This is a genomic window from Paenibacillus sp. EC2-1, assembly GCF_049311625.1.
In the GTDB taxonomy this organism is placed as follows: Bacteria; Bacillota; Bacilli; order Paenibacillales; family Paenibacillaceae; genus Paenibacillus_AQ.
On record NZ_CP186006.1, the window covers coordinates 2,866,789 to 2,982,131 of the forward strand.

At 41.2% G+C, this 115,343-nt stretch carries 97 protein-coding genes, 1 riboswitch and 1 other annotated feature (1 of these 99 running past the window's edge); of the genes, 17 read left to right on the forward strand and 80 right to left on the reverse strand.

Annotated features, from left to right (window positions below; all coding sequences use genetic code 11):
* On the forward strand, positions 1-432 hold the end of the coding sequence (locus ACK8P5_RS13540; protein WP_422656803.1) for an ABC transporter ATP-binding protein. It extends 1,305 nt beyond the left edge of the window; only the last 432 of its 1,737 coding nucleotides appear in the window; its start codon lies off the left edge, out of view; its stop codon occupies positions 430-432.
* Positions 425-2,269, forward strand: a complete 1,845-nt coding sequence (locus ACK8P5_RS13545) for an ABC transporter ATP-binding protein (protein WP_422656804.1) — start codon at positions 425-427, stop codon at positions 2,267-2,269. Before ACK8P5_RS13540 ends, ACK8P5_RS13545 begins: the two co-directional genes overlap by 8 nt.
* A 104-nt stretch (positions 2,270-2,373) precedes the next feature.
* Here ACK8P5_RS13545 and ACK8P5_RS13550 read toward each other — a convergent pair whose 3' ends face one another.
* The 6 genes from ACK8P5_RS13550 to ACK8P5_RS13575 form a co-directional block, all read right to left on the reverse strand.
* Complete coding sequence (locus tag ACK8P5_RS13550) at positions 2,374-3,624, reverse strand: MFS transporter (protein ID WP_422656805.1); 1,251 nt, start codon at positions 3,622-3,624, stop codon at positions 2,374-2,376.
* A 243-nt stretch (positions 3,625-3,867) separates the two neighbouring features.
* The gene (locus ACK8P5_RS13555; RefSeq protein ID WP_422656806.1) at positions 3,868-4,623 is read right to left on the reverse strand and encodes a hypothetical protein; all 756 of its coding nucleotides are present in this window, start codon (positions 4,621-4,623) and stop codon (positions 3,868-3,870) included.
* A gap of 99 nt (positions 4,624-4,722) precedes the next feature.
* Positions 4,723-5,697 carry a hypothetical protein gene (locus ACK8P5_RS13560; protein ID WP_422656807.1) on the reverse strand — a complete coding sequence of 325 codons (975 nt, stop codon included), beginning with the start codon at positions 5,695-5,697 and terminating at the stop codon, positions 4,723-4,725.
* Positions 5,658-6,239, reverse strand: coding sequence for an RNA polymerase sigma factor (locus ACK8P5_RS13565; RefSeq protein WP_422656808.1), 582 nt, complete (start codon positions 6,237-6,239; stop codon positions 5,658-5,660). Before ACK8P5_RS13565 ends, ACK8P5_RS13560 begins: the two co-directional genes overlap by 40 nt.
* 169 nt (positions 6,240-6,408) lie before the next feature.
* Positions 6,409-6,852, reverse strand: coding sequence for an SMI1/KNR4 family protein (locus ACK8P5_RS13570; RefSeq protein ID WP_422656809.1), 444 nt, complete (start codon positions 6,850-6,852; stop codon positions 6,409-6,411).
* A gap of 190 nt (positions 6,853-7,042) precedes the next feature.
* A complete protein-coding gene (locus ACK8P5_RS13575) occupies positions 7,043-7,660 on the reverse strand; it encodes a TetR/AcrR family transcriptional regulator (RefSeq protein WP_422656810.1) in 618 nt (205 codons plus the stop codon).
* Between the two features lie 150 nt (positions 7,661-7,810).
* Between ACK8P5_RS13575 and ACK8P5_RS13580 the strand changes: the two genes are divergently transcribed.
* On the forward strand, positions 7,811-9,055 hold the full coding sequence (locus ACK8P5_RS13580; protein ID WP_422656811.1) for an MFS transporter: 1,245 nt from the start codon (positions 7,811-7,813) through the stop codon (positions 9,053-9,055).
* Between the two features lie 135 nt (positions 9,056-9,190).
* Here the strand turns inward: ACK8P5_RS13580 and thrS are convergent, their stop codons facing one another.
* A complete protein-coding gene (thrS, locus tag ACK8P5_RS13585) occupies positions 9,191-11,104 on the reverse strand; it encodes a threonine--tRNA ligase (protein WP_422656812.1) in 1,914 nt (637 codons plus the stop codon).
* A gap of 189 nt (positions 11,105-11,293) precedes the next feature.
* On the opposite strand from thrS, the gene ACK8P5_RS13590 reads away from it, so the two are divergent.
* Positions 11,294-11,497, forward strand: a complete 204-nt coding sequence (locus ACK8P5_RS13590) for a hypothetical protein (protein ID WP_422656813.1) — start codon at positions 11,294-11,296, stop codon at positions 11,495-11,497.
* A 150-nt stretch (positions 11,498-11,647) separates the two neighbouring features.
* Positions 11,648-11,821, forward strand: a complete 174-nt coding sequence (locus ACK8P5_RS13595) for a hypothetical protein (protein ID WP_422656814.1) — start codon at positions 11,648-11,650, stop codon at positions 11,819-11,821.
* Between the two features lie 99 nt (positions 11,822-11,920).
* Here ACK8P5_RS13595 and ACK8P5_RS13600 read toward each other — a convergent pair whose 3' ends face one another.
* The 5 genes from ACK8P5_RS13600 to ACK8P5_RS13620 all read right to left on the reverse strand — a co-directional run bounded on the left by ACK8P5_RS13600 (position 11,921) and on the right by ACK8P5_RS13620 (position 19,578).
* Positions 11,921-13,075, reverse strand: coding sequence for an AI-2E family transporter (locus ACK8P5_RS13600; protein WP_422656815.1), 1,155 nt, complete (start codon positions 13,073-13,075; stop codon positions 11,921-11,923).
* A 171-nt stretch (positions 13,076-13,246) separates the two neighbouring features.
* A complete protein-coding gene (treR, locus tag ACK8P5_RS13605; protein WP_422656816.1) occupies positions 13,247-13,960 on the reverse strand; it encodes a trehalose operon repressor in 714 nt (237 codons plus the stop codon).
* Positions 13,961-14,021: 61 nt separating this feature from the next.
* A complete protein-coding gene (gene treP, locus ACK8P5_RS13610; protein WP_422656817.1) occupies positions 14,022-16,061 on the reverse strand; it encodes a PTS system trehalose-specific EIIBC component in 2,040 nt (679 codons plus the stop codon).
* A 41-nt stretch (positions 16,062-16,102) separates the two neighbouring features.
* The gene (gene treC, locus ACK8P5_RS13615; protein ID WP_422656818.1) at positions 16,103-17,818 is read right to left on the reverse strand and encodes an alpha,alpha-phosphotrehalase; all 1,716 of its coding nucleotides are present in this window, start codon (positions 17,816-17,818) and stop codon (positions 16,103-16,105) included.
* A gap of 203 nt (positions 17,819-18,021) precedes the next feature.
* Complete coding sequence (locus ACK8P5_RS13620; protein WP_422656819.1) at positions 18,022-19,578, reverse strand: ABC-F family ATP-binding cassette domain-containing protein; 1,557 nt, start codon at positions 19,576-19,578, stop codon at positions 18,022-18,024.
* 764 nt (positions 19,579-20,342) lie between these two features.
* Between ACK8P5_RS13620 and ACK8P5_RS13625 the strand changes: the two genes are divergently transcribed.
* Entirely contained in the window at positions 20,343-20,972 is a 630-nt protein-coding gene (locus tag ACK8P5_RS13625; RefSeq protein WP_422656820.1) for a type 1 glutamine amidotransferase family protein, read from the forward strand.
* Positions 20,973-21,053: 81 nt separating this feature from the next.
* Here ACK8P5_RS13625 and ACK8P5_RS13630 read toward each other — a convergent pair whose 3' ends face one another.
* From ACK8P5_RS13630 to ACK8P5_RS13655, 6 genes are all read right to left on the reverse strand, one after another.
* The gene (locus tag ACK8P5_RS13630) at positions 21,054-21,818 is read right to left on the reverse strand and encodes an SDR family oxidoreductase (RefSeq protein ID WP_422656821.1); all 765 of its coding nucleotides are present in this window, start codon (positions 21,816-21,818) and stop codon (positions 21,054-21,056) included.
* Positions 21,819-21,980: 162 nt separating this feature from the next.
* Positions 21,981-23,108 (reverse strand): NAD(P)/FAD-dependent oxidoreductase, encoded by a 1,128-nt coding sequence (locus ACK8P5_RS13635; RefSeq protein WP_422656822.1) that lies wholly within the window; start codon positions 23,106-23,108, stop codon positions 21,981-21,983.
* A 73-nt stretch (positions 23,109-23,181) separates the two neighbouring features.
* The gene (locus ACK8P5_RS13640; protein ID WP_422656823.1) at positions 23,182-23,952 is read right to left on the reverse strand and encodes a helix-turn-helix domain-containing protein; all 771 of its coding nucleotides are present in this window, start codon (positions 23,950-23,952) and stop codon (positions 23,182-23,184) included.
* 157 nt (positions 23,953-24,109) lie between these two features.
* Positions 24,110-24,880: a hypothetical protein gene (locus ACK8P5_RS13645; RefSeq protein ID WP_422656824.1), complete on the reverse strand. Its 771-nt coding sequence runs from the start codon at positions 24,878-24,880 to the stop codon at positions 24,110-24,112.
* Complete coding sequence (locus ACK8P5_RS13650; protein ID WP_422656825.1) at positions 24,864-25,424, reverse strand: sigma-70 family RNA polymerase sigma factor; 561 nt, start codon at positions 25,422-25,424, stop codon at positions 24,864-24,866. Before ACK8P5_RS13650 ends, ACK8P5_RS13645 begins: the two co-directional genes overlap by 17 nt.
* 43 nt (positions 25,425-25,467) lie before the next feature.
* Positions 25,468-26,046 carry a YdcF family protein gene (locus ACK8P5_RS13655; protein ID WP_422656826.1) on the reverse strand — a complete coding sequence of 193 codons (579 nt, stop codon included), beginning with the start codon at positions 26,044-26,046 and terminating at the stop codon, positions 25,468-25,470.
* A 463-nt stretch (positions 26,047-26,509) separates the two neighbouring features.
* On the opposite strand from ACK8P5_RS13655, the gene ACK8P5_RS13660 reads away from it, so the two are divergent.
* Positions 26,510-27,001 (forward strand): hypothetical protein, encoded by a 492-nt coding sequence (locus tag ACK8P5_RS13660; RefSeq protein ID WP_422656827.1) that lies wholly within the window; start codon positions 26,510-26,512, stop codon positions 26,999-27,001.
* 100 nt (positions 27,002-27,101) lie between these two features.
* On the opposite strand, the gene ACK8P5_RS13665 is transcribed toward ACK8P5_RS13660, so the two are convergent.
* The 5 genes from ACK8P5_RS13665 to ACK8P5_RS13685 form a co-directional block, all read right to left on the reverse strand.
* Positions 27,102-27,770 carry a formylglycine-generating enzyme family protein gene (locus tag ACK8P5_RS13665; RefSeq protein WP_422656828.1) on the reverse strand — a complete coding sequence of 223 codons (669 nt, stop codon included), beginning with the start codon at positions 27,768-27,770 and terminating at the stop codon, positions 27,102-27,104.
* Entirely contained in the window at positions 27,767-28,045 is a 279-nt protein-coding gene (locus ACK8P5_RS13670) for a hypothetical protein (RefSeq protein ID WP_422656829.1), read from the reverse strand. Before ACK8P5_RS13670 ends, ACK8P5_RS13665 begins: the two co-directional genes overlap by 4 nt.
* Positions 28,046-28,244: 199 nt before the next feature.
* Positions 28,245-29,657, reverse strand: coding sequence for a radical SAM protein (locus ACK8P5_RS13675; RefSeq protein ID WP_422656830.1), 1,413 nt, complete (start codon positions 29,655-29,657; stop codon positions 28,245-28,247).
* Positions 29,658-29,673: 16 nt separating this feature from the next.
* A complete protein-coding gene (locus ACK8P5_RS13680) occupies positions 29,674-30,459 on the reverse strand; it encodes a prolipoprotein diacylglyceryl transferase family protein (protein WP_422656831.1) in 786 nt (261 codons plus the stop codon).
* 460 nt (positions 30,460-30,919) lie between these two features.
* Positions 30,920-31,717 carry a cupin domain-containing protein gene (locus ACK8P5_RS13685; protein WP_422656832.1) on the reverse strand — a complete coding sequence of 266 codons (798 nt, stop codon included), beginning with the start codon at positions 31,715-31,717 and terminating at the stop codon, positions 30,920-30,922.
* Between the two features lie 283 nt (positions 31,718-32,000).
* Here ACK8P5_RS13685 and ACK8P5_RS13690 point away from each other — a divergent pair, with 283 nt between their 5' ends.
* Positions 32,001-32,276 carry a WXG100 family type VII secretion target gene (locus ACK8P5_RS13690; RefSeq protein WP_422656833.1) on the forward strand — a complete coding sequence of 92 codons (276 nt, stop codon included), beginning with the start codon at positions 32,001-32,003 and terminating at the stop codon, positions 32,274-32,276.
* Between the two features lie 140 nt (positions 32,277-32,416).
* On the opposite strand, the gene ACK8P5_RS13695 is transcribed toward ACK8P5_RS13690, so the two are convergent.
* The 13 genes from ACK8P5_RS13695 to ACK8P5_RS13755 all read right to left on the reverse strand — a co-directional run bounded on the left by ACK8P5_RS13695 (position 32,417) and on the right by ACK8P5_RS13755 (position 47,828).
* Positions 32,417-32,668, reverse strand: coding sequence for a DUF4176 domain-containing protein (locus ACK8P5_RS13695; protein WP_422661475.1), 252 nt, complete (start codon positions 32,666-32,668; stop codon positions 32,417-32,419).
* A 33-nt stretch (positions 32,669-32,701) separates the two neighbouring features.
* The gene (locus ACK8P5_RS13700; RefSeq protein WP_422656834.1) at positions 32,702-33,397 is read right to left on the reverse strand and encodes a hypothetical protein; all 696 of its coding nucleotides are present in this window, start codon (positions 33,395-33,397) and stop codon (positions 32,702-32,704) included.
* Entirely contained in the window at positions 33,397-34,359 is a 963-nt protein-coding gene (locus ACK8P5_RS13705) for a hypothetical protein (protein WP_422656835.1), read from the reverse strand. The genes ACK8P5_RS13700 and ACK8P5_RS13705 overlap by 1 nt, the downstream gene beginning before the upstream one ends.
* Before the next feature lie 32 nt (positions 34,360-34,391).
* Positions 34,392-35,201, reverse strand: coding sequence for a hypothetical protein (locus tag ACK8P5_RS13710; protein ID WP_422656836.1), 810 nt, complete (start codon positions 35,199-35,201; stop codon positions 34,392-34,394).
* A 277-nt stretch (positions 35,202-35,478) separates the two neighbouring features.
* The gene (locus tag ACK8P5_RS13715) at positions 35,479-36,240 is read right to left on the reverse strand and encodes a class I SAM-dependent methyltransferase (RefSeq protein ID WP_422656837.1); all 762 of its coding nucleotides are present in this window, start codon (positions 36,238-36,240) and stop codon (positions 35,479-35,481) included.
* Between the two features lie 123 nt (positions 36,241-36,363).
* A complete protein-coding gene (gene pepF / locus ACK8P5_RS13720; protein WP_422656838.1) occupies positions 36,364-38,163 on the reverse strand; it encodes an oligoendopeptidase F in 1,800 nt (599 codons plus the stop codon).
* Positions 38,151-38,402: a hypothetical protein gene (locus ACK8P5_RS13725; protein WP_422656839.1), complete on the reverse strand. Its 252-nt coding sequence runs from the start codon at positions 38,400-38,402 to the stop codon at positions 38,151-38,153. Before ACK8P5_RS13725 ends, pepF begins: the two co-directional genes overlap by 13 nt.
* A 107-nt stretch (positions 38,403-38,509) precedes the next feature.
* Positions 38,510-39,487, reverse strand: a complete 978-nt coding sequence (locus ACK8P5_RS13730; protein ID WP_422656840.1) for an N-acetylglucosamine kinase — start codon at positions 39,485-39,487, stop codon at positions 38,510-38,512.
* 18 nt (positions 39,488-39,505) lie between these two features.
* Positions 39,506-40,288: a GNAT family N-acetyltransferase gene (locus ACK8P5_RS13735; RefSeq protein WP_422656841.1), complete on the reverse strand. Its 783-nt coding sequence runs from the start codon at positions 40,286-40,288 to the stop codon at positions 39,506-39,508.
* Positions 40,289-40,298: 10 nt separating this feature from the next.
* A complete protein-coding gene (locus ACK8P5_RS13740) occupies positions 40,299-40,835 on the reverse strand; it encodes a GNAT family N-acetyltransferase (RefSeq protein WP_422656842.1) in 537 nt (178 codons plus the stop codon).
* A gap of 118 nt (positions 40,836-40,953) precedes the next feature.
* Complete coding sequence (locus ACK8P5_RS13745; protein WP_422656843.1) at positions 40,954-44,652, reverse strand: amino acid adenylation domain-containing protein; 3,699 nt, start codon at positions 44,650-44,652, stop codon at positions 40,954-40,956.
* Positions 44,653-44,695: 43 nt separating this feature from the next.
* The gene (locus tag ACK8P5_RS13750) at positions 44,696-46,468 is read right to left on the reverse strand and encodes a methyl-accepting chemotaxis protein (RefSeq protein ID WP_422656844.1); all 1,773 of its coding nucleotides are present in this window, start codon (positions 46,466-46,468) and stop codon (positions 44,696-44,698) included.
* A 466-nt stretch (positions 46,469-46,934) separates the two neighbouring features.
* Complete coding sequence (locus ACK8P5_RS13755; RefSeq protein ID WP_422656845.1) at positions 46,935-47,828, reverse strand: aminoglycoside phosphotransferase family protein; 894 nt, start codon at positions 47,826-47,828, stop codon at positions 46,935-46,937.
* Between the two features lie 133 nt (positions 47,829-47,961).
* Here ACK8P5_RS13755 and ACK8P5_RS13760 point away from each other — a divergent pair, with 133 nt between their 5' ends.
* Positions 47,962-49,407, forward strand: coding sequence for a DEAD/DEAH box helicase (locus tag ACK8P5_RS13760; RefSeq protein ID WP_422656846.1), 1,446 nt, complete (start codon positions 47,962-47,964; stop codon positions 49,405-49,407).
* Between the two features lie 66 nt (positions 49,408-49,473).
* On the opposite strand, the gene ACK8P5_RS13765 is transcribed toward ACK8P5_RS13760, so the two are convergent.
* Positions 49,474-50,715 (reverse strand): ATP-binding protein, encoded by a 1,242-nt coding sequence (locus ACK8P5_RS13765; protein ID WP_422656847.1) that lies wholly within the window; start codon positions 50,713-50,715, stop codon positions 49,474-49,476.
* Positions 50,716-50,896: 181 nt separating this feature from the next.
* Complete coding sequence (locus ACK8P5_RS13770) at positions 50,897-51,724, reverse strand: sugar phosphate isomerase/epimerase family protein (RefSeq protein ID WP_422656848.1); 828 nt, start codon at positions 51,722-51,724, stop codon at positions 50,897-50,899.
* A 57-nt stretch (positions 51,725-51,781) separates the two neighbouring features.
* On the opposite strand from ACK8P5_RS13770, the gene ACK8P5_RS13775 reads away from it, so the two are divergent.
* The 3 genes from ACK8P5_RS13775 to ACK8P5_RS13785 all read left to right on the forward strand — a co-directional run bounded on the left by ACK8P5_RS13775 (position 51,782) and on the right by ACK8P5_RS13785 (position 55,175).
* The gene (locus tag ACK8P5_RS13775; protein ID WP_422656849.1) at positions 51,782-52,429 is read left to right on the forward strand and encodes a TetR/AcrR family transcriptional regulator; all 648 of its coding nucleotides are present in this window, start codon (positions 51,782-51,784) and stop codon (positions 52,427-52,429) included.
* 24 nt (positions 52,430-52,453) lie between these two features.
* Entirely contained in the window at positions 52,454-53,656 is a 1,203-nt protein-coding gene (locus ACK8P5_RS13780) for an MFS transporter (RefSeq protein WP_422656850.1), read from the forward strand.
* Positions 53,657-53,978: 322 nt separating this feature from the next.
* On the forward strand, positions 53,979-55,175 hold the full coding sequence (locus ACK8P5_RS13785; protein WP_422656851.1) for a multidrug effflux MFS transporter: 1,197 nt from the start codon (positions 53,979-53,981) through the stop codon (positions 55,173-55,175).
* A gap of 86 nt (positions 55,176-55,261) precedes the next feature.
* On the opposite strand, the gene asd is transcribed toward ACK8P5_RS13785, so the two are convergent.
* A complete protein-coding gene (asd, locus tag ACK8P5_RS13790; RefSeq protein ID WP_422656852.1) occupies positions 55,262-56,347 on the reverse strand; it encodes an aspartate-semialdehyde dehydrogenase in 1,086 nt (361 codons plus the stop codon).
* A 198-nt stretch (positions 56,348-56,545) separates the two neighbouring features.
* Positions 56,546-56,809 (reverse strand) — a binding site (T-box leader).
* Positions 56,810-56,939: 130 nt separating this feature from the next.
* Between asd and ACK8P5_RS13795 the strand changes: the two genes are divergently transcribed.
* On the forward strand, positions 56,940-57,782 hold the full coding sequence (locus ACK8P5_RS13795) for a serine/threonine protein kinase (protein WP_422656853.1): 843 nt from the start codon (positions 56,940-56,942) through the stop codon (positions 57,780-57,782).
* 394 nt (positions 57,783-58,176) lie between these two features.
* On the opposite strand, the gene ACK8P5_RS13800 is transcribed toward ACK8P5_RS13795, so the two are convergent.
* From ACK8P5_RS13800 to aroA, 4 genes are all read right to left on the reverse strand, one after another.
* On the reverse strand, positions 58,177-59,388 hold the full coding sequence (locus ACK8P5_RS13800) for an MFS transporter (RefSeq protein WP_422656854.1): 1,212 nt from the start codon (positions 59,386-59,388) through the stop codon (positions 58,177-58,179).
* A gap of 272 nt (positions 59,389-59,660) precedes the next feature.
* Entirely contained in the window at positions 59,661-61,061 is a 1,401-nt protein-coding gene (gene nhaC, locus ACK8P5_RS13805) for a Na+/H+ antiporter NhaC (protein WP_422656855.1), read from the reverse strand.
* Positions 61,062-61,502: 441 nt separating this feature from the next.
* On the reverse strand, positions 61,503-62,558 hold the full coding sequence (gene aroC, locus ACK8P5_RS13810) for a chorismate synthase (protein ID WP_422656856.1): 1,056 nt from the start codon (positions 62,556-62,558) through the stop codon (positions 61,503-61,505).
* 18 nt (positions 62,559-62,576) lie between these two features.
* Complete coding sequence (gene aroA / locus ACK8P5_RS13815) at positions 62,577-63,923, reverse strand: 3-phosphoshikimate 1-carboxyvinyltransferase (protein ID WP_422656857.1); 1,347 nt, start codon at positions 63,921-63,923, stop codon at positions 62,577-62,579.
* 103 nt (positions 63,924-64,026) lie between these two features.
* Here aroA and ACK8P5_RS13820 point away from each other — a divergent pair, with 103 nt between their 5' ends.
* Entirely contained in the window at positions 64,027-64,914 is an 888-nt protein-coding gene (locus ACK8P5_RS13820) for a LysR family transcriptional regulator (protein ID WP_422656858.1), read from the forward strand.
* A 73-nt stretch (positions 64,915-64,987) separates the two neighbouring features.
* Here the strand turns inward: ACK8P5_RS13820 and ACK8P5_RS13825 are convergent, their stop codons facing one another.
* Positions 64,988-67,378 carry a polyprenyl synthetase family protein gene (locus tag ACK8P5_RS13825; protein WP_422661476.1) on the reverse strand — a complete coding sequence of 797 codons (2,391 nt, stop codon included), beginning with the start codon at positions 67,376-67,378 and terminating at the stop codon, positions 64,988-64,990.
* Positions 67,379-67,882: 504 nt separating this feature from the next.
* Between ACK8P5_RS13825 and ACK8P5_RS13830 the strand changes: the two genes are divergently transcribed.
* Positions 67,883-69,352, forward strand: a complete 1,470-nt coding sequence (locus ACK8P5_RS13830; protein ID WP_422656859.1) for a 4-hydroxyphenylacetate 3-hydroxylase family protein — start codon at positions 67,883-67,885, stop codon at positions 69,350-69,352.
* A 113-nt stretch (positions 69,353-69,465) separates the two neighbouring features.
* On the opposite strand, the gene ACK8P5_RS13835 is transcribed toward ACK8P5_RS13830, so the two are convergent.
* The 13 genes from ACK8P5_RS13835 to ACK8P5_RS13895 all read right to left on the reverse strand — a co-directional run bounded on the left by ACK8P5_RS13835 (position 69,466) and on the right by ACK8P5_RS13895 (position 82,095).
* Positions 69,466-70,368 (reverse strand): SDR family oxidoreductase, encoded by a 903-nt coding sequence (locus tag ACK8P5_RS13835; RefSeq protein ID WP_422656860.1) that lies wholly within the window; start codon positions 70,366-70,368, stop codon positions 69,466-69,468.
* A 163-nt stretch (positions 70,369-70,531) separates the two neighbouring features.
* Positions 70,532-71,443, reverse strand: a complete 912-nt coding sequence (thpD, locus tag ACK8P5_RS13840) for an ectoine hydroxylase (protein ID WP_422656861.1) — start codon at positions 71,441-71,443, stop codon at positions 70,532-70,534.
* 14 nt (positions 71,444-71,457) lie between these two features.
* Positions 71,458-71,856 (reverse strand): ectoine synthase, encoded by a 399-nt coding sequence (locus tag ACK8P5_RS13845; protein WP_422656862.1) that lies wholly within the window; start codon positions 71,854-71,856, stop codon positions 71,458-71,460.
* Complete coding sequence (gene ectB / locus ACK8P5_RS13850; RefSeq protein WP_422656863.1) at positions 71,853-73,145, reverse strand: diaminobutyrate--2-oxoglutarate transaminase; 1,293 nt, start codon at positions 73,143-73,145, stop codon at positions 71,853-71,855. Before ectB ends, ACK8P5_RS13845 begins: the two co-directional genes overlap by 4 nt.
* A 17-nt stretch (positions 73,146-73,162) precedes the next feature.
* Positions 73,163-73,675, reverse strand: coding sequence for a diaminobutyrate acetyltransferase (gene ectA / locus ACK8P5_RS13855; RefSeq protein ID WP_422656864.1), 513 nt, complete (start codon positions 73,673-73,675; stop codon positions 73,163-73,165).
* Positions 73,676-73,719: 44 nt separating this feature from the next.
* A complete protein-coding gene (ehuA, locus tag ACK8P5_RS13860) occupies positions 73,720-74,568 on the reverse strand; it encodes an ectoine/hydroxyectoine ABC transporter ATP-binding protein EhuA (RefSeq protein WP_422656865.1) in 849 nt (282 codons plus the stop codon).
* Between the two features lie 12 nt (positions 74,569-74,580).
* Complete coding sequence (gene ehuD, locus ACK8P5_RS13865; RefSeq protein ID WP_422656866.1) at positions 74,581-75,243, reverse strand: ectoine/hydroxyectoine ABC transporter permease subunit EhuD; 663 nt, start codon at positions 75,241-75,243, stop codon at positions 74,581-74,583.
* Between the two features lie 3 nt (positions 75,244-75,246).
* Entirely contained in the window at positions 75,247-75,900 is a 654-nt protein-coding gene (ehuC, locus tag ACK8P5_RS13870) for an ectoine/hydroxyectoine ABC transporter permease subunit EhuC (protein ID WP_422656867.1), read from the reverse strand.
* A 1-nt stretch (position 75,901) separates the two neighbouring features.
* Positions 75,902-76,756 (reverse strand): ectoine/hydroxyectoine ABC transporter substrate-binding protein EhuB, encoded by an 855-nt coding sequence (gene ehuB, locus ACK8P5_RS13875; RefSeq protein WP_422656868.1) that lies wholly within the window; start codon positions 76,754-76,756, stop codon positions 75,902-75,904.
* Between the two features lie 359 nt (positions 76,757-77,115).
* A riboswitch (cyclic di-AMP (ydaO/yuaA leader) is annotated at positions 77,116-77,259 on the reverse strand.
* Positions 77,260-77,557: 298 nt separating this feature from the next.
* On the reverse strand, positions 77,558-78,781 hold the full coding sequence (locus tag ACK8P5_RS13880) for an MFS transporter (RefSeq protein ID WP_422656869.1): 1,224 nt from the start codon (positions 78,779-78,781) through the stop codon (positions 77,558-77,560).
* A gap of 130 nt (positions 78,782-78,911) precedes the next feature.
* Positions 78,912-79,418: a VanZ family protein gene (locus ACK8P5_RS13885; RefSeq protein WP_422656870.1), complete on the reverse strand. Its 507-nt coding sequence runs from the start codon at positions 79,416-79,418 to the stop codon at positions 78,912-78,914.
* 87 nt (positions 79,419-79,505) lie between these two features.
* Positions 79,506-80,189, reverse strand: coding sequence for a serine/threonine protein kinase (locus ACK8P5_RS13890; protein WP_422656871.1), 684 nt, complete (start codon positions 80,187-80,189; stop codon positions 79,506-79,508).
* Positions 80,190-80,559: 370 nt separating this feature from the next.
* A complete protein-coding gene (locus ACK8P5_RS13895) occupies positions 80,560-82,095 on the reverse strand; it encodes a glycoside hydrolase family 31 protein (RefSeq protein ID WP_422656872.1) in 1,536 nt (511 codons plus the stop codon).
* Between the two features lie 143 nt (positions 82,096-82,238).
* Here ACK8P5_RS13895 and ACK8P5_RS13900 point away from each other — a divergent pair, with 143 nt between their 5' ends.
* Positions 82,239-83,138, forward strand: coding sequence for a helix-turn-helix domain-containing protein (locus ACK8P5_RS13900; RefSeq protein WP_422656873.1), 900 nt, complete (start codon positions 82,239-82,241; stop codon positions 83,136-83,138).
* Here ACK8P5_RS13900 and gshAB read toward each other — a convergent pair.
* From gshAB to uvrA, 22 genes are all read right to left on the reverse strand, one after another.
* Positions 83,131-85,485 carry a bifunctional glutamate--cysteine ligase GshA/glutathione synthetase GshB gene (gene gshAB / locus ACK8P5_RS13905; protein ID WP_422656874.1) on the reverse strand — a complete coding sequence of 785 codons (2,355 nt, stop codon included), beginning with the start codon at positions 85,483-85,485 and terminating at the stop codon, positions 83,131-83,133. The two genes, ACK8P5_RS13900 and gshAB, sit on opposite strands and share 8 nt — an antisense overlap.
* A gap of 19 nt (positions 85,486-85,504) precedes the next feature.
* On the reverse strand, positions 85,505-86,851 hold the full coding sequence (locus tag ACK8P5_RS13910) for an MATE family efflux transporter (RefSeq protein ID WP_422656875.1): 1,347 nt from the start codon (positions 86,849-86,851) through the stop codon (positions 85,505-85,507).
* Between the two features lie 116 nt (positions 86,852-86,967).
* Positions 86,968-87,285 (reverse strand): ArsR/SmtB family transcription factor, encoded by a 318-nt coding sequence (locus ACK8P5_RS13915; protein WP_422656876.1) that lies wholly within the window; start codon positions 87,283-87,285, stop codon positions 86,968-86,970.
* 192 nt (positions 87,286-87,477) lie between these two features.
* The gene (locus ACK8P5_RS13920) at positions 87,478-88,716 is read right to left on the reverse strand and encodes an alpha-L-fucosidase (protein ID WP_422656877.1); all 1,239 of its coding nucleotides are present in this window, start codon (positions 88,714-88,716) and stop codon (positions 87,478-87,480) included.
* 124 nt (positions 88,717-88,840) lie between these two features.
* On the reverse strand, positions 88,841-90,013 hold the full coding sequence (locus ACK8P5_RS13925) for a glycoside hydrolase family 88 protein (RefSeq protein WP_422661477.1): 1,173 nt from the start codon (positions 90,011-90,013) through the stop codon (positions 88,841-88,843).
* A 33-nt stretch (positions 90,014-90,046) separates the two neighbouring features.
* Positions 90,047-92,419: a helix-turn-helix domain-containing protein gene (locus ACK8P5_RS13930; protein ID WP_422656878.1), complete on the reverse strand. Its 2,373-nt coding sequence runs from the start codon at positions 92,417-92,419 to the stop codon at positions 90,047-90,049.
* Positions 92,420-92,514: 95 nt separating this feature from the next.
* Complete coding sequence (locus ACK8P5_RS13935; protein ID WP_422656879.1) at positions 92,515-94,215, reverse strand: alpha-L-fucosidase; 1,701 nt, start codon at positions 94,213-94,215, stop codon at positions 92,515-92,517.
* A 10-nt stretch (positions 94,216-94,225) separates the two neighbouring features.
* Complete coding sequence (locus ACK8P5_RS13940; RefSeq protein ID WP_422656880.1) at positions 94,226-95,104, reverse strand: carbohydrate ABC transporter permease; 879 nt, start codon at positions 95,102-95,104, stop codon at positions 94,226-94,228.
* A gap of 14 nt (positions 95,105-95,118) precedes the next feature.
* The gene (locus ACK8P5_RS13945) at positions 95,119-96,009 is read right to left on the reverse strand and encodes an ABC transporter permease (protein WP_422661478.1); all 891 of its coding nucleotides are present in this window, start codon (positions 96,007-96,009) and stop codon (positions 95,119-95,121) included.
* Positions 96,010-96,139: 130 nt separating this feature from the next.
* Positions 96,140-97,744, reverse strand: a complete 1,605-nt coding sequence (locus tag ACK8P5_RS13950) for an ABC transporter substrate-binding protein (protein ID WP_422656881.1) — start codon at positions 97,742-97,744, stop codon at positions 96,140-96,142.
* Between the two features lie 290 nt (positions 97,745-98,034).
* Positions 98,035-98,604: a helix-turn-helix domain-containing protein gene (locus ACK8P5_RS13955; RefSeq protein ID WP_422656882.1), complete on the reverse strand. Its 570-nt coding sequence runs from the start codon at positions 98,602-98,604 to the stop codon at positions 98,035-98,037.
* Between the two features lie 33 nt (positions 98,605-98,637).
* Positions 98,638-99,606: an NAD-dependent epimerase/dehydratase family protein gene (locus tag ACK8P5_RS13960; protein ID WP_422656883.1), complete on the reverse strand. Its 969-nt coding sequence runs from the start codon at positions 99,604-99,606 to the stop codon at positions 98,638-98,640.
* A gap of 15 nt (positions 99,607-99,621) precedes the next feature.
* The gene (locus tag ACK8P5_RS13965; RefSeq protein ID WP_422656884.1) at positions 99,622-100,812 is read right to left on the reverse strand and encodes a glycine C-acetyltransferase; all 1,191 of its coding nucleotides are present in this window, start codon (positions 100,810-100,812) and stop codon (positions 99,622-99,624) included.
* Positions 100,813-101,067: 255 nt separating this feature from the next.
* The gene (locus ACK8P5_RS13970) at positions 101,068-101,943 is read right to left on the reverse strand and encodes a phytanoyl-CoA dioxygenase family protein (protein ID WP_422656885.1); all 876 of its coding nucleotides are present in this window, start codon (positions 101,941-101,943) and stop codon (positions 101,068-101,070) included.
* Between the two features lie 111 nt (positions 101,944-102,054).
* A complete protein-coding gene (locus ACK8P5_RS13975) occupies positions 102,055-102,927 on the reverse strand; it encodes a helix-turn-helix domain-containing protein (RefSeq protein WP_422656886.1) in 873 nt (290 codons plus the stop codon).
* A 119-nt stretch (positions 102,928-103,046) separates the two neighbouring features.
* Positions 103,047-104,096 carry an aminoglycoside phosphotransferase family protein gene (locus tag ACK8P5_RS13980; protein WP_422656887.1) on the reverse strand — a complete coding sequence of 350 codons (1,050 nt, stop codon included), beginning with the start codon at positions 104,094-104,096 and terminating at the stop codon, positions 103,047-103,049.
* Positions 104,097-104,166: 70 nt separating this feature from the next.
* Positions 104,167-104,511, reverse strand: coding sequence for a DUF4181 domain-containing protein (locus ACK8P5_RS13985; RefSeq protein WP_422656888.1), 345 nt, complete (start codon positions 104,509-104,511; stop codon positions 104,167-104,169).
* Positions 104,512-104,664: 153 nt separating this feature from the next.
* Positions 104,665-106,953: a 5-methyltetrahydropteroyltriglutamate--homocysteine S-methyltransferase gene (gene metE, locus ACK8P5_RS13990; protein WP_422656889.1), complete on the reverse strand. Its 2,289-nt coding sequence runs from the start codon at positions 106,951-106,953 to the stop codon at positions 104,665-104,667.
* A 168-nt stretch (positions 106,954-107,121) separates the two neighbouring features.
* Positions 107,122-108,918 carry an alpha-1,3-galactosidase-related protein gene (locus tag ACK8P5_RS13995; protein WP_422656890.1) on the reverse strand — a complete coding sequence of 599 codons (1,797 nt, stop codon included), beginning with the start codon at positions 108,916-108,918 and terminating at the stop codon, positions 107,122-107,124.
* A gap of 99 nt (positions 108,919-109,017) precedes the next feature.
* Positions 109,018-109,554 carry a hypothetical protein gene (locus ACK8P5_RS14000; protein WP_422656891.1) on the reverse strand — a complete coding sequence of 179 codons (537 nt, stop codon included), beginning with the start codon at positions 109,552-109,554 and terminating at the stop codon, positions 109,018-109,020.
* A 104-nt stretch (positions 109,555-109,658) separates the two neighbouring features.
* Positions 109,659-111,185, reverse strand: a complete 1,527-nt coding sequence (locus ACK8P5_RS14005) for an MDR family MFS transporter (RefSeq protein WP_422656892.1) — start codon at positions 111,183-111,185, stop codon at positions 109,659-109,661.
* Positions 111,186-111,218: 33 nt separating this feature from the next.
* Complete coding sequence (gene uvrA / locus ACK8P5_RS14010) at positions 111,219-113,723, reverse strand: excinuclease ABC subunit UvrA (protein WP_422656893.1); 2,505 nt, start codon at positions 113,721-113,723, stop codon at positions 111,219-111,221.
* Positions 113,724-113,936: 213 nt separating this feature from the next.
* On the opposite strand from uvrA, the gene ACK8P5_RS14015 reads away from it, so the two are divergent.
* Positions 113,937-114,374: a MarR family winged helix-turn-helix transcriptional regulator gene (locus ACK8P5_RS14015; protein WP_422661479.1), complete on the forward strand. Its 438-nt coding sequence runs from the start codon at positions 113,937-113,939 to the stop codon at positions 114,372-114,374.
* Positions 114,375-114,451: 77 nt separating this feature from the next.
* Here the strand turns inward: ACK8P5_RS14015 and ACK8P5_RS14020 are convergent, their stop codons facing one another.
* Positions 114,452-115,321 (reverse strand): LysR family transcriptional regulator, encoded by an 870-nt coding sequence (locus ACK8P5_RS14020; RefSeq protein WP_422656894.1) that lies wholly within the window; start codon positions 115,319-115,321, stop codon positions 114,452-114,454.
* Positions 115,322-115,343 lie beyond the last annotated feature (22 nt).

The window sequence follows — 115,343 nt, forward strand, 5'->3', positions numbered from 1 at the left end:
TCCGATGAAGAAGTGATTGCAGCCGCTAAAGCCGCGCAGGCCCATGAATTTATCACTGCGATGCCGGATGGCTATGAAACAAAGCTGGGACAACGTGGTATCAATCTTTCTGGTGGTCAGAAGCAGCGGATTGCGATTGCTCGGGCATTGCTACTACGACCCTCCATTCTTATTCTTGATGACAGCACAAGCGCTATCGATATGGGAACGGAATTCAAGCTGCAGAAAGAATTGGCTCAGCTTATGCATGGACGGACCTGCTTTTTGATCGCTCAACGAATATCTTCCGTTATCGATGCGGACAAAATCTTGATTCTAGATGAGGGCAATATCGTGGCAGAAGGAACTCACCAAGAATTGCTTTCTTCTTGTGAAATCTATCAAGATATATATGAGTCCCAGTTCGGCAAGGAGGTGCCTTCTTATGGCTAAACCGGAAGAACAGCGACAAACAACAAACAGTGAGACACCGGATCTTAGCTTGAGAGGCGGCGGCCCGATGCGAGGGGTGACTGTAGGCAAAGCTAAGCCGAAAAACACGATGCAAACATTGAAGCGGATTTGGGGATACATTCGTCCCCACCGTAAAGGTATGATCGCAGTATTTCTGTTTACCTTGATTACTACAATCCTATCACTTACCGCCCCTTATCTTCTTGGAAAAGCGGTAGACGATTATATTATTCCCGGTAATTATAAGGGATTAATTGGCTTGTGTGCTTTTCTCCTTGCCGTTTATACAGGTACTGCTCTTACAGCTTGGCTTCAGCAGCATGTGATGGTGAAAGTGTCACAATTGTCCGTTCAGCAAATGAGGCGAGATATTTTTACTAGACTGCAGCTGCTTCCCTTACGTTTCTTCGATACGAAGACTCATGGCGAGCTTATGAGCCGCACAACCAATGACATTGAGAATGTTTCAGGCACGCTTAATTCAAGTGTAACGCAGCTTATCTCCAGTGTGCTATCACTTATCGGGGCTCTATCCATCATGCTGTATCTAAATATATGGCTAACAATATTAAGTATGGTGACCATTCCTTTTGTCATGCTGTTTACTAAGACTGTTTCAAGTCGTACACGAAAGCACTTTTCTAAACAGCAATCACACCTTGGAGAGCTTAATGGTTTTATTGAGGAGACGGTTTCTGGACAGAAGGTAGTTCAGGTATACCGTCGGGAAAAATATGCCGCTGAGCAGTTTGATGAAATGAATACAAAGCTAACGAATGCTAGTATTGGGGCTCAGATCTATTCGGGGACGGTTGGTCCTGTAATGAACGTATTGAATAACTTAAGCTTCGCTCTTATCGCTGCCGTGGGTGGATATATGTCATTCAAAGGCTTTACAAGTGTTGGTGTAGTTGTGGCATTTTTGAACTACTCTAAGCAATTCCAGCGTCCGCTAAACGATTTAGCGAATCAGTTCAACCTGGTTCAATCCGCAATTGCAGGAGCTGAGCGAGCATTTGAGGTGATCGATACAGAGACGGAATATTCGGCTAACAGTGATACGTTAAAATCCAGTGGAATCCGTGGTAACGTACAGTTCGACCGAGTGTCCTTCAGTTACAAGGAAGGAGTACCTATTCTAAATGAGATCTCACTTACCGCAAGTCCGGGACAGACCATTGCGCTTGTAGGCCCAACAGGTGCAGGAAAAACAACCATCATTAATCTGCTTACGCGTTTCTATGAGATCGAATCAGGTACGGTTACAATTGATGGTATGGATATAAGGCACATGAATAAAGACCACCTTCGCAGCAAGCTCGGAATCGTTCTTCAGGATGCTTATGTGTTCTCGGACACCATTCGAGAAAATATAAAATATGGACGCCTAGATGCTACGAATGAGGAGATTGAAACGGCAGCAAGACTAGCCAATGCACATGATTTCATCATGAAGCTACCTCAGGGCTATGATACACTCATTACCTCTGGCGGCGGTAACTTGAGTCAAGGGCAAAGACAATTAATTACCATTGCACGAGCTGTACTTGCGGATCCAGCCATTCTCATCCTCGACGAAGCAACAAGTAGTATTGATACACGAACAGAGATGCATATTCAAGCAGCAATGAAGACACTTATGGAGGGCCGTACTAGCTTTGTCATCGCTCACCGTCTAAGCACAATTAGGGAAGCTGATCAAATCTTAGTTATCAATGGAGGCGGTATTTCCGAACGCGGTACGCATGAGGAACTTCTCGCTAAGAAGGGCTTTTATCATAAACTGTATAACAGTCAGTTTAAGATATCTGGCTAGTTAGTAGATGTAGGTAACGAGATATAGTTAGACATAAAGACCCCGTGCTTAACGGGGTCTTTATGTCTGGTTTACTTTCATTTTTTTAAAAAAACCTGGCTTTGCTATTCAGCAGCGTGTACCTGTTCAGTAGGCTTTCCAGCTTCAACCAATTTTTTATTGGAGTAGAACAACAGGGTCAACACAAGAAGAATGATCCCTGTTCCAATCAATAGCCACTCGATGTCGATAACATCTGCGAGCGGACCGAATATCAACATCCCCATTGGCATCATCGACGTTGAGATCATACTAAAGACGCCGAAAATGCGTCCTAAATAATTAGCATCTACTTTTTCTTGGATCAGAACAGTTGTTGGAGTATTGAAAATAGGCATCGCAATACCGAAGGCGGCCATTACAGCTAAATAGATCCAAAAGACTGGAACAATACCAAGTGCAACGGTACATACGCCCATAATTAGACTGGCGAAAGTCATCGTATACACTTTATTTTTAAAACCACCCCATGATGCAATAATTCCCCCGCCTGCCATCATGCCAACGGAGAAAGCAATTTCGATAGCGGTTAGTCTCCAGACGTCGTCCCCAAAAGTACGTGTCACTTGAAGGGGTGTCAAGAAAGCCGCAGGCGCCATAAATATGAAGAAAAAGGCGAAAAAGATAAAAAAGGTTTTTAAAAAGGCATGTTGTCTTATATAGACTAGGCCCTGTTTAAAATCATCCAAGTAACCTGTTGTTTGCGTAGCAGTAGCTTTTTGGTGTAATGGAATTTTGAGAAAAAAGAACAAAGTTAGAATCGCTATCGCCGCTGTAATGACATCAATAAATAATATCATTTCGATGGACGCCATCGATAGTATGGCGGCACTGACAATCGGTGCTACGAACATCATAAGCGCTTGCAGGCTGCCATTGATTCCGTTCACTTTAGTCAATTGTTCTTGGGGTACAATCTGCGGAAGAATGGCACCCACTGCAGGCGTCTGAATGCCTGCTCCAAGTGCACGTACAGCAGCTATGACGAACAACAGCCACATGGCTTCGTATCCCATCATAAACGTAATTGCTAGAATCAGCGTAACGATTGCAATCATCGCATCCGATAGCATAATGAGAGTTTTACGGTTAAATCTATCCGCCCATACACCAGCAAAAGGCGACAGTAGGAAGGTCGGGATGAATCCGCATATAATGTACAGCGTCATCATGATCCCTGACTGTGTTGTTAAGGTTATGTGCCACATGATGGCATATTGAACCAAGGCAGAACCAAACAACGAAAGAGTCTGGCTGCTTAAAAAGAGAATGATGTTTCTTTTCCAAAACCTCTGTTCGTTCTCATACTGAGACATTGCATTAATCCTTTCTTATTAAATCATCCATAAATACTTATTCAACGATTATAACCAAATATTACTGACTTATATAACCATTGCGATGGTCATTCCCCCTGTCCATTATCACTAATAAAATAACTTTACCATACAAATCGGTTCTTCATTTCTTTTTAATTGCTCATGTTATGACTTAACTCTCTCTGTATCAATATGAAATAAAAGCCCTCTCCCATCAGAGGGAGCGGGCCAAGATACTATTTAATCTGCAAGTACTAATTTAGCGAAACGGAGAACGTCCGATTTTGCACTCTCCGCCCAGATCGTATAACGAATCTGATTATCCTCGTCATACCAGCTCAAACTATCCTTACCTTTCGAGTCAGTTGTGTACGTACATTCTACACCGTTAATTTGTATGGTTTCTGCGGTTAGATTGGGCAGCACTGGCGTTCCATCAGTTGGTTTTGACGGTTCCATGTATGTAGCAACTAGGTCCACTTCTGTTTTGCCTTTTACATATTGAAGAACAATACTTAAAGATTCGGTAACTTTAACCGATTTGGTGTATATCTGTTTACCTCCTTTTTTCGCCTGTGCCTTTAATTCTTGCTCCAGCGATTTGTACAATGTGGATGATTCACTTGGATCCTTCAAGTAAACGATTCCGCTCTTGAATTGATAACCTTCTGGAAGAATCGATGGCATGGTTAAAGTCGGAGCATTAAGCTTCTGCGCATTCGCGATGTGTGATTTATAATCTTTCGCGACGTAGCCTTTCCCAGCAAATGATATCCGGTCCAACGGATTAAACTTTTTATCGGGAACATAATAGGCTACCATTTGACCAGGCTTTAAATTGTTTTGCAACTTGTTAATTACCTCTTGAATCGAGGATGCTTTCTTCTCAGAACTAACCTGAGCTGTTGATAAATTTGTAGCATATGCGTTCGTTGTTCCAACGATCATCATCGCTACAATAAGAGATAACACCATTTTCCTCTTTACTCTAATCATGTAATTCGTGCTCCTTTCGCCTCTTCGGCATCTCATTTTTTCAATTCACAACGTATAACAACGAACTCAAGTAAAAAGGGACGCTTTTCAGCGATTTTTTCAATCTCTTATTATTCCTTCAGCGATTTTTACGAACTCATTGTTCGTTAACGGTTCCTTAGGATCATCTGTGATAGTGAATAACACAGTTTCATCACGATTTAGCCAAGTTAATCTGCGATTTAGATACTTTTGGGCCGGATCGGATGATAAAATCAGTTCCGTTCCTTTTAATGATAGCTTCTCAGCTGAATCTGTAAGAACTTGTGCTGGCGAACCCGGCGTTCGTACAAAAGCAATAATCTTTAACTGGCGATCTCCTTTGTGATACTTGACCACTGTAGAGGCTGCTTTCGAAGGAGGGACCATTTTATAGAACAATGCCTGATCATCGTCGGATTCCGCTGCTCTATCCATCAAATCCTTTAGGATAACCTCATATTCGGGAGTATTAGGAGCAGGCTCACTTGTTGCTTGAACAAGACCAGATTCAAAGATGTATCCATCCGGAACAAAGCCATCAAGATTATGTATCATAGGTGCTTTCAAACGTTGTATTTCTTTAGTAAGGTCATCATAAGTGGAGCTCACAACCGGTTCATAATAATAATGTAGAAGATTATACTGATCTGCTTCATTCATCTTTTCATCCTTCAGATAGAAAATGGCACTCTCTCCCGGTTTCAAGTTTTTCTTCAATTCCGATTTATATTCATCTAATCGATTACCGTAATTTTCTGAGCGAGAGCTGCTCTGATGTGGTCTTGTTTCTAGAATGATCTTACCCTCTTTGTTCTTAATCTGTATCCAGTGGGTGCTCGCATACACTGTCATGCTAGAGAGAACCAGAAGTGCGGATAGTGAGGCAATCAGAACTTTTCTGCGCCGTTTGACTGGATGATTTCTACTATTTCTCTGATGGATTTTCCTTAATTTCTGCATGATGGAGGGAGACATGTCGAAATCTTCAGGGTTAGAGTTAATTTCCATGCTTCTCAACATTTGATCTTTATCGGACTCATCTCGTTCCCGCATTGCTCTTCACCTTCCTTCTCTCCGATCCATTTGATCGTTTTCTGTTTGATCCGCATATATTTTTTCTTGACAGCATCCGTATTCTTATCCAAAATCATAGCAATTTCAGCGAATGGCTTCTCTTCAAAAACTCTCAACACTAGTAAATTTCGTTCATCAGCTGAGAGCCTTGACATCGCATATTCGAGGGGCGCACTGAACCATTGTCGATCAAGCTTTTGCTCAGGACTCTCTGTAATACCTGAGGTTCTAAGAAGACGATGTACGCGCTGACGGATTACACGCTTACGCAGTAAGTTGAGACAGTGATGATACGCGATTTTATAAAGCCAAGCTGAGAATGACACTTTCGGTTCATATGTAAACAGCTTTGTATATGCTTTGATGAATATATCCTGAACGGCGTCCTGTGCATCGTGTTTACAACCGAGCATACGGCAGCAATATACATAAATCTGTTTTTGATACATTTCGACGATGGGCTGAAAATCCTCCACTTCACCAGCCTTTACACTTTTTACATACTCATCTATAGAATTCAACGCTAAGTCTCACCTCTACTTCTCTTTGTTTATGAGGTATAACACTTCATCTTTCGGAAAAGGGACACTTCACACCATAAATAGCCATAAAAAAACTCACACCAAATGGTGAGTTTTTTTATGGCTTTTCACAAGTCTCGAAGTAAGAGGGCGTAGTTAAGAACTTACCTTACCATTCGTAGAAATTCTCCTCGAGCAAATCTTCAAATGATTCCGCCAATAACCTAATCTCCCCTGTATCATGATACCCAATGTACACATGTCCTGACGGATTAATAAAGATCGGATCACCTGATCCATCCATCGATATGACATAACTGATATCTAAGATCTCAGCAAAGGGATGGTCCTTGAACTGTTCTCGGAACGATCTTGTCAAATCAATGACCGTCTCCTTACCAAGGCTAGAACCATTGGAGAATCCGTGTACGGGAAGACCTGCGTAAGCGCCTCCAAACATCCGAAGAAACTGTACATAATCCTTATGAAAGCTTACATTTAACAGTTGTTCAGCATGATTGATTTCATCTTGGCTCGCTGGATGCCCAACGAGGGCAAGATTATCCTCTCGAAGAAGCATTAACTTTAATCTCTTAATTAACGACTCTTTCATAGTAGTACCACCTTTCTCCGGAAGAATAGTAACGCTTCATCTAACTCCTTTCATCTTACACTTTTATCCATTTTATTTCTAGTTATTAGGATTCATGTTACATCAGTTTTTTTACATGACGAATTGTAATATGAAGTGCCACAGCAAAAAAATAAATAGACCAAGAATAATTCGTATAATATGGAAGCTACTAGGCATCTGTTCCCAAGTCAGGTTTTGTGCTTGGGGGTGCAGTGAGTAACGACAGCGCTGAGTCGATACAATTATCGATCCATTCTCTATTAGGATTTGATTTTTTTAATACAGTAATCCCGATGAACGCTACCACTAAAGACTGAGCCATTGCCCGGCAGTTGACCGATCCATCAATCTCTCCGGAGGTCACCCCCCGTTCAAGCGTAGCCTCAAATATCGCTGCCAAATACTGTTGATGCTCTCGTGTCAATATTTCAAACTTTGCGTCGTGCGGAGCCAGTTCCACCATTGTATTAATGCAGAAGCAGCCATTACGCTCGTTCGTTCCGTTAGGGAATGCCCCTTCCAGAAACAGGAGCCGAAAAGCAGTCATGACACTCGAAATTTTATTTAGCTTCAAGCGAACCGATTTAGAATGTAATTGGTTATAATTTCGAAGAGCTGATTCAAACAAAGACATTTTGTCTCCGTATGCAGCATATAAACTAGGTTTCTGAATCCCCATGCGAGATGTTAAGTCACTTAGAGAAGTAGCCTCGTACCCTTTTTCCCAAAAAACATGCATAGCTTCTGTTAACGCCTTTTGTTCATCGAACTCACGAATTCTAGCCATAACGCCTCCCGATAAATACCTTTTGGTACATTAAATATGATATCTAAACATTTAATATAGGTCAATTTTTCGTTGACATCCTTTATTTTATATGAGTTAATTGGATTTGTAAATAAAATACCGATCGGTATAGAATATGGAGGTTCTTTAATGTCAAGTTCCCCGAAGATCCGTCCGAATTACATTGAATCACAAGCTCAACTTTCGAGCGCAGTGCTTTTACTGTATGCGATCATTTGCGGTTCGGCTGTAGCCACAGTTTATTATTCCCAACCTTTACTTGATGCGATTGCTTTAGAATTTGGCATCAAGAGCACTATCATCGGGACGGTAGTAACAGTGACTCAAATGTGTTATGCATTTGGATTGTTTTTCCTGGTTCCGCTAGGAGATTTGATTGACCCACGCCGGCTTGTAACCGGGATGTTGGTGTTTATAGCCATCGCTCTAAGTATCGTTGCGTTGGCTTCTAATACTTTTTCTCTGTTCATCGGTATGGGAATGGTTGGGTTCCAGGCTGTAGTTGCACAAGTCCTTGTTGCACTTGTTGCTAATCGAGCGTCATTGCACAGTCGTGGCCGGGCCATTGGAGTCGTTACGAGTGGTATCGTAGTAGGGATTCTACTGGGCCGCACCTTCTCGGGTACCTTAGCAGATATAGCCGGTTGGCGATCCGTTTATATAGTCACGGCAGTAATCATGATCTGCATGGCTTATCTATTCCTAACCGTTACACCCGCTACACCGCGTCGGCCAAGTCAAAACACGTATCGGGAAATGCTCAGCTCCATGAGGGATTTATTCGTTCAAATACCGCTATTGAGAATTCGTGGACTACTTGCCTTCTTCATTTTTTTAGATTTTAGTATTTTATGGTCCTCAATGGTATTGCCGTTGAGCTCTCCTCCACTTTCGTTCACCCACAGTATCATTGGATTGTTTGGACTTGCTGGTGTAGCCGGGGCGGTTGCCGCCAACAGTGCGGGACGACTGGCAGACCGAGGACTAGGGCAACGAACGACTGGCTTCGCTTTGTTACTGCTAATGTTTTCTTGGCTACCAATAGGGTTACTACATCATTCCATGTGGCTATTTATCATAGGGGTCATTATGTTGGATTTCGCAGTGCAGGCGGTTCACGTTACTAATCAGAGCATGATTTTAAGTGTTCGTCCAGGAGCGAGGAGCAGGCTAACCGCAGGGTACATGATCTTTTATTCTTTTGGAAGCGCAACAGGTGCGGTATTGTCGACCTGGATTTATTCTTGGGCTGGATGGTTCGGCGTGTGCATACTGGGAATCCTGGTAAGCATGATAGCGTTGTTTTTTTGGGCATGTACTTTGAAAATTTCCTATCGATCTACTAATGACAGCAATGAAGTAGAGGCCGGATAAATGAGTTCTTCGTTGTCTAATTAAAATTACTTCCGCACATACAGCAAATACTGTCGTACTTAGCTTGACAATCCTTGACATGCAAAAAAGTCGCGAATAACGCGACTTTTTTGCATCTAGATTCTTGAGTTTCTTTTACTGTTTATGACGAATTTCCTCTTGTATCAACTCGGCAATCTCTTGCAAACTTCTTAAACCAAGGTCACCCTCACCTCTTCTTCTTACTGAGACCTGACCCGAATTTTTCTCTTTCTCACCGAGGACAAATATATACGGTGCTTTTTCAAGCTGTGCTTCACGAATCTTGTATCCAAGTTTTTCATTCCGCACATCTACCTCAGTACGAATCCCGCTCTCCTCTAGCCACTTCTTCACTTGAAACGCATAATCGAGGTAATTCTCGGATACAGGCAATAACTTTACTTGCACGGGTGATAACCAAATCGGAAAAGCCCCAGCAAAATGCTCAGTAAGAATACCAATAAATCGATCTATTGAACCGTAAACAGCACGGTGGATCACAACGGGGCGATGCTTCTGATTATCTTCACCGATGTACGAAAGATCGAAGTTCTCAGGCATTTGGAAATCCAGTTGTATCGTTCCACATTGCCAACTTCGTTTAAGTGCATCCAGTATATGAAAGTCAATCTTAGGACCGTAGAAAGCCCCATCTCCTTCATTCACACGGTATTCTATACCACGCTTATCTAGCACATTTCGTAACGAATCTTCTGCCTTCTGCCACAGTTCTTCTGAACCCATATAATCTTCTGGCCTTGTAGACAGTTCTATTTTATATTCAAAACCAAATACTTGATAAATATGACCAATCAGTTCAATAACTCGACCGATCTCATCCTCAATCTGATCTGGTAAAACAAATAGGTGTGCGTCATCTTGACAGAAAGTACGTACTCTCATCATCCCGTTTAACGCTCCTGAGAATTCATGACGGTGTACCTGACCAAACTCCGATATTCGAATTGGCAATTCTCGATAGGAATGCAGATTGTTTTTGAAAATCAACATATGTCCCGGACAGTTCATTGGTTTAAGGGCAAACTTTGTTTCATCCACATTAGTAAAATACATATTGTCTTTATAATGATCCCAATGTCCTGATTGCTCCCACAATCGATTATTCATCATAAGAGGTGTGCGCACTTCATCGTACTCCCGCTGCCTTTGCAACTCGCGCGCATAGTTTTCGAGTTCTGTACGGATTATCATCCCCTTGGGGAGATAGAAAGGCATACCGGGTGCTTCTTCAGAGAACATAAACAACTCAAGTTCTTTGCCAAGCTTACGGTGGTCTCGTTTCTTGGCTTCTTCTAATACATGGAGATGTCTCTCAAGATGCGCTTTCTTTAAAAAAGAAGTCCCATAGATTCTTTGCAGCATTTTATTGTCCGAATCTCCACGCCAGTAGGCTCCTGCTACATTCATCAACTTGAAAGCTTTGATCCGACCTGTTGAGGGAAGATGAGGGCCTCTGCATAGATCAAAAAATTCACCTTGATCGTAGATGCTAATGACAGCATCCTCCGGTAACTCCTGAATTAACTCCAACTTAAATGGTTCTCCAAGTTCTTCATAGATGGTTTTGGCCTCGGAGCGGCTTACGATCCGCCGGACGATGGGTAAGTTCTCTTGGATAATTCTTGTCATCTCTTCTTCAATTGTGGAAAGATCATCGATGGATAACGGTTTCTCTATATCCAGATCATAATAGAAGCCATCTTCAATGACCGGTCCAATGCCGAGCCTTACATTCTTTTCTCCATAAATACGCTTTATAGCTTGAGCCAACACATGCGCTGTACTATGTCTATATATATTCAAACCATCCGAGCTATCAAGCGTAACTATTTCGATTAGACTATCCTGTTCGATCGGCTGCTGAAGATCAACAAGCTTACCGTTTATCTTTCCGGCGATGGCGCTCTTTTTCAGACTGGCACTAATAGACTCTGCCACTTGTTTTATCGTCGTTCCTTGTGAATACCCCTTCTTTGTTCCATCTGGCAAAATAACATTGATCTCCATGATTAGCCTCCATTTCTGTCTTTATCGTAATATTTGAACGCAAAAAAACGCCTCTCTCCCAAGCAAGGGACGAGTGCGTTCAGCTCGTGGTTCCACCCTGATTTGACCTATAACGCTACATGCACTGCGATTCAGCAAAGCATGAAAACGTAAGGTCCTCATTTGGGATCCGGTAACGGGGATCATTCGGTGACGATTACAGCCGTGAATACAGATCAACGGGTTCAACGCCGCAGCTACAAAGGGGTAATTTCACTACCGGTTACTGAAGAAGCTTGCAGCTTACACTTCTCTCTCTGGACAGTTCGTGAAGGAAATCATGTCTTTGGTCCATGCCTCATTTGTATTTCTTGGAATGAATCTTACATGAATACTTTCAAGAAAGTCAAGTAATAATTTTTTATGATCAAATGTCGTAAAAGATAAGAACACCTGAAAATGACCGTGGAAAACGATAAAATAGGCACTATAAAAGGCTGTAATATAAACATAATAAACATCCTTTTCATACATTAGGATTAAACTGACTTTTGGGGTGAAATGATGGCCAAACCCAGAAAGAAAAGTAATGCCACTCTTGAAGAGTTATCATCCATCGAATTAGCCAAGATTGGGCTTACTTTAGCTGCAATTGGAGATGTTATTGGTTATCTCTCCATTGTTAAAGCCGAAGAAGAGGAAAGACTCCGTGCAGCCGAGAAGAATTCAAGATCCTAGGTATATTTAAACACAAAAGAACCCCCGTCCTTTAGACTGTTTAGCCAATGGACGAGGGTCTACTTACATATACACATCTTTTATCCTACTTGAATATCGTTATTTCAACTGGTTACTGTTCGGTGGATCATATAAACCAGAAGTGTCTTTAAACCACTCAAAAATATGTGAGACACAAACCTTCAGCACCGCATATCCAGGAACAGCCAGCAGAATACCTACCACACCAAATAAATTTCCTGAGGTAAGTATTACAAAAATAATGGTGATGGGGTGTATTTTGAGTGTTTTGCCCATGATTTGTGGTGATATGAATTTCCCTTCAATCAACTGTACAATAGTCCAAACTGCTACCATCTTCAATAACATGACTGGAGATGTAACTATGGCCACAATGAGTGCAGGCGTAATTGCAATTGCGGGTCCAAGATACGGAACAATGCTAGTGAACGAAGCAATAATAGCAAGGATTAAGGCATAGTCCAATCCAATAATCATATAACCGATATACAGCAGAATACCAATACAGAAACTGACGATAATCTGCCCACGGATGAATGAGCTGATCTGATGATTTATGTCATGAAGTACATGCATTATTCCAGTACGACTCTTCGTTGGTAAGAAAGACAGAATCTTATGTGGCAATCTCTTTCCGTCCTTCAGCATGTAAAACAAAATAAAAGGTACTGTCACAATTGCCAACACAATCTCTGTGAATGCACCGAGAAAACCTCCCACTCTGGTCCATGTCTGGTTAAGCAGTTCTGAAGCCTTCTTAGTAATCGTGTTCCACCAATCTTGCGAGCTAACGCTCACAGCTTCTTGCAATTGGCTAAACAACTTGCTGCCTGTAAGTTCCTCGAATTGTTGCCTAACATTTTCGCTATATTCAGGGAAACTGTCCACCAACCCTGTAATCTGGTTTCGTAGTACAGGTATGACCGCTAAGACAACCACTGTCAGAATACCAGCAATCAAAAGATATAGCATGAGAATAGACCAGCCGCGTTTGATGTTTCTTTTCTCCATAATATCTACAAGAGGATTGAGTAGGTAGTACAGTATACCCGATAAGATGATCGGTAACACGATTGTCTTAATCAATACTTCAAGTGGATGTAGAACAAATGAGATTTTACTCAGTACAAGTACATTAAGTCCCACCAAAAGCAGGATAAGCAATAGGAGCACAAACTTGTTGTTAAGAAAAAATCTTTTGAATCGATCCGGCCAAATGCGGGGTTGTTCCATAAATGTCCTCCCTTAGTTATGTATCCTTAATATTAAATAAATTAATATGGATATTCTTCGATATTCAATCAACGAATGAACATGCGCCTACTCCATTATACTGTCCTACAATCAAGAAAAGAAGACACCCTCATCAAGGATGCCTTCTTAGCTAGAATACGACAACTGTTACTAAATCCGTCTTGCAAAATCGACAAATTGAAATTTGTCTAATCGATGCCTTGACTCTGTGAATTGAAAGAGTGTTGTATCCTCCAAATGAACATATCCCCTGACGACTACGACATGTGTGTCATGGTTTATATCCATGTATTCACGATCCATCTCTGTAGCTCGTTCTACTGATATGATTTTCTCTGCATAACTAATCTTGAAATTAAGCTCCTGTTCGAGATACTCATAAATCGAATCTTCAGCGATATCCTTTGTCATATTGGCAACGATATCAGCTAAGAAGTAATCGATATCTAGAATGATACGTTCACCGTCAATTTCTCTTGCGCGAATGACCTTCCATACGTATTGATCTGAACGAATATGAAGTTCTTTTGCGATCAGATCACCTGCCAGAACACGTTCCGTTACATAAACAAGGGTTCGACTCTTTTTACCTAATCGTTCAGAAACTTCTTTGTAACTAACGAGTCCCGTTATCGGGAAATTCATCCTCCCCATGTCCAGAACAAAGGAGCCTTTCCCTTTCACTTTGTTAATATACCCATTCTGGGCAAGCAGATTAAGTCCCTTACGCACCGTTTCTCTGGACGTATTATAAGTAATGGTTAGTTCATTCTCAGAAGGAAGCTTACTTCCAGGTTTTAAAAGTCCTGCATCGATCTGTTCGGCATAATCCTTGTAAAGTGTTAAGAATATATTGTTTGTCATCTCATAATCACCATCGATATTGTACCATGATTTGATGTAATTTCATTCATTCTTATCGATGCTATTGTGAATCAGAATCAAGTGACACTTGAAGAATGGTTGTCACACCTTGCGTGGCTTCACCTATATTTTCTATGATTTCTTGAATACCATCCTGACCGTCAGGAACAAGAATCGGCGTAATGATAGGGAGTCCTGCTTGTTTAATACGATCGATATCGAATTCCAGAAGAAGCTGCCCTTTCTTAATACTCGCACCTGTCTCCACATGGGCTGTAAACCCTTCACCTTTTAAGGACACGGTGTTAATTCCGACATGAATCAAAACTTGGAGCCCGTTTGAATCGGATAGTATAACTGCATGTTTACTCTTCTTAATCAGGTGCGCCACAGTCCCATCGAATGGTGCGTATACCTTCCCGTCGGATGGAATAATGGCAACGCCTTGCCCCATTTGTTTCTCTGCAAAAGCAGGGTCAGGTACTTCAGATAGAGGTACTACTTCACCATTCATTGGAGCTGTAATATCTACTGTAACCTTCTGAGAATTGCCTGTTCCTGAATCTGTTGGTGTAGACTTCATGATGTTAGCATCATCAGCAGCGAGCTCAGCATCGGATTCTGTCGTTGCTGCCTGTTCATGGGTTACGGATTGTAGCTTACTTTCTTGCGGCACTCCATTTGATGGTCTAGAAATAAGATATCTTCCGTAGAGCAGAGTCCCTGTGAATGGAACCACTAGTACTACAGCCATTCCAAGGAAGAACACGCCCCATTGGTTTGGGAAGATGGACAAGAATCCTGGTATACCACCTACTCCAATAGATGATGCAAGTACATTATTCATTGCCAGAATTACACCCGCAATACCCGAGCCGATCATTCCGAAGATGAAGGGATATTTATGACGTACGTTCACACCAAAAATAGCGGGCTCAGTAACACCCAGAAATGCAGATATGGACGAAGTTACCGCAAGCCCTTTCGCTTTCTGTTCTCTTAGGATGAACATCATCGCTAGTGCTGCTGCACCTTGAGCAATATTAGACAAGGCGAGCATTGGCCATAGGAATGTCCCACCTTCACTACCGATCAACTGGAAATCTACAGCAAGGAAGGTATGGTGCATTCCTGTAATCACGAGTAGTGAGTACAATCCACCGTATATCAAACCGCCGAGAGCAGCAAAAGAATCAAATATACTTACAAGTCCAGAGGTAAGAACGTTACCAATCGCAAACGTAATAGGTCCAACTACAATAAATGCAAGGAAACCAGTCACCAATAGAGCCACGGGTGCTACAACTAGTAATTTGATCGAATCGTGCACTCGTTTATTTAGAAACATCTCAATCTTTGCCAAAATGTAAGCGGACACGAGTACAGGTAACACTTGACCTTGATATCCGATCTTCTCAATCTCAAACCCAAACAAATTCCATACCGGTACGGTGCCTTCTAATTTAGCATCTGCATATTGATTCGCGCTCAGGAGGTCCGGATTCACTAGAATCAGACCTAGCACAATCCCAAGCAGTGGATTTCCTCCGAATTGACGCACAGCAGACCAGCCGATTAAGACCGGTAAGAAGGTAAAGGCCGTACTTGCAATCAAATTAATGATCGAGGCTACGTCTGCCCACTGAGGATGTACATCAATAAGCGACTTGCCTTCATAAAAGATCCCTGCACCTGTTAGGATATTATTGATTCCGAGCAGAAGACCTGCCATTACAATCGCTGGGAGAATCGGAATAAAGATATCCGCAAGTGTTTTAATGGCTCGTTGCAGCGGATTTTGTTTTTTACTAGCGAGTGCTTTCACATCATCTTTACTAGCTCTAGAGCCTCCAGTTATGTCAATCATCTCATCATAGACTTGATCGACAAGTCCTGGTCCAATGACGACCTGAAACTGTCCTTGAGATGAGAACTGTCCTTTTACAAGATCATTGGCGTCCAAAGCTTGAGCATCCACCTTACTTTCATCAACAAGTGAAAATCTTAACCTGGTTACGCAATGTGTAGCAGCCTCAATATTATTCTTGCCGCCAACAGCTTCTATGATCCGTTCGACATTTTTGCGATTGATATTCGCCATAGCCATTCTCTCCTGACTCTATAGAATAAATAAGTATAATATTACGAATTCTTGATCAACCACATATAAGATCCGTACGGCTGGATATTCATTCGCTTTGAAAGCACTGGTTCTTCATCAGTATTGCCTATTAGAAGCTTCACACGACTAGCCCTTGAAAGACCTACGGAGAACCACTCTGGAAGTTCAAAAGTTGCCTCTTCCTTACTAAAATTAGATATCACAACGATAGACTCTTCCTCATTTATTCTTGCATAGGCATAGATTTGGGGATGACTTTCATCCAGGCGTATATACTTGCCGTCAATAAGGACCGGTAGTTCTTTTCGCAACTCAATTAATTTTCGATAATGATGATAGATTGAATCGTCGTCCTCTACCTGTGCTTTGGCATTAATATGAGGATATCGTTCATCGATCTTTATCCATGGGGTTCCAGATGTAAATCCTGCTTGATCACTATCATCCCATAGCATAGGAAGTCTTGAGTTATCCCTCGATCGGACACTGACAATGTGAGCTGCCTCCTCAGGGGTCTTGCCTCTCTTGAGCAGAATATCGTACATATTCCGTGACTCGATATCTCGGAACTCGGATATATCCTTCCACTTGGGATCCGGCATACCGATCTCTTCTCCTTGATAGACATAAGGTGTACCTTGTAAACCGTGAAGTGTGGTAGCAAGCAGCTTCGCACTTTCAATTCTGTACTCATCATCATCCGTAAAGCGGGTAAGAGCCCTTGGTTGATCATGATTGTTCCAGAATAACGCGTTCCAACCGCCACCCTCTTGCATTCCAATTTGCCAATCAGAAAGTACTGTTTTTAACTCTTCAAAATCGTAGGGCTTAAGCTCCCACTTTTGTCCATTGGGATAGTCCACCTTCAGGTGATGAAAGTTAAAAGTCATAGAGAACTCGTGTTCCTCCGGATTCGAATAGCGGATGCAATGTGCGAGTGTCGTGGATGACATCTCACCAACCGTAATGATGTTGTATGGTCTGAACACTTTTTCATTCAGTTCTTTAACATATTCGTGTACTCGTGGCCCATCGGTGTAGAATTTACGCCCATCCCCTGGAGGGATGCTGCCATCATCATTTGGGAAACACTGGTCTTTGGAGATCAAGTTAATGACATCCATTCTGAAACCGTCTACACCCTTCTTCGCCCAAAATGTCAGCAAATCCACAACTTCTTGCCTAACCTTCTCGTTCTCCCAATTGAGATCTGCTTGTGTCTTATCAAATAACGTCAAAAAATACTGTCCTGTTCCTTCATCAAACTGCCAAGCAGGTCCACCGAATTTAGACTGCCAATTATTTGGCGGCCCCCCATCCTCTGCAGGATCTTTCCAGATGTAATAATCGCGATAGGGATTATCACGTGAAGACCTCGCTTCTTTGAACCAGTGATGCTCAGTCGATGAGTGATTGACTACAATATCGATCATGAGATGCATGTTTCTCTTTTTCAGTTCATGAACAAGCTCGTCAAAATCCTCCATCGTTCCATATGCTGGATCAATATTGTAATAATCCGCTACATCGTAACCGTTATCATTTTGCGGAGATACGTATACCGGTTGAAGCCATACGATATCAATTCCAAGCCCTTTTATATAATCAAGCTTCTCAGTTAAACCACGAATATCCCCCGTACCACTACCTGTTGTATCATTAAAGCTCTTAGGGTACACCTGATAAACTGTTGAAGTTCTCCACCAATCTTGGGACTGGTTTCTCTGCATTTGCATGATTATTAGCCCTCCCCTTCATCTTGTATATACAAGTTGTCTATGGCAACATAGTATACTTGTATATACAGGAAGTCAACCACTTAACAATAAATACCCATTTCGGCACATATTAGACTACAATTTCGCATTATTTTCATAAAAATAAAAAAAAGCCGCATCGCTGCGACTCTCTTCTACATTTATTAAATTCAAACTTCACTTTAAAATACTTTGGTTGTCCAGGATTCACAATTCCAAATGTCTGTTGCGATATCGCTGTAAAACTCAGGTTCGTGAGAAATCATGAGAATGCTGCCTTTGTAAGCTTTCAGCGCACGTTTGAGTTCATCTTTGGCATCGACATCAAGGTGGTTCGTAGGCTCGTCAAGCACAAGCAGATTTGTTTCACTATTAATCAGTTTGCATAAACGAACTTTTGCTTTTTCTCCACCACTTAGCACGGCGATTTTACTCTCAATATGCTTCGTTGTCAGTCCGCATTTAGCAAGAGCAGCACGAACTTCAAACTGGCTTAACGAAGGGAAGGTTTCCCATATTTCTTCAATACATGTATTGTAGTTGCCTTCCTTCATTTCTTGTTCAAAATATCCAATCTCCAGGTTGTATCCACGCTCCACAGAACCAGATATCGCTGGGATTTCACCTAAAATACTGCGCAGAAGTGTTGTCTTCCCGATCCCGTTCGCACCAACAAGCGCAATCTTCTGTCCACGCTCCATTCGCAGATCAAGCGGTCTGGAAAGAGGACTATCGTAACCAATCACCAAATCTTTGGTTTCAAAAATGTCCTTACCCGCGGTTTTACCTTCCTTGAAGTTAAACTGTGGTTTCGGCTTTTCCTTAGAAAGCTCTATAACATCCATTTTATCGAGCTTCTTCTGTCTAGACATTGCCATATTCCGAGTGGCTACACTAGCTTTGTTCCGGGCTACAAAATCTTTCAACTCTGCGATTTCCTGCTGCTGGCGGTTATAAGCGGATTCGAGTTGTTGCTTTCTCATTTCATAAACCTGCTGGAACTGATCATAGTCACCCACGTAACGAGTTAACTTCTGATTCTCCATATGATAGATCAGATTGATAACACTGTTCAGGAATGGTATATCGTGAGAGATCAGAATAAAAGCATTCTCATATTCTTGCAGGTAACGCTTAAGCCATTCGATGTGCTGTTCGTCCAAATAGTTGGTAGGCTCATCGAGTAGTAGAATGTCTGGCTTCTCTAACAGGAGCTTGGCAAGTAGAATCTTCGTACGTTGTCCGCCACTCAAGTCATTCACATCACGATCCAGACCTATGTCTGTAATACCAAGTCCGCGTGCTGTCTCCTGAATCTTCGCATCAATCATATAAAAGTCCTGGTTCGTCAGCGTATCTTGAATTGTACCGACTTCCTCCAGCAACTTCTCCAGCTCTTCCGGGGACACTTCACCCATCCGGTTATACATTTCGTTCATTTCCGTTTCAAGATCGAACAAATATTGGAACGCACCCCGAAGTACGTCTTGAATGGTCATCCCTTTCGTCAACACAGCATGCTGATCCAGATAACCTACACGAACACGCTTAGACCATTCTACCTTACCTTCATCAGGTTGGAGCTTATTCGTAACGATGTTCATAAAGGTAGATTTACCTTCTCCATTCGCCCCGATTAATCCGATATGCTCTCCTTTTAGAAGTCGGAATGAAACATCCTTAAAGATCGCTCGATCACCAAAACCATGACTTAATCCTTCAACATTTAATATGCTCATATATAGACACCTTTTTCTAATTTTATCGATCTATTATAAGCATGAAGGGGTAGAAATTTCAATAGAAGTAACAAGTAATAATGCATCAGCATGAAGTAGAAATCACTTCAATTGTCGGATTTTAGGTACCTATATAATCATCTGGACAAACTATTTCTGATTGTGTTTATATATAGAGATCTTTATACAGAGTTCTTGACACCGTAATACTGAGTTAGGGGAGTTGGATACATGTTTTTTTGTTCATTGGAATCGTGATTATAACATTCGGGGTACATTTATGCAGAGAGCCGGATTCTGACTGGGTCAGATGGTTGTCTCGAATTCCTGAGGACGTGGAACGGAATCGCAGCGAATTATTTAAAGAACAAATAGGGGCCTGTTCATTATCTTTCTTGGTGTGACACTCTCACTTCGAGGATTAATCACCTTTCTAGAGTCCTATTATATGTCTTCGTTTATTATTGTATTACTGCTAGGCCTTAGTATAATGATTCTCGGTATATTCTTAATTATACGCCCTAAGGTATTGTGGAATAGTAATATATATAAAGATCAGCCTATAAGTGACTTAGAGCTATGGTGTCTAAAGTTTGGCGGGAAAATAGCAATCGTACTAGGTATATTCGTTATGATCCTTAGTTCACAGTATCTCTTTATATAAAATTTTATATTATTTTATAATTCTTAAAGCTTCCCTGACGGTAGTTGTCAGGGAAGCTTTATTATAATAGTCTTACCAAATAGGAATGGAGCGTTATAGAATGCAACCCAAAAAAGCTTATCTTTATGTTTTTAATACAATGTCAGATTGGGAATATGGATATTTAATCGCTGAACTAAATTCGGGAAGATATTTCAAAAAAGACATAGCACCTTTTGAAATTATTACCGTTGGTGCTACTAAAGAAATGATTACGACGATGGGTGGATTACGCATACAACCTGACATTTTAGTAGATGCATGCACTCTCGATAATAGAGATCTACTGATTTTACCAGGAGGTATCACCTGGGGAGAAGAATATCATCAACCTATTCTAGATAAAGTCGGTGTAGCGTTAGAACAAGGTACTATAATCGCAGCAATATGTGGAGCAACGGAAGGATTAGCGAAAAGTGGATACCTCGATTCTAGAAAGCATACTAGTAATGACTTAGAATATTTAAGAATGGTCTGCCCTAACTATAAAGGTGAGCTCTATTATGAGAAGGAACCTGCTGTGACAGGTGAGAATATGGTTACTGCATCTGGAGTAGCTCCATTGGAATTTGCGAAAGAAGTACTAAAACATTTAGATGTGATGTCACCCGATACTCTAGACGCATGGTATAACCTCAATAAAACACAGCAACCAGAATACTTCTTTCAGCTAATGAATTCGATAAGTTAATAAGGTAATAGCACAATACAAGACTAAAGAAGTACGTTCAGTAGGTGGACGTTCTTCTTTGTGTTGTCGAAGATCTCTTCATTACAAATGTGATCCCCCGCTTGCATCCATTAATTGTCCCGTTACCCAGCGGCTGTCTGATGAGGCGAGAAACGCTGCGATATCTGCCACATCCTCAGGCTCTCCCCACCTATTAAAGGTAGATAAGCCTGCAGCATATTTCTGACCATCAGGGTTATTCAGTGTACCTTCATTCATTTCCGTATTAATAATTCCTGGGAGAATCGCATTTACAGTAATATTACGACCTCCTAGTTGTTTAGCTAATAAGAGGGTTAAGGTGTTTATTGCTCCTTTCGAGATACTGTATGTAAAAACGCTTGGCGAGGCAGCTCGCGTGACAAATGAGGAAATGTTAATGATTCGACCACCTTCTTTAAGTCGTGGAAGAGCTTGTTGAATCACAAAGAAAGGAGCTTTCACATTTAAATTCATGACCTCGTCAAAGGATTTCTCGGAAGCCTCTTCAAAGGATAGAATTTGTCCTACCCCGGCGTTATTGACTAAAATATCAAATCGATGATCTCCTATTCGTTGTTGAAGTGCTGCATCCATAGATACAAATAACTGATCAATCCCGTCAAGATCTCGGAAGTTCGCACCGATCGTGAAAGCTGATCCTCCCTGTTGAATAATCTCATTAGCTACCTTTTCTGCCTCCTCCTGCCTTCTTCCATAATGAATAGCGACTAAGACCCCTTCTTTCGCTAGACGTAAGGCAATAGCCTTACCAATCCCCCGGCTTGCTCCGGTTACCAATGCAATTTTACCTTTCAGGTTGTTCATGAATTCATCTCCTTGTTCATCATTTCATGTTAGTTATAACACAAGGAGTTATTCACTATGTTGCGCTCTCATTCGAGCTAAAACACAAAAAGCTTTAAACAAAAAAAGAACCGTGAGTACACGGTTCTCTTCGCTAATACATTTTCTTTTGACAAATAAGTATCAGTCTTCATTCATTGCTGTACGAACATCATAATCTGCTACATCAATATCAAGGTCCATACCTAGTGCCATCTTTGCAAGCTGACTTCCAATAAAGGGGCCCATGGTTAGCCCAGAAGCCCCAAGTCCGTTTGCCGTAATAAGACCATCCCAGCCCGGAACAGTACCCATAATAGGCAGGAAACCTGGAGTAAATGGACGGAACCCGACTCTTACTTCCTGAAAAGTACTATTCGCTAAACCAGGTGCCAACGCTAAGCCTTTATCTAGAATTTCTTGCATTCCGCCTGCCGTCACCCGCGTATCATAACCTTCAATATCATTCTCATGAGTTGCCCCAATAACAATCTTCTGGTCGTCAAAAGAAAGCAGGTATTGATCCGAAGGCGGTATTATGACGGGCCAACTACCTGTGTCTTGATGATCATGAACCTTTAAATGCATGATTTGAGCTTTTTGGTAACTCACTTTAAAGTCAATACCCAATGGCTGTAGTAGTTGATTGGCCCACGCTCCCGCACATACAATGATTTGATCTGCGTCATAGGAATCAGAACCCACGGTTACTCCAGTTACACGGCTCGACTCAAATTGAAGCTTTGCGTCTCCATTAATAAGGACAGCACCATTTCGCTGTGCGGATCGAATCAAAGCATCACGAAGTGCACGACCATCAATACGAGCAGCACCACTAATTTGGATCGAACGATATTCTTCCCTTAACAAAGGGAACCGATCATGTGTATCCTGCTCATCAAGCGGAGTAATGTCACCGATTTCAGGCGCATCCTCTCTTCGTAGTTGTGCCCTTTCTTCCATCTTGTTAAGCTTCTCCACATCATGATGAATACTGAGCGCTCCGACTTGAGCGTATCCAGTATCGGTTTCCCCTTCACGTTCAAGTTCACGAATTAATTCAGGATAAAAGCGAGCACCCGCCTTTGCCAAACGATACCATGCCTGATTGCGCCTCTGTGATAACCAGGGGCAGATGATCCCAGCAGCGGCATCCGTCGCCTGCCCTTTATCCTTGCGGTCTATAATAAGAACATCCGCACCCAATTTTGCTAATTGATAGGCTGTTGATGCCCCAAGAATTCCTGCTCCCACTACGATGACTTTCTTCATCCTTACATCCCTTTCCTAAATCACTGGTTCTATTATAACGAATAAGGGAGGAGTGTGTAATGTTCGTAGTTAATCAGCTTAACGGAAAATCTAAAGAGAATGAATCTGGTCTACTTACAACCCTATGCACGATTGAAAATAAACGTGTTGCAATGTCACCTTTAACATTAAGTCTATATCCACCTCGAACTCTATCTACAAATCCAAGTTCAATGCATTCTACTATGACTTCATCAAAGTTTATGTCCTTGGGTACTCGCGAGCGAAGAATCGAATCTTCTATTGGCGTAAAGTCCGGCTCTAAATTTTTATTATCAAGTAGTAACTCATATATAACAGTTAAAACATTTGAAGGTAGAACATTCATTGGGAATTCTACTTTTTCGTGTAGCGCTTCAGTGGCTTCGTTTAAAAAAAGAGATGTTGCAATACAAACTAATCTATCTTTTGCCCATAAGCTTAGTCCATGTTGACCTAATTGAATTTGAGTTAATGCGGGGTGTGATGGAACTGTCATTTCATTATGAGATAGTGCGTTGATAACCTCACCAACAAAATTAATTCTCTGTTCTGGGGTCATCCTTCGAAGTTCGACTCTAATCAGAGGTAGAAGACTCTGTAAATCGCTTGTTCTGCCAAGCAAGTAGTCTATAGTACAATCAAAAACGTTTGCCAACTCCGTTAAAAGAGAAATATCAGGCAGAGAATCTCCTTTTTCCCATTTTGAAACGGCTTGGGCAGATACATTAAGAACTAGACCTAACTGTTCTTGAGTCATACTATTGCTTCTGCGAAGCTGACTAATTCTTTCACCAAAATTATTAATACCCTCTAGCATAGCCATTTACACCCCCACGGATTTATACACTGATTATAATCGCATCTAAATTTCATCGGTATTGAGGTGTACTTTACAACTAAACGACTGGTTGAATTTTTCTATCAATGGTTGAATGACAATGTATCACTTCCATACACACAATGATAATTATCAAAAATTTTTACACTGACGTAGATAATGATTCAGCAATTTTTACTAGCGATGTGCGATTACTTCGTTCAGCTAGCAATTCATATTGAAGGGGGTTGCCGGGAATTGTCTCTTCTGCCCATATCAGCTGTTGTTTTTCACCATCTGCTATATAAACAGCATCATATCCACGTATCTTTAAATGCTCAATTGTATGTTGCTCGATGTTTGGCACATGAATTCTGCTTTTAGTAGTTCCAAATATACGGAACTCAAAAGAATTCTCTTCTAGTTTGTAGTGTAGTTTCATTCCGACTAATACATTGTTAGGGCGTAAATCTTTAATGATGATGTTCTTACCTGTTTTCTGGCTCTCTATAATCATCTGATCGATTTCTTGATCTGTTAAATTATCGAATCCATAATAAACATGAATATTTAGTAGTTCGCTGTCCACTGGGAAATATAATTGCCAAGGAGTCGCTAGCTTTATCAGATCGTTAAGGTTTTGAGACCATGTTATGGCTTCATAATTGGTTTGCTGGTTCACACTTCTCTCACCTTGATCTGCCACATAGATTGCTTTACCCATGCCAGGCTTCAAATCTCGGAGGATTGAATCCAGAGGATTTTCTTCTTGAAACGAATCGATTCTTACAGTTGCTATAACTTCACCTATCTCATTTTTCATATTTATTTGTTCGAATACTCTTCTTTTTAAATCATCCGGAGGATGAATAGAATTAGCCTTTGATTTCATCTTCATGATCCAAGCATCTTGATTGTTATCTTGCTCCAGCATGTTCTTCCCTCCCGATCATTTGTCTCATACGCTTTAGTGCTTGATTTAATCTAGATTTAACCGTTCCTAAAGGGATTTCTAGAATATCAGCTATCTCTTGTTGTGAAAGATCATTAACATATCGAAGAACTAGTACATGCTTCAATTTATCAGACAGAGCATTCAACTTACTGATTATCTCGTCGTTATGATCTTTATCTAACACGCTTTCTTCAATTGTGATCGGTATATGGACTTGCAGTGCATAGTCTTTTTGTACTTTTCTATGTTCTCTCCAGCGTTTACGCTTATGAGACTGAAACTGCCTTATCATAATTCCATAAATCCAACTTCGTAATGAACGATTCATTTGAAAATTACTTAAGGTCCTGTACACTTCTAAATACACATTTTGAGCAATGTCCTCCGCATCTCTTTCAGAACTAGTAAGGAAGTATAATGTTCGATATGTACTAATTATCGTTTCATTATAAATTATTTCAAATGCCTCTTTTTTGCCTGCTAGTACAAGCCCCACTAGTTCCGACATTTGAGCATCAGTCACGAAACTCACCCCTTTAATCATCCATTACTTTATATTGGTCTTTTTAACGAAAACCGTTCGATTTTGAATGATTAACGCATTTCGGTATTTGAAGTCTGAAATACTTCCCTATTTTTTCTAGCTCGTTCATGACTAAACTTATTTTCTTCTCATCTAGATACCAGTTATCTTTAGTAGTTCCTGATTTATCAATTACTGGACTGACATAAAAGACAGTTCCTACAGGAAATAGAAATTGGTAAGTTAAGAGCGCTCTTCTAGCATGATAATTCTTACAAACCAAGACAATTTTCTTTGGGTGAATACTTTGTTGTTGTAATACTTCTAAAGAGTATCTGGCGTTTTCAAAGGTATTGGTTGCGTTTTCTTCTTTTAGAATAGCTTCTGGAGGAACTTTTAATGATATCCCTACATTTCTAAGAAACTCCCATTCTGTTGTTTCAACATGCGGTGTGGAACCACCTGACGGAAGGATAATAGAAGCTAGTCCTTGATGATATAACTCAGCAGCTCTCTCCATTAGTTGCGGCTGGCTCGCACCTGGAATTAATATGGCATCTGCTTGACCCAGCTCTGTTTCAAAAAACATAAAATCACTAATACAATCAAATGGATATGACATAGGAAAACCTCCAATCGTATAAAGTCATCATTTCAACAAACATTTTTTACAATTGAACTCATCACTGTAGACCGTAGGGGATTTTTCGTATGGCATGCAGGTAAGGATAAACTTTCTATAGGTGTAGTACATTATTTTCTATATTATAGGTGTTTGAATTTACGATCGAAATTTGAGATCATCTTTTATTTTCCTTTTAGACCTGATTTGTAATGAGGTAACGTAAAAATTTGATTTAGTATGTATGAACTAAGGTGAGTATCTTGATTTTTATTTCTTTTGTGAATTTTTCATATAGTGTATTTTTCATTCAATCGTTTATCATAAACCTATCAATGGATACAGCAGATCGGATCATTGTTCCTTGCAAAGTAGCGCCAAAAAAACATTCACATAATGTTCACTTATGAAGACCATACATCAATCTATATAATTGCAAGGTATCAAAGAAAGGATGATGAACGTGCCCACAACGAAAAAAGAGAATTTTTATTTTGGATCAATGATGTGTGTAGGTATGGTGATCTTTATGACCTCCTATAACCTCATTACCAATGATTTGATCGGAAAGATATCTTGGAAAGGAATACTATTACAATTGATTCTGGGCTTTATCGTTGCCCTTTTACTGGAATCATTTATTGTAGGTCCAATCGCTAAGAAAATCGCTCTGTCATTACCGTTCGACAAATCTAATAAGGTTGTATTTATTCTGTCTCTCTCTTTATGTATGGTCTGCGGTATGGTAGTCTGTATGTCTGTGTTTGGACTTGTGTCTGCTTACTTGGCTAATAGCTTAGTTGGTGAATCCTTGATTTATAGCTATTTATCAATAGTTTTTAAAAACTTCGTGTTCGCTTTACCCTTACAACTGCTCATAATAGGACCTGTTGTGAGGTTCTTATTTAGTAAATTCGTTAAAGGTAATGTGGTGAAGGAAGCTATACCTCAATAATTTTTTAATGATATCGAATCAATAATGAATACAAGTCTTTGTCTTTCGTATAAGACATGGACTTGTATCCTTATATCAAAAAAACCGCACAGGATGCGGTTTATATGGACCGGGCAAGTCGAAATCCAAGATCTTCTATGCAAAATGTAGGATGGCTACGACGACGACACGAAGCCCCGCAGCCTCTAGCCTCTTCAGCCCAACTACCACCTCGAAAAATCCGATAAGAGCCGTATACCTTCTCATCGTATACATCGAAGCACCATTCCCATACATTCCCGAGCATATCATATAGTCCCCATGCATTCGGTTCCCTCTTTCCTACTTCATGGAGCTTAAAGTCTGAATTTTTGTCATACCAGGCAATCTGATCGAGCTCTCCATATCTATAACCAGTAGTCCCTGCTTTACATGCATATTGCCACTCTGCTTCTGTAGGTAGACGATACCCGTTTGCTTTAAAGTCACAGACCACCTTCTCACCTTCATTACTAGTTGAATAACAAGCATTTAGTCCAGCTTTTTGAGACAGGAGATTACAAAAGGAAATCGCTTCATTCCAAGATAAATTCACGACCGGTCGTGAATTTCCCGTATATAGATTCGGTGTATCATTGGTTATTTCGTGGTATAGCTCCATCGTTACAGGATACCTTGCAAGAAGGAATGGGTTAATCTCAACTTTCCATTTTCTTTCAATCCGATCGTCTCTTAATTCAACTTCTCCAGCAGGAATGTTTACCACGAGATAGTCCAAGTAACTTATCATAGTGGTAAATCTTTTTCTTTAAAGATTTGAATGCCAATCGCAAAAAGAATAATACCTACAAAAGCAAGCGTAATAAATTGAATCAAATAACTTCCCCCATTTAGGATTGCATCGGTGTCAAAGAGTGCATTCAGTGACAGATATTTAAAACCTTCTAAGCTGCTATCGACCTTCCCCATGAGTACAGCACAGAATACACTCATAATCATCGTGAATAGTAACCACAATTTAAAATTGGCTTTTAAAGTCTGTTTGAAAATCGTTTTACTAAACATCCTCTTACTCCCCATTCTGTTTCATGTGGTTGAAAAAAAGGATTTCATTTCATTGCTAAGGTAGTTTATGAAAACAACAAAAAGTGAGTAGACACTCACTTTTTGTTGTTGGATTTATGATCTACAATCAAAATGATTCATCGTACAAATTTCTTTAATTCTATTTGCACTTTATCTTTCATCTCTTGCCTGCGATCTTCTACTTATCCCACGCTGTGGTAATCTCTTCTTTCCGTTCCTTCAGCAGTTCCTCTTTATCATCCCGATAGAAGAGATTATACGTATCAAACGGAATCATTCGACCATCTGGATGGACAATATGTACGCAAGACTTTTTGACAGATCGAACATCAAAATTGTGGGCATCTAGGAACTGCATGATGATAACCCGAAATACATTATTATAGGAAATCTGCTCCGGTACTGCAGCTAAAGGCAGACAGCAAAGCAGACTTTTTAATGAAAGTGCTGACGACTGAGGTGAATGACCTGTAGACAACAGCTCAAACATTTTGTCTCGTATAACGGGATCTTGCTCGAATACAATTGTATTGCTATCTCCTTCAAGCAGGATTTCAGGATCGATCATTCTTGTCAGAGGGAGCACCTCACCGCCAAGCTTCAAAGCATACCCCATAGCTAAACAATCGGGATGGCAAGGAACTGGTAAAATATCTGCATCCTGAAACACTTCCGTCTGATTAATAATCATACGACGAACTTCACTTACCGTAAGCCGGTCTGTCGCTGGATCATACCCTTCTAGTCGTCCTGCAGCTTGAATCGGTTGAATGGTTACTCCGCGTACGGCTTTTTGCTGTAATCCATAGTTAATAATATCACCGATTTCACTGTCATTAAGCCCTTTCTTTACCGTAACGACTAGCGTGGTGGATATGTTAAATTCGTTCAGATGATCGATTGCCTGCTGGCGAATCCGGCGGAGATCAGCTCCCCGAAGTTCTTTAAGAACATGAGCTTCGAAGCTATCGAACTGTAGATAGATTTCAAATCCAGGCATATACTCCGATAGTCGCCGTGCAAATTCCCGATCCTGTGCAATTCGAACACCATTTGTATTTACCATAATATGCTTTATAGGGCGACTCTTGCACATATCTAGAATATCGAAAAAATCAGGATGTGTAGTCGGTTCTCCTCCACTGATCTGCACAATATCTGGCTCACCTTCATTTTCAACAATTCGGTCAAGCATGAACTGAATTTGCGAAAGAGATCGATAAGAGGTACGATGGGGCGATGATTCAGCGAAACAAATCGGACATTGCAGATTACAATGATCCGTTATTTCCAGCAGTGTGAGACAGCTATGCTGCTCATGATCCGGACAAAGACCGCAATCATAGGGGCACCCGTAACGAATCGGCGTATTCCAAACTAATGGCATTTCTGAAGGCTTAATAAAGCGCCTGGTTTGATGATAGTAATCAACTTCCGTCGAGATTAGCACTTTTTCAGGGCCGTGAACAAGGCATCTTTTGAGCATATAGATCTTGCCATTCTCTTCTATAATCTTCGCTTCCACTTTCCTATAACATGTTGTACAAATACTGTTCGTCAGTTCATGGTACAGATAGGGTCGGTTTGGCATGACTTAGCGCTCCTTATTAACTTGGAATTTGAGAATGCGGAATAGAGGACCTTTGTTTATATCTATTGACAATCAGCAGGGAATAATAGATTATACCGGCAATACAGGCAAGCTGAATATTATTCAATCCGAGATATGGATGTGGTGTTGGTTTAATCCATTCAATACATAGACGGAATAATAAATATGCTGTCATAAATGACTGAAACATTGTGCCAGATACGTATGCCCCATGTTGGTTAACGCTACGATGACGATATATCGGTATTAAAAGAAGTGAAAGTGTGATCAGGAACAGAATCTCATACAACTGTGTGGGATGACGGTATATTCCATCTCCAAAATTCACACCCGTAATCCAGTTCGTTGGCGTGCCATACGTATGATCATCCAATCCAGTCATGAAACAACCGATTCTGCCCAGAACTAACCCAAGAATGAGCGGATATACAAAATCATCACCGGTAGACTTCTTCCATCCGACCCAGCGTTTTGTTAGTTCTACCCCGATCAACCCTCCTAAGAGACCACCGACAATGGTTTTTCCGCCCCACAACAGATGGAATTGGCTTAGCTGCTCCCATGTGGCAGCAGGGTCCTCCAGCCAGAATAAGAGCTTAGCACCTATGGCTGCCCCCGCTATTATGCCAGCGAGAATTTGAAGGCTCATCACTTTAGACATACCACTCGGCTGACGAGTCCACAAGTATACCCGAAAGCCAATGAAATAGGCTAGTGATTCTAACAACACATGCGGGTGAATCCGCCATGAACCAAGATATAAGTAAATTGGAAATTCCATATATGGTACTCCTTAAAAAGTCTATACTTTAATATGAAAAAAACATTGCCCCACAAATCGTAATCAACAGTAACGCTAGGCCTCCAAGAATGGCGAGTAAGGAGACAACAATCGTCCAAATTGCGCTTTTGGGTTGCACTGGTCTTGAATTTCCGTAATTCATTACTCCACAGCTATGCTGGCAACGCCCTGCTTCTGGATCATAACACGATACACATAAAGGCTTTCCGCAACGTGTGCACTGTGCAATCGATATTTCATTGGGGTGATTCATACAGCGATAGGCTTCCATACATCCACCTCACTTGTTAATTCATACATATATTTCATTGTAAACGTTATTATCCATTTAGGCTATGACTGATGCATTACACGCATGCTTCAAAGAAAAATAACAAATCACACAACAAACGAGGCTGCAGATGACCTGCAGCCTTGTTTGTTTGGTTTAACCTTCGAATTATTCTGAAGCCATGGCAATGGCCTTGGTTGCATGAACCGTGCCACGAGGATGCTGAGGTGGTGCATAAATCACATATACTTTTAATGGCTTTCTACCTGTATTTGTTACATTATGCCATGAACCGGCAGGTACCATAATGGCATAGCCTTCAGAGACTTTTTCTTCGAAATCCAAATTCTCCTTACTCTTTCCCATCTGAACAAGTCCGTTGCCTTCCTCAATCCGAATGAACTGATCCGTTGTTGGATGTATTTCTAAACCGATATCCTCTCCAGCTTTGATGCTCATTAAGGTAACTTGTAGATGCTCCCCTGTCCAAAGAGCCGTCCGATAATTGTTGTTATCCTCCGTAAGATCTTCAATGTTGACCACAGCTGGATTAGGCCCTAAATCTTTAATGGTTTCTTTATTCAAATCACTTAATCTTGAAGTGTGATCCATTTCATCACAAAAAGCACGTAAAAACACATTTTGGATAACAGGATTCTGGGAAAGAGAAGAGTATTGCCGATAAGCTTCATAATTTTCTACACCAGCATCTTGTGCTTTTTTCAATCCATCTTGATAATTATTAAAACTCACCTCATCAATTTGATATTGAGGCTGTTTTCCTGTCAGAGAGGCGTAAAGATTAGCAAATTGATTGATTTGCCAATTTTTAGTTTCTAATACCTGAATAATATTTCTCCTATGGTTCTCATCGGGTGATAGATTGGCTAATTGATTATAGAGAACAATAGCAGATGCTTCACGTTTAATGCCTGCATAAATGGCTTCAACGACTTGTTCTGTCATTTGTTGCTGGTTTCTTGTTGAGTCATTTGTTGGATACAGGGGCGGCATATACCCCGTAGCATAATACGGAGAATGTGGATATGCATTTGGAACAAAGTACATTCATGGTCATTCCCTTCATAGAACATTATGAAAACATCATATGCCTATGCCCAGAGAACGTGCCTAATAAATCTCCTTCTTAAAATGCACAATTAAAATCTTGTCCAATTTGCTTCCGATTCTATTCCATATATAATCAGGATAGTAATATTTTGAGTTGTCAGAGAGAGGAGCTAAGAAGATGGATCAACGTATCAACCTCCAACCTGAAGAATTACAGCAGATTGCACAAGAATTCTTCCAAGCCACACAGAACGGCCATGGCATCATTCAACAGTTAAACAAAGTGATTAACGAATCAGAAGGTCAGTGGGAAGGTGAACGACAGAAGGAGTTTTACCACAGGATTCAAGAAAGTCTGTCCTCTATACAATCGTATCTAAACGGGTTACAAGAAACCGGTACGAAGCTTCATCAGACCGCTTCACGTTTTGCAGAGGCGGATCAATCACGCTGAAGAAATCACCTATCATTAACATATTAATCTCCCGCCTTTTGTCCCTCAATTTCTCGATACTATACTGACTCCGATAGAAATTGGGGAACAAAGGTGAAGTTATCATCGGAGTAATCGGTCCATCCCCTTTTCCCCCATGCTTAAGAATTAAGAAGCCTGGCTGTGAACTGTTCTTCCTCTTCATCTATGTATCCAGTAAAAATCACTTCTTCAATATCGTTATGGTTAAAGCCATAAGTGTAATCAGGATTGATGTACCCTTCTGGATAGAGGCATCCAATATAGTCAAATGATCGTGGTGGATCGGTCAACATCGTTTGTTTTCTTCCGTAAATCACAAGCTTCTTCGTGCCTTCTCTCAGTCTTACGATTGATCCGTTGGGTAGAAACATTTTGGGATTACTCAATCTAATATACCTCCTTTATTAACGTTGCTCATGTGTTTTGACTTGGACTCGTCTTATCCAGTAGTAACGGTGTATCTCGAGAATAAAGTGAAACACAATAAAAGCTAGCATCGAATAAACGCACATCAATACAATCGTGACCGTCTCACCATTTACGAACATCAATGAAAGATTGGCCAGCAGATACCCAAGTCCAGTGACTACGGTTAGCGATAAGGTAGACATACCTGATCGTTTTTGACGTTCATCTCTAGGTTTTTTTAGTTTCTGAACATGTGATCTAATATACGAATAGAGTGCAAATCCATAAGCGGCAAAAGAACCAATCCCATACCAAGGAGTATTGAATTGAAGAACCGAATAGGCGAACTTCTGAGTCACGATTAGAAATCCCAATGAGCAGACTATGCCAAATACACCTCGAAATAATACATAATTAAGCTGCAGCTTCTTAGGAGCAATAATGAGTGCTAGTGCCCAGAGGTTCATTATTGCAAGAGGTGGAAGAAGAATATAGGCGTAGAACGATTCGTACGGCACACTAAATACAGGAACGGCTATGAATAGGTTGAGAAAAAACATAACCAATATGCTCACATTTAATCTAATACCATCGACAGGATATAAAGAGAGGTAAGATTCGAAAGCTTTTCGGTCATACTCCTTCTCTTGCCCGAATGGACTGTTCTCATGGGAAAGCTGCTGTTTCGCCATTATTTAAACCATCCCGAAACGGTAGACCATGCACTTTTGGCACCATGCTTAATGACGTCTTTCAATGAATCATCCTGTCCGTCATGATCCAGATCCATGTCCAATTTAATGCCCTCCGCAAGATAAGTTAACCCTACCGACACGCCGAAACCTACTGCACCCACAGCAAGTACGGGTGCAGCTGCAGGCATAATAGCTGCGGTAAGAAGCGTAGCACCAACGGTAGTTGCTCCTCCAACCACAACATTGCCGATAATATCTCCAGCGATTTTGTCAGTTGATGCATGGTTATCTATATTTTCTTTGGTATCCGTAAATACATCAATTCCTACACTCGCCCAGCCAAGCTTATCCTTTAATGCAGACTTTGCTCCATACATCGGGTCAGCCATCGCAGCGATTTCTTTAATCTTAGGGGACGCAGTTCCATTAGCTAATTTGGCTTCAATATCATGAAGATAGTAGATTTTATAATCCCTCGGCCTTCCGTTCACAGTCGGATTTAATCTAACCGAGTCATAGCTATCCCGAATGAGAATTCGCGGCGTTCTGCGATCAAGCTGCTGCTTAACCATGAAACCATTATGTACTTTGTATCCCAATCGAGCTACTGCAGTAGCCCCAAGAACCGTTCCTGTAATATTACCTACTCCATCGATTGGTGCCATCGGATTAAATCCTGTAACACCTATACCTCCACCTGATTGATCCTCCTGTTCAAACTTTTCCCGAGTTGTCCGAACAAAGGTCGCAAGTTGCTGCATGTTCTGGGATGCCGATTGGAAATTACGTTGGTGGGCTTGATATAAGCCCATAATATCCGAACGACTCGATGATTGCCATGTAGCTCTCTGTAAGGAATTCTGGAGTGTCACATCAACTTGTTGCAGATGCTGAGATACTTGCTCCAGCTGCTGAACCAGCGTATTCAGATACTCCGATTTCATGACGATTTGTGCCAATGTTTACCCTCCCTTTCTATATAAAATTCAAATCATCTGAGAACAAATATGGATAAAGTACGTGTAGTTATTAGATAAAAACTTTGAATAAGCTCAGGCTCTGTAACTTGAAAACCGCGAAGCATTCCATCCTGATCATGAATGAATATCCAATGTCCAGCAGGACTACCTATATAATACGTCTTCTGAGATTGGATATCGGTTCCGCGTATGTATAAATCCAACGAGCCCCATTGATTTAACGAACGACACGACTCTATTAAAGAACACATAGCTAACTCATCTGCAAGGTCATCTTTTAACAAAATGGTCTCATATACGCCGCGATCCTTCAGGGTAAGCTGAGTCTGAAGATCTTTAAAAGTCTGGGGTTGTAATTGAATGCTATAGGAGTTATTCTCAGAGACTGGTAGCACCATAAGTTCTCCAAGCCTAGATACCATCTCTTCAACCCCATCCACCAAGGATGTGAAGATAACGTCTCCTGAATCTGAGCTAAATCTCATCTCCACGACCTGTGAACCGGATATGAATGCATATGTTAGCGAAGTTTTACTTGTAAGGTCCAGTACGTGGAATCGAGATACTACACTACTGTACTTACAGGCCTTTAGAAGCTCTAATAGCTCGGATTTAATAATGATCTGCTTCCCGTTTAATTGGACTAACCCCGCCTTCTCAAGCTCTCCCATTACTTTCACTGTTAATGATTCATCTAAAATCCATTTTTCTTCCATTTGACTAAACTCTTCATACAGTGTTTGCCCTTCCGGAATTTCCATGAGTTGAAACAATAAGACTGCTTCGATCGCTGTTAGTCGCACAGAAATCAATGTCGACACGAATATGTCCCCTTCCACTAAGTTACACAGGACCCAATAAGAGTCGATTCAATTTATTGTATGAATAAACGGAGTCAGACTCAATCACTCAAATCTCCCATGTCAATGGCCCTATATTTTTATAATAATCTCGTTTATCCAGTCCTAAAGACATCTATTATTAACACAAAAAGACTCTATAGAAGCAGCTAGTGTTATAACATAAATACTAGTACTCAATAAAGCCGTTTTGTATGAAGACCGTGATTAATTCACTCGGTTGAAATAGAACTTCTGGTTACACTTTATCCGCAATAATTGTATAGAATTCTGGATATCTTGGATCCCTGTTGCCTGGTATTTCTTCCATGGTTCGAATAAACAATCCAGCTGTCCCAATAGCTGTAATAATATCCCCCATTGTCCAGCTTCGAGTCAAAACCTTATTTAATTCAGATCGTTCTTCCTCAGGTAGTAAGTTATTAAAAGCCACCTCCACCTCCTGAATACGATCATCGAAATAGTTATCTGTAGGATTCTTAAGATTGTTCATATGTAAGGAGGCCCGTGCAAAAGGATGAAAATCCGTCAATATGAATCGGCCATTGGTTCCTAGTCTACGACGAACTAGAGAGAATATAGCATTAAGATCTGTAAAATAATGCAGTACCCCAAACTCCATTAAGACGATGTCATACTCACCTATTGTCTCTTCATTGGGAATATTTAAGGCGTCCGCACAAATATAATTGATATTCACACCAGCAGCTGCTGCAGTTTCCAAGGAGTACTTTCGATTCTCTTCCGAAATATCTACCACTGTAACCTCAGAACCGAGCAATGCTAAGGAGATAGCTTTTCGACCATGTGAACCAAGGAGATTCAAAATACGCTTACCTGAAGGATCACCTATGTACTTAAGCCAGTAACGTAAATGGTGCATATGATTTTGCTGTAGCTCTATTGCCAGTTCCTCGGGTGTACCGTAAGCTTGAACCCAAGCTTGATACGCTTTATTCTCCCAAGCAATCTTGTTCGCAGTAGCTAGTTTATCTTGCATAAACATACCTCCTCTATTCATAAGTAGATAACAGCTTATTTATAGTACCATTAAACAACAAAAACACCACCTATCCGGTGGTGTTTTTGTTCCTATGTCAATATAGCAAAATAGTTAACAGACTCAGTACAACGTCTCCAATTCTTCAATAAGTGAACCTACATAGGCCGCAGCTTTATGAATAGGATCTGGCTGTGACATATCAACACCGGCTAACTTCATCAAATCAAGCGGGCTCATTGAGCCTCCGGCTTTAAGCACTTCCAGCCAGCGATCCACGGCAGGCTGACCTTCTTCACGTATAAGCTGGGCTACAGCAGTGGAAGCTGTCAGACCTGCTGCATATGTGTATGGGTACAAGCTCATATAGTAATGCGGTTGACGCATCCAAGTTAACTTCGCATCATCATCGATCACCACGTCCTCTCCCCAGAAGGATGACAAGATATCCCCTTTCAATTCACACATCTTCACAGCAGTGATTGGTACATTCTGCATCGCAAGATCATACACCCGCCGTTGAAGCTCTCCTTCAAGTAAATGTGTGACAAAGTTATGGAAGTAAGTACCTAGCAACTGAGAAATGACCCAACGCCGCATTCTTGGATCATTAGAACGTGACAGCAAATGATCGGCAAGAAGCAGTTCATTCATTGTTGAAGGAGCCTCTATGAAGTACATAGATGGTCTATTGTTCGTCAATCGCTGATATTTATCAGCCAGCATGAGATGCCCGGCGTGACCCACTTCATGAGCAAGTGTAAAGGCCCCTCTCATGTTATCTGCCCAGCTAATTAGGATATAAGAATGGACCCCTGGAATCGACATACAGAATGCACCGGTTCTCTTTCCTGCATTATCGGCATAATCAACCCAGCGATTAGTAAATGCATCCGAAACGATTTCACCATATTCCGGGCCAAGAATGCTTAAAGCTTCCTTAATTAGCTCCCCAGCTTCTTGAAATGAGATCGTGGGACTAAACTCAGGATCAAGCGGGGCCTTCAAATCTGAAAATGTCATTTCATCTAACTGAAGAACCCGCTTCTTAAGTGCAGCATATTTCCGCATATGTGGTGCAAGGTCTTTCTGTAAAATATCTAAAATATTATTGTACATTTCAGGTGTTACTTGTTGCGGAGTCAAGAGCATATCCGTGACAGAATCATAACCTCTTAAGCGTGATTCAATTACCTGCCTCTTCACTTCAGTTCCGTAGGTTTCAGCAAATGTATTACGGTATTTATATAGTGTGTCGCTAAAAGCTTTAAATGCATTTCGGCGAAGATTTGTATCGGGTGATTCAACATATTTATTTTCATACAATGCAAACGATACAGGGACTTCTTCTCCTTGACCATTTACAGCTGAAGGGAATGTCATATCTGCCAACTTGCTTCGTTCATAAATTCGATATGGGGCACCGAGGACTTCTCCTAGAGAAGCGAGCACCTTTTCCGTTTCAGCAGATAATCGATGTGCCTTCGTCTGCAAGAGCAGTCTTAGACTTCGCTCAAACACCTGAAGTTCAGGCTGCTCTTGTATGTACTGTTCAATCGTTCCATCTGGCAATGCGATAATCTCAGATTTAATAAAAGAAAGAGCAGAGCTAACCATGGATGATAGATCTCGCGCTTTTGCCCCATTCATTTGATTCTCAGGACTAATACTGTCTCCCGATTGATGAAGATAGGCATACGCACCAACAAGATTGAGTCTGCGCTGTAAGTTCTCCTGTGCTAAAAGGCAAGCTAACATCGTATCTGCACCTTCCGTAAGTCTGCCCTCATACATTGTAACGGTAGAAACATCTTTCTGAACAGCGAGAAATTCCGCTTCCCAAGCTTCCTTCGTTTCAAAGATATCATTCAAATTCCATGTTGTTTCAGTAGCCACTTCAGCACGGGTGATTATTTTTGACATTCGAAGAACACCTCTCCCTTGAGATTAATTGACCAATGTATAACACCAATAAATCCCATTGTACCATAGATGAGGATGTCTTTAGTTCCTCGAATTGGCTGAAGCGGAAAGTTCTTTATTTGTCCACTCGATTCCTGATCCGTCAGCTCTGGCCCCTTCATAAATTGCAATACCGCAAGGCGTATAATAATGACGCTGAATATGATAGAAGTGCTAAAGAAGAACATATTTAATCTCAAATTAGAATGGTGAGATAGATCTTGCCATACAAATTTATGTAGGTATTGTTGTTTACATAAAAAACCGCGATTATCGCGGTTTTTTTACCATCATGTTATCTTTCGCTCTACCATATCGAACGAGGATGTTTCTTCATATTTTCTATCGTTATCGAATCAACCTGAATATCTAACCCCCGAAGCGCCATCAATACTGCGCCCGAGACAGCCGATAACTCTGATGGTGCAAATAGATATCGCTTATTCCTACCCAATTGCAATTTCTCCGTTAACTTAGACTTCATATATAAGCTATTAATTACACTCCCAATACCAGTTACCTTCACGCTATCTGACTCGAAGAATGCCCCGAGAATCTCTACGCCTACCATAATCTCATGTAAAGCTCTATCACACACGATCCTAGCTAGTTGGCTTCCCTCTTGAGCGGAGCTCGTAATCATCGGGGCCATCTGTCCAAATAACTTATTTCGTTCTTTTTCTTCCTCTATGAATCCCTTAGCTGCAAGGCTGCGAAGCTCGACCACAGACTTTACATTCCAATAAAGGAGAATATGCTCCACCATGGACGCATCTGATAGATCCATATTCCCAGCCAATAATTCATAGGTTGCATTGTAAGAGATAAATCTAGCAGCACTTGCCGCATAATGATGGAAGTCAATGTTACGATACTGCTTCTCCTGTTCAGTTATGGCAAGAATGATGGACCCCGTTCCTGAAACAATCACGATACCTGGCTCGCCCAAGAAGGCTCCAGCATGAGCAACAACGGAATCGTTCACATATGTTACTGGGCAATAGAGTCCATCAACCTTGGTTAAACGAGAAACCCACGGCAAGTCCAGTTCAGACTCGTAACCCGCAATTCCTGCATACAACCCTTTCACTTGATCACCATGACAACCAGCTTCTGCGAGAGCCTTCTTAATCGCTTGCTGAACATTGATATGTGCATTGCGATCTTTATGTATTGAGGATGCTCCACCTTCTGTATAGGACAAAATATGTCCGGTAAAATCGCTAACCATAACTCGTGTTTGCGATCCACCACCATCGATTCCAATCACGACTTCTCGAACCATTTCAAAGATCCTCCAGTCTTATCGAATCATAAATTCAACCATGTACTGTTTACGCATAACTTCGTATCCAATAGAACGATAAAGATGGACAGCACCTACATTATCCTCGAATACATTCAGATAAACATCTGGCGACATGGCTCTTCCAGATCGTGTTAACTCTGTACAGATCTTCTTACCGTAGCCCTTCCTTCTCCAGGCAACGTCGGTACCTATATTCCCCAATTCAACATATTCTTTACTGTATATGTGGTATCCTCCGATTGCAACCAAACTTTCTTCACTCATCACACCAAAGAATGGGTAATTTAGCTCTTCCTTCGAAAAAGCTAACGTATTCAATTCATTCATTTTCGATTCGATACACGCCGCGTGAGATGCTCCTAAGTGGAGAATGGATTTGTCCATCGGTGGCAATGCATCCAGGTGGATATGTTTCATTAATAGTAAGCATGATGGTGGTCTGACAATTTCAAGCTGTGAAGCGAAGTCTACCATTACCTCTTCATTAACGATAAAGCTACCAACCGTATCTTGGGGTAGATCCAGTTCTCCTTTCATACAAGAGAGTATCGATTGAAGATCAAATGATTGATGAATCGGAAATAGCGAGAATGCATGAAATGGAAGTCCCTTTAAGTAAGCCAGTACACCAAGCAGTTCGCCTTGATCCGAGTACTGTCCGAAGTGAACCGTGCCGCTCTTACGCGAAGTCAGATAAGAATAATACAAAAAGTGCTCTTCTCTATTTATTGAGTTCAAAATGATATTTAAATCTGCTTGTGTTAATTCTCTAAACATACCAAAACCCCTAACGATGGTTTGCTGCTGATAAGCTTGATGTGAGATCCTTTTCAAATACAGGGAAGCCCGCTACTCTTCCCGGATAATAGACTTCACCTACCAATTCATAGCCTAATCCATGATATAGTTTTAACGCTGCAGTATTTTTAGAATAGGTATCAAGACGGATGCTTTTGTATCCGCCCTGAAACGCGTACTTCTCAGCAAAAGCAACCAGTTTTCGTGCAATTCCTTGTCCCTGTGCAAGGGGATCAACAGCGAGCCTATGCATAATCAAATGCGGCCCCTCCACCTGCTTCCAATCGACAGTTTCAAAATGATCTTCTTGATTCTGATCCAGCACAATCATGCCAAATATACGGCCATCGCCTATAGCAACAAACAATGCTTCGCGCTCCAAATCCTCACCAATCACATCTGGATTCGGATATTGATCGTCCCACTGATCACTTCCACCTTCTTGCATTCCTTTAACACACCTCGAAATCATTTCCATAATGACCTGAAGATCTTCACTGCGTCCTGTTCGAATTTCAATATCCACTTTAACACCTTCTACCTCTATTGTTATTCGTCCAGTTTACTATCTTAAACCTGTCGCAACAACATCTCTATAATAAATTAAAGGAGCATCCATCAAGATGCCCCTTGTTTAAATCGCTTTATTCAGTTTTTTTGAAATAACCAATATGAACAGCATAATCAATCAACTTCTTAAAAAACTCCTCGTCAGCTGAAGCACAATTCACATCAGAATTCAAAAGGTATTCTACCGTTTGCGGACAAGTGTAACGATAAATGGAGTTTTTCGCTCCATCTCCTTCCAATTGTGCCATGGCTAGTTCTAAGCCAGTTTGATCTTTAGACTCTTTCGGGTCCAGAAGCCATGTCTGATACGCTTTCCAATCCAAAAGTGTAATCTCATAGCCATACGCTTTGAAATAACCAACCATGTCTTTATAAGAGATCGCAACTGGATTACAAATATGAAATACACGTCCAACCGTTTCTTCCTGAAGTGCTAGAGCGGTTATTGAATCTCCTGCATAGTTAATCGGTGTGATGTCAACTTCCCAGCGTACTTTAGGTGCTTTCTTCAGAAGAAGCATCGCTTTTAGCATCCGATAAAATGCATTATTATCTATGTTTTTCTGGAATAACCCATTGCCTGAATGACAAGAAAGGTTACCCACTCGATAAACGGTTGCCGCAACACCCGCTTCTTCGCCTGCTTTAATGACCAGCTTCTCCGCTTTCAGTTTACTGTTCGTGTAGACGTTCTCGACATAAGCAGCATCATAACCGGTACCTGCAATAACTGAATTCCACTGACCGTTTAAAGCCAAATCTTCCGGAATACCTAGCGTCGAAATGAAATGGAACCGCATATGAGGTTTATTCTTGGTGAATGCAAGTAATCGATTCGTGCTGTCCACGTTCACTCTAGCAAAATGTTCGGATTCTCCAAAGTGCTTCACATCTGCCCCACAGTGAATTATGGAATCGATATTCTTCTCAACCAACGTAAGAACTTCATCCGTTAGACCAAGGTTCTCTTTCTCTAGGTCGCCTTCGATTGCAACAACTCGGTTCTGCATGAGTTGCTTTACATTTTCTCCAAAGTATCCAAACATCGTCTGCTCCAGCCGTTCATAGGCTTCTTGGATCTCAGATGGCCGAACGAGACAATAAATAGTAGCTTTAGACTGCTGCAAAAGTGAATATAACAAGTGTGAACCGAGATACCCTGTGCCACCCGTCAGGAGTATATGATCTTGTGTATATACTGGACGTGTTCCATGATCTTTAATATGGAATTGAAGTGGATATTCTGAAAGGTCCTGAATGGAAAGATTTGCATCCGCCATAGGATCAACCTGATCCTCTTCTCGTGCTAATTCTTCTATTCTCTCTGATAATTTTGCAATTGTTGGATATACGAAGAAATCATTGATTTTCAACTGCGGATAACTTGGTTTAAGGATCACCAGTATCTCCAGTATTTTCAGTGAATACCCACCGATTTCGAAGAAGTCATCGTGTATGCTGATTTTTTTCTGGCTGAGTGCTTTTTCCCAAGCTGCACTAACTTCTCTCTGTAGATCATTAACAGGAGGTTCATAGTGAGAATCATCAACTGAAGCAGATAGTTCAAACGTTCCTAGCTTCTTACGGTCAATTTTACCCGTTGGGGATGCAGGCATTTCTTCAACAAAGTTAATATATTTAGGAACCATGTAACTTGGAACCTTTTTGCTTAGAAATTGTACTAGATCTTTAGAAGGGATAGGCATGCCATCGTTTGAGGTATAGAAGGCTGCGAGCATTTTCGTTCCATCACTCTCAATTACCGGAATGACTGCAATATCTTTGACTCCTTCATGTTTTGCTAAATTGTCCTCGATCTCACCTATTTCAATACGGAATCCTCTAATTTTAACCTGCGAATCTATTCTTCCTTTATACTCTACCTGCCCGCTCGGTAATAATCGAACTAAGTCACCGGAGCGATAAAACTTCTTACCGGAATTCGGTGTAATCGGATCTGTTATGAACACTTCTTTCGTCTTTTCAGGGTGATTCAAGTAGCCCTTTCCTACACCAACAGAACTTATAAGAAGCTCACCTGTTACACAAGTTGGACAAAGACCATTATTCTCGTCCACAATATACAGTTCATAATTCGCGAGCGGCGTCCCGATGTAAACTGTGGCAAGATCGTCAGGTACAGGATAATCTACGATATGAGTCGTTGCTACTGCGGTAATTTCCGTAGGACCATAAACATTTACGATAGGTACTTGTAATCTTTTCTGAAACAGACGAACGGTCTCACCTGATAATGCTTCTCCCCCTACAGCCACGCTCTTAATGTTACGGTATTTGTCAGACGCATCTTCTGGTAAATAAGCAGCTAATTGTCTGAAGAATACACCAGGTAAGAATGCAATACGAGTAGCGTTCGTATCGACAACTGTCTGTGTGAACGAATCGATAGAGAAACGCTCTTCATCGGATAGTAAGTGCAATCTGGAACCACTGAAGAGTGATGCAAACAAATCATATACCGATGCATCGAAGCTAAAAGTTGAATATTGGAGAATATAATCATCCTCCGTCAATTTCACATCGAGTTGTGTAGCCATTGCAAGGTTTACAACGCCTTGTTGACCGATTAAAGCACCCTTAGGTCTGCCTGTAGATCCGGAAGTATAAATGACATAGGCTAGTGCATCTTCTTCTACATGTACGCCACATGGTTCTTCGGAGTAATCCAAGCTCCCGTCCAAAGTAACAAGCTCGGGTTTCTTGTCAAAATCAACAAGCAATTCTGCTAATTTAGGTGTCAAAGCTTCCTGTGTAAGGATAATCGTAGATTGTGTATCCTCGATAATATAAGCATTTCTATCATTCGGATGGGATGGATCGACAGGAACATAAGCCCCGCCAGCCTTCATAATACCAAGTAAGCTTACGATCGTGTTCAGGTTTCTCTCCATGAAGATCGAAACGAACTGCCCTTTGCGAAGCCCTTTGGATACTAGCATATTAGCGATTTTGTTAGATTGACGATCAAGTTGTTCATAACTGAGTTGTTCCTGAGCAGCAGAAAGTGCAATATGATTAGGGAATTTTGCAACGACCGACTCAAACATCTCTGGAATGGATGCGTTTGTCGGAAGCTCTTTATAAGTATCATTTAGTGATGCATAGGCAGCTAAATCTTCCTTAATGAGCATTGGCAAACTGTTGATTGCAGCATCCATATGATTCAAAGTCGCTTTTACGATATTTTGAAAATGCTTGCCAAACTTCTGGATTGTCTCTTCTTTAAATAGATGGCGAGCATAAGTTACATGCATAGCGGTTTCTCTGCTATCTGTTTTGATCGACCAGTTCAACCAACTCTGCTTATGGCTATGATCGTCACCATAGATCGTATGAAAGTGAGCAGGCTGCTCTGTCATGTGCTCAACGTCCTGTAATGTCAGATAACTCTCTTGCAACCCTTCATATTTAGACCATACCTGCTCATAGACTTGCTTGAAAGTATCCGTACCACTTATTGTGATACGCATGGGTAGAAGGTTCCCCTTCTTATTGTTGACTCCGATTAACAGATCCTTGTCTTGTGTCATTCTATATAGGAACACGATATAACTAGTCAGCATCCAAGCATCATTATCATATCGCTCACGGAAGATTTTTGTTTTTGTAAATTCGATATCCAAGCGCATCGTTGTACGATGCATATCTCTTTTTGTTAGGTGCACTGTTCCATCGGTGTACAAGTTAAACCCTGGAAAAGGAAGTTCAAGCTCCTTTACCCAGTAGTCTTTATCTAATTTTGTTATGGTCATGATATTCATAGAAGCCAAATCCCTCATTCTTTTTCATTTATAGTTACACACGTAGTTTATCAACCAAAGTTTCTAGTCTTCCTGATACTTGTTTCATTTGTTCAGCTGAATCAAAGATTTTGGCAAATGATGCTTGCTGCTTCTCCGTACTCTTTCGAATTTCATCGGAGACATTAGAGTTTCGTTCTGCCAACACAGCGAGCTGTTCAATCGAAGCCGTGATTTGTTCGGTCTCGGCAACCATTTCCTGTGTCGCAGCAGATACCTCTTGAATTTGACTCGTAACTGAATCGGTTGCGATATACATTCCTTTAAATAAAGCGCCTGTTTCTTTGACTACTTCGATTCCTTTGACAACATTTCTCTCGCCTTCACTTATGGCCTGCATGGCATATGCAGTCTCATCTTGAATGTAGCGGATTAATTCGATGATTTGATCAGCTGAATTTCTTGATTCTTCTGACAGTTTCTTCACCTCATCGGCTACAACTGCAAATCCACGTCCATGCTCACCCGCTCTTGCCGCCTCAATACTAGCATTGAGAGATAACAGATTCGTTTGTGAGGCAATCTCAGTGATAACTTGTACAATCTGTCCAATCTCCTGGGAACGATTTTGAAGTTTTTCAATGGTATTCACAGAGTTCTTCACCGAAGTGTTAATTGAATTCATCTGCTCTATGACTTGCTCCACATTCTGATTTCCCCTCTCAGACTGCTCCTTCATCTGTAAAGAAATATCGGACAACTCTGATGTATTATCAGCGATGGTTGTAACACCCGAAGAAATCTCTTGCAAAGAGATGACGCTTTCGGAAATCGAAGTGCTCTGCTTTGACACACTATCTGACATTTCCGCAATATTATTCGTTATCGTAGTTGAGTTATTATTGTTGGTCTCCACAGCCGAGAACAAGAACTGAGATTGCTCTGCAGACTGTTCTGACACGGACTTGATCGTTGTTACAAGTTCTTTAATCTGATTGACCATGGAATTAAATTTGGCATTCACTTGCCCAAGTTCGTCATCACTTGTTTTCAACTGCACAGTAAAGTCTCCTGTACTGAGCTTTTCTAAAGCCCCCATCAAATCCTTGATTGGAGCGAATGTCCGCTTGTTTGTTATATACTGACTTGCTAGTACGATGATCAAAGTAATTACCAGTGCTATCAAAGTATACGTAATGAGCTCCTGTTGACCATGGCCAATTAAGCTGGCATCTACGTCAATACCCATATAGGCGAAGGTATTGCCGCTTTTATCCTGGAATGGATAAAGCACTGTAATCCAGGTTCCGAAGTCATCGCTATACGGTTTAGTAAAAGACATTTTCTTTGTCTTAAGCATTTCTCTAACCGTGTCAGCATGATTCTTCGGTTGCTCGTAAAATTCACCGAGATTCATATTCTCTTCGAGGAATAATTCCAATAGTCCCGTTTTCAAAGCTATGATCGATGTTTTATTACCATCCACAAGTTCTGGACCAAAAATATATCCTTGCTCAATACTTGGATGCGTCTCTGCTAATTCATCGAATGCTGCAGATATTTGCTTCTGAATTGAGGAATTTGGATCTTTATTCAATTTCGCAGCCATAGCATCCTCTGCTGAAATATTCCCAGCGAATGCTTCCATCGTTCTTCCTGAATCCACTTGAAGCTGCTCGGTTAGTACATTACCTTGAATGTAAAAGCTCGAACCGATCACAATCGCACCCGTGATAATAATATAAAAACTAGTTAATAACATATTTCTTGTTACGATGCTAAGATTCTTAAACCGCCACTTTTTAGCAGTTTGGATAAGCTTGTTCATTCTTGGTGTCTCTCCTTTATTTATCTCTTATGTATCTACTAACTCTCTTCAACTAATTTTGATTACTCATTGTTTTCTGAAGTATTAATCGTTCACCGATCCTCATTCCCACTTATACGCTTTGTTTCTAATTTCTAAGGCGTACACTCTCTCAAATTCTTTAGAACGAGAGGCATTAAAATAAAACCTAAAGATAATAACTTGAGGTTTGTTTGCTTGTTTTGTGTACATGTAATTATTAAATAAGGTTACGTCTTTAGCCTCCTTCATATTTCAACATTCGAGTGTTTAAAGAATTAATAGGTCATAATAACCATATTAATTCTTACGTACTACTTATAATCGGTCACGCACTTCTATTTTTTAATACTTTAGATCATTCTTTTCTAGTTCTCTCTAGTAGTAAATGCAAAAAAGCCACCGCTCACATCCTTGGATTGTGCTAAGTGACTTCATGAACTGCTTACTAGGATAGATTTTGTTCAATTAGATAATCATCCATAATGGTATGAATAACATATAGTGCTTCGTCGGTGACTACTTGATCTGTTCTTCTATTCCCTTCATATGTAATTAATGCTTTCCATAAAGCCCATCCTCTTGCTCTATTCCAGGTCTCTTCGTTCATAAGTAACGCTTCCTTAAATACAGCACGGCTTGATTGGTCGAAAAATGTCCACCCCATTGCCGCATCACAAGCTGGATCTCCGACACCTAATATTCCGAAATCAATGACCGCACATATCTTACCGTTGTTAACAAGTATATTTCCAGGTGCCACATCCCCATGAACCCATACAGGCTTAGAATCCCAAGTAGAAGCCAATGATAATTCCCAAATTTCGTTTAATAGTTGTGCATCTAATACATCCTTATTGTGCTCAATAGCAGATCGTGTTTCATCATCGTATACAGATAAAGATCCACCTCTATAAAAATTATGCGCTCCAGCCAAAGGCCCGTAAGTAGCATCAACCGATTGTAACTCAATTAAAAAGTCACCTAAATCCTTAGCAAATCCGTTGATATCATTAATATTATTATGAGATAATGTTTCACCTTCTAGCCATTCATAAATCGACCACGCCCAAGGATATTCATCACTAGAATGCCCTAAAGCTAATGGATTAGAGATCGGAAGAGAAAGTGCTTTGTTTAATCTCGGAAGCCAAGTATGCTCTTTCTCTACTTGCGAAACATAGGAGACTGCACTTGGTAATCTCACACTCATCTTGTCGCCTAGATGGAAAGTTCGATTATCATGTCCATTCGGATGAACCGGCTTGATTTCTAAATGAGACCATTGTGGAAATTGCTCCTCTACTAATCTTCGAACTAAATCGACGGTAATATGAATCATTATGTATCACTCCGTAACATCGTTTATATATAAATTATAGGTAATCAACGATTTCCACTCTAGTACTACAGAATATAGAGTATACTATAGAAAGTATGTTTAGAATTCAAATACAAGGCAGAAGAGGTTGAGAATGAGTCAGAAGCATTTTACAGATTATCATTTAAGTGAAGAAATTGTTAGAGCGTTAAGTAGTTTGGGTTATGAGACTCCGACCGAAGTTCAGATGAAGGTTATCCCTGTAGCACTAGAGAACAGCGATCTTGTAGCTAAATCTCAGACAGGTAGTGGCAAAACAGCAGCCTACGGGATTCCTCTTTGCGAACAAGTGGAGTGGAACGAGAACAAACCACAAGCACTAATCCTAACACCTACTCGTGAACTTGCTCTACAGGTCACTGAAGATATTACAAACATTGGACGCTTTAAACGGATCAAAGCTACAGCTCTGTATGGGAAGCATCCTTTTCATATACAAAAGGCAGAACTGAAACAAAGAACACATATAGTTGTTGGTACACCGGGACGTGTACTCGATCATATTGAACGAGGCACACTTTCTTTAGAGAAAATTGCTTACCTTGTTATTGATGAGGCAGATGAAATGCTGAATATGGGCTTTATTGAGCAAGTTCAGTCCATAATTCAAGCACTGCCTCGTGAAAGATCTACGATGCTATTCTCTGCTACCTTTCCTGAAGATGTCGCGAGACTTTCACGCAAATACATGAACAATCCTGTGGAAATTGAGATTAAAGCATCCGGGTTAACCACAGCTACGATTGAACACTCCATTATTCAGGTGATGGAACGTGACAAGTTGTCACTATTGCAGAACCTTCTCATCGTAGAGAATCCTGAAAGCTGCATTATATTCTGTCGTACACAAGAACATGTAGATTCTTTATTCAGATCATTGGCGGATCTTGAATACCCGTGCGATCGTATTCATGGTGGTATGGAGCAGGATGAACGCTTCGAAGTGATGAATGCTTTTAGAAAAGGACAATTCCGTTACCTGATTGCGACGGATGTTGCTGCTAGGGGCATCGATATCACGAACATTACTCATGTTATTAACTATGATATTCCGCTAGAGAAAGAAAGTTATGTTCATCGTACAGGACGCACTGGGCGTGCTGGTAAGACAGGGAAAGCTATTACCTTTGTTACACCTAAAGATAACCATCGTCTAGTAGAAATCGAGGCGTATATTGGATTTGAAATCCCTGTTGTCAAAGCTCCCTCTGAAGAAGCAGTTGATATGCGCAGAGAAGATTTTGAGCAGAAGCTACTTGTTAGAACAGTATTGAAAAAAGATAAACGTGAACTTTTAAATCAACAGATTACGAAGCTCAACTTCAACGGTGGTAAGAAGAAAAAGCTTAGAGCTGTAGACTTTGTTGGAACCATTGCTAAGCTAGACGGAGTTACAGCAGATGATATTGGAATTATTACGATTCTCGATAATGTTACAGATGTAGAAATTCTGAATGGTAAGGGCCCACTTGTACTGGAGCTAATGAAGGATACAACAGTTAAAGGCAAGCACTTAAAAGTTCGCATAGGAAAGAAATAGAATTTAACTTGAACAAAGAAAGCTAGAGAAAAAGTGCAGATATTGCACCTTTCTCTAGCCTTTTTTTTATGAAGCAGGTATGGTTAACTGGAATGTTGTGCCCTCGCCTTTTTCACTATGGACTTTAATGGAGCCTTTTAATTTATTAATTGTACTATATACCATGAGCATCCCTAGGCCAGTACCTTCTTCTTTCGTTGAATAATACGGCTTACCTACACGCGATAACTCTTCTTTCGTCATCCCAACTCCCGTATCGCAGATTCGAATGACGATATTACGCTTACTCTCCAAAATTTCAATGGATAAGGTCCCTCCTCCACTTTCTTTCATCGCTTCGATTCCATTCTTATACAAATTTATTAGGCATTGCTGCATTTGGTTCCGATCATAATACGTGCTTAATGAGTTATTGAAGGTGAACTCCACCTCTACATCATGTATGGATGCATAAGGCATGATGATATTCTTGGTATATTCCAATTCATCACTCATGTTCGAATACACCATATTCTCTGACTGAGGCTTAGCAAAAGACAAATAATCACTGACGATTTTCTCAGCTCGCGTTAATTCTTGGAGGGATAACTCAATAAATCTTTTTTCACGATCGGTTAAGGAGTCAGACTTATTTAATAGTTGAAGAAATCCATTCGTAACCGTAAGCGGATTTCTAATTTCATGGGATACACTGGCTGCAAGCTCACTGACAACATTTAATCTTTCCGATTGAATGATGCGCTCACGATTATTGAAATTCGTTATGATTCTCTCTACTAAAATCATAATGATCAGCATTGCACCAATGTTTGTTGTTATAGCACTTGTAGCAATGAGCCAGAACTCTTGGTTCATTTGCTTAATGATCAAACTTACAGCTATAAGATAACATCCCATCGTAAGAAAGGATAGCGCACATGCACTTAGGATACGATTTCTTGAATTCAAGCCCATAAACCTGTGATGATATAGTGGTATTAATAGTAGTGCAACGGTTGAGAATAACAAGGAATGTATACTCCCATCTCCTCCGACATAGAAACGCAATATATTTAATACGACATACAAAGGAAAAACATATTTGTGTCCTCCGTAAAGTGACACGATGATGAATGGAATATATCTCAAATCAAATATAAATCCGGAATCTAAATGAATAGGCATGATCATACAAAGACTCATGGACATTACTGCTAGTAATACTATGATTTTTCTACAGTACGTATAGGGTCTATTTTCGAAAAAAATGATATAGATGACGACCGGAAATAACAGAACTAGAAAATTTAGAAGCAATGTCTCGAACACAGGGTGACTTCCTTTCGACAGGTGCTGTAAATTACGTATACATGACAATACTATGTCTCTAAATAGAGATTACACTAACCTAATGTCATATGTATAGATAATTATGTTAACGATTGAGTCTATTCAAAAAAACAAGGAAGCCACCCCTGTAGATAATAATCTTCAGAGGTGGCCTTGGCCGTTATGATAAATCTTTCCCGGATGAAATATTCAACAAATAATTGTAACAATTCATTAATTCTCGCGCTTCGGAATAATTCGCTTCAAATAAAAACGTACCGTTATATCCGATCTCGACAAGTGCTCGGACCACTTCGGGCCACTGGATGACGCCCTCACCAGGTATCCAGTGCTTCTCATCCATGCCGTCATTATCTGAAATATGTAGCGTTGTAATTCGGTTCCCTAATTTACGAATAAAATCTTCAGGAGACTCGAGGAACAGATGATTCACATCACAGCATACGCCACATTCTGGTGAATCTGATATCAAAGCGAGAAGCTCCTTGCTGTCGTTTGCTAAACATGTACGAGGCAAACATTCTGCAGCTAATCGAATTCCCTTGGAAATAGAAAATTCACTCAGCTCTCGAAGTGATTCACGACAAGCATCTATACGCTCTTCTCGTTCCTCTGATGGTATCGGCTCAAAGCTTGGGTGAATGATTGCATGTTTCGGGTGCCATTCCGCTGCTATTTCAATTAGCTTGGCAATTGCATCTACAATCAATCTTCGTTGTGATACATCGATTGTAGATATATCCCACTCCTGACCGAATGGTATGTGTACTGACCAAAGTTCCAACCCGAATTTGCGTATTTGCTCAACGACCATTTCATATTCCTGACGAACAGACTCAACCTGCCTCGGACTTTCGCATCTAAGCGTCAACTCCACACAATCTAGATCAGCTGATTTCAAATCGGCTAGATCAATGCCTTCAGACACGTCCCAATAAGTCCCTACCTTCCAATTAGCTGGGTCTGTATTTTCGATATGATAAGTCATTGTATTCCCTCCTCACTTTGATAACATTCGCCATTAGTCACGGAATACATTTTACACTTGCACAAAAAAATTTATTTTGATAACATAACTGACGAACGTTCGTTAAATAATGAGGTGATACAGATCAAAAGTAAAGAAATAAAAGCTATCGCTTTGAAATATTTCACGACTCACGGGTATGAAGGGGCATCTCTGTCTCAGATTGCCGATGAGGTTGGTATGAAGAAGCAGTCCCTATATGCTCATTTCAAAGGAAAAGATGATCTCTTTCTTCAAGTGCTTCAAGACGCTAAAGAGACCGAACTTACATCGAAACTACAATATTTGAGCAAACTCGATATCCATAATCCAAAGGTGGATTTACTGGGATATCTTCAATTGGTCATCGACTTGTTTCAAAAAAACGAGCAGTTAAAGTTTTGGCTTCGAGTCTCCTTTTTCCCTCCTCAGCATCTTGCTTACGACATTGAGAAAGAAATTATCGATACGGAAGAGAAAATTCAAACCGTGTTCGAAGCTAAATTTCAAGAATGGATTGATGCCAAAATTATCGTGGATGATGCGGCTATCATTCCTACACTCGCTTTCCTTGGTGTCGTTGATTCGATCATGCTCGAACTTGCCTATGGGAACGATGAACAACGTTTAAACGAAAAGTTAGTAGCCTCTTGGACTGTATTCTGGAGAGGTATTTCACAGCTATGAATCTACTGAGAGAGGTATTGCTTCATGAAGAAACCATTAAAAGAACAAAAAACAGTCTTACTTATTCTACTAAGTAATATATTTATTGTATTTCTAGGCGTCGGACTAATTGTGCCCGTTATGCCTTCCTTTAAGCATGTTATGCATTTATCTGGCCAAACGATGGGTTACCTTATGGCAAGCTTTGCATTCGCACAGCTGCTTATGTCTCCGATTGCTGGAAGATGGATCGACCAATTCGGCAGAAAAAAAATGATTGTCATTGGCTTACTCTTGTTCAGTGTCTCTGAAATGATTTTTGGTCTAGGTACACATGTATCCGTCCTGTATGCTTCCAGAATTCTGGGTGGTATTTCTGGTGCATTTATTATGCCTGGGGTAACTGCCTATGTTGCAGATATTACCTCACCCAAAGAAAGACCTAAAGCGATGGGCTATGTTTCCGCCGCGATCAGTATCGGTTTTATCATTGGTCCAGGAATCGGTGGCTTTATCGCCGAGTTAGGCATACGTGCACCGTTTTATTTTGCTGCAGGCTTTGCCTTCATAACCTGTATTTCATCCCTATTTATATTAAAAGAACCACTTACCAAAGAACAGCTATCCGAAATTAGTCACCTGAAAAAAGATAGCAGCTTTGTAACTGACCTGAAACGCTCCTTACATCCGATGTACATTATTGCATTTATCATTGTGTTCGTACTGGCTTTTGGACTATCTGCGTATGAAACGGTATTCAGCATGTATTCTGATGATAAGTTTGGTTTCACTCCACGAGATATTGCTACCATTATAACGATTAGCTCTATCTTCGGGGTTGTTGTTCAGGTCTTCTTGTTTGGAAGAATGGTTGATAAACTCGGTGAGAAGAAACTCATTCAGATCTGTTTGATTTTTGGTGTCATATTTGCAGTAGCATCCACCATGATCTCTACCTATTTATCTGTATTGATTGTAACTAGTATTATCTTCCTTGCCTTTGATCTATTACGACCAGCCTTAACGACTTACCTATCTAAAACGGCTGATAAAGAACAAGGGTTTGTCGCTGGTATGAACTCAACATATACAAGCTTAGGTAATATTGCAGGTCCCGCTTTAGGTGGTATATTGTTTGATGTAAATATTAATTATCCTTATCTTTTTGCTGCAATTATTATATTTATTGGTCTTATTATCACTTTTGTGTGGAAAGAAAAACAAGTGGATAATAACTTGGTTGGATAAAAAAGTATAGGCAGAAAGCAAAACCCGATGGCTATTGTAGCCATCGGGTTTTGCTTTGATTTTAAGAGCCCATCATTAATCTTGTATCGCACTGCACATTTGCCATGACAGGTGATGCTGTAATTTATTCACCAGGGAAGTAAAAGATATGTATATCATGGTGTATTTATCAAATTCTTGTTATAATGCTTGATATAAATCCCCCTAATTATGTAAAAGGTGAACAAGATGAACTCATTTACTAGACTAACTAAATGTAAGCCCCCTATCCCGTAAGTTCTTTCACTTTAATTGAGATTTAATTTTTTAGGGGGCAATAAAAGTGAAACGACAAAAAATCTCAACACCATCATTATTTTTATTAATTATTCTTGTAGGATTTCCACAAATAAGTGAAACGATATACACTCCTTCTTTACCGGATATCACAAGCCAATTGCACGTAAGTAGTAACAAGATTCAACTAACACTCAGTATCTATTTCCTAGGTTTCGCCTTAGGTGTTTTTTTCTGGGGAAGGCTTTCTGACCGCATCGGACGCCATCCTGCATTGCTCTGGGGTATCTTCGTATATGGAATAGGTAGTTTAGGATGTTATCTATCACATTCCGTTGAATGGCTGCTGGTTAGTCGTTGTATCCAGGCGTTTGGCGCAAGCACCGGTTCAGTGGTTACGCAGACCATTCTGCGTGAGAGCGTTGACGGAGCGAAGAGACATGTGATGTTTGCTCAAATATCAGCGGCTCTGGCCTTCACACCGGCAATTGGACCTTTAATTGGAGGCTGGGTAGATCAATCCCTTGGCTTTAGAGCAGTTTTCCTCATTCTAGTTATGATGAGCATCGGAATTTTCATTTACACGATGGTATCTTTACCGGAAACAAGAGTCTTTGTGAAATCAACGGTTTCCACAAGATCGATTGCTAAACGAATGCTTCAAGACAGAAGAATTTGGGCATTTGGTTTTCTTATTGGAGCAACGAATGGAATATTGTTTAGTTACTATGCAGAAGCACCCTTTATTTTTATGGAGTTTTTTCATATGTCTCCGGGAGTATTTGGATTTTTCGGTATTTTTGTAGCTTTAGCTTCCGTATTCGGTGCGATGTTATCCAAAAGAATGATTTCAACATTTAGAGCGGAGCAAATCATTCTAATTGGCTCTATGGTAACTGCTCTGGGCTCCTTATTTCTTACTGGTTTCACCCTTATTGGGATGAATTCATCTGTTCTCTCATTAGTTCTAATGGTAATATGCATCTTCATCCTGCTGCTAGGGATTGGAATGGCCATTCCCAACTGTCTAAGCTTAGCGCTTGTCCATTATGGAGATGTACTTGGGACAGCAGGTGCCATTTTTGGATTTTGCTACTATATTGTAGTGAGCCTGATTACGAGTGGGATGAGTTATCTTCATAACGGTTCATTGATCACCATGCCTTTGTACTTCTTCATACTGTCTATGGCTATGGTATTGATAAGCAACAAGATTAATGTAAATCAAAAAGCAGGTTCATAACCTGACAATACAAAAAGCCGATTTTCTCGAAACAGAAAATCGGCTTTTTGCCTATAATAAAACAATTATTAAAATGAATTACGATCTTACTTCGCTTGAATATATCCTTCAGCTTTTAGAAGCTCTGCAATCAAGACCGCTCCACCCGCTGCACCACGCAGTGTATTGTGGGAAAGTCCAACAAATTTATAATCATAAATTGAATCTTCACGTAATCTACCAACAGATACACCCATACCATTCTCGATATCACGATCTAATTTGGTCTGAGGTCTATTCTCTTCTTCGAAATAAGTGATGAACTGCTTTGGTGCACTTGGGAGATCAAGCTCTTGTGGTCTGCCCATAAATTCACGCCAGCGGCTAATAATTTCCTCTTTCGAAGGCTTGTTCTCAAATGATACAAATACAGTAGCTAGGTGACCATCGGTTACAGGTACTCGAATACACTGAGTTGTAATCAATGGCGCGCTTGCTTTAACGATCTCACCATCAACTACGCTACCCCAGATCCGAAGCGGCTCCTGCTCACTTTTCTCTTCTTCTCCACCAATATACGGAATCACATTATCCAGCATTTCTGGCCAATCCGTAAAGTTCTTACCAGCTCCTGAAATCGCTTGATACGTCGATGCAACTACTTTCGTTGGTTTGAAATCAAGTAATGCATGTAGTGCAGGAACATAACTTTGAATTGAGCAGTTCGGCTTAACGGCAATAAACCCTTTTGTCGTTCCCAGGCGTTTACGCTGTGCGGCGATGACTTCGATATGCTCTGGATTAATCTCTGGTGTTACCATAGGTACATCTGGTGTCCAGCGGTGTGCCGAGTTATTGGAGATAACCGGTGTTTCTGTTTTTGCATATGCTTCTTCTAATGCTTTGATTTCATCTTTTTTCATATCCACAGCACAGAAGATAAAATCAACGCCTGCAGCTACCTCTTCCACATTTGAAGCATCCTGAACGATAATACTCTTCACATTTTCGGGAATCGGGTTAGGCATTTTCCAACGGCCTTGTACGGATTCTTCATATGTTTTGCCTGAGGAGTTCTTGCTTGCTGCAATCACAGTAACTTCAAACCAAGGATGGCCATCCAATAACTGAACAAAACGCTGACCTACCATACCTGTACCACCAACAATACCAACTTTAAGCTTCTCTGACATTTGTTATTCAATCCTTTCGATTATGGCTCAAGCTATCCAAACATTAACCTTCATTCAATCCAGAGTCTGGGGAAGTTGATGAAATATGCTTCTTCTAGATAACTATTCAGGCCGATTTAATTGTGTGTTGTTTTCAATCATTTCGAAATGTTTATTTAAGATGAAGCAATAAAAAAATCCCACCCCCAAGACCGCAGTCTTAGGGACGAGATTGTAATACTCGTGGTACCACCCCAAATTTGCTAATATGTCGCCATATTAGCCTCATCAAGTACGGCATTATCAAGAATGCATATACTTTAGCTCTGTAACAGGAGCTCCTGTCACACCATCCACTTGTAAAAACGTATCCGATGTGCTGCTCAGAGGCTTTGTTCGATAAGGGACTCTTCACTCCTTCTCAACTACCGGAGCTCTCTGTACAAGAAATCAACTATCTACTCTTCTCTTCATCGCATTTATTAGTACCATTATATATAAAACCTTTACAAGGATAAAGACTTTTCTAAAATTTTCTGTATTCTGCTGATCAACTCGTTCTATAATGACCGTAACAGGATCGTCAATACAGTACACCCCAAAGGAGTCTCCTATGTCTAATACACATCTACGCTCACGCATAAGTTCTTTTATTGCAGCTTGGCGAGACTACCCCGTTGAAGCGAATACGCAGATCGGTAATCGGTATTTAGTTCACGAAATGATTGGTGAAGGTAGTTATGGTATGACCTATAAATGCACGGATCAGAACACTGGAGATCTTGTAGCAGTCAAACAAGCAAGACCCAGCAAAGGGGATCATGCAAGATTGCTACTAGGGCGAGAAGCAGACATCTTAAAATCGCTCCATCATCCCCAAATCCCGGTCTTCTATGATCTTTTTACGAGTAAGAGTCAAATGTATTTGGTGATGTCTTATGGAAGTGGGGATACGCTTGAGGATTTAATATTTGAACAGGCTCGAACATTCAATGAACAGGAATGCGTGCGAATAACGCTTCAACTGCTCAACATCGTTACATTCATACATGAGCAAGGCTTTGTACATCTGGATTTACGGATCCCTAACGTACTATTTAAGAACGACTTTATATATCTGATTGATTTTGGATTGGCGAGAACAATCGGCGAGCCCCCTCCTCGGTTGAAGTCAAAACGTGCATGGTTGAGGCTTCATAGCACTTCTTCTTCAAGTGATTATAAAATCGCTGAGGAACAAGCAGACCTTCAGGATATCGGGCATTTCATGCTCTTCATGTTATATTCTGCTTATGAACCAGATTACAAACAGAAACAATCCTTAGAGCGAAGCTGGCGAGAAGAACTGCAACTCTCTAAGGAGTTAAAAGAGGTAATTGAGCACTTATTAGGACTCCGCAGGCCTTACACAGGCTCTTTTCAATTCATGATGGAATTAAAAAAACTTGAAAATTGATATAGCCCTTGCGTTTATGTTACGATCCGTTAGAAACGTCAAGAATTGATCAATTACTAGAAAGGAGGAAGTTTATAATGCTTAGAAAATTAATGAACAAATTTCTTCACTCTTCAACCCACAGCCTAAGCCAAAGACGTCATAGTAGTTCTAAACAACAATATAAACGAAGATCTAGTAGTGATCATAAATATTCACGGCGCAAAGGTTCCTCATCAGGTTACAAACATAAGCATGGTAATCAAGGGCATGGGTATTACAAAAACAGAAAACACAGCTCCAGTTAATTACAAGTTTAGACGCTGTTCCCCCTATGAACGGTAACCTTAAAGATGACTTAGTAGAAACCATCTTTAAGGTTACCGTTATTTTTTATGGCTAACCATTAAATCGTTCAACTTGACTTTATAGGGACAGAGAGATTGTGATCTCTATTTCTCTTGTTCACCCGATATAACATGAAACCACATAAACCGAGTAACAACGCAGATACAATGTTCAAAGCTGCATTCCCCATAATGGATAGCAACGTAAAGCCTAGAAACGGTCCAAGAGCCGCTCCGATATCAATGGTCATAGAATAAGCGGACACAACGTAATGTTTATTCGATGAACCCGATGCATACTGTGCTGCATCTGCATCTAATAGAGTCGTCACGATTGATGACAATAGAAGTAAAGCAATAAGGGTAGCCATCCAGAAAAATGTATGTATATGGAATGAGATAATGACAAACAGAATGCCTCCGAGCATCGTACTTACCGTTAACCATTCGGTTCTCGATTGTGATTTATCGCTAAGCTTTCCAGCAAAGTAACCAAGGAAAGGCTCGGCACCCCATTTGATGGCAAGCAAGATCCCTGTTAACGTCGCTGCACTTATTGAACTTAATAACGCAGATGCAGATAGATCCCGCATATCCACCCAATAACTTAAAGTAGATTTCATATACCCTTGAAACAATAGTGAGCTGACGAATCCAGTAGATAGCAATATAATTAGACGTTGATCCCATACCACTTGTATAGATGCTTTCATCTTTGTATTGTGCATTTGGATAGAACCTTGACGATCTGTTTGAATGAGGAGCAACAACGGAAAAGTCATCACGCTGAGAATCGAAAACCCAATCAGTACCGCTGAAGCATTAAAGACTTCAGATAATAGGGATCCTATCACCATACCTACAACACCGCCAGAACCCGTAATCCCATTAAACAATCCAGTAAGCCTGCCTGGCTCATTCGTTTCTGCGATTGCTTCAACCACTAATAGCTGCCCTGCTTGTTTAATAAAGGCCCAGGCAACTCCCCAAATACACCTAGCAATGAGTAGCATAACGAATCCATTAAATAATCCATAGGATGCAGTCGAAATAACTGTTAAGCAAACCGCAATCAACAATCCACTACGTATTCGATAACGAGTGTAGAACCAGCCGATAAGCGGATGGATTGGAATTCGGACAAACCGATTAATGGACAGTAATATTCCAATTTGCCATAATGCATTCAAACCGAATTCTTGGCTATAAATAGGCAGTACTGCGTATAACATCGCATCGCCTAATAGACTAACTGCCGTGATCAAGGCAGTTATCAGCATGTTTTTATGAGCTCTGGTATAGATCCGACTTGCTTTCATCCCTCAACATTGATTTCAAGTTGTTTCCCCATTAATATCTTCACACACATCAGAAACCATCCTTTCCCTCATGAATTATGAAGTTATCATACCAGAGTCATTAGGATTTGTGTGGAATCTTATGCTTTTATTGAATCTTTTATGAAGTAATCTTATAAGAATACATCTATGCAATATAAAAAAGAACATGTACCTATAGAAATAGGAAACATGTTCTTCGTTTGTGTATTGTATTAACCTTCTACACTGTCACTATTATCATGATTATTGCCTAGCGAGTTACGCTGAAGCCTTGGAATTAAGGCATAAGCAAACGTAAATAAAGGACATAGCCATAGAAATACGGCATACGGCGCAAATGCAAGAACGGGTACTCCAAGGGTAACGGCAAAGAAAGCACCGCTAACCCCCCATGGTATTAAAGGATTAATAAGTGTCCCACAATCTTCTAACGTACGGGATAACGTCTTGGCTGGAATATTCCGTCGTGTATACTCATCCTTGAACATTTGTCCAGGTAGGAGAATCGATAAATACTGCTCACCAGTCATCCCATTGACGGCAATGGAAGATGCGCCTGTCATGAGGACAATACTACTGCTGCGCTTGAGCGGTTGAATCATCTTACGGAAGAACGCTTCGATTACACCGCAATGCTGTAATAGCCCACCCAAGGATAATGCGATTAAGATTAGAGATACCGACCCCATCATCGATTGTAATCCCCCACGATTAACGATGGAAGCAACGGTTTCATTCGTGATCGTGCTTGAGTAGCCGTTCTGCATAGCACCAAACCAGACATCAATTGCAGTCTGATGCTGAACCAAAGCGGTCACAAGAAGTCCTGAGACGATCCCGATGACTAGCGTTGGTAAGATTGGGATCTTCTTCATAGAGCATCCGATAACAGCAAGAGGAGATAACAATGTCAGCCAGTGGATATTGAATCCATTCCCCAATGCCAGCTTTATCTCATGAATGGATGAGAGATCGAATGAATTGGTCTTTGGCGCTAACAAGAAGAAAATAGTTGCAACTACAAGAGCTGGAATCGTTGTATACATCATATTACGAATATGGGTATATAACGAAATGCCTGCTACAGCAGGTGCGAAATTCGTAGTATCGGACAAGGGCGACATTTTGTCTCCAAAACAAGCACCACTGATGATCGCTCCAGCAGCGAGTGTAGGAGATATCCCCGTAGTTAACGCAATCCCCATAAGAGCCACACCAACCGTACTTACGGTTGTAAATGAACTACCTGTGAACATCGACACGATGATAGTGACATATAGCGCACTGACCGCAAAATAATGAGGTTCAATATAATCCATACCATAATATAAAATCGTAGGAACTGTTCCACTCATCATCCATACAGCGATCAGAACACCAATAAGTGAGAGAATGAGAATCGGCATAATTGCCGTCTGAATTCCTTGAATAAGAGCGGATTCGATTCTTTTCCAAGGAACCTTGAACAACCATAATAATGTCGCTGTCCCTACGGTTGTTGCTAAAAGTGGAATATGCGGTTCCGCCTTTAATAGAAAGATCGAAACAAATAGTAGAGCGAGAATAAATAAAATAATAAAAATACTTTTAGAGAAACTGAGCTGTCGGTCCATGGTGAAAAAGCTCCTTATACTTATAATCTTAGAGATATCTTCTTTGCTTTGATGCTTTTTTGCTTCTTTGCTTTGTGGCTTTTTCGCATTGAAGTACAGAGGTAATAGTAACGAACAATATACGGAGAGTCAATGTTATAGTCATACAAAATAGGTTATATTTGCTGCATCTCATGATCACGAATATATCATGCATACCTTTTACCCATGTCATATAAATCGTTAAATTCTAAGGGATAGCTTCTCTTTGCATACAAGGCGCTCCGCGAACGAAACGTTCCTCCCATCGCTCTTGCCCCCGAATATCTTGGAATTTTTCTAGCAAGGGTGAATTTCGGGGACATTAAAAATGCTCCCCTCACAGAAAACAGGTTTGTTACTTCACCTGTTTACCATATGGGGAGCATTTCGACTATTGGGACAACTTTTTTCTTCTATTATTTATCCATGCATCGCAGCTTGTCGCTTGAACTGGTCTTCTAAGACCAAGCAAGCCATCGCTTCAACAACAGGTACAATTCTCGGACAAATACAAGGGTCATGTCTACCAATGGTTTTAATCTCTTGTTCTTCTCCATGGATATTGATTGTATTTTGAGGAAGCGAAATCGATGAAGTCGGTTTAACACTAATTCGGAACACGATGTCCTGCCCTGTGCTAATTCCACCGATGATTCCACCCGAATGATTACTCAGAAATCCATCTTTGCTCATTTCATCGTTATGTTCACTTCCAAGCATCGAAGCCGCTTCGAATCCAGCTCCAAACTCAATTCCCTTTACTGCACCAATCGAGAGCATCGCTTTGGCTAATTCGGCATCCAACTTATCGAACGCTGGCTCCCCTAGTCCCGGAGCTACTCCACGTATGCGACATTCCACGATCCCTCCACAGCTATTCCCCTCTAGTGCCAACTTCTCGATTTTTTCGATCATTAATTTCGCTGCTTCAGGATCACAAGCTCGAACGGCATTCTGTTCAATGACCGCTTCATCAAAAGTTTGACATGCGATCCCGCCAATTTCTTTCGTGAAAGCGACAACCTCTACCCCTCTTCGCTCTAACAATTTTCGTGCTATAGCCCCTCCGGCAACTCTTGCTGCTGTTTCTCTACCCGACGCTCGACCGCTTCCACGAGGATCTCGAATTCCATATTTCTGCAGATACGTAAAATCAGCATGACCTGGACGGAACGAATTCTGAATATCATTGTAAGCTTCAGGTCTCATATCATGATTATATAGAATGACCGATAGTGGTGTTCCCGTTGTTTTCCCTTCATATATACCCGAGATGATTTGAACAATATCATATTCTTTACGTGGTGTAGTAACCGATGATTGGCCCGGCTTTCTCCGGTCCATTTGTTTTTGTATATAAGCCTCGTCAATTTCAACCCCAGGTGTTACACCATCCACAATTACACCAACTGCAACGCCGTGGGATTCCCCAAAGGTTGTTATTTTGAACATTTCACCAAATGAATTTCCAGCCATTATAATAAACCTCCCTGTTTAGTAGCTAACTTCGACTCCAAGTGTAGACAGTTGCTCGAAATAATGAGGACATGTCTTGGATACACAGCCTGGGTCCATAATACGAATATTCGGCACTTTGAGACCAATTAATGAGAGTGCCATTGCCATACGATGATCATCATGCGAATTCAATAAAGCTGGGATGGGTTGTCCGGGATACACAGTTAATCCATCTTCATGCTCAACTACGCGGATTCCCAGCTTGCTTAGTTCTTCACATATCGCGGAAATACGATCACATTCGTGATGTCTAATATGAGCTGCATCCGTTAAGGTAATAGGTCCATCTGTAAAAGCAGCCATCGCTGCAATCGTTAATGTCTGATCCGACCACTTCTTCATGTTGATCGTATAGCCACCTTTTAATTCTTTCACACCTTGTACTTCGATATAGTTGTCACCTCTGACTACATTACATCCCATGAGTTCCAAAACATCTAGTATTTCGATATCAGGCTGGCTCGTGTTAGCAGCATCTATTCCTTCAATACGAACCACACCGGACGTGAGCGCTGCAAGAGCCCAAAAATAACAGCAAGTAGATACATCCGGTTCGAGCTGAACCTCTTGGGCCTGATAAATTCCGCTTGGTATTTGAATGGTCTGCCCATCTATGGTTGCTTCAGGCGTCACCCCGAAGGAAGACATCATATCGAGAGTCATTTGAACATAATCCCTTTGGACAACTTCTCCGTCAATCTGTAGCGTGACTTCTTGATCTGCATAAGGGGCAGATATTAAGAGGCCACTTATGAATTGACTGGACGTTGAACCTGGTAATGTTACTTCTCCGCCTTTTAAGCCACTCGCCTTTAACGTAAATGGCAGACATGCTTCTACCTCTTTATATTCAAGCTCCGTGCCTTGTTCTGTTAACGCATTCAGAAGAGGTGCTAATGGTCTCTCTCGCATACGCTTACTACCTGTCACGCTCCAAGCTCCATTACTTATAGCAAGGGCTCCTGGTAAGAAGCGTGCTACCGTACCTGCACTTCCTACATACAGTTCTCCAGATGAATTAGGCCACTGACCTCCACAACCTTCAATAGTAACCATATCCCCTTCGATCTCAATGGACACGCCTAGTTTCTGTAATGTATCGATGCACCAATAGGAATCATCACTTTTTAATATACCTGTTAATTGAGATTTACCATTCGCTAACGCGGCAATGATTAACGCTCGATTCGTGAGACTTTTGCTTCCGGGTATTTGAATGATTCCATTCACAGCCGCCTTAGGCGGACTAATTACAACTTCTTGTTTATCATTATTCGTAGACCAGGGAGAACGAGCTTCCCAATCAGGTTGAACGGTCACCATATCGACCAGCTCCTTGGATTATAGATATAACCTGATTATAATGAGTTTAATGAAATAAGTGAAATTGGATTTTTAGCATTTTGTCATAGAAGGAGTCTATATCATGATTAATTTAGAATGGTACCGTATATTTCTAGTCACTGCACGCTATCAGAATTTAACGAAAGCTGCTAAAGAGCTTCATATCACGCAACCATCTGTTAGTTATGCGATCAAGCAGATGGAAGAAGCTTTGGAGCTTAAACTATTTCATCGGCTATCAAAAGGCGTCGAATTAACTGAAGAAGGACACGCACTTTTTGAATATGTAGATAAGTCTTTTGCTATGCTCGACTCTGCGCAGAAGCATCTTCAGAATTTAAAACAATTAAATGAGGGAGAAATTCGAATTGGCGCAAGTGATTCCCTCATTAAACACTTATTACTGCCTTACTTAAATGAGTTTCACAAAGAATACCCTGGTATTCGAATCCGCCTCTCACATGGAAAAACACCTGAGATCACGAAGCGTCTAAAAGAAGGTGAAATTGACTGCGCTGTTTTACATATGCCTGTAAACGACCCTCATCTGAATATTCAAACACTTGCCGTTTTGGAGGACTGTTTTGTTGTGGGTAAGGACTATGAAGAGATGGCGAATCGCTCGCTTACTGCGGAAGAACTCGCTGACTTCCCATTAATACTACTCTCACAAGGAAGCAGCACCCGAACTTTTGTGGAACAATGGTTTGCAACTAAAGGGTTAATGGTGAAGCCTGATATGGAATTAGGAAGCATAGATCTGCTAGCGGAATTTGCGAGGTTAGGTTACGGTGCGGCTTTTATCAGTCGTTCTTTTGTTCAAGAGGAACTTAATCATGGAAAGTTATTTGAACTGCGATTGGATGATCCTCTTCCTCCGCGAAATATAGGATTCGCCATCCGCCGAGATATGCACTTATCTGTTGCCGCTGAAGCATTTGTCCGAATGCTTGATGTAGGAAAGAATTAACTTTTGACCGAACTTATAAAAAAAGAAATGCTGGCAAAGATCGCTCAGCATTTCTTCTCGTATATAAGATGATTCATGAATCTCGATTGATTAGATAATTTAATAAGTATTTCAAAAATTGATTACTCGCAGGAGGCATCCCCTTTAAAGCTTCCATAGCAAGACAATAATGATCCCACATTTCCTTACTTGCTCCCTCTCGTCCAAGAACGGTCACAAACGAAGAAGTGTTGTTCTCCACATCTTGACCTGTAGGTTTACCGAGTAATTGAAGGTCTCCTTCTACATCGAGCAAATCATCTTTAATCTGAAAAGCTATACCTGCATGATAAGCGAATCTCTTCAGAATCGTAATATCTTCTTCTGGAGCACTTGCAAGTATGGCAGGCATCACGATCGATGCTTCAAAGGCAATACCTGTTTTGTAATAACAGATCATGTTCAGCTCTTCCAGTGTCAATGCTTTGCCTTTGGCATGCAAATCCATGGCTTGCCCCATGCACATCTCCCCCGCTTTTTGAGAAGAGTATTGCATTAGAGAGACAACGGCTTCTGCCTTGAAACCTTGAAGAGATGATTGCTCCTCCATCGCCTTCTGAATGAGATACAGCCCCGTCAATTCTGCGGTAGAACTACTATGTATTTGATGAAGCGTTGGTCGACCTCTTCGTGTTGGCGCATTGTCTTGGGATGGGAGATCATCAAAGATTAAAGAAGCGGTATGCATATACTCAAGCGACCTTAGAAGAGGAGCAATGGCTGAAGCTTTCAACCCATAACCGTGTACACTCATAACCCAAGTTAAGATTGGCCTTAGTCGTTTGCCGTCTCCCTCAAGACTGTAATTAGCAGCATCGATAAGCGGCTCTTTCATAGGAGATATACCAGCTTCTTTAGGTATCTGTAGTAAGTTATTAATCTGCTCTCGGACTTCTTTAACCGTTTCAGAGAAGTATTCCTTCTCCTTTTGTTCATTTTCTAAAGAGGTTACCATCTGATCCCGCAGTAATTTATCAAAAAAATCAACATGTTCAGCCTTACTAACCATGCGCTGGATTAAGCGATTAAACGCAGGATCCCCTGAAGCGAACACATTCATTATTTCATTATATTGCTCTGATGAGACGCGTTCCTTACAGCGTTTAAAACTATTAATGGCGCGATCCAGTATAACTTCTCTAGCTTTTGAATTCGAATGATACAAGTTGTGAATTAAATGAGAGATGACCGCCCAATATAATTCAAAAGGATTGATAAGATCCGAGCGCTGCTCCCGGTATTGCAAGTAATACGTATACGGTGTTACTGCACCGTCTCTCATATCATCATACATATCCGCAAAATCATCCGCGAGCTGATTATAGATACCATAACAAAAGGTTCGATGATCGAAGTCCTCATCCTCTGGGGCGTGAATCACCGAGCGTACAATCAGACGAGAAGAAGAAGATTTTAGAATGATGGGTAGATAGAGCTCTTCATTCGTGTAATTGGCATTCGAAAGATCTTTAATCCGGTCCTGATCTTGAGATTGAAAAAATATAAAAGACTGCTCAAAGAAATTATGCTGTGTGTCTGGTCTCTGCTGCTGTTTAATATACTCAAATGCTTCTCGCAGCTCCGTATACACGAATTGAATAAGTTCTTTATTACTACCCGTCCACGTTGAGTAGTGAGGAACTGTTCCGGTCAGTAAGGCAGTTCGTATGAAATCAGAATACTCTACCTTCTCTTGCGAATTTAATACTCCTGAGTCCAGAAGATCATCAATAAATGGGTAAGTCAAACCATACGAATAACCGAGTCTAATCGCTTCATCAAGCCGCAAGGAACGCTCCTGCGGTGAAATGTGCTCATCCATCTCTTCGATAACATGGAGAACAACCCCGATGATGATCTTGATCAATTTTCGCTTAGCATGTTCAACACTCATCTCTTTCGGGATATGCTGTGATACCCCCTTCAACTTTCCAATGACCCATATCGCAGCCGTTTCAACGCGCTCTTTCTGAGCCCAACGGTAAAACCCGGACAAACTCATGTCATCTAGTTGACCAGACTCTGAATTTCCTGTCGAGGATATCAATTGCTCTTTAAGTGCTTGCGTTAAACGCTGAATGTTCGTCTGTGTTGTGGCTAAATCGAGGTCTTTACCGAGATCCCTCATATACATATAAGTAACACTGCGATCTAAATAATCGTCTAATTTCCCAGTGTAGTTCAGCCAACTGATATATTTATGATAATCCCTTGATTCTGGTCTATTCTTCCTTCGTTTTGAGAACAACGAGAACCAAGAATAGCGACGTATATGATCCTTCTTCCATACATGAATATCATCTGTCAGGACGGGCACGTATAATTTCTCCCTAACACTCTGCTGCAGCGATGCGAAATACGCAGTAGCCTTCTGTTCAGCTTGCCTATAACTTGCATCCGCTTGTTCCGTAAATTCCACATTCATAGATGAATTACCTCGACTTTTGTTTTTGTTAAACATGTATGCACTACTTTATAAAAAGAGAATCCTCTAATTTCATGACATCGAATCATGTTCATATCTATATACGTCAAATCAATCAAGTCGTTTCTTGAAAAAGAAGGATAAAACACAAAAGGACCAGAAGCGGTGATAGGAGCACCGCTCTGGTCCTTTTTCATTGTGTGGCCAGGACGTTACCCGTACGTTTACTGGCCAATAAGGAGAAGAAGAAAAGGCTACGAAGATCGTGCCTTGACCTCTAGAAATATAGTATAGCGTGCCCATCACTCTACTACATCAAGTAAGTTATGGTAACGATCTCTTATCTTGGGTATGAATCATTAAAATCCCTTTTTATTGCTGATAAGGTACAACCACACATTTTTCAACATACCCTATGGACAAAGTACTGAGGGTCATTAGCATACGTACATTAAGATTAACAGAGAACAGGTTTGAACATGATTCTACAAAGAGGTGAAGATCGTGCCTATGAAAACAGGTAAGCAATATATCGAACGGATTGATCGACAAAACATCAATATATGGTATAAAGGGGATCGCATCAAGGGTCCTTTGTCTCAGCATCCTGCATTTCAAGGCCTCATGCAAACACAGGCCGATCTTTATGATATGCAATGTGATGAACAATATGTGAAGCTGATGACCTATCCATCACCAGATACGGGTGAGCTGGTTGGGTTATCTTTTCTCCCGCCAAAAACCAAACAGGATCTAGAAAGACGCAGAATTATGATGGAATTATGGTCAACGAAGCATCATGGCTTTTTAGGACGTTCACCGGATTACATGAATACTGCAATCATGTCTCTATATACTGCTGCAGATATTCTTGAAGAACATAACCCCGATTATGCGAGGAACCTTAGAAATTATTATGCTTATTGTCGAGATCATGACATCACACTATCACATGCATTTATCCAGCCTTATGCAAGTAAAGTATCAGGTCAGGTTGATTCAACCGAAGATTCCATTGCAGCCAAAGTCATCGAAATAAATGATGAAGGTATGGTGGTGTCTGGTGCTTTTATGATGGCTACCCAAGGAGCTACTTGTGAAGAAATGTTAGTATTTCCGACTCCTTCGCCTGCCATCTTTGAAGATGAAAACCCATTCGCATTTGCATTTGCAGTGCCCAATGATCTCGAGGGAATGACATTTATATGCCGCGAAAGTTACGGATCTTCTTCTCCATACGATCATCCATTAAGTGCAAAATACGAGGAGATGGATACACTCGTCATATTTGATCGTGTTCTTGTTCCGCATGATCGGATATTTTATTATGGTGATGAATCGTATTGCAGTCGATTATTTACGGAAAGCCATTTCCACACACATATTGCTCACCAAATTACAACTCGATATATCGCAAAAACTGAATTCTTGCTCGGATTAATGGAATCTCTAGCCGACGAGCAGAATGTTGCATTAGAACCACAAATGATTGCGAATAGTTCAAAAATCATCTCCTATCTAGAGACGTTTAAAGCTCTAAGACTCGCATCCGAGACAGCATCATTTCAAGATGAATTCGGTTATCTAGTACCTGCTTCTAGCCCCTTATTAGCATCAAGCATTCTCTTTCCTAAACTATATCCTGAGATGGTTGAAATGATTACGGTTCTTGGGTCAAGTGGACTCATTATGATCCCTTCAGAATTTGATTTCATTTCGCAAACAGGTCCCTACCTGAAACAATATTTAAAAGGAGCAGACTCGGAAGCATGGGATCGAGTTGCTTTGTTCAGACTAGCCTGGGAACTTGGAGCAAGTGCTTTTGGCGGTCGACAAACTCAATTCGAACGATTCTTCTTCGGTAATGCGCAGACAACTGCGACTCGGATGTATTACAGCTTTAATGATCACGAACAACTTCGGGCAAGAATCAATGAGTTCGTAAAGACAACCAATCAAACCTCAACTAAATAGATTTTGGAAGGCGAAGGAATGAGGATACGAAAAAACAAGCGATGCAACCATCTGCATCGCTTGTTCATTATTTTTTTGATATATGTGCTGCGAGATCATCTTAGAGCAGAATACTAAGGTGACGGGGTACCCCCATTAGCGTTAAGGGTTTCTCCACTAATATAACTTGATTCCTGACTAGCTAAGAAGACATATGCCGGAGCCATCTCCACAGGCTGACCTGCACGACCAAGTGGGGTATTCGAGCCAAATTCCGCAAGCTTTTCCGTTGGCTGTCCACCCGCCACTTGCAGCGGGGTCCATACCGGACCAGGTGCCACAATGTTTACTCGAATACCTTTGCTAGCAACTTGCTGTGCCAGTGCTTTGCTAAAGGTATTAATCGCCGCTTTCGTTGTTGCATAGTCAAGAAGGATTGGCGAAGGCTTGTAAGCCTGGATGGATGAAGTATTAATGATCGAGCTTCCTGGCTTCATATGCTTTACAGCAGCCTTACATAACCAGAACATAGAATACACATTCGATTTGAACGTTGCATCGAACTGTTCTGTCGTTAGGTCAGCGATATCCTCTACATACTGCTGCTTCCCGGCAACGTTCGCAAGAATATCAATTCCGCCTAGCTTCTCAACAGCAGATGTAATCAACTGTTCACAGTATTGCTCATCTTGTAAATCGCCTGGCATCGCATTAGCTTTTCGTCCTGTTTCTTCTATAAGCTTGACTACTTCCTTGGCATCTGCCTCTTCCTCCGGAAGATAGGAGAGCAGAATATCAGCACCTTCACGGGCGTAAGCAATGGCTACAGCACGTCCAATCCCACTATCAGCCCCTGTAACGACGGCTTTGCGTCCAGCAAGACGCCCCGATCCATGATAGCTTGTCTCCCCTGAATCGGGCACAGGCATCATTTCCTTCTGTAATCCTGGCTCTGGCTGCTTCTGTTTCCATTCATTCGTTGCTTTGGGATATTGCGACACTGGATCTTGCATCGTGTAATGATCATGATCTTTCATCGTGAATACCTCCATCTCGTTGTGTAAGTATATAGGTGAAACTTAACCTATCTAATACTGTAGCTCTTCTCTTTGTAACCTCGAATGAAGATATTTAAACGAGCATAAGATGTACTAAAAAAAGGTAGATCTCTTAATTAAGAGACCTACCTTTCTGGAATTTCTATTTTTTCGCATCACGATTTGCAATATAATCAGGTCTTGGTTGTTGACCAGAATAGGGCTGCACTAGTTGATTCTCCACACTGTTATATACCATAAATATATTACTTCGCGGCATTGGCGTAATATTGCTGTTTGAACCATGCATAATATTACAATCAAATATTACGATGGAGCCTGCTTTACCTACAGGTGTATCTATTCCACCTTCTTTCACCATACGAGTGAGATTTTCATGATCTGGAACTCCATATTCTTGCTTGCGCAAGGAGTCTTTAAAATGGTTGTCAGGTGTCTTACCTACACAAGAAACATACTCTTTGTGTGACCCAGGCACTACCATTAGTGGTCCGTTATAATGAAAATTATCTTCCAGAGCGATGGAACAACTTAAGGCTCTCATTCGAGGCATACCATCCTCTACATGCCAAGTTTCAAAGTCTGAATGCCAGTAGAACTCCTTGCCAGTGAAGCCCGGCTTATAATTAATGCGAGATTGATGAATGTAAGTCTCGCTCCCAAGCAGATACTCTATGATTCCGAGCAGTTTCGGATCTTGCGAAAGTTTGTTAAATATAGGATTCGACTCATGTATTGCAAAAACGGAACGAACCTCACTGCCTCCGGGCTCCCTAATAATTCGATCACTCTGAGATTCCCTAGCCGTAATTTGTAAATCTCTAGCTTCTTTCTGATAATGGTTAAGCTCTTCTTGATTGAAGAAATCTTCTAAGAATAAGTATCCCTTCTGATCATAGAAATCAGATTGTTCTTTCGTTAAGGATGCATTTTCAGTCCATTCTGAATGAACAACAGGGTCTTGTCTTTTTAGTATTTCTGGTTTCGCATGAATTCTTGAAGGATAGACGTCTACCTCTTTTTCTTGAAGTATGGATACATGATTCTTACTCATCTTCATCTCCCCTTTTACTCTGATATAGAAATCGGATTAAGTATTGGATAAGTTCCCTCTTCATCATGAACTTCAGCACCCGTAAGCGGTGGATTAAACACACATACCATTCGCATTTGAGAGCGGGCTCTAAGATAGTGCTTTTCGTGTCCATCTAGGGCATACATCATTCCAGGAGATATCTGATATGTCTCACCACCAACAATTTCGATTTCTCCTTCTCCTTCAATACAATACACAGCCTCTACATGATTCTTATACCAGATTAGTGTCTCTGTTCCGGCTTTAATTAGCGTGTCGTTCAAGGAGAATCCCATTCTATCCTTGGTCAAAAGCAATCTTCTAGAGTTCCATGTCTTTGTATCGATATCATCTTTCGTATGAACAATTTCTTCTAAATGCTTAACAATCATAATCTTCTCTCCTCTGCAGATAATTGTTCTAGACTACGCTTCAATATGCCAAGACCATCTGTTAAAGTATCTATTTCTATCGTCAGGGGTGGCATGATTTTGGCTACTTCACTATGTGGACCTGATGTTTCCATAATCAGCCCGTGATCAAAAGCGATTTCTGAAAGTCTTCCAGCGAGTTCCGGTTTTTCAAAAGCAAATCCCTGAATTAAACCCCTGCCGCGAACCTCACCACTGAACTCTGGGTAATTCACCGATATATTGTCTAGAACTTTGCGAATATGATTCGCTCTAATTTCCACATCCTGTTGGAGATCCTCGGTCTTCCAGTAATTTAGGGCCTCAGCAGCAGCGACAAATCCAAGATTATTGCCTCGAAAAGTCCCATTATGCTCCCCGGGTTCCCAAATATCGATCTCTGGCTTCAATAGTGTAATCGCCATGGGAAGTCCAAAGCCTCCAATAGACTTGGATAAACAGATAATATCAGGTTCAATATCTGCATCATCAAAGCTAAAGAACGGCCCTGTTCTACCACAGCCCATCTGGATATCATCCAAAATAAGCAAAATCTCTCTTTCCTTACAGAGTTGTTCAAGGCCCTTAAGCCAATCTAGCCGTGCAGCATTCAAGCCCCCCTCACCTTGCACAGCTTCAACAATAACAGCTGCCGGTAGGGGGACCCCGCTTCCAGGATCATCAAGGAGTTTCTTGATAAGTGGAAGTGTATCTACCTGATTGCCATAATAGCCATCATAAGGCATGAACACGGAATGACTTAGTGCAATACCTGCACCTTCGCGCTTGAAAGAATTCCCGGTCACAGCAAGTGATCCAAGAGACATCCCATGAAATGCATTGGTGAACGATAGTATGGTTGAACGCCCCGTTACTTTTCTTGCAATCTTTAAAGCTGCTTCTACAGCATTGGTACCCGTAGGTCCAGGGAACATTACTTTATGGTTCCAACCACGCGGCTTTAAGATCACTTCTTGAAATTGAGTTAGAAATGTTTCTTTCGCCTCGGTTGCCATATCCAGACTATGAGTAACACCGTCTTGCATCATATAATCCACTAACTTCCCACGTATCTTCTCATTATTGTGACCGTAGTTCAGTGCACCTGCTCCAGCGAAGAAATCAATGTATTCGTTTCCATTTCGGTCCCACAGTTTCGCATTTTTTGCTTTTTCAAATACCGTCTGGAAGCTTCGGCAGTAACTTCTAACTTCGGATTCAAGATCGTTAAACACAGTAAGTTCAGGCATTTCCAAAAGTTGATTATTCATACTATCCCTCCACTTAATTACATTTGGTTAAAGAATGGGCCTATGACAAACCGTGGTTCATCTTCATGACTCGTATCGCCTGGGAACAGTTCCGCTCCATAGCCCACTGTAACAGTGCTTGGTATGGATTTATCTTCAGCAAAGCTTAGGAATAATCGACGAGAAGCCATATTCGAAGGTGAAATGGTTGCTTCAATAAAGCGCACACCATGACATGCTTTTTGTTTCAAAAGACAAGTCAGCATCGTGCTAGCTATTCCTTTACGACGATGTGTACCCGCTACGGCAACCTGCCACACAAATAATGTGTCTGGATTACGCGGAGAACGGAATGCAGAAATATATCCAATGATCTCTCCCCCTTGCTCAGCAATGATGCAGGTATCACAGAAGTAGTCTCCAAGTAACATGTAACAATAAGGGGAGTTAAGATCGAGTGTACCTGTATCACGTATTAGCTCCCATACGCGTGAACCGTCTTTTGCCTCCGGTTTACGGTAGTTGATTTCAGTTCCTGTATTCACTGTCATCCATGTAGCCACCTTTCTATGAACGAACGAGATCTATGATCATACTAGTTCCCCGAAGCTCGGAAACGCTGCAGAAAACTCTGAAGCCTATCACTTTGTGGGTTATCAAAAATCTCCTCTGGCGTTCCCTGTTCCACAATTTTCCCCTCAGCACCAAATATGACACGATCAGCAATTTCTTTAGCAAAATCCATCTCATGCGTAATCAACATCATTGCCATCTCCCCTTCTTCGGCAATTTCGCGAATGACCTCTAGCACCTCACCTACGAGCTCTGGATCCAGAGCCGATGTCACTTCATCAAATACCATGACCTTTGGTCGCATGACCAGCGCTCTAGCAATAGCAACACGTTGCTTTTGCCCACCAGATAGCTTCGAGGGGAACATCTTGAGCTTATCTGCTAGACCAACCTTCGTAAGCATGGTGATTGCACGTTCATCAGCTTCTTCTTTGCTTAAGCCAAGCACTTTGCGTGGAGCCTCAGTCACATTGCGCATGACATTCATATGGGGAAAAAGATTAAAATGCTGAAACACCATCCCGACGTTACAACGCATCCGGTGCAGATGCTTCTCATTTGCTCGAACAAGTTCTCCTTTATGCTCCATATGCCACAGAAGTTCCCCGTCCACTTCAATCGTTCCACTAGATGGTTCTTCAAGTGTCATCAACATGCGTCCCATCGTTGTTTTACCTGAACCACTTGGGCCGATAACAGCAACCTTTTCTCCAGGCTGCATCTCCAGATCAATACCTTTCAATACTTCCACACTTCCAAAAGTCTTGGTTACACCTGTATATTTCACGATAGGTGATGTATCTGATATTGCTTCTATCTCATGTTGCAGAACCGAGGCTTCTGTCTCCTCTCGTTCAAATACTGAGTTCATATACATCCCTCCTTATCTTCCTCTTTGTACATTCATTCGCTTCTCTAACTGTTGTACGAGTAAGGAAGCGATATAACTGATGATAAAGAACAATATGCCAACGAGTGTATACGGTTCAAAGGCCCGAAAAGATAACGACACAATATTCTTAGCAGTCAGCATAAGTTCAACTAACGTAATGGCACAAAGAATCGGTGTCTCTTTAAACATAACGATCAGATAATTCCCAAGCACGGGCACGATCGGTGGAATCGCCTGCGGTAATATAATGGTCTTCCAAGTTTGAGCTTTCGTATAATTCAGTGCTTTCGCAGCCTCCCATTGCCCCTGCGGGACTGCTTCAATGCCAGAACGATATACCTCTGAAAGATATGTGCTGTAATGAAGACCGAGTGCAATGACTCCCGTATAGAATGCAGGAATCGAAACGCCAGTCAATAACGGCAGGCTGTAATACAGAAAGAACACTTGAACTAGCAGTGGTGTGTTTCGGATAAACTCAATGATTCCTTTCGTTACTAGCGATAGGATCTTAATCGGGCTTCGCGTCAAAAGCGCGAGCAGCAATCCAACGATTAATGCAAGCACGAAGGCACAGAGCGTAATCCAGACCGTCATCTTTAATGCACTTAGTAACTGCGGTAAAATATCAAATACATATTCCCAATTCCACATTTGTTATAGCCTCCCCGACGTCAATTTCCGTTCAAGCAAACGAACAGCCATTGAAACAAGCGTAGCTATCACAAAGTACATCAACAGTAGCAGTACTAAGATCTCGGTGGTAAAAGAGATATAATTATTTCGAAGCACCATCGCCTGATAAGTGAGATCTGCCATCGTAATGAAATAGACAAGTGAAGTTGATTTAATCAACTCCACCAGCTGATTACCGAACGAGGGAAGCATTTGGAGTGTAGCTTGAGGCAAGACGATATGCCACAATCTTTGCCAAGGCTTCATATTCAGGGCAATGGCTGCTTCAGTCTGTCCTTTAGGAACGGCAAGCACTGCGCTTCGAACAATTTCCGAGCCATATGCCCCAAAGTTAAGTCCAATGGCAAGAATTGCTGCTAATATTTTGGGAAGCTCAATACCAATAAACGGAAGTGCAAAGTATAACCAAAATAACTGAACTAATAACGAAGTCCCGCGAAAGACCTCTACATAAACAGCAGAAAGTGTGCGTAATATCCAGAGCTTAGATAACCGGAGTAAACCCGCTATAAATGACACGATGATTGCTAATATGGATGAGAAAAAAGCAACCAACACGGTGATTTCCGCTCCTTTCAACAACGAAGGCAGAAAATCAATCCATGAATTCGGCATGTTATTCTCCGCAGAGCGTATCTGCTGTCATATCGCCTGGAAGCTCATCCTCTGTAAATCCAAACTTTTGTAATATTTCGAGCAACTCGCCTGATTCTTTCATTTTTTGAAGCTCCGCATTATATTTCTCTTGAAATTCTGTATCCGCTTGTCGGAATGCTGTCGCACCATAACCACGTACACTTTCACCATCAACACTAGGCTGCTTAAAATCTGCGACACGCTCTATTTTTTCATCATTGGCTGAATCAAGCATCGCTTGAAGTGAAGGGCCGGTCATGGTAATGGCCTGCACTCTATCCGCTTGCAGTGCGCTTATAGCTGAAGCTTGATCTGGCACTTGGATAATACGATCAGCCGGGATACCTGATTTTTCTAAGTATTCAATTTCAACGGCACCCGTCATTACGGCAACTTTTGCATCCCCGTTATTAGCGACGTCCTCATAACTGGCGAGTTGATGGGGGTTCCCTTCTTTAACAGCAAGCGCCTCTCCGATGCTATACTCTGGATTTGCGAATAAAACAGCGGAACAACGGTTCGGATTAACAAACATCCCCGCGGTTATGAGGTCAAATCGTTCAGCCTGCAAACCCGCAACTAAAGATCCAAATTCAGTTAACTCTCCTCTCATTTCCTTCACACCTAGACGCTCAAGAATAACCCGTGCAATTTCTACAGCTTCGCCTGTCAGCGTCCCATCAGCTTCTTTGTATGCATAAGGCTTCTCATTCGCAAACCCTACGGTGATGTATCCTTTCTTAACAGCTTCATCTAGTGTGCTCCCTTTCTCACCACAAGCCGCTAGGGATATCGTTAATACCAAAGACATAACAAGAACAACAACTTTCTTCAAAACTCTTCACTACCTTTCCCTTTTTCTTTTAAATTTTCAAATTGGCACAGCTAATAATCCTAGTATTTCAATATTTTAACTTGGTTTTTAAACTTTGAGGATTTCCTGAACCGATAGCTTGGATCAGAAAACTCCATGCCGCAGATTCATCCACCTTCCTCCTTCCAACCCCACTGCATTTTTAATTCTCAAAGATGTGCAATTCATATACGGAAGTACACATACCAGTCTTTTCGAACAGAAAAAGACCTCCAAACAGGGGATCAAGACATAGCTCCGCCAGCAGGGGGTCAAAATAAAGACAAAGGCCCCTATTGTAAATGAATACAGGGCCTTTGTTATGAAAATTCATTATGTATAAAAGACCCATCCACTGCTGACGAGGTTAGCTGACGGACTCGGGTAAGATGGTACCCTACACATGGATTCATGTGACTCGCCCCTAAAAAACTGGTTCCCCCGCTTTCCAGATATTTCATCTGAAAACTAAGCGTGAGTCCATAATAAAGGCATCGTTTTGAAATGTCAAACGCATACATGCGATTATTTTGATGATTTCCATGTAAATATGAATGAATTAACGACTTCAAATAGATTAACTTTTTTGTCTGTAACTGGAACAAAGCGTTGTATGATAACTCTTATAAACCGCGTGTTTTTCGCTATATAGCAGGCATTTAAGAGGTATGTTTAAAGTATTGAAACCGACCTGATGCTAATGTCGAAAAATGAAAAAGGCCAAGCTACACAAGAGCGTGCATCTTAGCCTGTAACTTTTTTTATTATCCTCAAATAAGTTGTTCAATTGTGACTAAATCCATTCGATATGTCTTGTCTAGACCGTCGGTTCATAATCCGATTGACACGTTCGGAACCAAATAACATAAGGAGGATATATATAGCTATAAACGATGGCAAGATTGCGATCGTTGTCTCCGCTGCAATCCATCCAAGCATGGAAGGTAGAATTGTTGTTCCAGTGTAAGCAACCGCCATCTGATAACCCATGAGCTTCTGTGTTTGTACCTTACCAAAACGAGCCGGAGTATCATGAAGCATGCAAGGATAGATAGGCGCGAAGCCTAAACCAATCAACATAAATCCAATCAGCGAAAATAAGGTTGGCACAGGCAAAATAAGTAGTAATCCTCCAACCAGAGCAATTAGCAGTCCACTACGAATTAGAACACGGTTACTCACTTTTAAAGTAACAAATCCTGTAATAAAACGCCCTACGGTTATGCCACCATAATACATAGATATCCATTGCGCAGCTACTCCTGCAGGTAAATCCTTAATGCTTACAAGAAAACTGCTCCCCCATAGCCCCACTGTTGCCTCTGCTCCGGAATAGAATAGGAATGTCATTAAAGTAAGCTTAACACCTTTCATTCGCAAGGGTTGTTCAGAAGAGTTAACGTCATGTGGATGATCTGAAATCCCTGGTTCATCGATAGCTTTCTGACCCTGGACTTTCTCCATGCATCTCCATAAAGGGAGTGTAATAAACAATAACACCACCAAAGCTAATTGAATAAGTGCGACTGTTAAATACCCACTACGCCATAGGTTATCCTCACGAATAAATCCTGCCATAATGATAGGTCCTAGGGTTGCACCTACACCCCAGAAGCAATGTAACCAACTCATGTGATGGGCCTTAAAATGGACAGCTACATAGTTATTCAGTGCTGCATCGACGGATCCAGCGCCGAGACCAAGTGGCAATGCAAGCACCATTAGCCAAATAATAGAAGGGGCATAATAAAATCCTAGCAATGCTAATGCTGTCAGCATACAGCTTACCAGGGTGATCTGGCCTGTTCCTACTCGTTTCATGAGCGTACCGCTGGCTAAACTTGACACAATTGTTCCGAGTGCAATAATAATGGACATGACACCCGCAACACCAAACGGTGCTCCAAAGTCTGCTTGCATAACCGGCCAAGCTGCTCCAAGTAACGAATCAGGAAGCCCTAAACTAATAAAAGCCAAATATATAATTATCAAAAACAATGTTGCCACGCTCTGTTGCCCCCTAGTCTATTCGTTTCTAGATAACAAGATATATTTAATTTTATATATGTTGTCAATCACAATCATTATAATTAGCATGAAAAAGCAGCAAATCTGCATCGATTTACTGCTTCACCATCTACATATTCACAATTGTCAGCAAGCTTAGAAGGGCAACCATAAAAAATGTACCAATTAACGCTAATGTATTGAAAATCGGTATGGTCTTCTCTTTGAATACGATGGATAAGAGTCCAAAAATTGCAATCCCAATCGCTCCACCTAAGGTATTGCCAATCAAATCCGTGATATCACTTGCACCAATTCCAAAAATAAACTGAAGGATTTCAAAACCAAAACTTACACAAAATATTGGAATCAGTTTCCTTCCAAAGCTCCACTCTTCTTGTAACATGCTTAGATATATTCCAAATGGAACAAAAGCAACTACATTCAAAATAATCTCTGAGGTATCAACTTGCCCATTAACGATCACAGAACCAGCAAAAGGAATGAGATTGATACTTCTAAGATTCATTTGTCCAAGTAATGAAAAATCAAACTCCATTTTCAGTAATATAATCCACGTTAGCACAATTAAATAGATGCACAGTAATACTAAAGTAAACTTTTTTTGTTTCTTCATGTCCATTCTAAGATGTCTTCCTTCCAAAATCACTTCATAATTATATAATTATAGAAGATACTTCACTATTTTTTTAGCTACTAGTTACTATCTTTTTTTCCTCGTGAACAATCTTGTCATTCGATTCGCAAAATCAACCAAACTTCCGCTATTCGGATCTTGGCGATAGTACCTCTTTTTCACAGCTTCAAGGACCGACACAGGGACTTTCTTCCCCTCAAAGAGTGGATAGAAGTTATTATAAGCCCAAGCGAGATGTTCCCATCTCTTGTCGTTCCCATCCTGCACATATTCCGATACATCTAGTACCTTGCCCCGGCCATTTTGTAGCAAAATATTTTTCAAGTGAATATCACGCGGGTTTAATCCTTTTTCCCTAACGAACTGTCGTGCATCTTCAACATCATCAATCACTTGTCTAGGAACGGATACACCGTTTATTAGACAGTCGTAAAGTGTCATTCCACTTTCGTTACTAATCACGATATAACGCTCTCCATCGCCATAATAAACAGGGAAATACGGACTCCCATCCAAAGCCTGATAAACGTCAATTTCCGCTTGCTTTTTCGAAAGCGCCTCTTGCGTATATAACTTAAAAGCATAAGATGGCAAAGGTGTATATACAAAAACCGCAGCATCGGTTCCGATCCCGACACATTGTAAATCGCTCGATTCTCCTGTAATTGTAACGGGCTCATTCTCACCTTGCTTTAGAACCGTTATAAGCGATAGAGCCGGATCCGCCTGTTTCCAATCTTCTTCTTTCATGCGCCACCTCATCATGTATGTTACTCGTATTGAATGCTATGATCGTATCATAATCTTCACCCAAAAGATAATTACGCTAATCATCTAACGTTTTATCCTCGAGTTAAGTTGTTTAATCATATGAACATTTCTTGACATTAATAAATATACAAGAAAGCAATCTAGTACTTAGTAAATAGTATATTCATTCAAATCCAATGTATACGGAGGAAATATCCCAATAGTTTTATATTTTATTTCTCGGGTAATCGCAAAATAATCACGGATTCGACATGTCTTATTCATATCGAATTTCACCTCACTTAACGTTGTCCATAAAAAAATCAAACCGACTGCCATCTGCAGTCGGTTTGATTCAGCTTACCATATTCTATGTCAGCGTATACCAAGGCAAGCGAGACAATGGAGCATCGACTTCTTTTACACATGGTCCCTCGACCACGCTCGCATCGTCTCCTTTCCAAGAACCTTCAGGGAACACAATCTTGCGCGTTGTTGCCCCCTTCTCTACGACCGGAGCCACAAGAATCTTATCACCTAGCATAAACTGGTCATTAATTTGTTCATATCCACCTTCTGGGAACACATAAGCCATATGCCGAATAATTGGTTCCCCCGTCTGTGCAGCATGACGTGCAAGCTTCATAATCATAGACCCAAAGGATTCATGCAATTTAGCGGCTTGTACACAATATTCCAAATGCTCTTCATCGAGCACACGCCACGGTGCAGTCGAAAATTGCATCATCGGGAACAATGCTGAGCTTTGAGCATAACGAACAAACAACTCTTGATCCAGCTTGAAATTCGGATTATTCTCAATATCTGCAATTTGTCCACCGCCAATCATATCCGGACATGTAAATGCATAACCTGCAAGCCCTTGCGCCAATCCATTAGGGATCAATGAAGCTAGCCCATCATTTTTCCAACTGTGACTCTTGTCTGAAAGTCGTTGAACAAGCGCGAGTCCTCCACTCTTCCAACAAGCCCGGTATTCGTTCAGTGGATAGTTTAGTCCGACTCTCGCCCATGCTTCACAATGTCCATTCGGATGCATCTGGATCGCGCTTTGATCTGTTTCACGATAAAACTGCGGATCGCCAGCATCAAATTTAAATCCATCAATTCCGAATTCATCCATTAACTTTCTTAATTCCCCTTCGTACCATGCGACTGCTGCGACATTCGTGCAATCTAGAACGGCACTATAGCCATTCCACCAACGACGTATCGCAGTTTCACCGTGTTCATCCTTCAGCAGATACCCTTCCCGCTCCAGATAGCGGAAATTAACTGGGTTATCTGGACTAATGAACGGACATGTCCACAACATCACTTTAAAACCAAGCTCATGCAATTCATCTGTCATCGCTTTCGGGTCTGGGAATCGGTCCTTTCGGAACGTTAACACGCCGTAATCTTCCATCCAGTTATCATCGATCATGATCACTCCTGGCGGCATACCATGTTCGAGTACACTCTTCGCATAGGCTAATGTCTTCTCTTGAGTTGGTTCATATTGAAGTTCAATCCATAAATTATACTGCGGCATCGTAAAAAACAGCTCCTCTGGCAAAGTACCTGAAGCTGGAAAATGCAGTCTTGCCGCTGCGAGGAATGTATCTCGTAGATTTCCATTCTGCTCACTAATCATGAGCTCCCCTGATTGCGCTTCTACGGTAAGGGAGCCATCTGCGAATGAAAAACGAAACGGATCCTCTGACCAGATATAACGACCTTTATTCGAGATTAGAAATGGAACAGCTTGATTTGTTCTTCCTTCGGTAAACAGATTTTTTTCATGTACTAACTTTCCGAAAGGCATACGAACCCCGTCATCTATATCGCCGCCCCACCAACATTCATCCTTATATATCTCAATCTCAAGTCGATTCTGTGTCATTATGTAAAAGCAACTCCCTTCATCATATGAAATATCGATTAAACTCTTCATTTCTTAACCATGATAGTATAAAATCGGAATGAAAATATACCGCATTTCTTGCTGAATTATTAAACAATCTTGCGGTTTGGAGGACACGATCATTGAATACCATAATATCTAACCAATACATGATGATGCTCAGCGATATTTACCCATTCAATATGTTCGTTCCTGAAAGGATGGGTAAGACATTATTCCCTCCTCATTGGCATGATGAATGTATTGAGATCATCCTGTTTGTCGAAGGAAATGCTGAACTTCACATCGGAGGTGAGTCTTACCTTGCTACAACAGGGGACCTATTCTTAATTGGTGAAGGTCTGATACATAGTGGATATATCGTGGATGAGATGCCTCGTTATTATACGATCTTGCTTGATCGACATCGATTAGTCGGATCTGACTTAAATAGTGTCGAATACGGAGCTCTGCTCACTGGTAAACTTAATCTACCTACTCTTGTCCAATCGAACCATCCGCACTATGATAAACTTCTACAAATTGTTAATACTGTTATTTATGAATTCCTTCATCGAGATCTCGGTTTTGAAGCTGCTGTTAAATCCAATCTGCAAATACTGTTGATATTGTTCTCTCGCTTATTTCGCTCATCTACAGACGATAATGCCTTGAAGCAGGAAGCTTATCGCCGTAAAGTGGAACGACTGAAAGATGTCATATCCTTCGTAGAGCACAACTATCAAGACAAAATTACCGTTTCACAAGCAGCTGAGATTGCAAGTATTAGTCCTTATCATTTTTGCAGAGTGTTTAAAGATGCCGTTGGTCGTACGTTTAACGAATACGTGCAATTGTATCGAATTGGCAGAGCAGAGAAGTTAATTAAAGAGACAGACCTGCCTATCACAAGAGTTGCCGAGCTTGCGGGCTTTGGAACGATACACTATTTGGACGAACTATTTAAACGACATCGTGGTTGTACGCCCCTTCAATTCAGAAAAAGATCGCTTTCTAACAGAAAACCCGATGGAGCTATTTAAAACTCCATCGGGTCTTATATTCCTTAAATAGTAAGTCCAAAATCTTCTCCGCTGCCATTCGATTCTTACCTTTATAAGGGTAGCAGTGAATATGGATCGCTGGGTTAAAGTTAATCTCAATAATACTATAATTATCCTCTGCTGCTTCTTCTGAGATATGGTCGATCATCATATCAACTCCGCAGATTGTTGCCCCTGCAGCTTTAGCTGATTGGACAGCAATTTGCTTGTAGCTATAAGGAATTTCATCTGTGTAATCAAGACTGTCTCCACCCGTACTAATATTCGAATTCTCGCGTAGATAAATGATCTCACCAGCCTGTGGTATATCGTACCAAGTGTGACCATGGTTCTTCAGGAACATCGTTTCCGCTTCTCCGAGTTGAATCTGTTCAAGAGGTGTCTTATACCCGCGTCCCCTAAGAGGATCTTTATTCTTCTCATGCACAAGGTCCTTAATGGTATGAACACCATCTCCAATTACATTTGCAGGGACTCGGTGTAATACTCCGACTACTTCATCTCCCATGACTAAAAAGCGATATTCCTTTCCGCTCACGAACTCTTCCAAAAGAACAGTCCGATCATGCTTGAACGCGATTTGGAATGCCTTCTCATAGTCGTCTTTCGAATACTCACGATTAAAGATCGTAATGCCTAAGCCGAAATTTGTTGACTTGGGTTTAATAACAATCGGTTTATCCCTGTACTTCATGTACTTGGACATGGCTTCACCAAGGCTTCGAAATGCTTCCCCTACAGGTACACGTATCCCTTGCTGCTTGAGCACTTCTTTTGTTACGACTTTATTCTCCATTATTAGTACTGTGCTGTAAGAGTCTAGTGATGTTTTTGTCGCTTGCTTCACATATTCCGTATGATCACCTTTAGTAAGCCGTACGAAATTCTCATCTCGATCCACCAAGTCAAACCGAATGCCTCGTTTCACCGCTGTCTTTAACAGTAGCTGCGTGGACAACTCTAAATCTTCATATCCTGTAAATCGATATCCGTTCTGAATACTCTCCTCAGCATACTGCTTCGCTTTATCCAGATGATAATGTAGATAGGAAGAAAGAAGTATCTCCGATTTGACGATTGCGGCAGAGCTAAGTTCTGGGTTCTCAATGATTCTCTTTGCTTTGTCTAACCATTCGAATAACTGCTCATCATCAGGCTTTAGTAGCTGTACCATTTTCATCATCTCTTGAATACAAGTCAATGCAATCTCTTCCAGGGACTTCTCAGTGTTCTCTTGATGATGTGCCTCATTCTTTATCCCATGCATGATTAATAGATCATGATTATAATCTGCTAGTCTCTGATCTTCATGACTGAAAGACTCGTCTTCTTTAAGCAGCATAAAAATAATAAACAGATGGACAAGCCTCATCGTTTCCTGACTTATCCCAATTTTAAACAGAGGATTCAAGTCAATGAAACGAAGCTCTAAATAGGCTATTCCATCCTGCAGCAGCTCTGCTAAGGGGTCCTCCCCTCTCGCTGTCTTCAATCTGACGGGACTGTAGTATTCCTTAACGGTTAATAGCTCTCCAGATTCAATCAACTGTTTCAAATCATGTACATATTCATCTACTGAATTTAACGATACATATAGCGGCCTTTCATTTCGATATCCACATTCGCTATTCCGAAGTGAGTTCATGTTGGATACATAGTAGCTTTTCTTGTCTAAGGTTTCTCCACGCGCGACACATTGTTCCATATAAGTCTTATCAAAGACTGGGCTTGCCCCAGTTAAATAAATCAGAAGCCAGCGATATCTGAGCAAATTACGGGTAACCCGAAGATAGATATGATCCTTAAAATCCTTGTATTGCTCCTCACGATCTTCAGCCTCATAAAGCCTTCTCAAAAACTCCTCTTTAAAGGAGAAATTATAGTGAATTCCGCTTAATAGTTGTCTTTTGCGCCCGTACTTGTCGGCAAGTTGATGTCGATACTGATCCGCGGACGGATCATTCATCTGTGCAATCGGAATCTTATGTTCATCAGGTAATGCTGGCGGATTACTGCTAGGCCACAAATACTCCTCCGTCAGTTCAAGCGACACAATATCATGCAGTGCTTCCATGAAGCCAAATGTTTCATCAATAGAGTCAAAAGATGGAGTTATCATCTCAACTTGACTCTCGGAGAAATCAGTCTGGATATACGGATTTTCTAACTTTTGTCCGAATGCCTTAGGATGCGGGGTTAACGCAAGTTTACCATGCTGATCCACTCTCACATTTTCTTTTTCCAGTCCAAAACGTCCATGAAAGAGTTCATCAGATAACTGTTGATTGATTAAAAGCTGGATTAGTTTATGATTTAATACTGCCATTTTGCTAGCCACCTTTTTATCAAAGTATTGTCTTAGTAGTTCCCTTCATTCTAAGAAGCGATCGATTGAACCAGAAGACGAGAACAACGCCCTTGAATACGCTGGTAAGCGAGATCGCCATCCACACACCATTTAATCCAAAGGGACCCGACAATAGAATGGCGAGTGGAATTCTTAATGCCGTAAGTGTAATGCTGAACATTGGAGGTATATGAGTCTTCCCTAACCCATTAAAAGCGCCTACTGTCATGAGCTCCAAACACATAAACAACTGGGAGTAACCGATTATTCGCATATAATTCGTACCCAGCTCTAAGCTGGATGCATCAGCAAGGAAAATGGAGAAGAGCTGCGCTGGAAATAAGATGAATATAAGGGATATAACGATGCCAAATACGGTGGTAAGGAGTAAGGATTTACGATACCCCTGTTGAATTCGATCCAATCGACGAGCTCCGTAATTTTGCCCAAAAAAAGCAGCAATAGCTCCTTGTAGCCCACCAATTGTCATGTAAGATATCGATTCAATTTGAATCCCGACTTTTTGGACTGCAATCGCATCGGCTCCAAAACGAACAATGATCTTCGCGATAATGATCGAAATGATCGTAAATGTGACTCTTTGGATAGTAATTGGAAGCCCCATTTGAATAACCTCTAACATTTGCCTTAGATTCCATTTCGATGAAGTACGGAATAAATCGCTATTCCTAGTCTGCCAGATAAAGACAATCGTCACGATTAGATTTGCAGTTACCGTTGCCAGTGCAGCTCCTGAAACGCCCCAACCTTCAAAACTCCCAATACCAAAAATGAATAAAGGATCAAGGACAATATTAACGACCAGACCAATCGTAAAAATCCGGAACGGCTGCTTGCTATTCCCCATCGAATTTAAGATTGTAGCGTATAGCATATTTACAATTGTAAATAGGGTGCCCATCATCGATATCACTAAGAAGTCAGAAGACATCTTCTCAACTTCAACACTTCCTAGATCAAAGAATCCTATAAGCTTTTGATTCGCTGCGAATACAAATGCCATATACAGAATTCCTATTAAAATCGACATAACAAATCCATTTTTCACGTATGACTTAGCTCTGTCTTGATCTCCTGAGCCCATACAGTGTGAAACTTTAATCCCCGTACCGATCGTGGTCATTGTCGATAATGCGATGGCTAAGTTAATAAAAAAACTAGCTGTGCCGATCGCAGCAACAGGACCACTCCCAAGCCTTCCTATCCAGATCATATCAACCAGACCATATGTAGTGGATATGAAATTCGTCGCAATAATCGGTAATGCCAATTTCATTAAGCTAGGCATAATCGGCCCTTGGGTTAAATCAATATTGCCCTTCATGTGTGTAAACCCCATCCTTCTACAACTCAGTTAAGAACCGACCACAAGGGCCGGTTCTACTCTTCAATCAATGTCTCTATTCTTATCCTCATCATAAGTCATGATACTCATGTATGTTAGTCGCATGTTAAGACATTTATTTTGTCTTGGATTTCTCCACTCAGAGGTGGTAAGTAATGAAATGCTTCCTTTAAATGCGGCTTATCTTCTACATAGAGAGAGTAATAAATCCATTGACCTCTTCGTTCTTCTTGAACCAAACCTGCATCCTTTAATTTACGAAGATGCTGACTAATATTCGGTTGAGTTGTCTGAAGTAACTCCACCAAATGACACACACACATCTCTTGCTGGTTCAGAATGGAGACCAGTGTTAAACGGGTCTTATCACCTAGCAGTTTAAACTGATCTGCCATCTCTTCCATCGAGATCATGGTATTAAATCCTCCCTACTTCGTTGTAATATAATTATCTTATATCTCACAAATTATATAATCAAGTAATTATATAATATAGTCATAATATTGACGTACGATTTATTTAATATCATTAACAATACAAAAGCACTCCATTACAGCTTAAATATGCTGCAATGAAGTGCCCCTAAATTTCACGTTGTTAACATTTTAAGAAACGACTGCAATCCTTACAACCAGATTATCTCCATACGGATATCCAGTAGCATGGAAGCATAATAGGCCAGACTCAGGATCATGTGTAAAAGATAATTCTTCATCATTATCAAGCCAACGTACGCTAGATACAGGCCGGTGCACTCCACTAAACGCTTTAGGTCCAGTACCACCACCATCAATCGTTACATTGGTATGACCATCGATAGCTAAATGGTGGATGAATAAATAAGAGGTTCCGTCCTCTGTCTCTAATGCAAAATTATCACCGATCCCTTTAATCTGACTTGGTTTGCCTTCATAAATCGGTTTCTCGTGTAAACGAACCCAATCCCCAATAACTTCAAGTGTTGCTTCCTGAAGCTTCGGAATTTGTCCTCCTGCTGTCGGCCCCACATTGAGAAGGTAGTTAGCCCCTACTTTTCGGCATGCCGAAAGACTCTCAATTAACTCACCTGTCGATTTATTAGAGAAATCATTCGTGCCAATTCCCCAATGTCCATTGATCGTCTGACACATCTCTGCTGCTACATATTTACTCATGCCTTGCCTGTTCATGGCTGACGGACGCCCTTGCTCAAAGGTTACACTATCAAGCTCCGGATGACCTATTTCACCCCGATGATCAAGTCCTGTATTATTAATAATCATCGCTTCAGGCTGTAAGCGGCGAATCGTACCATACAACTCGTCAAGCTTCCAATCGGCGTTAGGCTTACTCCAGTTACCATCGAACCATAACCCACCAATGGGTCCGTAATATGTACATAGAACTTCAACAGATGCACGTAGATACTCTAAATAAGCATCGAAATCATCTTGGAAGCTCGGCTGGTACCAATCCAGTGTCGTATGATAAAAGAATGGGATAATTCCCGCTTTTCTACAGCCTTCTACAAATTCAGCGATCAGATCTCGACCAGCCGGGCTATGCGGAGCGTCGAAATCAGATAATCCGCGTGTATCATATAAAGAGAATCCGTCATGATGCCGAGTTGTTAGTACAATATATTTCATACCCGCGTTTTTGGCTGTCATCGCAATTCGATCTGCATCAAATTGATCTGCGTAAAACGTATCTTTCAACAATGCATACTCATCCATTGGAATTCCCTTAATATGCTGAGCCCACTCCCCCTGCCCTAGCTGTGAATAGAGTCCCCAATGAATGAACATACCGAAAGCTTGTTTCTCAAAATTTGCGATTCTCGGTAATGGCACCGGGATCGTCATGTTGCATCTACCTTCTCTCATGATTTACTAAGCGTTCACGCTTGTGCTTCCTATTGTAGGATGTATAGAAACCGCTTACAACTATTTTTGATATAATCATGTATTGTATTTCCTAGACTTTTTTTCACCAATACATTTCCCAGTCTTTTAAAACCCTTACCAGAGCCTCCAAATAGTAATAATCACCCCAGATACAGCATTCATTTACTCCGTTGCCAAGCGGCTTTCCATATACAGCATGCTTTAGTATCCCGTTGGAATGAGGTAAGGATTTAGTTGTATAATTTTCTGTCAAAGAATCCAGTATCCTTAGTGCCGCATTCTCATAAATTCGTCGATTCGAATGAGAGAGCGGCAGATGTTTGGCAAGTTCCAGCATACCGCATACCGATATCGCAGCTGCTGAACTATCCTTCTCTTCTTCACCCTCGGTGAATATCAAATCCCAATAGCAGACATAATCCTCAGGCAATCGATTCAGGTAATAATTCGTGACGCGTACAGCATCATGAAGTAAATAACTATCCTTTGTATAAACATAACTGAGCGGAAGGCCATACATAGCCCAAGTCTGACCACGGGACCAACAAGAGTCATCCGCATAACCTTGAGCTGTTCGACCGTATAAAGGCTCACCACTTTCAACATCCATATAATACGTATGAAAAGTGGATGTATCTTCTCGAATTAAATATTTGGCAGATTGTCTTGCATGGCTCTGTGCTGCATGATAATACTTAGAATCTCCGGTTTCCTCCGATGCCCAATATAGTAAAGGTAAATTCATGCAGCAATCAACAATCATCCGTCCGCGCTGTGATGGATTATCCAGCTTACCCCAAGCTTGAATAATACCTGCTTTCTCAAAATACCGCTCCATCAACAAATCAGCAGCTGCTATTGCTGTCTGTTTAGCCTCTTCATTCCCAGTTAGCTTATAACTAGCTATACAGGATAGGGAGTACAAGAATCCAAGATCATGTGTTTCTGTTGCAATTCGCTGGTCTACTCGTTTCTTATAACTCTTGAGCTGCTTCTCCGCTGCCATTTGGTATTTATCATCCCCTGACACTTCATAAGCAAGCCATAGCATTCCTGTCCAGAAGGACGAGGTCCATTCGGTGTTTTCAATCGGTTCATAAATATTACCTCGGCTTGCAGGAGCGGGGAATTTTAAAGAGAACGTATCAAGATTTTGATCAATGCGCTTAAGTACAAATCCGATGGCTGATTCGACCTTTTGCTTCGTCCAGACTGTCGTTTCACCATATTTCAAAGGATCCAATATTTGTTCCATCATTCTAAGTAATACTCCTCTCTCGATCGCTAATTATTCGCCACTTGCACTCACCCGATATTTGCCTGGCGTTACACCCTCAAGTTTCTTAAATGCACGAATGAACACAACATCGTTCGTGTAGCCTACCATTTGAGCAAGCTGTGCATTTGTCATATCCGAGCTCTTCATCAATCGCTTCGCAGTATTAATTCGTTCACGAGTAATGTGGTCGGTGATATTGAAATTGTTTATCTTCTTAAAGAATGATGAGATGTATTGAGGTGTCATACCGAAATGGTCTGCAATCATGGTTAGCCCAAGACCAGGATCCGTTAAATGGTGATCGATAAATACCATAATGTCCTCTGACAGTTGCTTGCTATGATTGCTGTGTTCCGTTCGAAACAGACGTGTCAGTTGATCGTATAACCGCTTGGTTTCAGCATGCATCTGATCCGCTGTTGTACAAGAGAATATATGCTTTACAGGATCAAAGCTAGGTCCGAGCAAGCGTTCATGGTCGGTGTTGGTCAAATTCATGATTTTCAGAAAAGTACTTATTATATTGAAAAATAGACATCTGCCTAGTTCTGGTGTTAAGCCTACTGAACTGAAATTCATCGCATATATTTTATCCAGCAGCTTCCCGACATTTTCGGTGTCACCGCTCTTCACATGGTTAACGAGTTGGATCTCGAAATCGATAGGATAGTAGTAATGATGTTTAAAATCCCGTATAGCTCCGAAATGAGTAATGGTTTCTTTCCCACTGAACATCTCATAATCGAGTGCAGCCACCGCTTCCAAATATGCGCCTCCGATCTCGCTTTTTCCTTGATGAACACAACTTACCCCAATCGTAACCGAAAGACGAAAGCGTTCCACAAGTATATCCTGAAGTTTTCTAGCCATATCTTGTAGGAAGCAATCAGCCTCTGAACGATCTATTTCATCAAAATTGAGCAAGATCGCAACCTGATCACGTTCCAACTCGACCGAAAAGCCCTGATGAAGCGTACTAGCCATATCTGAGCCAATATTCGAGATGATAAATCGAATTTGGGTCCAGTCTTGCTCCGATTGCTCCGGAAATAGCTGGCTGATATCTGCTGCTCGAACCAGAATCACTGCAAATGTGTCAGATATGAAATGAATTCCCATCAAGGAGAGGGAAGACTCTTCTTTCTTCCTTACTTCATCAAGATCGATATATCCACGAATGAGCTTCTGTAAGAAATTAGCACGAACAACCGGTGTTTGCTGAAACAGTCGTTCACTTAAATGTCGTTCGTTAAGGAAAGAACCCTCAATGGTCTGCAGTATGAAATCATATTCGTTAGCGTCTGGTTTACTTTGCACTTGTTTCCCGCGCAAAATCGTATCCACAACCAGCTTCAACGGGCTATATTGACGATATGCGAACCAACATGCGATGAGTCCCCCTATAACAAGGGATATGATGAACATCAACAAAGCCATGTTCTTAATTTGTGTCACTCGTTGCATGAAACTGTCCATAGGCATCACCGATACATAATACCAGCCCGCCTCTTTGGATTCGGTGAATGTCACCATACGATCCGTATCGTTTAACGTTTCTTTAAACAATCCCGAGGTGCTTGTCAGCCTCGATGTGATCTGACTAGATAATTCTGAAACCGATCTTGAACTTGCTATAACTTTGTTGTTCCGATCGATAATATAAAGTTCACTATCATAAGCGGTTTCGATCTGCTGGAACATCTCTTGGATCTGCTCGCCATCGATCAATATAACGAGGGAGCCCCTTATTGCAGAAACTTCATGAATCGGAAGGGACTGTACGTACGTGATTACTTCTGTCGGATGGCCATCTCCATTATTAGGATCCTGAAGCAACACCTCTGATGGCAGATATGACCCGTTATAATAAGTGCCAAGAATCTCTTTTTTCCATGTCTCAATATTCATATTTTTAAATCTGTAGTATTTATCGTAGAATGACTGTGAATCGGTCCGTAAACCGGGTTTTAGAATCACTTCTCCTGCTTGCAAATGAATATAAAAGTCATATATGAATCCGCTTACAAACGATTGGTAACGACTAAGATAATCACGGATGAACTCCACCTGTTTATAAGACTCAGAAGAATCATTGCGATTGAGATTAAGCAGATAAGCCAATTTGGAATTAAATACAATCTGCTTGGCCAGTATATCTACTTCTTTAAGCTTACTGTCCATGGAAAGACGCAGTTGTTCCAGCATCGCCGAATTCGAACGTTCCGCATTATTTTCCATCACGTTCTCCACCTGCTCATATAGGAAGAACCCTACAATCATAGGCAGCAAAAGGACAAACATATACGAAACGATCATCGTTTTTAAGACACGTCTACGGCTAATTTTTCGCTTACCGTTCAGAAGGCGGGATATAGAGATCATGAAGCACTCCTCCAAGAAAATAAATGGAAACCTATCATCTTGAATCCTTCGCCAAGCTGCCTCCCCATCCCTTTAAATCATAAATACAATGTACTTTAAAGTTGAATTAATCGAACAGAACGAAGCTTGACTGCTGCCGCTTGCCATATTTCCGGCCCTTTCGCTTTAGGCTTCACATGTTTGCTCGATAGCATTAACTCATAAGATCCCGGTGTATCAATCACAATTCGCCCAAGTGTAGAACGAATCTCGGTATAAGGGTGTTGACAAGATATGGATTCAATGACAATCAAATCTTCCTTCGGTATAGTGGCCAATCTCTGATCAGCTGCTTGAATGATCACCTCATGATCATATTCTTTAGCCCAATCTGTGCCTGTTCTGACGAAATTGATAAGCTCAACTTCAAATACACCTGATCCTGCCACCTTAAATGTCCACCTTGCAACGTTCATTTCATCGCCCTCAGTGATATCAGATAACACCAAATCGAGCTTAACTGAGCCCTTCGCCTGTTGTATAAAACTTGAATCCACTTGGATTTCACCTTCAACATCGAGCGCTATAACTGATACGTATTGTTCTGATGTAAGTTCGGGTAGTTCTACTCGCATCACATGCTGATCTGTCTCAGGGTAAAAGTGCTGCTTCACTACCAGCGGATGACGAGTCTGGTCAGACAATACAAAAGCTCTGTTTACCTTAGACTTCAGTCCATTAAGTACTAAGCCCTCAATAGGCCATTCAGAATGATATACATGCAGGAATATTGTCTTTTTTTTCACAGTAATGGCTCCCCATTCGAACTCATACGGAAACGGACTTGCACTTGTGCCGTATACCGCCTCACCATTACGATCAAGCCAAGCGCCTATTTCTTCCAAACGATCAATGGAATTCACAGGAATTACTCCTGTGTCCGTTGGCCCTACATTTAACAGAAGATTCCCCCCCTTACTTACGATATGAACCAGTTTACGAATGAGGGAGGCTGTAGATTTCCACACTTGATCCTTCATGCTATAGCCCCAAGATTGGTTCAGGGTCATCGGTGTCTCCCATTCACGAGTTTCTTCACCATTCATCGGGATTTCATTATCCCCTTTTGATTGATAATCACCAAAATCTGGCCAATGACTTACCCGGCTGTTAATTAAGCAGTTCGGCTGAAGCTCCCGGATCATGTTGACGATGGCTTCGCTCTCTTTCCTCGATAAGCCCCCTGACGTATCGAACCAGAGGAGACCAACAGGGCCATATTCGGTAAGCAATTCACGTATTTGTCCTTTCGCTTTGTTATTCCAATAACTAAAGAAAGCCTTTTTCTCCAATTCAAAATCCCATAAATTATTATACGTATCATGTAGGGCGTGAGGATGATGCCAATCAATGACATGGGAGTAATAGAAGCATAGTACTATTCCCTCCTCACGACATGCTTCGGACAGTTCTTTCAGCGGATCTCGCCCAAACGCAGATGCATCCACGATATTGAATGGATCCGAATGTGAATGGTACATGGCAAATCCATCATGATGTTTCGCTGTAATGACGATATATTTCATGCCGGCTCTTTTGGCACATGCTACCCACTCTTTGGCGTTAAATTGATGCGGATCGAACTTTGCAGCAACTGATTCATACTCCTGAACAGGGATTTTAGAGGCATACATGACCCATTCCCCTTTACCAAGCACGGAATACACGCCCCAGTGAATAAACATGCCAAATTTAGCATCCTTCCACCACTCCATTCGACTACTTCGTTCTAATGAAGATTCCAAAGAATTAATCATGATCACCCTCCTATTCTTTAATGGCACCAATCAATACACCCTTAACAAAATATTTCTGCAGAAATGGATACAGAATCAAAATGGGAAGTGTAGATACGATGATCGTCGCATATTTGATCGTGTCTGCGATGGCAATCTTATCCCCTGATGCTTCAGTCATCATACTATCCGTTGTATTCGTGATCAGAATCTCACGAAGCACCAATTGAAGCGGGAACAGCTCCCGATCTCTCAGATAAATCAGCGCTCCGAAATACGAATTCCAGTGTCCGACAGCGTACCATAATATCATGACCGCAATAACGGGCATGGACAGTGGAATGATAATTCGAAACAAGATGATCAAATCATTAGCGCCATCAATCTTGGCGGATTCCTCTAAACTCGCGGGAATGGACTGAAAAGCAGTCCGCATAATGATCATATTGAATGTGCCAATCATGCCAGGAATCAGCATTGCCCAAATGGTATTCAACATGCCCAAATTATTAATTAAGAGATAAGTCGGAATGAGCCCTCCGCCGAAGAACATCGTGATTACGATAAGCATCACCAGTATATTCTTGAAATACAAGTCTCTACGCGACAGAACATAAGCACCTATAGCTGTAGCAATCAGGTTGATAATCGTACCTGCCACAACATAGATGAGCGTGTTACGGTACCCTGTCGTGATCATCGGATTTTCAAACACTGCTTTATAAGCACCAAAATCAATATCTAGCGGTGCGAGCAGCAAGCCGCGATGCTGCGCTAATGCGCTAGGATCACTCATCGAAGCGAAAGCAACATACAAGAACGGGTATAAGGTAAGGAAACAGAGACCGATCATGATCAACACGTTCATACACGAGAATATTTTTTCTCCGGTGGATAATTTATTTACCATTAGATTCGGTCCTCCTACCACAGTTTATGAGTACTGACCCGCTTGCTGATCGAATTCGCCAGGACAAGTAAGATAAAGCTAACGACGGAGTTGAACAAACCAACAGCGGTTGTAAAGCCATAATCGGTCTCCAGAACCCCACGTCGATAGACAAACGTAGAGATAACATCCGCGGTTTCATAGGTAAGCGGGCTGTACATCAGCAGTACCTTCTCACTACCTACACTGAGCATGGAACCCATATTGAGAATGAATATGATAATGATGGTTGGTAGCATACCCGGTAACGTAATGTGAAGCATCTGTTTCCAGCGTCCTGCACCGTCCATCTTGGCTGCTTCGTATAATGTTGGGTCAATTGTGGCGATCGCTGCTAAATAAATAATGGACCCCCATCCAACACCCTGCCATATACCAGAGCCGACAAATAAAGTACGGAACCATCCCGGTTCACTCATGAACGGAATCGATTCTATACCGAAAAAACCTAATAGCTGATTAATTAAACCATCTCTTGAGAGAAAATCAAACATAATACCAGTCACGACAACAATGGAGATGAAGTGAGGAAGATAGGTGATCGTCTGGACTGCCCGCTTAAATAAACGGCTGCGGATTTCATTGAGAAGAAGTGCGAGAATAATTGGAGCGGGAAACGCAAAGATGAGCTCATAAATATTGATCAGTATCGTGTTGCGGAGCAGACGGTCGAAATAATAGCTCTGAAAGAAGTTACGAAAATGATCAAATCCGACCCATTTACTCCCCCAGATCCCATCGGCAACACTGAAATCCTTGAAAGCCATCAGTAGACCATACATCGGTCCATAATGAAAAATACCGTAATACAAAATAACAGGAAGCGCCAATATATAAACATATTTGTTACGTCTAAGGTCCTTCATTATCGTTGTCCATTTTCCTTTACGCTGCCTAAGGGAATGGTTCTGTACACTAGACAAATCGTTTCCTCCCTTCTAGAAAAATAGTTCACTCAAGAGCGGGTGAGACATTCTTCTCCCGCTCCCATTTAGATTACCGTTTTGCGTAACGCTCTAAAGCTTTTTGCTGAATATTTAGCGCTTCTTCCAAACCCATGCTTTGAATCGTCTTAACATATTTATCAAAGTTATCCAAAGGTTCTGCGCCCATGACAAACTTCAAGTACATCTCGTCCTTGTAAGTGTTTATATCCGTCATAATGGATGCATAGCGACTACTCTCCGATTGTGTCGGAGTCGTTCGCGGCATCTTTTTCTCCATGGTTGGCTCTGCCCAGATGATCTTGGATTCCAATTGATCTGGCTCCGTTGTATATTGTTCATCAAACCGTATATCAAGCATAAACGGTCCACTGAAGGTAGCGCGGTTGTGCTTAGACATCGACTGAATCAGCGGTAGTCCAGATGGATCATTCTTCACTTCGGGCTTAAATACGGGCTTCCCGTCTTCCATCGTGTAGCTAACGCCCTCTTTACCAAAATTGAATAACAACGTGCCTTCCTCAGAGTATGCATAATCAAGCCACTTGACGGTTTCGATCGGGTTTTTATTACTCGTCGTAACCGCTGCTCCAATACCAGTATATGCTGGATCCTTGTAACCCCAAATCTGCTTGTCACCTTTGTTCATGACAGGATACGGAGCGGCGATCAGCCTAAAGTCTTTATCCTTTTCTTTCATCAGCGTACCGTACTTGCCAATCCCACTACCTGTATAAAGAACAGCCGACCCAATCTGTCCACCCGTGATTTTTGCCTCAAGCATTTTGTCATCAGTTGTCGCAAAATCTTGATCGATCAATCCTTCCTTATACCACGCATTCATAAGTGTCAGAAACTCTTTGAACTTTGGATCTATTGGGCCGTATTTCACTTGTCCAGCCTCTTGATAATATCCAGCATTAATCCCCCATGCACCAAGAAATGCAGTGGTGGTGTCAACATCCCCTTTTGCCAAGTACAGCGGTATCTCATCTGGCTTTCCGTTACCGTTCGGATCCTTCTGTTTAAACGCTTTCAAAACGGCGTACCATTCATCTATGGTTGTAGGCATTTGAAGTCCTAGCTTATCAAGCCAATCCTGGCGAATTGTAGGTCCCAGAAACACTTTAAGTTTGTCGTCAGTACGAAGGAACGGGAACGCATATATGCTGCCGTCATCAGTCATGATCTCCTTCTTCCATTCAGGATGTTCCTCTAGGACCTTCTTAAAATTTGGAGCATGCTTATCAATTAAATCATTGAGTCTGATGATTTTCCCGTCTTTAATTGCCTTTTCCGGACCACCTGGATACCCAGCCCATGAATATTCGATTACATCAGGAAGCTTATTCGATGTCATCATTAGATTGAATTGCTCTGTTGCCTGTTGACCCTGTGGTGGATGCTGGAAATCCACCTTCACGCCAGTTACGTTCTCTAGCTCTTTGTATGCTTCGATGTCATTGTAACTTTTCATAGTCGCTGATACTTGAGTAACCATTTGAACCCAATAGGTTAAATTCGTCAGCGCAGACGGAGATTCAGAATCTTCCGCTGTCTTTGGTTTTTCTCCTGATGAACCATTACAGCCTGCTGCAGTCATGACCATAACAACCGTAAGCATAACGATCCAAAATGGCTTAAACTTTTGCTTCATAAACATCATTCGCCTCCCTTTTCATTTTCGTTACTTTAAATCTTGATTTGATTGTTTGTTATTCAACTACTTTACAGATGATTTTGATGCTTGAACACTGCTGTGTTTTCTGATTGTGCAGTATAAACTTAAGCTGACCTACTGATTAAACTTAATATTTGTCTGACTTTATTTAAGATAGAACAGCCGCCCGTAACACAATACAGCCGACTGATCACATCGGGCTCTATTGTATTACGGGCGGCATCAATTTTGTTTATCCAATTAGAAATAACGAGTTCATAAAGTGTTTACCCGCGAGCAGCGGCATCTGCATAATAAATGACGGTATAGAATTTCGTGATGTCTTTACCCGGATTGTGGTAGCGGTGTGGACGGTTTGCAGCAAAATGAACGGAATTCCCTGCTGGAACGATATAGCTCTCGTCATGAACCCACAATTCAAGCTCCCCCTGATGCACAAAAATATATTCTTCGACTCCCTCATTATGTGCTTCCGATCCATAATCACAGTTCGGTTCCATGACAACCATATAAGATTCGAATTTCGTTCTTAAGTTATAAGCGAACAAAGGATAGGAACGGTAAGCTCCTTCTTCCTCTAGAAAAGGCTCGATATCGTCTGGTGATACAACATCTACATCGACCTCTGCCTCTTCAATAAGAGCTGTAAAAGAAATACTCAGCCCATTAACGATCCGCCACAATACCGAAATTGTTGGATTCGAATCCCCACGTTCGATTTGTCCAAGCATCGCTTTACTTACACCTGTTAATCCAGCAACGTTATCCAGGCTTAAGCCTCTTGATTTACGGATCGCTTGTAGATTTTTTCCTACTTTTTTATGAATGGGTTCCAATCGATCAACTGCCTCCTTCTAATACCGCTGCTATTAACTGATCTTCGTCTGACCTGTTTGCAGCTTCTGCGTAAGCTTTGATACCATATCATCGGTCATATGGTCTAAATCATATTGTACATCAAAGCCCCATTCTTCGCGCGATGCTGTTGTATCGATGGAATCCGGCCACTCTTCCGCAATCTTCTGACGGATCGGGTCCACTTCATAGCGTAGAACAAAATCCGGTATATGTCTGCGAATGCTCGCTGCTATCGTCTCTGGATCAACACTCATTGCGGTCACATTAAAAGCATTACGATTCTTCAGTTTGGTTGAATCTGCTTCCATTAAAGTGATGATTGACCGGACCGCATCCGGCATATACATCATATCAAGGAACGTTCCCTCCTTAATATAAGAAGTATATCTTCCAGCACTGACAGCCGCTCTATAGATGTCAACCGCATAATCGGTTGTTCCACCTCCAGGGGGCGCCGAGTGAGATATGAGTCCTGGGAAACGAAGACCGCGAGTATCTACCCCATACTTATAGAAATAGTAGTCGCACAACAGTTCTCCAGCCACTTTACTAACTCCATACATGGTATGAGGACGTTGAAGCGTGTTTTGCGGCGTTCCTTTCTTCGGTGTATCCGAACCAAATGCAGCAATAGAACTTGGAGTGAAAAATTGGCAGGAAAGTTCTCGCGCGGTTTCAAGACCACTAAGTAATCCTCCCATATTTAAGCGCCATGCCAGGGCAGGATCATGCTCTGCTTTTGCAGATAGTAGCGCAGCAAGATGGATGATGGTGTCTGCTCGATGTTCACTCGCTATCTCATAAAATGAAGTATTATTTGTTACATCTAGTATTTTAAAGGGACCCGATTGACAGGCATCGTTATCTGTCATTCGAATATCAGTTGCAAGAACGGCTTCGTTACCGTAAATCTGTCTGAGCTTCGTTACCAAGTCACACCCAATCTGACCTAATGCACCTGTTATCATAATTCTTTTCATAGCAGACTCCCCCTGTTATATCAGACCTAATTCGCGTCCAATCGTTTCGTATGCGGTAAGTGCGCGATCCAGCATCTCTTGGGTATGAATTGCCGTTGGCATGTTGCGGACGCGGCCCGTACCCTTAGGTACGGTTGGGAAAACAATCGATTTCGCATAAATACCTTCTTCATAAAGCCGCTGACTGAATTTCTGAGTTGCTGCTTCATCTCCAATAATACATGGTGTGATCGGAGTCTCTGTTTTGCCAATGGAAAAGCCTAGATTTCGTAGCCCTTCTTGCAAATATTTTGTATTCTTCCATAGTTGCTCCTGAAGATCTTTACTGTTCTGCAAAATATGCACCGCTTCAATACATGCAGCCACCGTACCAGGAGGGAGTGCTGTTGAGAACAAGAATGGTCTGCTTCGTACCTTGAGCCAATCAATTAATTCACGTGAACCTGCTACATATCCGCCAACAACACCGATAGCTTTCGATAGCGTTCCAATTTGGAAGTCAATCTTGTCAGATAGCCCAAAATGCTTCACTGTCCCGGCTCCACCACCCAGTACTCCTGAACCATGCGCATCGTCGACATATGTGATAAGATCAAATTCATCCGCAATGGAAACGATTTCAGGAAGGTTTGCAATATCGCCATCCATTGAGAATACACCGTCTGTAATGACCATGACCTTCTCATACTGACCAGACTCCCTTGCAGCCTTAGCTTTATTACGCAGATCTTCCATATCTGAATGATTGAAGCGAATAACTTTTGCTTTCGTAAGACGGCATCCATCAATGATGGAAGCATGATTGAGCTCATCTGAGAGGATTGCATCTCCTGCACCCATAACGGCAGATATAGCAGCCATATTACAATTAAATCCAGACTGATAAGCTAGAACAGCTTCCGTTCCTTTAAATTGTGCTAGCTTCTCCTCAAGTTCTATATGGATCTGAAGCGTACCGTTAATACTGCGAACTGCTCCACTACCTGTACCGTATTGTCTAGTTGCCCGGATTGCAGCTTCCTTCAACCGATCATCATTCGCCAATCCTAAATAATTGTTGGAGGATAGATTCACGAATTCGCGGCCCTCTATTTGTATCAATGGACCATTCGGACTTTCAAGAGGCTGGATTGTATTATAAAGACCTTGATTTTTTAATTCCTCGAGATTGTGTTGTAAATAAGAGGTTAATGATTGACTAGCCATATGAAATTCCTCCCACTTTATAAATTTTGGTGGACCTATTCCCTGTTATTGTATGCAATAACATTCAAAAATGCAATATAACATACAAAAATATGTTATATTGAACACTACACACCAAAGAGTAAACAATTCGTCTTCGATATTGCAGCTGGTGCGGTTAAGCGCTCATAATAGAAAAAGCTGCTTGTCAGGTATGAACCTGCAAGCAGCTTTATTATGATCATTTGATGTTACACCTTTAAGTTTAAGCTCATATCATACACGATGCAGTTTTTGACCGGTATTGGCAGATAGAGCTTCTTTCCACATCTCACACCACTGCTTATAATCATTTAATACGCTATCTGGATTCGCTTCGCTGCGAACGACAAAATCGGGATGGGATGATCGGCCTGTTGGTTCCCCTGTTCTTTGGTAACGCAGATCAATGCTCCATCTCACGATATCAGATACATTCCACGTTCCACGATGAGGTGTATACTTGTTCATTATGACAATTCCACCTTTTAAGCACGGCACAAGTACAGGATCAGCTTTTGGCATTTGTTCAGGTACAATCGTAGTCCCATCATTGGAATAGTGTTTCAATTCACCTTGCTTCCATACGTCAGGGATTACTTCCATACAGCCTGTTTCGGCAACTGCGTCAACAAGAGGGAGCCAAAACGTAATAATATCGGATTGATCTGCTTCTTCAGTCGTAACGGCAGCATCCTGATGCCATGGAACATTCAAAGAGCTTGGTCCGCTATGAATCTCTGCAGGCACTTTACCTCGTATATGTTGAATTGGATTACACGTAATCTCCTTGCCGAGAAGACTCTCAACTACATCAAGTAAGTTGTCGTTACGGAGAAAATTGAACATCGGTTCTAATCGTGCCTCCATGATATCTAAACCGTACTGAATTTCTTGACTTTCGGCAAAAAGCTTAGCGAACCGTCTTTCAAATGGTTCGTCCTCGAAGAGATTTTTAATTTTCCCTTCCGCCTTCAACTCTTGTGCTCGGCGATCGATAAACTCAGCATAAGCTGAAATAACCGGTGCCAGATCTTCTTCAGTTAACACATTTTGAACAACGACATAACCGTTACTATGATACTGATCAATTTGTTCTTGAGACAATAACATCTCTTCAAGCCTCCTCATAATAAGGGTCTTAGGTAAGCCCTTTCATGAGTTCAGTATAAAGCGAGTTGGATGATGATAGAATGATCAATCTTATCTTGAACTTGAATTATATTATCCTTCAAGCTGCCTCCCCTGCTTCCGATACTCGGAAGGTGACACACCCGTTTTAGCTCGGAATAATCGCGTAAAATAAGTCGCATTTTCAAAACCCAAATGATCAGCAACCAAATATATCGGTAAATCGGTGTAAAGCATCTGTTTCATCGCTTCCTCCATCTTCATTTGCAAGAAAAACTGCTGTGGTGGCATCCCTGTCTCACGTTTGAATAAGCGGCACAAGTAATTGGGAGACAGGTGAACAAACTGAGACATCTCCTGCAGTGAAACATTACGGTGTACATTTGCTTGGAAAAGCTGCTTCAGTCGGGCTACAACATGGAAAGCTTTCTCACCTCTATCGGCATCGCTCCCGCCGCGCATCCTCAGAAGCACATCGATCGTTCGAAACATGAGATCTATCAACGTTATTACCCTTCTGTTTAACGAATCTTTCGACTTTTGTGCATCGATAACATTCTGAAAGCCATCCACAAGAAGAGGCTGAAGCGTTACCGGGATATGCAGTGGAATAGGCTGTTTAACAAACTCCTCATCAAGTGTAATTAGTTCTGTAAAGCTCATTGTTAACGGTTCTCCGATTTCATCGAGCAACAAAAAGGTGGATTCATAATTTGAAAGTGGTTGGTCATCACTAGCATAAAACTGATGTGGTACATTCGGATCGATGACATAAAGCATTCCTTCCTTCGCTTCCGTAAACGTCTCGCCAACTTGAAAACGTCCCTCACCTTCGGTGATAAACATGAGATGAAAGACCGGGTGGCTGTGTAAACCGGTGATCCTTCCTTTCCTACCGCTAATATGACGGGTGCTAATAAAATCAACAGCAATATTGTGATTGCCTGCTTTTAGCCTAAGATCCATTGTTGAGTTCCTCCTGCCTAACTCCCTACTCACATAGATTCAACAAGACACTATCAGTTTACATAATTTTCTTTATGTTGATTTCTTAGCTTTTACAATTAGGAAATGAGGATTTGTCATTAACTTCTCATACCACTTTCGTCTATACCTCCAATCCATTCTATACACTGAGGAATAATATCAGCATAGTCATTTAGTGCTTGAATAGTCTTTATCACTTCTCTTGTTCCAAGTTGTTGTTCCGAATCATCCGTGCTTTCCAGCCCAAGAGAACGCCTCATGTTATACGCTAGCCACTCTAGCTTCCCTTGGAAACCACAATTCAGAACATCCAGCCAGTTATCCGAAGCTTTCCCTCCATGATTCTGATAGGTGCGAATGACAGAGCAGAAAGCATCTTCACTTAGATTTCCAGATTCAAAACCTGACCAATACAATGCCACGTCAATCAGTTCTAGTGTTGGATTGGTTATTCCTGCTGCTTCCCAGTCAATAATCGTGGGCACCTTGTTTTTGTCCCATAACACATTCTTTTGATCTAAATCTCGATGACTGATAACACAATTGTTCATTAGTAATTTAGCTGAGGCGTCAGCTAGCTTATCCCAGTAATAAAGCTTATCTAAATGATCTAACAACAAAGATGACCATACTAGATTATCGCTTTGCCCTTTTATTGCATATTCATTCCAATCCACATGATCTGTAGTTAATACAGGTTCATTTTCACCTTCACTACGATCTAAGAGTTGCGTTAAATCGATTCTATGAATCTTCGCCAGAGTTTCTCCTATCGCTATGCAACAATCCATGTCAACGATCCCGGTAGGCAATGTCTTGCCTTGAATCCATGGAAACAACAAATAGTATTGCCCCTCAACTTCATGAATACAACTGCCTTTAGAGATGATAGCCGGAAGAGCATTTATTCCATTTTGGAGCGCCACATTAGAAACCTTTTCCGAAAAAATATAGTTATTCATGGCTGCATCACGCTTCATAATCTGTGGATTAAGAGCCTTCACAGCATATTCGTCTTTATCGGTTTTCAATTGATACATTCTATGTAAAAAACCGCCGTGTACTTGTTCTGGTTCAGTTGTTAGCTGTCCAAGATTGTACTTTTCACAAAGCTTACTAAAATTTATATGATAAATTGAATTGTCCATCGTTAGATCTCCTCTTGGTTGTAATGACATGAATACTAGCTTAACTCATTCAATTCTTCTATTAAATCTATTAAAATATAAAGATTAAAATATAGACGATACCTACAATTAGCGTAATTAGCGAAACGATATGTTCGTTGGACTCCCTGATAAATTTCCAGTAGAGAAATGAATTATATCCTAGCACGGTTACAATCATAATCAACCAAAACCATTTCGTATTATTCTCATCTAAAAAATCAAGGTTAAAGTATATAGTGAGAGCAATCGATGCAAAAATAATACCTCCCCAAATATACAGATGTTTTCCAGCTGTGTCATACAATTTTTCTGTATCTTTTGGAACAATCTTTGATCTCAAAACTATTTGTATGATAACAAGAAACAATGGAAAGATTGAAATTGCTGGACTCATAAGATATCTCCTCCTCCTTTTAAATGCACGTCTCTTTATACTTAACACACGAACACTGATTAAAGTTAGGTTTCAGTCAGATTTCATCATGGGAAACATAAATAAGCAGACTACCTTAGTAGCCTGCTCATCTCCAATATATGAGTTATCTATTTATACCTTCAGTCCATGTTTCGACCTAGCAATTTCAGTCGCTTTAACCATATTGCGTAGAGCATCAACCGTTTCTTCGAGTCCACGTGTCTTCAGTCCGCAATCCGGATTAATCCAGAATAGCTTCGGATCAAGTACTCGAAGAGCACGTTCAATCATACTTGTCATTTCTTCTACCCTAGGAACTCGAGGACTATGGATATCGTATACACCGAGTCCAATACCAAGCTTGTAAGTGTTCACTTCGAAGCTATGAATCAACTCGCCATGGCTTCGCGAAGTTTCTATCGATATGACATCAGCATCCATCGCCTCGATGGAGTCAATCATATCATGAAACTCACAGTAACACATATGAGTGTGAATTTGTGTCGTATCTTGTACCGTACAAGTGGTCATACGGAATGCCTTCACAGCCCACGCCAAGTATTCAGCTTGCTCCTCTTCTTTTAATGGCAATCCTTCACGAACTGCAGGTTCATCAACCTGAATCATGCCAATACCAGCACCTTCAAGTGCCTCTACTTCCTGTCTAAGTGCATAGGCTAATTGATAAGCAATTTGCTCGCGTGAAATATCATCACGGACGAAGGACCAGTTCATAATGGTGATTGGACCTGTAAGCATTCCTTTGACCGGATGCTTGGTCTGCGATTGAGCATATTTGGTTTCCTTAACCGTCATCGCTTCATCAAATGCTACATCTCCAAAAATAATTGGTGGTTTCACGCAACGAGAACCGTATGATTGGACCCAGCCGAACTGTGTGAATGCGAAACCTTCAAGCTTCTCACCAAAAAACTCAACCATATCTGTACGCTCGAACTCACCATGAACGAGTACATCGATCCCAATCTCTTCTTGTAGTTTGATCCAAATATCGATCTGTTCATTAATAAATCCTTCATACTGCTCCTGATTCCATTCGCCCTTACGCCAGAGTTGACGTGCCTTACGCACCTCAGCTGATTGTGGGAAGCTACCGATCGTCGTTGTAGGCAGAATCGGTAATTGCCATTTCTTCTGTTGAGCAATGTGCCGCTCAGCGAACGGCTTGCTACGTTTTGGCTCTTGAATACTTATCACAGCAACTGCTTCTTGAACATCATTACGATTGCGAGCTCCTGATTGCTTCAGTGTCTCCAGAGCCTGATCGCACTGTTCTAATTCTGCAGCAATTGAACTTACACCTGTAGAGACTGCTTTTGTCAAAAGGATAATTTCATCGAGCTTCTCATCAGCAAATGCGAGTGCACCCTTCAATTCAGGCAAGAGCTTCGCCTCATTACGAACGGTTACCGGAACATGAAGTAAACTACATGAAGATTGAACAATCAGTCGGTCTGACGTTACGAATCCCGATAGTTGTTCAAGTACCGTTAACTTCTCACGAAGAGATGCTTTCCAAATGCCACGTCCATCGATGATCCCTGCACCCAAAACTTTGTCAGACGGAAAACCTTGTGCTTGGATTGTTGAAATATTACCTGTTAAGCCATGGACGAAATCTAACCCGATCCCCTTTACAGGTAAGTTAATGATCTCACTGTAATTCTCAACCGATTCGAAGTAAGTTTGCAACATAATATTCAGCGAAGGAGCTGCTGCAGCAAACGTATCATATGCTTTCTTGAGTGCAGCGAGATCCTCATCACTTAATTTGGTTACAAGAATAGGCTCATCGATCTGTACCCACTGAACTCCTTCCTGTGCTAGTTCTTGAAGAATCTGTACATAGAGAGGTAATAGACGATCAATCCAAGCCGCTGTCTCAGATGGTTCGTATCCTTTGGACAGTTTCAAAAATGTCAACGGTCCAACAAGAACTGGTTTTCCTTCAATACCTAGTTCTTCCTTCGCTTCTCTGTAAGCTGCAAGGGGTCTATTCTCTGTAAGAACAGGAGTCGCCCCATCTAATTCAGGTACAATATAGTGATAATTGGTGTTGAACCACTTGGTCATCTCACTTGCTGTTGCTTCCTTGGTCCCTCGGGCAATCCCGTAATATATAGACAATGGAACACTCCCACCTTCATAAGCAAAACGCTTTGGGACGATTCCAAACATAGTAGCTGTATCAAGAATATGATCATAATAGCTAAAATCATTAACGGCGATCAGATCAATGCCTTTCTCCTGCTGCTTACGTAAATGATTAAGCCGAATCTCCTTCAGCTTCTCATGTAACACTGATTCTTCAATCTTTCCAGACCAAAATGCTTCAAGCGCCTTCTTCCATTCACGCTCCGCTCCGATACGCGGATATCCCAAAACACTGCTCTTTACCATCCTCGAACACTCCCATACGAATTGTTACAAGAAAGATATCATGAACAGCTTGGTATAGGGTAACTCGAATAAACTATATCTAGTTATAGCCAACAGCTATAACTAACCCAAAACTGCTTCTATATACGAAAAAACAACTCAGATCATTGAGTTGTTTTTCATGAACTATTATTTTCTTCTCCATTTTTCGTCCTTTTGGACTACAACCCATTGCTGTTCAGGTGATATTTCGATGGTATCCATGGATGTCATGTCGAGTTGAATGATACGATTGGCACCATCCCCTTCGAACATATTCCCTCGAATCACAACATCCTGACTTTGAGTCAAACTTATGGCATGATGCTCATTAGCACTTGATATGTTGTTCACCCTAACGATCTTGTTATTTATAAACTGTATCCCTTGAGTATCCTTCACATCAAACAACGTATTGTCTAACATCAGAAACGTATTCCCTTCAATCCTAATATCACGATGAACAGGGCCAGCATACTGCGTATTTTCCGGTGCAATGTAAATAACAGGCCCTCCGTTCTCAATGAACAGATTATTCTTAATACATACATCCGTAACCATCCCAGATTCATACCAGCTTTGGGCATCGTCCGCAATTAGAATTGCACTCATATGCATTTTGTTAAACGTATTGTTCTCAATCCGAACAGTTCCACGTGTAGAAACCAACAACCCCCTGGTTGGGACTGACTCAAAGGTACATCCGGAAATCTTCACATTAGGTGTCCATGTTACATTTTCTACAACATCATGGTTAAGTTTAATCGAGTTAGGAGCTTCTTTATCCATTGTAATAAGAATATCTGTATCGTTGATTCGACTCACGCCTTTAATTGTAGCGCTTTCATAAGGAAGCAAGGTTGAACCTTGGATAAAATCAATTTGATCTTCTACTAAGAAAGCATCAAATCCCCAGCTCTCAGTATGCATAAATCGAACTTTGATCTTATTAGCGGCTGGCTTTTCTATAATTCTAAGATGTGTACCATGAATATTAATCGGGTCGTCATGTGCACCGAAAAAATCAGAATCAATGACATGAATGTCACCTTTGCACCCCGAAAACTGCATAAAGTCAGCCATTGAGGCATTTGTTCGCCCGCTACCTTCTCGGGGGTTGAAATTTAATCTAACAAATTCGAGATTCTCACTATACTGACTAACAATGCCTAGTCCTGGGGCAGCATAAAAATTAATATCTGTCCATCTTACATCCTTACTTCGATATATAAAAGCACCTTGTTCAAAACGTATCGTGTTACGGATCTGATAAACTTGTCCAACTTGAGCACTGTGATCTGGACTTCCTACGAAATTCAAACGTATTGTTCTATTTCCAAGATCCTCTACACTAGAAGCATTCGAAACCGGGTTCCAGCTCCGCCAAGTTCTCTTGTTCGTCGGGTCATATTGTTGTGTCAGGCTTGCAGATGTCTGACTATGACTCCAACCATTCTCACCGATCCAAGTCAATCTTCCTTCGCTTATCGTATACCAAGAATCAGGATGAACCGATGCTTCAATATAATCATCACCAATAGCCGTTACAGTGATCTCCGACATCACGGGACGCTTAAAGTCAATACTGATATTATGTAGGTGCACATTCGACACATGATCGAATGCGATAGGTGTCATCAGGCCGTGAAACATTAGCGTTGAGTCATTTCCTTGAATCGTCATATTGTCCATATCCTTAAACAATAATCCGATTGTTCGAAGTGCTTCTGGCGTATCCGCCTGTGAAGTCGTATTCGAAATATAATAAGGCAATCTTTCGGCGGTTGTAGACTGAAAATCATATACCCCTTTCGGAATATTTAATAGTACAGGCTTTACAGCTTGCTTAGCGTCATCTATAGCTTGCCTAAATGCTTGACTGGCATCCATTCCTGAATTTGCAATTGCTCCATAGTGCGAGATGTCAATAATGGTTCCTCTGCCCATGTTTCATCCTCCTATCGTTACAATACTATTTAAAATAGCATTTATAGGTTTGGAATGGAATGACAAAATAGAATCAAGCTTTTTATGTCAGCAAACAACTTAATCATATCCACCTTCTGCAACAGGAAGAGATCGGTATGCTTCTTTTTGCTCGACAATTTGCATGATGTATTCTCGTAGTGCGAGTAACTGATTCGCATCACTTGTTGTTTCACAGTGTTTATCCGACCAATTGATAATTTTAAGGTTACCTTCAACCGTAATGCGCCACTCGTCTACATTAAAGGGAGTTTTAGTACAATTTTGTTGGGAAGAGATTAAGTCTTGCGTGCCCATCACATTAATTTCTCTCATTTTATTGTAAATTTCACGTTTCTCCTCGGGATCAAGAGTAATGTTTGCCGTTACAGTTCCGTTTACAATTAAATCTTTTGTTACGGTGCCATCGTATGTATTAATTTCATTTTTATTCATTTCACCGTATCCGAAGCTAACACTAAAATTAAAATCCTCCGGCATGGTTTCAGGCATTGTAAGTTCATATTGTTGAACAGAAACTTCCCTTTTTTGTGGATTCAGTTGGCAGCCAGTGATAACAATCAGTATCGTAATAAGCACTACAGATAACTTCTGCAACTCAACCATCTCCTATCGATATATTCAACATACATGTTGATTTTAACATATTTTTCAATTTTTCTCATAAAAAAGTCCCGCTACGAATAGCAGGACTTCAAAGATTAGTGCGAAACTGTATATTCTTCCAGTTCAGAGGCTGGATCAAATTTTTCTTTGCTCATAGCAAATGCAGCCAGCAAAGCAATAACTGCCGGAATAATCGCCCAAGCGAAAGTTTGAACAAGTGATGAGGACAATCCTTCTGTGATTTTATCTAGAATTGGCGTAGGAATTTGCCCCCTACTATCTGGAGTCAATATTTTACTTGGATCGCTTAGATCCACCCCATCCGGCACTGGACCGCCACTGCTAAACATAGACGATAATTTATTCGTAAACAGATGACTTTGAATAATACCGAATACGGTAATTCCAAGCGTCATACCAAGCTCACGCGTAAAACTAAGTGTTGAACTTGCTGATCCGCGCTGTTTTGCCGAGAATCCATGAATTGCAGCGTTACTGAGTACTGAGAAAGAGGACCCAATTCCAAGACCGACTAGAATCATAAAGATTGTTACCATAAAACGTGAGGAATCCGTCGTTAACGTACTGAGTAGTGCCATACCGAGAACCAACAATACCAATGTCGATATCATGATGGAACGATAATTAAATTTATTAAGTAGGAACCCCCCACCCGCTGCCGTAACCACGGATCCGAGCATCATCGGAAGGAGAACAAGCCCCGAACTTGTAGCTGAGCCTCCAAATACACCTTGTATATAGATTGGAATATAGACAGATGCTGTAATAAAAGCCGCACCGCTAAAAATGGCCATTACATTACTAGAGGAGTAGAGGCGATTTTTGAACATGCCGAAGGTAATAATAGGTTCTTCCACACGGCGCTCAATGAACACAAAAGCAACGATGAACACTACAAAAGCTGAGAACAATCCAATAATCATACTGGAATTCCAAGCATATTCTTTACCGCCAAGTTCAATCGCAAACATCAAACAAAGGATCGAAGCCACTAGTGTAAATGCACCCAAATAGTCGATTTTTTCCTTGGAGTGCTCTACAGACTCTTTGTAAAAGAAAGCAATCATAACGAATGCAATAAGACCTACCGGCAAATTGATATAGAATATCCACTTCCAATGGATATAATCCGTTATATACGCTCCAATAAGAGGGCCAAAAATACTAGATATTCCATATGCAGCACCAAATAATCCGCCGATCTTCCCCCGTTTCTCAGGAGCTACTACATCGAACATGATGGTAAAGGCTATTGGAACAAGTGCCCCTCCACCAATACCTTGAATTGCACGATAAATACTCAACTGTACAATGGACTCTGCTGTTCCACATAGCGCAGAACCGATCATAAATACGATGATCCCGAATATAAAGAAGCGTTTACGACCATACATATCGGATAATTTACCGAAAATCGGCATACCAGCCATTTCTGCTACCATATATGCAGACGTTACCCACATAAGTTTATCGAAACCGCCCAAGTCTCCAACAATCGTACCAATCGCTGTTGCTGTAATGGTGTTATCCATCGAAGCCATTAACGTAGCTAGCAGCAGCGCAGCAATTATAATACCTATTTTATTTTCCTTTACCTTCACTTAGTTGTTTCCCCCACATCAATCAATTGATTTCTACAGCCCTTCTGCTAAAATCCTTCTCAAAAACTTGCCTGTATAGGAAGCTGACACTTGTGCTACATCTTCTGGTGTGCCCACAGCTACAAGATTACCTCCTGCTGCTCCGCCTTCAGGACCGATATCAATGACCCAATCAGATTCTCGAATCAGTTCTAGACTATGCTCGACAACCATAACGGTATTTCCCGAATCGACCAGCTTATTGAGTAAAATATGAAGTTGCTTGATATCAGATGGATGCAGTCCCGTTGTAGGCTCATCTAATAGATAAAGTGTATGGTTTTTGGATGGTTTACTCAGCTCTTTAGCGAGGCGAATACGCTGTCCTTCCCCACCAGATAAGGTTTTGACCGATTGACCCCACTGAAGATAACCAAGCCCAACCTCACACAACATCTCGATAATACCTGCGATTTTGGACTCTGACTTGAGGACATCAAAACTTTCCTGCACCGACATATTCAGCAGATCTGAAATGGAATATCCTTGGAACTTCACTTGCAAGACCTCATCCGTAAACCTTCTGCCTCTGCAATCGTGACACTTCACCTCCAGATCAGGCATGAAGTTCATATCGACAGATAATACGCCGAGTCCTTGACATGTTTCACAGCGGCCACCTGGTGTGTTGAATGAGAAATATTTAGCTGTAAGCTTTCTTTTCTTAGCTTCAGGTAATCCAGCAAATAGTTGTCTCAGATGTGTAAATACATCTGTATATGTCGCGACATTAGAGCGCTGAATTCTTCCCATTGGCGATTGATCGAAGATCACAATATTTCCTACTTGATCTAAACCCGTAATCTCCTTACAACCCAGCTGCTCTTGTCCATGCGAGATCCCTTTGGCTAGAACATCGAATACTAACGTAGATTTTCCTGAACCTGAAACTCCTGTTACGGATACGAGACAGCCTAACGGAATTGATAGTGTATGAATATTAACATTCCGAATATGTGCTTCGTGAATCGTAATAAACTGCCCGTTGCCTTTTCTTCGAATGCGGGCGGGAACTGACATATTCTCTTCTCTCAGATATGCACCTGTTATGGAAAGCTCACTCCCCATCAGATCTTCTAAGCTTCCTTCACCCACAACAGTTCCACCATTCACACCAGCACCTGGTCCCATGTCGATCACATGATCGGCAGCCCGCATCATCTCTATATCATGCTCGATGACAAGCACCGTATTTCCCAAATCACGTAATTCCTGAAGTACTCGTATGAGGCCAACCGTATCCCGCGGATGTAGACCCGTTGTAGGTTCATCAAGAATATAAAGAACACCCGTCAAACCTGAACCAAGCAGTGATGCAAGACGTAAGCGCTGTGCTTCTCCGCCAGATAGTGTTACTGTCTGCCTATTCATAGACAGATAACCAAGTCCCACATCAATAATCCGTTTTAGACGTTCAGGCATGTCATCAAGAATCGGTCGAAGTAAATGTAACCCTTCTGGCGGTAACATGGACTCTAAGTTTTGGGTCCATTGGTATACTTCTCTAAGTGACCAGTCACAGACTTCAATGATAGATGCACCAGCTACCTGTACAAGTCGCACCTCATTCTTCAAGCGTGTTCCGAGACACTCCGGACATAACTGTTCACGGAAGAAGCCCCCGTCCTTCTCTTGAGTTAAACTCTCGCCTTCCTTTTCTTTGTAGCGCCGCCACAAACCAGGAATAACCCCTTCAAACTTCGTTCCTGAAATAGGTTTGATATCAGGATAATGGCTCTTGAATACTTCACTCTCCACACCGTAGTACAACAAATCACGCTGCGCCTGGCCGTAATCTTTCAAGGGCTGATCTGGATCGAATTCGAAACCAAAATGCTTTCCAGCCGCTACTAGAATACGAATTTGGATATCACGATGGACCCCATTCAGGGAAGCAACTCCCCCTTCCTTCAAGCTCAGCTCATGATTGAAGACCGCATCTTCATTAATTGTTGCCACATGACCTAGACCACTGCAAGATTCACAAGCTCCTTCCGGTTTATTGAAAGAAAAATGTGACATCCCTAATTGCTCTAGTTCTGCCCCACAATGCGGACAGCCTATTGTCTGAAACTCGAATTCTTCATCGTCGTCAATTAATGCACTCGCTGGTTCATATGTTGGTTGAATATTCTCCTGACAGTATGGACAAGTCCGCTCCCCCAGTCTCGAATAAATAAACCGAACAAAAGTATAAATATCTGTCACTGTCCCGACGGTAGACCGCGGATTACGATTAGTGACATGCTGCCCAACACTGATTGAAGGAGATAGTCCTTGAATGGAATCAACCTTCGGTTTTCCAATGGTATCGGATGACATTCTCATGGAATCCATATACTGTCTCTGACATTCCCGCTGAAGTGTGTCCATAGCCAGCGTCGATTTACCCGATCCAGATGGGCCTGTTAGAACAACAAGCTTATACTTAGGAATCGAGAGGGAGACATTTTTCAAATTGTTCTCACGTGCACCCTTAATAACAATGCTCTCATTCACGAACCATATCCTCCTCACCTAAAACTCCAGCTAATTCTTGTCTTTACGTCTTGGTTTCGATACAATAAATCAGATGATCATTTGATAACAAAGTATCTTTTTCTTCAAATATCTCGATTATCAAGATATTAAACATCTTAGAAGGAGGTTACCCTTTTGTCAAGCAATGAAAAAAATCACACTACAGACCAGCAAGAACAATTTGTTTCACTAATGCGTGGCTTAGGAACTCGAATTATCTTACATCAGCAAAATGTAGCTGCCTCTCTCGGGTTATACAATAATGACTTGATCTCGGTAGATATTCTACGCGAGACTGGTCCAATTACTGCCGGAGAACTTTCTAAACATACCGGACTTGCTACAGGTAGCATTACTGCATTAGTTGATCGACTAGAGAAAAATGGTTATGTTCGTAGAGAGAACGATCCGAGTGACCGCCGCAGGGTTATTATCGTTCCTCAATATGAAGAAAAAGAAGAAATCATAAATACGTACGTACCGCTTCATAATGCAATGGTAAATCTGATTTCCTCATATTCGCCTGAAGAACTCGATCTTATAACACAATTTTTGGAGAAAGCTGGTACAGTTCTGGAAGACCAGATTCAACATTTAAGTTCTATGGCACAGAGCAAGCCCTCCACCTGAATATTAGAAAAAACGGACGGCATTTGTTGAGTCAATGACTCGACAGACGCCGTCCGTTTGCATATATTTATCGAATTTTACAACTTCGGATAATTCTTAACATAATTCAAAAATCGTTTGGTGGCTGGCGACATCTGGCGCATAGAATTCACCGCAATCCCAAGTGAACGCAGACAAGGCTCTTTTAAGGGTAACAATTGAATTGTTCGCTTCTGACCTCGAAGCACCAGTTCTGGAAGAATACTAATCCCTAGTCCTTTCTCTACCATAGCCATAATGGCATAGTCATCACCCACCGTATACTTAATATCCGGTTTAATCGTCATATTCTTCAAGATTCGGTTCACATCATCATCTGAGCCTTTACTCGGCATAATAAAAGGTTCATTCGCAATCTGAGATAAGTCGATAACCGTTTGAGAGCTAAGCTTATGATCTAATGGTAATAGAACTAACATGGGGTCCTGATGAAGAGGAATAACATCGAATGATTCCCAAGTCGGAAGTGATAGAAAGCCACAATCGATTTTCCCTTCGGCAATCCATTGCTCAATCTCCCTATAGTCTCCCTCAGCTAATCGAATTTCGATCTGGGGGAAATCCTTTTGAAAATCTTGAATGATTCCTGGTAACCAGTGAACACCAACACTTGTAAAAGTTCCAATATGTACGGTTCCCAGCTCAATTCCATGAATAGAAGCGACCTGCTGTTCCAAATGCTCGTTCCACTTCAAGATCTCACGAATCGTCTTAAGCACTTCTTCCCCATTGGTCGTTAGCTGAACTCCGGAACGGCTTCGAGTGAGCAATAGAAATCCGAATTCTTCTTCAAGACTATTCATGATATGGCTAACACCAGACTGTGTAAATCCCATGACTTCAGCAGCCTTGGTTAAACTTCGAAGCTCTACAACCTTCATGAACACTTTGTATTTATTAATACTCAAACTGTGATCCTCCCTCACAATG

Excerpts from the sequence above, each read along its gene's own strand:
- ACK8P5_RS13545 (WP_422656804.1), top strand. The coding sequence starts at position 425 with ATGGCTAAACCGGAAGAACAGCGACAAACAACAAACAGTGAGACACCG.
- ACK8P5_RS13550 (WP_422656805.1), bottom strand. The coding sequence starts at position 3,624 with ATGTCTCAGTATGAGAACGAACAGAGGTTTTGGAAAAGAAACATCATT.
- ACK8P5_RS13555 (WP_422656806.1), bottom strand. The coding sequence starts at position 4,623 with ATGATTAGAGTAAAGAGGAAAATGGTGTTATCTCTTATTGTAGCGATG.
- ACK8P5_RS13560 (WP_422656807.1), bottom strand. The coding sequence starts at position 5,697 with ATGCGGGAACGAGATGAGTCCGATAAAGATCAAATGTTGAGAAGCATG.
- ACK8P5_RS13570 (WP_422656809.1), bottom strand. The coding sequence starts at position 6,852 with ATGAAAGAGTCGTTAATTAAGAGATTAAAGTTAATGCTTCTTCGAGAG.
- ACK8P5_RS13575 (WP_422656810.1), bottom strand. The coding sequence starts at position 7,660 with ATGGCTAGAATTCGTGAGTTCGATGAACAAAAGGCGTTAACAGAAGCT.
- ACK8P5_RS13580 (WP_422656811.1), top strand. The coding sequence starts at position 7,811 with ATGTCAAGTTCCCCGAAGATCCGTCCGAATTACATTGAATCACAAGCT.
- thrS (WP_422656812.1), bottom strand. The coding sequence starts at position 11,104 with ATGGAGATCAATGTTATTTTGCCAGATGGAACAAAGAAGGGGTATTCA.
- ACK8P5_RS13595 (WP_422656814.1), top strand. The coding sequence starts at position 11,648 with ATGGCCAAACCCAGAAAGAAAAGTAATGCCACTCTTGAAGAGTTATCA.
- ACK8P5_RS13600 (WP_422656815.1), bottom strand. The coding sequence starts at position 13,075 with ATGGAACAACCCCGCATTTGGCCGGATCGATTCAAAAGATTTTTTCTT.
- treR (WP_422656816.1), bottom strand. The coding sequence starts at position 13,960 with ATGACAAACAATATATTCTTAACACTTTACAAGGATTATGCCGAACAG.
- treP (WP_422656817.1), bottom strand. The coding sequence starts at position 16,061 with ATGGCGAATATCAATCGCAAAAATGTCGAACGGATCATAGAAGCTGTT.
- treC (WP_422656818.1), bottom strand. The coding sequence starts at position 17,818 with ATGCAAATGCAGAGAAACCAGTCCCAAGATTGGTGGAGAACTTCAACA.
- ACK8P5_RS13620 (WP_422656819.1), bottom strand. The coding sequence starts at position 19,578 with ATGAGCATATTAAATGTTGAAGGATTAAGTCATGGTTTTGGTGATCGA.
- ACK8P5_RS13625 (WP_422656820.1), top strand. The coding sequence starts at position 20,343 with ATGCAACCCAAAAAAGCTTATCTTTATGTTTTTAATACAATGTCAGAT.
- ACK8P5_RS13630 (WP_422656821.1), bottom strand. The coding sequence starts at position 21,818 with ATGAACAACCTGAAAGGTAAAATTGCATTGGTAACCGGAGCAAGCCGG.
- ACK8P5_RS13635 (WP_422656822.1), bottom strand. The coding sequence starts at position 23,108 with ATGAAGAAAGTCATCGTAGTGGGAGCAGGAATTCTTGGGGCATCAACA.
- ACK8P5_RS13640 (WP_422656823.1), bottom strand. The coding sequence starts at position 23,952 with ATGGCTATGCTAGAGGGTATTAATAATTTTGGTGAAAGAATTAGTCAG.
- ACK8P5_RS13645 (WP_422656824.1), bottom strand. The coding sequence starts at position 24,880 with ATGCTGGAGCAAGATAACAATCAAGATGCTTGGATCATGAAGATGAAA.
- ACK8P5_RS13655 (WP_422656826.1), bottom strand. The coding sequence starts at position 26,046 with ATGTCATATCCATTTGATTGTATTAGTGATTTTATGTTTTTTGAAACA.
- ACK8P5_RS13665 (WP_422656828.1), bottom strand. The coding sequence starts at position 27,770 with ATGATAAGTTACTTGGACTATCTCGTGGTAAACATTCCTGCTGGAGAA.
- ACK8P5_RS13670 (WP_422656829.1), bottom strand. The coding sequence starts at position 28,045 with ATGTTTAGTAAAACGATTTTCAAACAGACTTTAAAAGCCAATTTTAAA.
- ACK8P5_RS13675 (WP_422656830.1), bottom strand. The coding sequence starts at position 29,657 with ATGCCAAACCGACCCTATCTGTACCATGAACTGACGAACAGTATTTGT.
- ACK8P5_RS13680 (WP_422656831.1), bottom strand. The coding sequence starts at position 30,459 with ATGGAATTTCCAATTTACTTATATCTTGGTTCATGGCGGATTCACCCG.
- ACK8P5_RS13685 (WP_422656832.1), bottom strand. The coding sequence starts at position 31,717 with ATGACAGAACAAGTCGTTGAAGCCATTTATGCAGGCATTAAACGTGAA.
- ACK8P5_RS13690 (WP_422656833.1), top strand. The coding sequence starts at position 32,001 with ATGGATCAACGTATCAACCTCCAACCTGAAGAATTACAGCAGATTGCA.
- ACK8P5_RS13695 (WP_422661475.1), bottom strand. The coding sequence starts at position 32,668 with ATGTTTCTACCCAACGGATCAATCGTAAGACTGAGAGAAGGCACGAAG.
- ACK8P5_RS13700 (WP_422656834.1), bottom strand. The coding sequence starts at position 33,397 with ATGGCGAAACAGCAGCTTTCCCATGAGAACAGTCCATTCGGGCAAGAG.
- ACK8P5_RS13715 (WP_422656837.1), bottom strand. The coding sequence starts at position 36,240 with ATGCAAGATAAACTAGCTACTGCGAACAAGATTGCTTGGGAGAATAAA.
- pepF (WP_422656838.1), bottom strand. The coding sequence starts at position 38,163 with ATGTCAAAAATAATCACCCGTGCTGAAGTGGCTACTGAAACAACATGG.
- ACK8P5_RS13730 (WP_422656840.1), bottom strand. The coding sequence starts at position 39,487 with ATGGTTCGAGAAGTCGTGATTGGAATCGATGGTGGTGGATCGCAAACA.
- ACK8P5_RS13735 (WP_422656841.1), bottom strand. The coding sequence starts at position 40,288 with ATGTTTAGAGAATTAACACAAGCAGATTTAAATATCATTTTGAACTCA.
- ACK8P5_RS13745 (WP_422656843.1), bottom strand. The coding sequence starts at position 44,652 with ATGACCATAACAAAATTAGATAAAGACTACTGGGTAAAGGAGCTTGAA.
- ACK8P5_RS13750 (WP_422656844.1), bottom strand. The coding sequence starts at position 46,468 with ATGAACAAGCTTATCCAAACTGCTAAAAAGTGGCGGTTTAAGAATCTT.
- ACK8P5_RS13755 (WP_422656845.1), bottom strand. The coding sequence starts at position 47,828 with ATGATTCATATTACCGTCGATTTAGTTCGAAGATTAGTAGAGGAGCAA.
- ACK8P5_RS13760 (WP_422656846.1), top strand. The coding sequence starts at position 47,962 with ATGAGTCAGAAGCATTTTACAGATTATCATTTAAGTGAAGAAATTGTT.
- ACK8P5_RS13770 (WP_422656848.1), bottom strand. The coding sequence starts at position 51,724 with ATGACTTATCATATCGAAAATACAGACCCAGCTAATTGGAAGGTAGGG.
- ACK8P5_RS13780 (WP_422656850.1), top strand. The coding sequence starts at position 52,454 with ATGAAGAAACCATTAAAAGAACAAAAAACAGTCTTACTTATTCTACTA.
- asd (WP_422656852.1), bottom strand. The coding sequence starts at position 56,347 with ATGTCAGAGAAGCTTAAAGTTGGTATTGTTGGTGGTACAGGTATGGTA.
- ACK8P5_RS13795 (WP_422656853.1), top strand. The coding sequence starts at position 56,940 with ATGTCTAATACACATCTACGCTCACGCATAAGTTCTTTTATTGCAGCT.
- ACK8P5_RS13800 (WP_422656854.1), bottom strand. The coding sequence starts at position 59,388 with ATGCTGATAACTGCCTTGATCACGGCAGTTAGTCTATTAGGCGATGCG.
- nhaC (WP_422656855.1), bottom strand. The coding sequence starts at position 61,061 with ATGGACCGACAGCTCAGTTTCTCTAAAAGTATTTTTATTATTTTATTT.
- aroC (WP_422656856.1), bottom strand. The coding sequence starts at position 62,558 with ATGGCTGGAAATTCATTTGGTGAAATGTTCAAAATAACAACCTTTGGG.
- aroA (WP_422656857.1), bottom strand. The coding sequence starts at position 63,923 with ATGGTGACCGTTCAACCTGATTGGGAAGCTCGTTCTCCCTGGTCTACG.
- ACK8P5_RS13820 (WP_422656858.1), top strand. The coding sequence starts at position 64,027 with ATGATTAATTTAGAATGGTACCGTATATTTCTAGTCACTGCACGCTAT.
- ACK8P5_RS13825 (WP_422661476.1), bottom strand. The coding sequence starts at position 67,378 with ATGAATGTGGAATTTACGGAACAAGCGGATGCAAGTTATAGGCAAGCT.
- ACK8P5_RS13835 (WP_422656860.1), bottom strand. The coding sequence starts at position 70,368 with ATGAAAGATCATGATCATTACACGATGCAAGATCCAGTGTCGCAATAT.
- thpD (WP_422656861.1), bottom strand. The coding sequence starts at position 71,443 with ATGAGTAAGAATCATGTATCCATACTTCAAGAAAAAGAGGTAGACGTC.
- ACK8P5_RS13845 (WP_422656862.1), bottom strand. The coding sequence starts at position 71,856 with ATGATTGTTAAGCATTTAGAAGAAATTGTTCATACGAAAGATGATATC.
- ectB (WP_422656863.1), bottom strand. The coding sequence starts at position 73,145 with ATGAATAATCAACTTTTGGAAATGCCTGAACTTACTGTGTTTAACGAT.
- ectA (WP_422656864.1), bottom strand. The coding sequence starts at position 73,675 with ATGACAGTGAATACAGGAACTGAAATCAACTACCGTAAACCGGAGGCA.
- ehuA (WP_422656865.1), bottom strand. The coding sequence starts at position 74,568 with ATGAACTCAGTATTTGAACGAGAGGAGACAGAAGCCTCGGTTCTGCAA.
- ehuD (WP_422656866.1), bottom strand. The coding sequence starts at position 75,243 with ATGTGGAATTGGGAATATGTATTTGATATTTTACCGCAGTTACTAAGT.
- ehuC (WP_422656867.1), bottom strand. The coding sequence starts at position 75,900 with ATGCCGAATTCATGGATTGATTTTCTGCCTTCGTTGTTGAAAGGAGCG.
- ACK8P5_RS13885 (WP_422656870.1), bottom strand. The coding sequence starts at position 79,418 with ATGAAGAAACAAAAAAAGTTTACTTTAGTATTACTGTGCATCTATTTA.
- ACK8P5_RS13890 (WP_422656871.1), bottom strand. The coding sequence starts at position 80,189 with ATGAAAGAAGAAGATTGGAAACAGGCGGATCCGGCTCTATCGCTTATA.
- ACK8P5_RS13895 (WP_422656872.1), bottom strand. The coding sequence starts at position 82,095 with ATGACACAGAATCGACTTGAGATTGAGATATATAAGGATGAATGTTGG.
- gshAB (WP_422656874.1), bottom strand. The coding sequence starts at position 85,485 with ATGGCAGTATTAAATCATAAACTAATCCAGCTTTTAATCAATCAACAG.
- ACK8P5_RS13910 (WP_422656875.1), bottom strand. The coding sequence starts at position 86,851 with ATGAAGGGCAATATTGATTTAACCCAAGGGCCGATTATGCCTAGCTTA.
- ACK8P5_RS13915 (WP_422656876.1), bottom strand. The coding sequence starts at position 87,285 with ATGATCTCGATGGAAGAGATGGCAGATCAGTTTAAACTGCTAGGTGAT.
- ACK8P5_RS13920 (WP_422656877.1), bottom strand. The coding sequence starts at position 88,716 with ATGACGATCCCGGTGCCATTACCGAGAATCGCAAATTTTGAGAAACAA.
- ACK8P5_RS13925 (WP_422661477.1), bottom strand. The coding sequence starts at position 90,013 with ATGGAACAAATATTGGATCCTTTGAAATATGGTGAAACGACAGTCTGG.
- ACK8P5_RS13930 (WP_422656878.1), bottom strand. The coding sequence starts at position 92,419 with ATGATCTCTATATCCCGCCTTCTGAACGGTAAGCGAAAAATTAGCCGT.
- ACK8P5_RS13935 (WP_422656879.1), bottom strand. The coding sequence starts at position 94,215 with ATGATTAATTCTTTGGAATCTTCATTAGAACGAAGTAGTCGAATGGAG.
- ACK8P5_RS13940 (WP_422656880.1), bottom strand. The coding sequence starts at position 95,104 with ATGGTAAATAAATTATCCACCGGAGAAAAAATATTCTCGTGTATGAAC.
- ACK8P5_RS13945 (WP_422661478.1), bottom strand. The coding sequence starts at position 96,009 with ATGAAGGACCTTAGACGTAACAAATATGTTTATATATTGGCGCTTCCT.
- ACK8P5_RS13950 (WP_422656881.1), bottom strand. The coding sequence starts at position 97,744 with ATGAAGCAAAAGTTTAAGCCATTTTGGATCGTTATGCTTACGGTTGTT.
- ACK8P5_RS13960 (WP_422656883.1), bottom strand. The coding sequence starts at position 99,606 with ATGAAAAGAATTATGATAACAGGTGCATTAGGTCAGATTGGGTGTGAC.
- ACK8P5_RS13965 (WP_422656884.1), bottom strand. The coding sequence starts at position 100,812 with ATGGCTAGTCAATCATTAACCTCTTATTTACAACACAATCTCGAGGAA.
- ACK8P5_RS13970 (WP_422656885.1), bottom strand. The coding sequence starts at position 101,943 with ATGTTATTGTCTCAAGAACAAATTGATCAGTATCATAGTAACGGTTAT.
- ACK8P5_RS13975 (WP_422656886.1), bottom strand. The coding sequence starts at position 102,927 with ATGGATCTTAGGCTAAAAGCAGGCAATCACAATATTGCTGTTGATTTT.
- ACK8P5_RS13980 (WP_422656887.1), bottom strand. The coding sequence starts at position 104,096 with ATGGACAATTCAATTTATCATATAAATTTTAGTAAGCTTTGTGAAAAG.
- ACK8P5_RS13985 (WP_422656888.1), bottom strand. The coding sequence starts at position 104,511 with ATGAGTCCAGCAATTTCAATCTTTCCATTGTTTCTTGTTATCATACAA.
- metE (WP_422656889.1), bottom strand. The coding sequence starts at position 106,953 with ATGGTAAAGAGCAGTGTTTTGGGATATCCGCGTATCGGAGCGGAGCGT.
- ACK8P5_RS13995 (WP_422656890.1), bottom strand. The coding sequence starts at position 108,918 with ATGGGCAGAGGAACCATTATTGACATCTCGCACTATGGAGCAATTGCA.
- ACK8P5_RS14015 (WP_422661479.1), top strand. The coding sequence starts at position 113,937 with ATGCGTGGCTTAGGAACTCGAATTATCTTACATCAGCAAAATGTAGCT.